Genomic DNA, 115,343 nt, shown 5'->3' on the forward strand with positions numbered 1-115,343 from the left:
CTGACTGTTACTAATCGGTCGAGGGCTTATCCAGGAAGGTCAAGTGAAGATTCAAAGGTTGATGAAGTTCAATATGTGGTTTTGAAGGTATGTTACCTATGCACGAGTGGCTCAGTGGTGGAGTATCGCCTTGCCAAGGCGAGGGTCGCGGGTTCGAATCCCGTCTCGTGCTCGCTTTTTGAGGATATCCAGTGTGGGTATCCTCTTTTTTTGTGGAAAAAGAGTTTGCGATGCAGATGAAGTGTGGATAAGTAACTAAAATGAAAGGATCATCAAGTGGACAGCAGGTTTCTTGAGTGTTCGAGCCCTGCCGGGTTTGAACGGTTCGAATGTCTACGCTCCGCTCCGGTCGTCGCAGGCGAACGTCCCCCGGACGTTCTGCGACGCCTCGTGCTTTCAATAAGATGTGAAAAAGAGGAGATATCTGATGGATACCTCCTCTTTTTCGCATGTTCGAGCCCTGCCGGGCTCGAACGGTTCGAATGTCTACGTTCCACTCCGGTCGTCGCAGTCGAACGTCCCCCGGATGTTCGACTGCACTGGCTTTGCATTGTTCATCAGGATTGCCAATTCCGGCCCAGAGGAGGTCGTAAGGCGAATCCACAATAACAGCGGTATAGGTGAAAGTATTTATTCCGACATAATTAAATCAATGAGTGAATCAATGTGAACTTGCATCACATTAAGGCATGGAACTGATAAATCAATTCCTTTGAAAATCAATGGGAGTTCTGTGCATCCAAGTATGATTGTGTCAACGTTCTCATCTTGAATGATTCGTTCTGCAATTGTTCGAAAGTTGTTTTGAGTATCAGATACAACTTTCCCAAGTTCCAGTTCTGTTTCAATTTTTCTACCAATATACTCTTTCTCTGCCGCATCCGGTGTAATGACTTCGATACCTTTAGATTCGAAAGATTGCTGAAAAAAGGTTCCGTTCATGGTTGGAAGAGTTCCTAACAGGCAAACTTTTCTGTATCTGTGTGCTTTGGCAAATTCACTTGCGGTATCTACCATACTAACAAGCGGTACAGGAGATACTTTCGATAATGCATCAAAAACAATATGTGTTGTGATTCCGGTTAGAGCAGCGTATTGTACTCCTGCTGCAGAAAGTTGATTGATACCGTTGAGAAGATAATCTGTCAACCCATCATAATCCTGATTTTTGCATAAATTGAGTACGTCAAATACATTAAGACTTTCTATGGTGATATTGGGAAAGAAATTTTGACCACTTTTTTTCTGTACGCCATATTCTATGCTGCGATAATATTCAATGGTGGATTCTGGCCCTATTCCACCAATTAATCCTAACTTTTTCATTAATTTTACCTCTGAGTTTAGGAAAGTCTGCAAATATGTTCGTCTTCATGAATGCCTTGTGCAAAGCTTCTAATGACTTTCCTGACGGAATGGCATGTAGATATTCCACGGTACATTTATAAGAGTATAGTCTGTTTTTTAAATTCCTGTCCGATCTTATTCTGTTCTTTCATGCATGCAATAAATTTCTCACGGGTCACATCTTGCGGGCGGTACTGCCATTCGGTGGAAGTAAGAATTCTATCTGCCATGAGATCAAATTCATCTTCGGTGATATCGATATCATCGAAGCATACCGGAAGACCGATGCTTGCATTGAATTTCATGATCGTATCACGGAGAGTGTTCGCGCCTTCATAGGTGAGCAGGCAGAGAACACCGAGAGATACGACTTCGCCGTGCAGGTGTTCGTGACCATGACGCGTGATCGTGGAGCCGTTATAGACACAGTGCGCGAGGGAGGAATTGTAGTAATAATCCGGAATATGAGTCGTCATATTGGAAACGATACCGGTGGAGACGATGATATCCAAAGTGACCTGCATGAGGGCATCGCTGACTTTGTGCGCTTTTAAGGATGCGAGTGCCTCTTTTCCATAATCCAGGAGCGGTTGTGTGCAGACTTTGCTGAGCTGGACACCCATTAACGGAGTATGGCTTAAGTGCTTACCTTTGCTGGAAAAAACAGCCTCACATTCTTTGGAGAGGGCGTCGCCGATTCCGGCCCAGAGGAGGTCATAAGGAGAATCCGCAATCACGGCGGTATTGATGAAGGTATGATTCGCAAGCTTCGGATAATAATATTCCCGGAAGGTGCCGTTGGCATTGTAGATGACACAGATGGCAGTCACGGCTGCGCAGTTGCTGGCAACGGTCGGGAAAGTAAATAACGGTTTGTCAAGTTCGTTTGCTACATATTTTGCGGTATCGCAGGCTCTTCCTCCACCGACACCGAAGATGATGTCTGCCTCGCGGACAGCCGGATTCGCGATCAATGCGTTGCCGTTCTCGTAGCTGGAATCACCGCCGTACCAGATGAAATCCGTGATCTCAAGATCGGATCCCTTAATGCCTTCTAAGAGTGCATCTTTTGATTTTGCCATAGCGGTTTTACCGCCGATCACGACTGCCTTTTTTCCATAGTTTCTTGCGACGTATGGAAGTTCCTTGTAACAATCTTCACCGATGGAGTAATTAGGAAGATATACACTGTAACTCATTTGCTTCTGCCTTTCTTGTTGTGTGCTGACAAATATCCGGAATAAACAAGATCTGTCAGATTGTGGGGGTAACTGTTAGAGGATAGAATAAACTGTCCAGAGGCGTTACGGTTGATAGTAAAGATTTGTCATCAAAATGGATAACATATCAATATTATAGGCGCTTGGAAAAATAATTCAAGATGTTCTTAAATTATGTCCTTTAAATTTTCCTGCCATTGCACATCACATTGTGCTACTGCAGAAAACCAATGCATGTATGATCATGATTATGCACGAGGAGTGTGAGAGAAATAAGAAGATGCCAGATAGTTTCTAACTGTTCCAGCGGATTTTGAAAATAAGGAATATTTGAACAGGAAAATAAGTTCACAATTAATTCACAAAAAATTAGCACTCACCTCTTGACAGTGCTAATCATATGTGTTATATTACATACAGAACAAAGGAAGAGAGAAAGAAATCAAAGGGATGCAAAAAGTCCTGGAGATTTTCAGAATCTCCCAGACAATAGATTTCAGATATTCTGATTGGAGGAATGATTTATGTATATGCCGAGTATTTTTGGAGAGAGTTTATTTGATGATATGTTCCCGTTTGATGACAGCTTCTTTGCTTCTAAGAAGAATCCGCTGTATGGCAAGAATGCTTCGAGAGTCATGAAGACTGATATCAAGGAGAATGAAGGTTCCTATGAACTGGACATCGATCTTCCGGGATTCAAGAAAGATGAGATCACTGCAGAATTGAAGGATGGTTATCTGACCGTCAGCGCTGCTAAGGGCCTTGATAAGGATGAGGAAGATAAGAAAGGTCACTATATCCGTCAGGAGCGTTATTCCGGAGCAATGAGCAGAACCTTCTATGTTGGCGAAGATGTAAAGCAGGAAGATATCAAGGCTAAATTTGAAAATGGTATCTTAAGCCTGTCCGTTCCGAAACCGGTTGAGCAGAAGAAGGTTGAAACTTCTAAGCGTATTGCGATCGAAGGTTAAGGAAGCGTGGCAGACAGTGAAAGCTGCCTGCGGTGTATGGCATCAATGAAAATAACCTGTAGCTGAAAAGGACCGTTGCCTTTGCAGAGAGATCTGTGGGGCAGCGGTCCTTTTTTGTGTAACAGGAAATTCATGGGAATTCTCTGTTACATAAAAAGGCACTGACGTGCCAAAGATGCGCACTCGCGCGAAGGTGTAGATTGTCGCAAGCGACCGCGCGAGGCGTGAGAATCTGCCAAGGCACATTCTTTTATATAAAAGGTACAACTGCACGTTATTGGTTTATATATCCATTTATGATAGAATAGTAATAGATAAAAAGCATGCATTTATGAGCGGCGTGAGCTATGGTGCTGTAAAAAGATTTGAATTGAGGAACGGAAAGTGTCAGGGAAGAGAGAAATAAACGGGGTTTTTATGATCCCATTCGGATTGGTGGCAGGATTTGCAGACGGGCAGGAGATTCGGATCACGGAGATTGCGGAACATGGATTTTGTTTTCGGACATTGGATGAGATCCGCGAAGTGAAGAGATTCCGGATCTGTTTTTATGATGGGTTCAACGGGATGAAGACGGGAGACCAGGAGAAGAAAAGCAGGGATCCGTATACGGAAGTTGAGATCCATTCTTTTGAGATGGAAGTGCGTGTGGAAGATGGACTGGGAATTCCGGTATATGTGTATTCGGTATTTGTGGAGCAGGAGAAATACCGGGAATGCGCCGGAAGCCTGATCCTTTGGTATGACAGATTTGTGCGGCTGAAGCTGGAGTGCGAGGACGGGGAGCTTGCAATGGCGCTTACCGGGTATCCGGCCAAAAAGGATGAACAGTTTGCAGAGAATTTCATCGAACAGAAAAAAGAGTGGTTCGGTGAAGGAGAAGACAGGGCGAGGCAGGAAAAGCGGAATACAGGAAGCTATTGCTGCGGTGATTTTACGGAATCAAAAAGGAATGACTTTGAAGATAGAATGACAGTAGAAAAGCGAATAGAAAATCAGTCAGGTATAAGGGAAAATTGCATCGCAGCAGGAGATTTTGAACTCAAAGAATACAAAGAACATAAAGAATACAAAGAATATAAAGAGCAGGAACGGAAGAATACCGAAGTTGCTGTGGAATTGGACCGTCCGGAGCTTTATGAGCGGTATTTATCCATGAAATTCCGCGATTTTATGGACTGGTACTGGAACGTGAATGGGGCTAAAGAGCTGGGAAAACGAATGCCGGTTTCAGAGCGGATTTATGTGGGAAATGCCTTCTGCCATCTGTTGTTTCCTGAAAAGCGGCAGTTATTTGAGATCCTTAAAAAAGCAGAGTCGGAAGGTCTGGCTGTGACAGTTACATTTTCATATCTGCGGGAGTTTATGCTGAAACCTGTGGAAAACCTGTTGGACGAGCTGGAAGAGTGGTGCAGAAACCGGGAGACATTTCTGGAGATTGCGGCAAACGACTGGGGCCTGCTGGAGCTTTTGAGAGAGCGGAAGGACCGAAAAGAAGTTTTTGTGCCGTGCATGGGGACTCTGTTAAATAAAAGAAAAAAGGATCCACGGATGGGATACAAGCAGGGAGATACAGGATATTTTCGGGAGAACAGCCTGAATGCGGAATTTTACCGGACGTATCTGAGGGACACGTTCGGGATCCGGCGGTACGAGTGGGAGTCCTGCGGGTACAGGCAGAAATTTCCGGAAGGAAAGAACAGCATCCATGTTCCGTTTTATCAGACGAACACCTCCCAGTATTGCACGCTGTATGCTGTATGTAAAAATGGAGAGCGAGGAAAGCAGGAACTTCCGGAATCGTGTCCGGGATATTGCAGAGAGAAAGTCTTTCTGTATCCAAAGCATTTGAAGATGGCGGGGCGGTATAATTCGCTCTTCGCGCTGGATGGGAGTGCAGTTTCCGGAATGATGGATATGGAAATGTGGAAAAAACAGGGAATTGACAGACTTGTGGTGAATCTGCTGTAATGAGGCAGTTTGCACTGTTTAAGCTGCATATAAGGAGAGATACCATGAAAATTATAGCGGGACTTGGGTCTATCGATGAATATGTACGGTACGTCGAGGCCGGGGCGGATGAGTTTTTCTGCGGATATGTACCTTATGAGTGGAATAGAAAATACGGGACGATCCTGCCGCTAAACCGTCGCGAGGTTCTTGGCATCAACGTGCAGATCGGGGCGGAGAGTGAGTTGAGGATTCTGGCGGCGCTGGTGAGAAAATATGGGAAGCCGGTACATCTGACGTTTAATTCGCTTTATTATACGCCGGAGCAGTACCCGGAGATCGCGGATGTCCTTCGCCGGTGTATGGCGCTTGGATTCTCAAGCTTTATTATCGCGGATCCGGCATTGCTGATCTACCTGAAAAATAATGGGATCCGCTGTGAGATCCACTTGAGTGGGGAGACGGCAGAGGTAAACAGCCGGATGTCAGATGTATTTGACCGATTGGATGTAGACCGGCTTATCTTTCACAGGAAGAACAGCTTCGCGGACATGGAGTCAGTGATCCTGCATGAGAGGGAAAAGGGCAGCAGGGGCGTATGTGAATTTGAGGCATTTGCGTTAAACGAGCTCTGCCAGTTTTCGGGGGCGTTCTGCAATTCCCTGCACTGCGACGAGATGGGACACCTGTGCCGGGTACCGTATCAGATAGGAAAAGTTAAAGGAAATAGAGAGAAAAAAGAAGAATGCTTAGAAACAGAGAAGCTGATCTCACGGACGGAGAGCTCAGAGAATGATGTGAATGACGAGCAGAGCACAGATAAACCGAACGAAGATGATGAGGAACGGATGTATGATCCCGATGGCTATCTCTGCGGTGCGACAGGTTGTGGGCTCTGCGCCCTGTATCGGCTGCAAAAGGCCGGAATCACCCATTTGAAGCTTGTGGGGCGCGGAAATTATGTGGATTTTATGGAAAAGGATATCCGGAACCTGAAGACAGCTCTGGATATCCTTGAGCATGTGGATACGGAAGAGGAATATATCAGGAACATGAAACGAACGTTGTTTCCGTATGGATGCAGTGGACTGTGTTATTATAGAGAAACGGAATCAGTTGCCGGGAAGACAATTTAAATACGGTGTGCAGGAAACCGGATTGGAAGCATATTAACACTCGATGGCTACCTTGATCACACCATCCATCTTATTCTCAAAGAGTGTGTAAGCTTCTTCGATCCTGTCTAATGGATATGTGTGTGTGATAAGCGGTTCTGTATTCAGTTTGCCCTCTGCGATCAGCCGCAGTGTTTCCTCACAATTGCAGCCGTCTACACCGCCGGTCTTGAAGGTGAGGTTCTTTCCGTACATATCCGGCAGCGGCAGTGTCTGAGCCTTGTCATAAAGAGCAACGATCGTCACGATTGCATTTGGTCTTGCACATTCCCATGCAAGGCGAAACGTGGATTCGGCTCCTGCAACTTCGAGAACGACATCTGCTCCTCCATGGTCACTGTTGGCACGGACATAATCTGCACAAGCTTCGGGTAATACGGTAAGGATTTCCGGATAGTGCTCATGGATAAAGCGGATTCGGCCTTCGTCTTTTTCACAGACGATGATATGTTTCGGCTTCTTCAGCATGACACAGAGCAGCGTACAGATGCCCGTAGGTCCGGCTCCGATGATCAATACCGTATCCTTCTCTTTGATCTCAGAAATACGAGCTGCCCAGAAACCGGTGGCAAGAACATCTCCGACCAGCAAAGCCTGACGGTCTGTAACATGATCCGGGATTTTATTTAATCCCTGATCTGCAAACGGTACGCGAACATATTCTGCCTGTCCGCCATCGATCCGGCATCCGAGAGCCCAGCCGCCATTCTGATCGGTACAGTTGTTTACATAACCATGCCTGCAGAAAAAACATTCCCCGCAGAAGGTTTCCACGTTTACAGTGACTCTGTCACCGGGCTTCACATTTGTTACGGCGCTGCCGACATCTTCAACGATACCGACCATTTCATGTCCGACGGTTATACCCGGCACAGCACGGGGGACGCTTCCATGTTTAATGTGCAGGTCACTTGAGCAGATGCTGGCAAGCGTTACCTTTACAATGGCATCCCGTTCATCCATAAGAACAGGCTTCGGTTTTTCCATTAATTTAAATTTTCCCTTGGAAACATAAGTATACGTCTGCATTTTTTTCCATCACTTTCTTTTTTTATTGATCTGTTGTAACTGTTCAGCAGGTCTGCGCTGACCGTAATAAAACACAGGCTTGAAGGAAAAAATCCCATCGGCGAAGATGATTTGGAATGGCTTTTTTCATGTGGATCGCGGATGTCTGCTTTCCGGCAGTGTAGATATATTATAACACGAATATGCACGGATAGATACAAAATTCCCTTTCCGGATCCGGAATAATACAATATGGTTATAGAATGAAGGAAACCCAAAGAAAGCCACAGGTGATCGGATAAGGTGTGTCAAAGACCCGAGAATAGATCGTGTTACATTTTTATTGATTTGTTTATTGACTGATGGTAAAATAATAATAGATAATATATTATATATTTTGAATATAATCATATGATAATAGATAAAATATTATCTAATAAAAGTATAAAAAACGGAATCGAAAGTGGGAAAGATTATGGAAGGTTTTATATGGGAGACAGCGAAAGAACTGGATCTGAAGTTGGCGCAGAGGGTTCGCAATATTAGAAAACGGCGTTCAATCTCGCAGGAGAAGATGGCGTCGATGAGCGGTGTGAGTTATGGTTCTGTTAAAAGATTCGAGTCTACCGGTCAGATATCTTTGTTGTCTCTGACGAAGATCGCAATGGCACTGGATATTGCGGATGAACTTAGGAATATTTTTTCGCAGGTACCATACAGAGACATAAAGGAGGTCATAAATGAAACAAGATAATGCGCTGCAGGTGTATTATGATGAAAAACTTGTGGGGACATTGGCCATGACAGCAAATCGAAAAGCAGCATTTCAGTACACCGATGAATGGCTGGAACATGGATTTTCGATCAGCCCGTTTTCTCTGCCGTTAAAAAAGCAGGTGTTTGTGCCCACAAAGGATTATTTTGGCGGCCTTTATGGCGTGTTTGCGGACAGTCTTCCGGATAATTGGGGAAGATTGCTGCTAAATCGTCTGCTTCGTGAGCATAAACAGAATCCGGATAAACTGACGATTTTAGACCGCCTGGCAATCGTTGGAAAATCAGGAATGGGTGCGTTGACGTATTATCCAGAAAGAAAATTTCCAGAGCAGCAGGATAATCCTGACCTGGATGAACTGGCGCGGGAGTGTCAGAAAATATTGAACACAGAATATACAGACAAACTTGACGAATTGTACCGGCTTGGAGGAACGAGCGGAGGAGCAAGGCCGAAGATCATGACTTCGATCGGAAATGAAGAGTGGATCATAAAATTTCCGGCCCATGTAGATGGAAAAGATGCGGGAAAAATGGAGTATGATTATTCATGTTGTGCCCGGAAATGTGAAATTACGATGAGTGAGACAAAGTTGTTCCCATCTGGAATCTGTAAAGGCTATTTTGGAACCAGGCGGTTTGACAGAGTCCCTGATCAAAATGGAATAAAGCGAGTCCATATGCTGACAGCTGCAGCGCTTCTCGAACTGGACTTTGAACAGCCGAGTCTTGATTACCACAGTCTGATGAAACTTACGAAGATATTGACGAAGGATCATTATGCGGATGTGGAAAGTATGTTTCGAAGAATGTGTTTTAATGTTTTTGCGCATAACAGAGATGACCACTCAAAAAATTTCACCTATTTGTATGATGAAGAAAAAGATCAGTGGAGACTGAGCCCTGCATACGATCTTACTTATAGTAATACGTACTATGGGGAACACACAACGACCGTTGACGGAAATGGAAAAGATCCGGGAAGAAAAGAATTATTAGCTGTTGGCACTACGGCTGGAATGAAGAAGAACCGGTGTATAGAAATTATTGATGAGATCGAGAAGTGTGTGGGAGAGATGCTTGGCGACTACCTATAGAATGCGTTCTACTATGAGCCTGAAAAGTTACAATGTTTCAATGAAATACACAATTAATTCACAAAAAAATTAGCACTCACCTCTTGACAGTGCTAATAATATGTGTTATATTACATGCAGAACAAAGGAAGAGAGAAAAAATCAAAGGATCTCAAGGAGTTCCCAAGATTGGAAAATCTTCTGAAGTTCTTTCAGATAGATGACAAACAAGAAAACAGGAATTCTGATTGGAGGAATGATTTATGTATATGCCGAGTATTTTTGGAGAAAGTTTATTTGATAATATGTTCCCGTTTGATGAGAAGTTCTTTACAGAAAAGAAGGATCCGCTGTATGGTAAGAATGTATCCAGACTGATGAAGACAGATGTCAGAGAGACAGAAAAGACGTATGAGCTTGATATCGATCTTCCGGGATTTAAGAAAGATGAGATCCAGATTGAACTGAAGGATGGTTATCTGACCGTCAGTGCCGAGAAAGGTCTTGATGAGGATGAGGAAGATAAGAAAGGCAAATACATCCGCAAGGAACGTTATGCAGGTGCTCTGAGCAGAACCTTCTATCTTGGCGAGGAGATTCGGGAAGAGGAGATTAAGGCGAAATTCGAAAACGGTATCCTGAGTGTATCGATTCCGAAAGAGGAAGAGAAGAAGGTTGAAGGTCCGAAGCACATTTCCATCGAAGGGTGATCTGACAGCCCCGAGCGGTAACGATACAGAAACGCGTGCGAAGCTGCCACGTATCTGAAAGATTAAGCCGCCCGGCGGATGAAAATTTCGCTGGGCGGTATTACTGACAACAAACACAACAAGTACTTCAGAATTGAAGGGAGGCTTGCGATCATGAATATCAGCAAATTTACACAGAAATCAGTGGAAGCAGTCCAGAACTGCGAGAAGCTGGCTTATGAATATGGAAATCAGCAGATCGACCAGGAACATCTCCTGGTGAGTCTGTTAAAGTTAGATGACAGCCTGATCTTAAAGCTGATCACGAAGATGGGAATCTCCGGTGAGCAGTTTACAGATGAGGCGGAAGCATCACTTAAGAAGCTGCCGAAGGTATCCGGAGGCGGACAGGTTTATCTGACTCAGGACCTCAATAAAGTCCTGATCGACGCCGAGGACGAGGCAAAGGCGATGGGAGACGAATATGTTTCCGTCGAGCATCTGTTTTTATGCCTGTTAAAAGAACCGAACAGGGCAATAAAGGAACTGTTCCGCACCTACGGGATCGACCGGAATAAATTCTTACAGGCATTGTCCACGGTTCGCGGCAACCAGAGAGTTACCAGTGATAATCCGGAGGCAACCTACGATACCTTAAATAAGTATGGTTCCGATCTTGTAGAAAAGGCAAGAGACCAGAAGATGGACCCGGTGATCGGCCGTGACGCTGAGATCCGGAACGTGATCCGGATCCTTTCCAGAAAAACGAAAAACAACCCGGTTCTGATCGGTGAACCCGGTGTTGGTAAAACCGCTGTTGTAGAAGGTCTTGCACAGCGTATCGTCCGCGGCGATGTCCCGGAGGGATTAAAGGATAAGAAATTATTCTCCCTGGACATGGGCGCACTCGTTGCAGGTGCAAAGTACCGTGGTGAGTTTGAGGAACGTCTAAAAGCCGTCCTCGATGAGGTGAGAAAGAGCGAAGGACAGATCATCCTGTTCATCGATGAGCTTCACACGATCGTCGGTGCCGGAAAGACCGAAGGTTCCATGGACGCCGGCAACATGTTAAAGCCGATGCTGGCCCGCGGCGAGCTGCACTGTATCGGTGCGACGACACTCGACGAGTACCGGAAATACATTGAAAAAGATCCGGCTCTGGAACGTCGTTTCCAGCCGGTCATGGTAGATGAGCCGACGGTTGAGGACACGATCTCGATCCTCCGTGGCTTAAAAGACCGCTATGAGGTTTATCATGGCGTCAAGATCACGGACTCCGCGCTTGTTGCAGCGGCGACATTGTCCAACCGTTACATCACAGACCGTTTCCTTCCGGATAAAGCGATCGACCTTGTCGATGAAGCGTGTGCAATGATCAAGACGGAGCTCGATTCCATGCCGACCGAGCTGGATGAACTTTCCAGAAAGATCATGCAGCTTGAGATCGAGGAGGCAGCTCTCAAGAAAGAGACAGACCATTTAAGTCAGGAACGCCTTGCGGATCTTCAGAAGGAGCTGGCGGAGCTCCATGACCAGTTCGCGACTCAGAAGGCCCAGTGGCAGAACGAGAAGGCGACGGTTGATAAGCTTTCCTCCATCCGTGAGGAGATCGAGGCAGTCCATCGTCAGATCCAGGATGCACAGCAGAAATATGATCTGAATAAGGCAGCAGAGCTCCAGTACGGTAAGCTTCCGCAGCTTGAAAAAGAGTTGAAGGAAGAGGAGGAGAAGGTAAAGAACGCAGATCTGAGCCTTGTCCATGAGAGCGTTACCGAAGATGAGATCGCAAGGATCATCTCCCGCTGGACGGGCATCCCGGTTGCAAGACTCACGGAAAGTGAAAGAAACAAGACCCTTCATCTGGACGATGAGCTCCACAAACGTGTTGTCGGTCAGGATGAGGCAGTTGAGAAGGTTACAGACGCGATCATCCGTTCCAAGGCCGGGATCAAGGATCCGACAAAGCCGATCGGCTCCTTCCTGTTCCTCGGACCTACCGGTGTCGGCAAGACAGAGCTTGCAAAGACGCTTGCGGCAAGTCTGTTTGATGATGAGAACAATATGGTCCGGATCGATATGAGTGAATACATGGAGAAATACTCCGTATCCCGCCTGATCGGAGCGCCGCCAGGATATGTCGGATACGATGAGGGTGGTCAGCTCACAGAGGCAGTCCGCAGAAAACCGTATTGTGTCGTTTTGTTCGATGAGATCGAGAAGGCACATCCGGATGTATTCAATGTTCTGCTTCAGGTCCTCGATGATGGACGTATCACAGATTCCATGGGCAAGACCGTGGATTTCAAGAATACGATCATTATCCTGACCTCCAACATCGGTTCCCAGTATCTGCTTGACGGTATCGATGAGAACGGTGATATCAAGCCGGAGGCAAAGGCTGAGGTCATGAACGATCTGCGTGCCCACTTCCGTCCGGAGTTCCTGAACCGTCTTGATGAGACGATCCTCTTCAAGCCGCTTACAAAGAACAACATCGGAAGCATCATCGATCTGCTTGTTGACGATATCAACAAGCGTCTGGCGGATAAAGAACTTGTGGTTGCACTTTCCGATTCTGCAAAGCAGTTTATCGTGGACAACGGTTATGATCCGGTATACGGCGCAAGACCGCTTAAGAGATATCTGCAGAAGAATGTGGAGACTCTGGCAGCCCGCCTGATCCTGTCGGATGGTGTCCATACCGGAGATACGATCAAGATCGACGTGGTCGACGGAAAGCTCAACGCGTCCGCGGAGAGAGGAACAAAAGAATAATCAGAAAACCGGATTCCGGGCGGGGGCTTTGAAGGCAGCCTGGGATCTGGATAAAAGAAAACTTCATCCTTGGAGTTTTTCAGACCGGTATCACAGCCTGAAAAACTTCCGAAGATGAAGTTTTTTAGTGTGTTTCTCCTCCAATCACTTTGATATCCTGTTCATATTCAACAGCGGCCTTCACCGCCGCCTCCAATGCAGCCGTAATATCCGCAATGGCCATAGACGGGGTTGCCGGTTTATTGACAACCTGAGAAACAGCATACGGAACGTGGATAAAGCCGCCGCGTACATTTGGAAATTCCTTTTGGATATAGTATAAAATTCCGTACATGACATGGTTGCAGATATAAGTTCCTGCGGTATTGGAGAGGGTAGAAGGATAACCGGCATTTCGGATCTCCTGAACCATCGCCTTCACCGGAAGATTGGAGAAATAAGCGGCATCTCCATCTGCAAAGATTGGTTCATCGATGGGCTGGTTTCCTTCGTTATCCGGGATCCTTGCATCTGTTACATTGATCGCAACACGCTCCGGAGTCACGCCGAACCGTCCGCCGGCCTGGCCGATGCTGATGACGATATCCGGGCGGAGCTCCATCATCTTTTCATGGACCTTCGCAATGGATTTATTGACAACGGTCGGGATCTGCAGCTTCGTGATCTTTGCTCCGGCGATCTCGTCTTTCATGGCTTTTACGGCTTCCCATGCCGGATTAATCGGCTCTCCGCCGAAGGGGTCGAACCCGGTGATCAGTACGTTCATGTAAATTCCTCACTTTCTTTACAGCCGCCTCTGCAACGCGGGGGATTTTCGGGCTGGAAAATTCATACCCGTGATATTAACGGCATATTTTCTCAGGAGACTTATTTGACAAACAGAGTCTCCGACGTTATGATAGATAAGGATATTATACAGGAAAATAAAAGAATTCGCAAACACAATTCCTGTACACGGACAGGGATTTTCTAATGCGCACTCGCGCAAAGATGCAGACTGTCGCAAGCGACCGCGCGAGGCGCGAGAATGTGCCAAGGCACATTCTTTTTTATTGAAAATCCCGTACGGTACAGAGACGCAAAAACAGATAGAAAAGAGGAAAAATTATGTTTCGCAGAATCGGAAAAAATGATCCATGCTGGTGTGGAAGCGGGAAGCCATATTGTGAGTGCCATATGACATTTGACCAGAAGATCAGTCGTGCCCGCTTCACAGGCCACGAGGTTCCGTCCCACAAGATCATTAAGACACCGGCACAGATCGAGGGGATCCGTGAGAGCGGAAAACTGAATGTGGCGGTCCTTGACTATGTGGCGGAGCACATCAAGGCAGGAGTTACCACGGAGGAGATCGATCAGTGGGTATACGACTTTACGACAAAACATGGCGGGATTCCTGCACCGTTAAATTATGAGGGATTCCCAAAGAGCGTGTGCACCTCCATCAATGATCAGGTATGCCACGGAATTCCGTCCAAGGATGTTGTCTTAAAAGACGGTGATATCATTAACGTGGATGTCTCCACGATCCTTCACGGATATTTCTCTGATTCGTCCAGAATGTTCCTGATCGGCAATGTGGACCCGGAGAAGGAAAAACTTGTCCGCGTCACGAACGAAGCTGTGGAAAAGGGTCTCGAGCAGGTAAAACCGTGGGGATTCTTAGGAGATATGGGGCAGGCTGTCCATGACTACGCGAAGAAGAATGGTTACACCATTGTCGAGGAAGTCGGCGGTCACGGTGTCGGCCTTGAGTTCCATGAGGATCCGTTTGTAAGCTATGTGACAAGACGGGGCGAGGAGATGCTTATGGCACCGGGGATGATCTTTACCATCGAGCCGATGATCAACATGGGCCGCCCGGATATCTTTGTGGATGACAGCAACGGCTGGACGATCTATACCGATGACAGGCTTCCGTCCGCCCAGAGGGAAATCATGGTACTCGTGACAGAGACCGGACATGAGGTCCTTGCGTGGTAGAAAAACAGGGAGAAAAACCGTTACTGTTTGCGCAAGGCGTAAACAGTGACGAAAAACCTGATGGAAAATAGGAAAAATCCTTGAATAGTATCTGAAAATTCGGTATAATATAGTCAAATAACAGTAAACGTGAGATTTGAATAAGGAGGATCGTGTATGGAGTTAAAGTATGACAAAATTCAGACGACCGGTACAGATACCCCGTTAAAAATCGTAAAGGGACATTTTGCAACGAATCATGCCCACACGAATTACTATTTTGACCTGACGACGGTAAAGAGCCGTCTGAGTGAGGCTGGAGGAATTGCCCAGGCACTCGTACATATGTATCTGTACGATATGATCGTTGATACGATCGTATGCATGGAAGGGACCGAGGTGATCGGAACCCTTCTTGCGCAGGAGCTGACAAAAGGCGGTTTCATGTCGAAGAACGCCCACAAGACGATCTACGTTATCAAACCGGAGTTCAACAGCAACAGCCAGATCGTGTTTAAGGACAATTACCGCGCAATGATCAACGGAAAGAATGTGCTGATCCTCACCGCGACCGTAACAACGGGCTTGACGATCAACAAGGCGATCGAGGGTGTCCAGTACTATGGAGGAATTATTCAGGGGATCTCCGCAGTATTCAGCGCACTTGAGAATGTCAACGGAATTCCGATCAAGTCGGTATTCGGATTAAAAGATGTTCCGGATTACCAGTACAGCGACTACAGAAACTGCCCGTTATGTAAGGAAGGAAAGAAACTGGATGCGCTGATCAATCCGTATGGATATTCAAAACTGTAAAAATAATTTGAAATAGGAGCAGCTCTGCAGGCCGGGGAAATCCCGGTGCCTGCAGAGCTTTTTCTTTTAACAGGGAACTCCGATGAATTCCCAGTTAAACAAAAAGGCACTGACGAGCCAGCGATGTTACATAACTCTGGTTCATACAAGTTATAAAAAGAAACTACTTGCAATTTCTGACAAAGTGCTTATAATAAAACATAGCAACATTGCTGAAAGGCAACTGGAAAGGAGACGCAAAGATATGACGAATCTTATTCTACTCGCAGTCGTGATTCGAATTATCGTCAGCATTATCGTCGTGGACGGGAATGCTTATTTGCGTTATACTGAATCCGGGATTGCCTGATAGAAACTTGAAAGAACAAGTTACGAAAGAAAGCAAAGCCTTACAGTGTAACGCTGTAAGGCTTTTTTATACCTGAATTTTAATACGGACATTTGTCCGTGCCCAGAAAAGAAAAAGGCGGGAATGTCTGACAGAGCCGGACATTCCTGTGAGAAATAAGATGAGGGGAAAACAGCTATGAAAATGAACGGAGCGCGGATCCTGGTGGAAGAGCTGATCCATCAGGGCGTGAGAGTGATCTTCGGATATCCGGGGGGAGCAGTACTTGATATCTACAATGAACTCTATCTTGCGTCTGACCGCATCGGACATGTCTTAACGGCCCACGAGCAGGGAGCTGCCCATGCCGCTGACGGATATGCGAGAGCAAGCGGAAAGACCGGCGTGGTACTCGCTACAAGCGGACCGGGCGCGACAAACTTGGTAACGGGAATTGCGAACGCCTACCTTGATTCCGTACCGATGGTCGCGATCACCGGAAATGTCGCGGTGAACAGCCTTGGTAAGGATTCCTTCCAGGAAGTCGATATCGTCGGGATCACGCAGCCGGTGGTCAAACACAACTTTATGGTCCGTGACATCAAGGACCTCCAGAGAACGATCATCGAGGCATTTGAGATCGCAAATTCCGGAAGAAAAGGACCGGTCCTCATCGATATCCCGAAGAACGTCCAGTCCGCAGAATATGAATACGTGGAGGACTTAAAGGTCCCGAGCGTTGTGAAAAAACCGAGAAAATCCGAGTGCGGAAATATCGACGAAGTCGTAGAGATGATCAAAAAAGCGAAAAAGCCGTTTATCTATGCAGGCGGCGGTGTCGTTGCGGCGGGAGCACAGGATGAGGTCCTGGAGCTCTCAAAGAGAGTCGATGCGGCGATCGGACTTTCCATGATGGGGATCACATCCGTTCCGGCCTCCTACCCGTTAAACCTCGGAATGTGCGGAATGCACGGAAAATATCCGTCGATCAAGGCACAGTCCGAATGTGACCTGCTCCTTGCAGTCGGCGTAAGATTCTCCGACCGTGCAACGGGCGATTTAAACGAATATACAAAGAAATGCATGACGGTCCATATCGATATCGACCGTGCGGAGATCGGAAAGAACGTCAGTCCTGACGTGAGCCTCTGGGGCGATGTGAAGGAGATCCTCGATAAGATCCTGGAAGAACTCCCGGAGGAAAGGCATCCGGAGTGGGTGAACGAGCTTGAGGGCTACAAGAACGAGATGATCCTCCCGGCACCGAAACCTTACGGACCGGAAGCCATCATCGAGGAAGTCCACAAGCACTGTACCGAGGACACAGTGGTCGCTACCGACGTCGGACAGCACCAGATGTGGACCATGCAGTTCTACCCGTTTGAAAAGCCGCACACGCTTCTCACTTCCGGCGGTCTCGGAACCATGGGATACGGTCTCGGAGCAGCCATTGGCGGATGCATCGCAGCGAGAGGCAGAAGAACCGTTCTCTTCACCGGAGACGGAAGCTTCGGAATGAACTTAAACGAGATGGCAACGGCGGTGAGTCAGGAACTCCCGATCACCATTGTCATTTTCGATAATGATGTCCTCGGAATGGTAAGACAGTGGCAGACAATTTTCTACGACTGTCACTATTCCCAGACGATCCTGGACAGAAAGACGGACTTCCCGGCTCTGGCGAAAGCCTTCGGTGCTGACGGATATGCGGTCTACACGATGGAAGACCTGCAGAAAGCCCTCGATGCGGCTGACAAATCCCAGGGACCGGTGCTGATCGACTGTCACATTGATATGGATGAGAAAGTCCTGCCGATGATCCCGCCGGGACGATCCATCAAAGACATGATTGTGGAAGGATAAGGTGACCATGGAAAACAAAGTTGAAAAGTTTGCGGTCGCCATGATCGTAAACAACCGCTTCGGCGTTTTAAACCGCATCGCCGGTCTTTACGCAAAGCGCTGCTATAATATTGATAATATCTCTGCAGGAACACTTGATGATCCGAACTATACGCGGATCACCATCGTCTCCACAGGAGATGAATATATGAAGGACCAGGTGGTCCGTCAGCTGGAAAAACTCATCGATGTCCGTGCTGTAACACTTTTGGAGCCGGAAAACACCGTATTTGCCCAGCATATGTACATCAAAATGCACCTGACAGGAAGCCACAGAGGTTCCAGCAAACATCAGGTACTGGATCTGATCAACGAGTACGGCGGAAAAGTCATAGACTTCGGTGAAGAGCATCTGACAGCCGAGATTACCGGAGACAGCAAAAAAGTTGAATCTTTTATTGAAAAAGTCAGAGATTTTGGTATATTAGAACTTAGCCGGTCGGGAGAGATCGCGATCGGTTTAGGGATAGACAACACATTACGTGTCGATCACAATGAAGAATAAGGAGAAGAAAAACTATGGCAACCATGTATTATGAGAGAGATTGTAACTTATCACTTCTTGACGGAAAGAAAGTAGCTGTTATCGGCTACGGTTCTCAGGGTCATGCACACGCTCTGAACTTAAGAGATTCCGGTGTTGATGTAGTAGTAGGTCTTTACGAGGGCTCCAAGTCCGCAGCAAAGGCAAAAGAAGACGGCTTCACAGTTATGCTCACAGCAGACGCTGTAAAGGCAGCAGATATCATCATGATCCTTGTAAACGATGAGAAGCAGGCAGCTCTCTACAAGAAAGATATCAAGGACAACCTTTCAGCAGGCAAGACACTTGCATTCGCTCACGGCTTCAATATCCACTTCAAACAGATCGTTCCGCCGGCAGATGTAAACGTGATCATGATCGCTCCGAAGGGACCGGGCCACACCGTTCGCTCCCAGTATGTAGGCGGTAAAGGTGTTCCGTGCCTCGTAGCTGTTGAGCAGGACCCGGCTGGAAACTCCATGGAAGTTGCTAAGGCATACGCTGCAGGCATCGGCGGAGCAAGAGGCGGTATCCTCGAGACAACATTTAAGGAAGAGACAGAGACAGACCTCTTCGGTGAGCAGGCAGTTCTCTGCGGCGGCGTTTGCGCATTAATGGAAGCTGGTTTCAACACACTTGTTGAGGCTGGTTATAAGCCGGAGAACGCATACTTCGAGTGCATCCACGAGATGAAACTGATCGTAGACCTGATCTTCAACGCTGGTTTCGAGGGAATGAGATACTCCATCTCCGATACTGCTGAGTACGGTGACTATGTAAGCGGTAAGAGAATCATCGGCGATGAAGCTAGGAAGGCTATGAAGCAGGTATTAACAGAGATCCAGGATGGTACATTCGCTAAGAACTGGATCCTTGAGAACCAGGTTGGCAGAACAACCTTCAACGCAGCAAGAGCAGCACACGCTGAGACACTTGCAGCTAAGACAGGCCGCGAGTTAAGAGCAAAGATGGGCTGGAAACAGACACAGGATCTTGACGAGGCTAAATAGTCGCGATAGCAATGAGCAGTGCGAATCCGACGAGGAAAGATTCCCGTTGTGCTTGCACATAAGTGAATCTTTGCCGGCGGATTCATAGGGCGAATGCCCGCGCACGAGCGGACACAAGTCCGCGAGTGTGGCACTGCGGGGCAGCGAATCCGACGAGGAAAGATTCCCGTTGTGCTCGCACATAAGTGAATCTTTGCCGGCGGATTCATAGGGCGAATGCCCGCGCACGAGCGGACGCAAGTCCGCGAGTGTGGCACTGCGGGGCAGCGAAACCCTAAAAAAATTCTTCAGGGCCAGGCATCACCGCCTGGCTTTGGGTTTCATAAGGAGAAAAATCATGAATTCAGATAAAGTAAAAGCTGGCGTAGAGCATGCGCCGCACCGTTCCCTTTTAAAGGCAGATGGATATAACGACGAGCAGATGCGTCGCCCGTTTATCGGCGTTGTAAACTCTTTCAATGAAGTAGCACCGGGACATATGCACTTACAGACTATCGCCCGTGCCGTAAAGGACGGCGTCCTTGCAGCAGGTGGAACACCGATGGAGTTCAATACCATCGGTGTCTGCGATGGTATTGCCATGGGCCATGATGGAATGCATTTCTCTTTAAGCTCCCGTGAGCTGATCGCAGATACCATCGAATGTATGGTAAAGGCACACTGCTTCGACGCACTCGTATTCATCCCGAACTGTGATAAGATCGTTCCGGGTATGTTAATGGCAGCAATGCGTCTGAACCTTCCGTGTATCTTCGTATCCGGCGGTCCGATGCTCTCCATCAACCAGAGAGATTTAAATACTGTATTCGAGGCAGTCGGCGCAAGAAAAGCAAATCTGATCAACGATGAGGAACTCGCTGAGATCGAGGGAAGCTCCTGTCCGGGCTGCGGTTCCTGTTCCGGTATGTTCACTGCAAACTCCATGAACTGCTTAACAGAAGTTCTTGGTCTCGGTCTTCCGGGAAATGGTACGATCCCGGCTGTATACGCAGAGCGTATCCGCCTTGCAAAGACAGCTGGTATGCAGGTTATGAAGCTGCTTGCCGATGATATCCGTCCGCGTGATATCGTAACACCGGCAGCATTTGAGAACGCGCTGACAACCGATATGGCTCTCGGCTGCTCCACAAACTCCGCACTTCATCTCCTTGCGATCGCTCACGAGGCTGATATCGCTCTTGATCTTCATATGATCAACGATATCAGTGAGCACACTCCGAACCTGTGCCATCTTGCACCGGCCGGACATCACCACATGCAGGATCTGATGGAAGCAGGAGGAATCTCCGCAGTATTAAAAGAGCTTCTCGATGCAGGAATGATCCAGGGACAGTGCAAGACTGTAACAGGAAAGACGGTTGCTGAGAACATTGCACATGCAGTAAACCGCAATCCGGAAGTGATCCGTCCGTTAGACAATCCATACACAAAGACCGGCGGACTTGCCGTCCTTTTCGGAAACCTGGCTCCGAACGGCGCGATCGTAAAGCGTTCCGCTGTAAAACCGGAGATGTTAGTCAACACAGGTACCGCAAAGTGCTTTGATTCCGAGGAAGAGGCGATCGCAGCGATCTACGCTGGAAAGATCGTTCCGGGCGACATCGTTGTCATCCGTTATGAGGGACCGGCAGGCGGCCCGGGAATGAGAGAAATGCTTTCTCCGACATCCGCGATCGTTGGTATGAAACTTGACACAACCGTTGCTCTTCTTACAGACGGACGTTTCTCAGGCGCATCCTGCGGTGCAGCTATCGGACATATCTCCCCGGAGGCAGCCGCAGGCGGCCCGATCGCTTACATCAAAGACGGCGACAAGATCGCGATCGACATCCCGAACTACAGCTTAAAGCTGCTTGTTTCCGATGAAGAGATGGAAGAGAGAAAGAAGACCATGAAGATCCGCGAGCCGAAGAAGCTGACAGGATACTTAAAGCGCTATGCGAAGAACGTATCCTCTGCGGATAAGGGTGCTATCGTAGAGTAATTTGATACCTAGGGTCAAAAGGTCGGAAGGCCTTTGGCAAGCTTGCTTGCAAAAGGCTTTTTGACCTTGGAACCCTGGTATCACATGATATATAAAAGGCGGCGGGCTTATTTTGGAAGCTGCGCCGCCTTTTTACCAGGTATCCGACGGAAAATGCCATACGGCAGTTTCTGAAGGCTGCCAGGTTTCGGAAAAATCCCCGGAAAGAGAGGAAACTATATGAACGAGATCGTATCAAACCTGCTCGTATACGGCAGCCTGCCGGAAGACTCGATCCTCTGGCAGCTTGCGGATATCTGTGAGAAACTGAAAGATGGAACAGAGACGAAGGCGGCGCTCAGAGGCCGCGTTTTCCACCAGGTGAAGAATCTTCTGACGGTTGCCACAGACTACGCTTTTGACAAGAACTTATGGCACAACTACCTGACATTCCTCCTGATCACGAATGAGAATCCGTTCAGCCTCGTCTGTGAGAAGATGGGGGCTCAGGAAGGAACGGTCAACAACTTTGTGACCCACGATTTCGACATGTTCAAGGAACTGTTCGATTACGATTTTTCCTGGCTGGAGAAAGAACTCTCCATCGATTGCTTCACACAGCTGACCCACTACCAGGCAATCCGCAAAAAAGAGCTGATGTACAATAAAAATGTCAGCGAGAAAGTGAGAACCTTAAGCGAGAAGCTTGAGACGGCCGAGTCAGGCGCAGATTTCTTCCAGTATGTGACGGAGTTCTACAAAGATTACGGTGTCGGCATGTTCGGACTCAACAAGGCATTCCGCATTGCTGAGAACAAGGACGGATCCGTCCGCTTCCTGCCGATCAACAACATGGATGCCGTTATGCTGGATGATCTCATCGGCTACGAGCTTCAGAAGAAGAAACTCGTGGAGAACACCCAGGCGTTCTGCGACGGAAAAGCGGCGAACAATGTGCTGCTGTACGGTGACAGCGGTACCGGTAAATCCACCAGCATCAAGGCTATCGTCAACCAGTTCTATTCACAGGGTCTGCGCATGATCGAGATCTACAAGCATCAGTTTAAGGATCTCTCCACGATCATCGCCCAGATCAAGAACCGCAACTACAAGTTCATCATCTACATGGATGATCTCTCCTTCGAGGAGTTTGAGATCGAGTACAAGTTCTTAAAGGCTGTTATCGAGGGCGGAGTCGAGACAAAGCCGGACAACGTGCTGATCTATGCCACATCCAACCGCCGTCACCTCATCAAGGAGACGTGGAAGGATAGAGAGGACATGGAACACAGCGAGGATCTGCACCGCTCCGACACCATGGAGGAGAAGCTCTCTCTGGTCAACCGCTTCGGCCTTTCTATCTTCTATGCGAAGCCGAACAAGGAAGGTTTCAACGAGATGGCGGTGGTTCTCGCGAGACGCGCAGGCATCACTCCGGAGGTTATGAGCGACGAAGAGATCTGCTACGAGGCGAACCGTTTCGAGATGCGCGGTGGCGGACTTTCCGGCCGTACAGCGCAGCAGTTTGCGAATTACCTGCTCACAATTAAATAAAAACGACAGAATACGAGAAGACCCGGTATGGAAACATGCCGGGTCTTTTTTATGTAACGGGAAATTCCGAGGAATTCCCCGTTACATAAAAAGGCACTGACGTGCCAAAGATGCACACTCGCGCGAAGATGTAGATCGTCGCAAGCGACCGCGCGAGGCGCGAGAATGTGCCAAGGCACATTCTTTTTAACATGTTTGCTGTTAAAAAATGTTAAGAAAAAAAGATATAGTACTAAAAATAGATACAAAGCTCGCAAAACAACGAAAAATCACGAATGATTTTGAAATTGTACACCTATTTCGGATTGGATTCGACAAGGGGGCAATACTATAATGTCTATATTCCTACCGGGGATGCTCAAAAAGAAAAATATCATGTCAGACGCCCGGCCGGAACGGGGAAAATGACCGAAAAAGAAACTTTATGTGTTACAGGAGGAGCATTATGGCAGAATTATCCATTGCGATTGCAGATGACAACAGACAGACTTTGAATTTACTTGGCGAAATTCTGGAAAAAGAAGATGGGATCCATGTAGTTGGGAAGGCGGATAATGGCGAGGACGCGTACAACATGATCGTCCGCACGAATCCGGATATTGTTCTCATGGATGTGATCATGCCGAGACTGGACGGAATTTCCGTCATGGAAAAAGTAAAAAACAACACGCAGATGAAGAACCACCCGTCCTTCATCATGGTGACGGCGGCCAGCAGCCAGGATGTGACAGAGGACGCGTTCCGGCTCGGAGCTAATTATTATATTATGAAGCCCTTCAACAGGGATATTATTCTGGATAAGATCCACAGAGTCTGTCGCGGTCGGATAAAAGCGGCAGGTGCGGTACATACGGATGTGAAGAAGGTACAGCCGTATCTTGATAAAGAGACCTATATAGAACAGAATCTCGAGACGGATGTGACCCAGATGCTGCATGAAATCGGAATTCCGGCCCATATTAAAGGATACCAGTATCTGAGAGATGCCATCATCATGTCCGTCCGGGATACGGAGATGCTGTCCTCTGTCACGAAGATCCTTTATCCGACCATCGCGAAGACCCACAAGACGACACCGAGCCGCGTGGAGCGCGCCATCCGCCATGCCATTGAGGTTGCCTGGGGCAGAGGAGAGCTTGATACCCTGAACAGCCTCTTTGGATACACGGTGAACGGCGGCAAGGGGAAACCGACAAATTCTGAATTTATTGCGCTGATTGCAGACAAAATTCGACTGGATTATAAACGTATCTGAAAAATCTGAAAAATCTGAAAAAGCAAAAAGACCCACTTTCTAATTTCCGAGGGATGTGTTATACTGAATCTAATAGCGGGGCATGGCATTTTTGCGGATTTTCCCTGCCATGGAGCAAAAAGTGGAAGGATGGGTTATCATGAAGAAAATATTGTTTGTCGCTTCCGAGGCTGTACCTTTTATCAAGACCGGCGGACTTGCCGATGTTGTGGGATCCTTACCGAAATGTTTTGATAAAGAATATTTTGATGTGCGGGTCATGATCCCGAAGTATCTCTGTATCAAGGATAAATTTTTGAGCAATCTTACTTATGTAAATCATTTTTATATGGATTACCTGGGACAGAGTCGTTATGTCGGAATTCTTGAATATGTATATGAAGGGATTACCTTCTATTTTATCGATAATGAGAGTTATTTCTGGGGCGATAAGCCATATGGTGATTGGTATTATGACCTGGAAAAATTTTCATTTTTCTCACAGGCAGCGTTATCCGCACTTCCTGTGATCGGATGGAGACCGGATGTGATCCACTGCCATGACTGGCAGACTGGACTGATCCCTGTATATTTAAAGGGAAGATTCGGAGAGGGAGAGTTTTTCCGCGGAATCAAGTCCGTCATGACGATCCACAACCTGAAATTCCAGGGCGTGTGGGATGTAAAGACGATCCAGAGATTCTCGGGACTCCCGGACTACTTCTTTACACCGGATAAGTTAGAGGCATACAAAGACGGAAATATGTTGAAGGGCGGTCTTGTGTATGCCGACGCGATCACGACGGTCAGCAACACCTACGCAGAGGAGATCAAGACCCCGTTCTACGGAGAAGGGCTTGACGGACTTATGCGGGCGAGATCCGGCGATCTCCGTGGGATTGTAAACGGTATCGACTATGATGTCTTCAACCCGGAGACGGATCCGGATATCGTTCAGAATTACAACGCGAAAAATTTCAGAAAAGAGAAAGTGAAAAATAAACGCGCGCTTCAGGAAGAGCTTGGTCTCGCGAAGGACGATAAGAAGTTCATGATCGGTATCGTCTCAAGACTCACGAACCAGAAAGGTCTGGACCTGATCCAGTGCGTGATGGACGAGATCTGTACGGATGATGCGCAGCTGGTCGTTCTTGGAACCGGAGACGAGAACTATGAGAATATGTTCCGCCATTACGACTGGAAATATCATGACCGCGTATCAGCGCAGATATACTACTCCGAGCCGCTGTCCCACAAGATCTACGCGGCCTGCGACGCGTTCCTGATGCCGTCCTTATTTGAGCCGTGCGGTTTGAGCCAGCTCATGGCGCTCCGCTACGGAACGGTGCCGATCGTCCGCGAGACAGGCGGCTTAAAGGATACGGTATGGCCGTACAATGAGTTCGAGGGAACAGGAACAGGATTCTCCTTCGCGAACTACAATGCCCACGAGATGTTGAATATTATCCGCTATGCGAAGCATATTTACTACGATAAGAAGCGGGAATGGAATAAGATCGTTGACCGGGCGATGGCTGTGGACTTCTCCTGGAAGACGTCTGCCGGAAAGTATCAGGAATTATATGACTGGCTGATCGGATACTAAAATGACTTGGAAATACTGACATAAAAGAGGAAAACATGACAATGTGGAATGAATTTCTGGGAAACCAGATACTGATCAGTGCAGTGCTCGGATGGACAGTGGCGCAGTTTTTAAAGACCGTGATCGATATGGTGATTAATAAGTCTTTTAATCCGGAGCGGATCTTCGGCTCCGGCGGAATGCCGAGCTCTCATTCAGCGACGGTCTGCGCGCTTACGACGGCATCCGGAATGAAGTATGGGGTGGGAAGCTTTGAGTTTGCCATCAGCTTTGTTCTCTCGATGATCGTAATGTACGACGCGATGGGCGTAAGGCGGGAGACCGGAAAACAGGCAAAACTGTTGAACAGCGTTTTCTTTGAGAATATCCTGAATTTAGACGGAGTTTTTCTCCAGGAAAAACTGAAAGAATATGTGGGACATACGCCGCTACAGGTAGTTGCGGGAGCGGTTCTTGGTATCCTCCTGGCAGTGCTCACTGGTAAATTGTACTAAATTAAAAGAAAATTGTGTACAATTTTGACCAAGAAAAACGACGGAAATTTACAGAAATATGTGAAAAAAACACGAAACTTTTATAAAGGGATGTTGCAATTTTTGGCAACATCCCTTATAATATGTACAGGCCTTTTTTCCGACACTCGATTTTTTTGGGCGATATTTCCAAACCGGAGTTACGTGATGGGGGAGCGGAAGTATTGTAGGGGAGCAAAGAGATGAGGGCAATATAGACATCTTAGTCTAAACTAAATTCTAGGAGGAATAACAACTTATGGCAAAGTGGGTTTATAAGTTTGAAGAAGGCAGCGCGGCAATGAGAAATCTTCTCGGCGGCAAAGGCTGCAACCTTGCGGAGATGACAAATCTTGGCATGCCGATCCCGCAGGGATTCACAGTAACAACAGAAGCCTGCACAGACTACTACAACAGTGGAAAACAGATCACAAAAGAGATCCAGGATCAGATCTTTGAAGCTTTAGCATGGCTCGAGGGTGTAAACGGAAAGAAATTCGGTGATACCGAGGATCCGTTACTTGTATCTGTACGTTCCGGTGCACGTGCATCTATGCCGGGTATGATGGATACCATCTTAAACCTCGGTTTAAATGATGTAGCAGTAGAAGGTTTCGCAAAGAAGACAGGTAATCCGCGTTTCGCATATGACTCCTACAGAAGATTCATCCAGATGTATTCCGACGTCGTTATGGAAGTTCCGAAGTCCTACTTCGAGAAGATCATCGACGAAATGAAGGAAGCAAAAGGCGTTCACTATGATACAGAGTTAGACGCTAACGATTTAAAGGAGCTTGCTGAGAAGTTCAAAGCTGTATACAAAGAGGCTATGAAGGGCGAAGAGTTCCCGCAGGATCCGAAGGAACAGTTAATGGGAGCTGTGAAAGCTGTATTCCGTTCCTGGGACAACCCGCGTGCGATCGTTTACCGTCGTATGAACGATATTCCGGGCGACTGGGGTACCGCAGTAAACGTACAGACAATGGTATTTGGTAACAAGGGTGAGACATCCGGTACAGGTGTTGCGTTTACACGTAACCCGTCCACAGGTGAGAAGGGTATCTTTGGTGAGTACCTGATCAACGCACAGGGCGAGGACGTTGTTGCCGGTGTTCGTACTCCGCAGCCGATCTCCCAGCTTGAGAAAGACCTTCCGGAGTGCTACAAGCAGTTCATGGAACTGGCTATGAAACTTGAGAATCATTTCCACGACATGCAGGATATGGAGTTCACGATCGAGGAAGGTAAGCTCTACTTCTTACAGACACGTAATGGTAAGAGAACTGCTCCGGCTGCAATCCAGATCGCATGCGATTTAGTAGATGAGGGACAGATCACTCCTGAGGAAGCTGTTTGCAGAATCGAAGCAAAATCCCTTGATCAGTTATTACATCCGACCTTCGATCCGGCTGCATTAAAGGCGGGCGAAGTGATCGGACAGGCTCTTCCGGCTTCCCCGGGTGCTGCAGCTGGTAAAGTCTGCTTCACAGCAGATGACGCTAAGGCAGCTGGTATCGGCGGCAAGGGCGAGAGAGTGATTCTGGTTCGTCTTGAGACATCCCCGGAGGATATCGAGGGAATGCACGCTGCACAGGGTATCTTAACAGTCCGCGGTGGTATGACATCCCACGCAGCAGTAGTTGCACGTGGTATGGGTACCTGCTGTGTATCCGGCTGCGGCGAGATCAAGATCAACGAGGAGAAGAAGGAATTCACACTCGGCGGACATACCTTCCACGAGGGCGATTACATCTCCTTAGACGGTACAACAGGTAAGATCTACAACGGTGATATCAAGACTCAGGAAGCATCCGTAGGCGGAAACTTCAAGAGAATCATGGATTGGGCTGACTCCTTCAGAAAACTTGGTGTCCGCACAAACGCTGATACACCGGCTGATACAAAGAACGCAGTTAAGCTTGGCGCAGAGGGCATTGGTCTTTGCCGAACCGAGCATATGTTCTTTGATCCGGAGAGAATCCACAACTTAAGAAGAATGATCGTTTCTGATACAGTAGAGGCAAGAGAGGAAGCATTAAGCAAACTCCTTCCGTACCAGAAGGGCGATTTCAAGGCTATGTACAAGGCACTCGAGGGCAGACCAATGACAGTTCGCTACTTAGATCCGCCGCTGCATGAGTTCACTCCTAAGACAGAGGAAGAGATGGCTGATCTTGCGAAAGATATGGGCATCACTGTTGATGAAGTAAAGAAGAAATGCGACGAACTTCACGAGTTCAACCCGATGATGGGTCACCGTGGATGCCGTCTTGCAGTTACCTATCCGGAGCTTGCAAAGATGCAGACACGTGCCGTTATGGAAGCAGCGATCGAGGTTCAGGAAGAAGATGGCTACGATATCGTTCCGGAGATCATGATCCCGCTCGTTGGCGAGAAGAAAGAGCTCAAGTTCGTGAAAGACATCGTTGTTGAAGTTGCTGAGCAGGTTAAGAAAGAGAAAGGCTCCGATATGAAGTACCACATTGGTACAATGATCGAGATCCCGCGTGCAGCTCTTACTGCAGGCCAGATCGCTGAGGAAGCTGAGTTCTTCTCCTTCGGTACAAACGACCTGACACAGATGACATTCGGCTTCTCCCGTGATGATGCCGGTAAGTTCCTTGATTCCTACTACAAGGCAAAGATTTACGAGTCTGATCCGTTTGCAAGACTTGACCAGACTGGTGTTGGCCGTCTCGTAGAGCTCGCAGTTAAGGAAGGACGCGCAACACGTCCGGAGTTAAAGTGCGGTATCTGTGGCGAGCACGGCGGAGATCCGTCTTCCGTAGAGTTCTGCCACAAGGTTGGCTTAAACTACGTAAGCTGCTCACCGTTCCGTGTACCGATCGCAAGACTTGCTGCAGCACAGGCTGCTCTTCATGAGAAAGGTTACAAATAGGATATAATGAGATCGTAAGATCATAGGAGACCCCTGGGAAATTTTCCCAGGGGTCTTTTTGAGCATATGCGTCTGTAAAATAAAAATGCCCGGATATTTTCCTGCAAAATGTCGATAGTTTTGCCTGGAAAGGATATCTGAGCATTTTTTACATATTAACTTATAGGCTTGTTGAGGAGTTCCGGCTCCACCTGATGAATATAAGCTTCCAGCGTATGTCTGTCCGGCAGAGAGGATGTAGTTCCCTGACGGGTGACCTCCAATGCAGCGGAGCAGGTGGCGATCTTTGCAGAGGTGACGAGGTCATATCCGTACATCATGTAGGAGACCAGGGCGCTGATAAAGGCGTCGCAGGCACCGGAACTGTCGATGGAGATAATGTCCCTGGCAGGGATCCGGCATTCACAGCCAAATTCCCGGCTCTTGATGTAGGAACCGTCAGCCCCCAGTGTCACGATCACGGTTCCGATTCCGGAATCAAGAAGACGGTCAACGGCTTCATTGATATCTGCGGCATCCGGCACGATCTCAAATAATTCGCTGTGGTTTGGAATGATCATGTCGATCATGGAGAGAAGCTTATCCGGCAGCACGGAACAGGCGCTCGGCTTTAAAACGGTCCGGATGTGTTTATCTTTACAGATCTCGCATGCTGTGAGAAGTGTTTCTGTTGGGACTTCTGTCTGCATCAGGCAGCAGCGGGCATTCGCGAAAAGTTCCTCATTGAGGGCAATGATCTGTGGAGTCAGGGCGTTGTTTGCGCCGGACATAATGGAGATCATGGAGTTTCCATCCTGCTGTACGAAGATATAGGCCTGTCCGGTCTGCTCATTCCGGCAGCGTTTTAAGCCGGTCTTGTCCATCGTATAGCCGTGGAGGTAATCGAAGATCGTATCCGCGTCCACGTCGTCCCCCATGCAGCTGATCGGTACAGCGAAATGGCCGAGCCGTGAGAGTCCCACGGACTGGTTTAAGCATTTTCCGCCTGGATAGGTGGCGGAGCTTGCAGTGCGGACTGCTTTTCCGGTGTGTGGCAGCTGGTCAAAGTTTAGATACCGGTCCATATTTGTACTGCCAACGACGATCACTTTCTGGGAAACGGACAGGTAAGGTGCACCTACCGAGGAAAGATCGGTGAGAACCGGGAGTGCGGTGAATGGCTCAGATTTTCCTCCTTTCGCTTCTATGATCTTTACCAGGGAAGTGAGAGCATGACGTCCGCATTCGGTGTGCGGCACCGGAATCACGGAGATCGGCGGATACGTCTGCGGGAGTTCGTAATCATCGATCAGGGAGACGACGGAAATAAGGTTGCTGATGTGTGTGCGAACCTTCTTTCCTTTGCGGCAAAGATGTATGGTCACTCTGAACTCTGCGATGCCAGCACCGTGAGCTGGCTTATCGATCCGGCAGTGGTGAAAAAGAGCCTGATGGTCCATATCGATGTGGAGACAAAGGGCGAATTCACCCGCGGAATGACCGTCTGCGACTGGAGAAAGTATATGGGCGAGGACCCGAAAGAGGATCTCTCCCACGAAAAGCAGGTGGATGCGGACGGAAAAGAGCCGAACGTCGAGATGGCGATGGAATTTGATAAGAATCGTTTCTGGGAATTGCTCGTTGAGACGTTGAAAGAATACGGGAAATAAGGAAAACAAAAAATGTCATGGAAACCGGAGATTCCTTTTTGAGGCGCGGTTCCATGACATTTTTAACAGGCACTAACGTGCCAAAGATGCGCACTCGCGCGAAGATGTAGATTGTCGCAAGCGACCGCGCGAGGCGCGAGAATGTGCCAAGGCACATTCTTTTTTATGAGATCAGTCTTTCGCCATACAGATCGTACCTGTTCTCTGGAGCTCCAGAATACCAAAGCTTCTTACCAGTTCAATAAAGTCTGTGAGAACATCCGGTGCGGCATGGAACTCAATGACCATACTCTTCGGGGAGACGTGGACGATCTTGGCGCCCATGACGCTGCAGAGCTCGATCAGGGAGCTGCGGTTCGTTGCGGAGTAGGAGACCTTGATGAGCATCAGCTCGTGAAGTACACTGCGGGTTTCTTCAAGGCGGCGGACTTTGATCACGTCAAGCTTCTTGTTTAAGTGTTTCTCAATCTGATCGACGGTACGTTGGTCGCCGGTGGAGACGATGGTCATGCTGGAAATATCATGGCGCTCCGTCTCGCCTACGGCCAGGCTGTCGATGTTGAAGCCTCTTCGCGCGAAAAGACCGGATATCTGGGAGAGAACACCGTCTTTATTTTCTACTAGTACAGAAAAAATACCTTTCATCTTGCGTTCTCCTTATTTTGTGTTGTTGTGGCTGTCGACTTCGCAGACCATGATGCAGGCCTTGTCGCAGGCGAGGAAACGGTTGAGTTCTGCGTCGAGAGTCTCGTTGCTGTCGCAGTGGAAGTAGTCCATATCGTAGGCAGCGGCGATCTCCGCATATTTCGGATAATCATAGAGCTGGACACCGAAATAGTGTTCCTCGTAAGTCTTCTCCTGATGCTCGCGGACGAGACCGAGATAGTGGTTTCTCATGACAAGGATCTTTATCGGGACCTTGTTTACTGCGATGGTTCCAAGCTCGTACATGGACATCTGGAAAGAACCGTCGCCGCAGACAACGACAACCTGCTTGTCCGGCGTACACATCTTCGCTCCGATTCCGGCCGGGATGGAATAGCCCATGGTTCCCATGCCGCCGCTTGTGAGAAAACGGCCGTTCTTCATCACATAGTTGTCGGCAGACCAGAGCTGGTTTTGTCCGACATCCGCAACATAGATCGCATCATCGTCCATCTTCTCAGAGAGATGCTGGACTAAAAGCATCGGATTTACGAGTTTGTCGCTGAAGACACGGTGGTCTACCGTACTTTTTTTGATATCCTGAAGTGTCTCAATCCAGTTTGCAGTATCGATGGAAATATTCTCCTGCAGCAGGCGGTCGAAGATGCTCTTGATATCACCGACAAGCGGGATCGTCGGTCCGAGGTTTTTGCCGATCTCGGCGGTATCGATATCGATGTGGATGATATTTACCTGCTGTTCCAGATTTTCCGGCTTAGGAACGGCGCGGTCAGCGATCCTCGCACCGGCAATGATCAGAAGGTCACTGTTTGCAACGGCGCGGTTCGCGTAAGGTTTTCCGTTATTTCCAAGCATTCCGAAGTAAAGCGGGTGGTTCTTCGGCATAACGCCGATACCCATCATGGTTGTTACAAGCGGAATATTGTTCTTCTCACAGAACTGGCGGACACATTCTTCACCGTTTCCGAGGATAACGCCGCCGCCGGCGCAGATCAGCGGCTTTTTCGCCTTGTTGATTGCGGCGACTACCTTGTGCATCTGCGGGTTGTTTCCCTTTGTATTCGGCTTGTATCCGCGGATATTGACCTCGGATGTGTAGTCGAAGGATTTCTTTAAGAGGTCCATCTGGACATCGCAGGGAATATCGATAAGGACCGGTCCCTTTCGTCCGGTGGAGGCGATATAGAAAGCTTCCTTAAAGATACGCGGAATATCATCGGCGCTTTTTACAAGATAGCTGTACTTAACGAAAGATTCTGTGGAACCACGCATGTCGGCTTCCTGGAATACATCACGTCCAAGGAGATTGGAGTTTACCTGCCCGGTGATCGCGATAAGCGGAATACTGTCGGCGTAAGCTGTCGCCAGTGCCGTGATCAGGTTCGTCGCGCCTGGGCCGGAGGACGTTACGCAGACTGCGGCCTTTCTGGAGATGCGGGCATATCCGCTTGCGGCGTGCCCGGCAGCCTGCTCCTGACGGACAAGGACATGCTCGATGGTTCCGGCATTATATAAGGCCTCATAAAACGGGGAGATCGCAACGCCCGGATATCCGAAGATCCTGGTTACGCCCTCTTCCTCGAGGCATTTGACCATAGCTTCTGCACCATTCATAATAACTTAAAATACCCCCTCAAGTAAGCGTTTAAAAGATGTCTGGGGGCAAAAAAATGATGATTTTGCCCTTTAAAATCTTTGAAGATAGTTAATAAGAATTATATCGCATACTGAGAGGGGATGTCAATGTGGAAAGGTGTGGATGTCCATGTATTTTGCCAGTGTTTTGCCGCTTTTTCATAAGAGAAGTGTAAGAGAGGATTCGTTGCATTTCGGGACAAGATAGGATATAATGAGATGTATGCGTAAAAAGGAAAAATGTGTTCGAAAGGAAAAGAACCCATGGAGGTCAGAAGCTGTGCTGCTTAAAAAGAAGTCAGTACAAAATGGAAACAAAAGGATCGTATAGAGGTGAATCACTATGAAAAAATCAATCAAGACAGCTATTTTCGCATGCGTCTTCGCGGTGGCTTTCCAGATTACGGCTTTTGCCGGATTTTCCTGGAGAGTTGAGAGCGCGGACAGCTCCTACGTGGGGACGACGAATGTGACTGTGACGAATACATCGGGAAAGAAAGAGACGGAAGACGCGCCGATCGTGCGGAAGGGCGCGGTGGTGACGTTTACAGAGGCGGCTGCCAGCGCGACATATACCGTGAAGGCATATGACGGAATGGGAAATCCGATCAGGGATTTTAATGCGTCTCTTGGAACGATAAAAAAAGGTGGAACACTTCAGTATACACTGGACTGGAACGCGAGAAAATCCGAAGGAAAGTCTTCCTACACCGGACAGGCAGGCGTTTTTGAGATCCAGGCGAAGGATTCCGACGGAAAGACCTGGAGACAGAGATTCGTGATCAACAATGTCTGCGCATCGGGCGTTCTCTCCAATATGTATCTCTACAGCAAAGGCACGTTCTACCAGTGGAAGAGCAATTCCAAAGGCTGGTGGGTGGACAAGAAGTCCGGCGGATACCTCACAAACGCCTGGTTCCAGTCGCCGGTGAGCGGACTCTGGTACTATATGGGCGCCGATGGGTATATGCTGACGAACACGACGACACCGGACGGATATAAGGTGAACGCCAGTGGTGTGTGGGTGAAATAAATAGAGGTCCCGAGGAACTGATATTTTCTGTTTGTTGGACGAAAAATAATTTTACTTAATAGGAAAGATTCTCAATAAAGATATTCCATTTTCTTTTAAAGAGAGTATGATGAAAGCAGTTAGAAATAACTAACATGCGGTCACGAAAAAGAATGCAGCCGCTTTAATAATACTCCTCCGGGAGGGAAATGGAGCAGAATCATGGGAAGATTTTATCAGCTTTCAAAGAAAATTTCGGAACAGGAAGTATCAGAGATCATGCGGGAAGTGCTGGAACTCCCGGAGATTAAAGATGCAGAGATCGTCGATGGCAAGGTCAGAGTTGAGACGAAGGACAATGTGTTTGCCGACGTGATGAGTACCGTTGTGAATATTTTCCGCCGTGTGGCAGGTGGATGTGAGCTGTCCTTTGTGGGATTTGCTTATAAAGATTGATCGGAAATCAAAATCTGAAATGTGAAAAGTGCAGGATCATGGACAAAGATAGTACATGGTCTCTGCGCTTTTTTCTGGCATAGAGAAGACCGTGCACGGCAGGTGCTGAAAGGATATTTGCATGAAAAACCCTGCTCGGGTGACTTTCGTGAGTCTCCCAAAAATGCAGCACATTCAGCCTGATCTGCACATAAAAATAATGCTGGAAACACAAAAGATGTGTTCCCAACATTTTCAAGGGATCATCATAATAACGCTGAAACTGTTGGCAGATCGTTCCAGATGCATTAATTTTTCTCTTCGGAAGAATATTTTTTGATATGTTCTTTGATTGCAGCGAAGCTCTCCGCACTGATATCGTGTTCGATCCGGCATGCGTCGTCGAGAGCGGTCTGCTCGCTGACACCGAGGTCCATCAGCCATTTGGAGAGGGCTGTGTGGCGCTCGTAGATCGTTTCCGCGATCCGGCGGCCTTCATCGGTCAGTGTGATATGTCCCTCGTCATTTACCAAGATCAGGTTGTTGACCCGGAGATTCTTCATTGCGACGCTGACGCTGGGTTTGGAGAAGCCGAGCTCAGTTGCGATATCGATAGAACGCACATACGGCTGTTTTTCGCTTAACATTAAAATAGTCTCAAGATAGTTTTCAGCAGATTCCTGGATTTTCAAGTAATTACCCCCATATATCGTGTAACGTGGTTAGAAACTTTTCAGCGCATTGATGTACGAAAAGCCGTCATAAAAAAAACACAGCCGTGCAATAAGTTCAGCACAAGCCTGTAAACGCCGGAAAGTTATAACATTGTCCGTGATCATTATCAGTTAAACGGAACCTTGTTATTCTTCATTTTAGTATAGCATAATCCGTGAAATGAGTCAAAGTCTATTCTTCCTTTTGAGAAAAAATAACAGTAAATGGGGTGAGAGTTATTCTTATACAAAATAATTAGCTGCAACTAATATAATGGGAAAAACTCTCAATTACAGATATTGACAATGAAGTTAGTTTATGCTAACCTAGTAGCATCAGTTAGGCGGATCTAACCCTTGAGCAAAGGAGGAAAAATTCATGAGCGTTGTTATTATTGGCGGACATGACCGTATGGTCAGACAGTATAAAGAAATTTGTGAAAATCATAAATATAAAGCGAAAGTTTTTACCCAGATGAAGACAGGGCTTGATAAACTGATCGGAAGACCGGATCTTCTGATTCTGTTTACCAACACCGTATCCCACAAGATGGTGCGCTGCGTATTAGATGAGGTGGATGAGAACCGTACTGATATCGTCCGCTGTCATACAAGCAGCGGCACAGCGCTTGCTGAGATTCTTGAAAAGCACAGTGCATAAACCGGAACTGCCGGTGGGATAATGTGATGAGAAAACAGGCAATAATCCGGCAGACCTGCACATTTACTGTGATGACAGTAAGAAAGCACAGGCCGGAAGGCACGGAATCATTATGATGGAAAGGCGGTATGACGTATGAGCGAAGAGATCTTCGGGGTAGTACAGAAGCTCCCGGTCAATGGAACGAAGAAGCAGGTAGTTTTACAGTGTGCACCGCTTCTCACAGGCATCAAATTATCGAATCTTTTAAATGTGCGTGCAGATCAGAAAGAAGAAGTGTTCAAACTTTTTGAAGGATCACCGGTATGCTGCCGGGTTCTCTATGAATTCCGCGGCAGATTGTCGATCCTGCTTTACCGTCCGGGAATGCTCAGGGCATACCTGGAACGGGAGGATGTAAAACGGTTAATGGCGTCCTTCGGATATGAGGACCTAGGTCTTGAGGAAACTTTGGACCGCATCGCGGAAGGTTATCAGGAGCACATGGACGGAAAACTGGGATTCCCCCATGAGATCGGTCTTGTTCTCGGGTATCCGCCAGTGGATGTAGAGGGATTCATTAAGAAGGGCGGCAGAGATTTTCTATATTCCGGATATTGGAAAGTGTATGGAAACCTGGAAGATGCGTTAAAGACATTTGAGGCATATGACCGGGCGAGAGATTATGTGATCTCCATGACCGGAAACGGAAACGAAATCAGGGATATCCTGGCGGCATCCTAAGTACCGCCGGTTCCAATAATAAAAAAGCGGTGGACGGCGAGGTCCGGATTACCGCAAAACAAATTTCAGGAGGAAATAAAAAAATGGATAAGGTTATTGTTGCATACTGGTCTCAGACAGGAAATACAGCTGCTATGGCTGCAGCCATCGGCGAGGGAATCACAGAAGCAGGTAAGGAAGCTGTTGTTACAGACATCTCTTCCGTATCTATGGATGATTTACAGGCAGCATCCGCATTCGCACTTGGATGCCCGGCAATGGGAGCTGAGGTTCTTGAGGAAGGCGAGATGGAGCCGTTTGTAACTGAGGTTGAGGCATTTGCATCCGGCAAGAAGATCGGTCTGTTCGGTTCCTACGGCTGGGGAGACGGTCAGTGGATGAGAGACTGGGAAGACAGAATGAAAGCTGCTGGCGCTACGGTTGTAGGCGGCGAGGGTGTTATCTGCCAGGAAACTCCGGATGATGAGGCTCTTGAGAACTGCAAGGCACTTGGAAAAGAGCTTGCTGCATTAGCATAAGATATATTTAAAGTAACTGTTCAGTAGGTCTGCGCACTTGCTGCGCTGACCGTAAGAAAACATAGGCTGGAGGGCAAAAATCCCATCAGCGAAGCTGATCTGGAATGGATTTTTGCATGTAACTATGAAGGTACTGAATAGTTACTATTTAAATAAGAATGTTCTGACATAAACATAAAAGATGCCGCCGGGAAAGGATGCAGTCCCGGCGGCGTTTTTTATGGTGCTATATGTCTGAAAGAAGCTGCTGATCATCACGAGTGACCACTTCAGCGCAAAAATGTACTTTGACATACTCTTACAGGTGATACAAAAGACCGCACCCCGCATGAAATGTGGCGGAGCGTGGTCTTTTATAATAGCCTAGAAGAATGTCCGTATAAAGTTGTTCTTGCAGAACCGGTACTGTCTCGTCGGCCGTCCTTTGCCTTCCTGCTTCTGGGATTCGATCTCTTCTATTAAATTGGAATCCAGAAGCTGCTGTAAAATACGGTTGCAGCTGCGGCTCGTGATGTTGAGCCACTGGGACAGGGAGGCGGCTGTCATGATCGTGTCCTTATCCATCTGAAAGAGACCGACGATCTTTAAGAGATTGCTCTCATTGATCCCATTGCTCTGGGAATAGTCCAGCGCTTTTGTGTTGGAATAGCTGTAATTTAAGGATCTCGTAAGAGAGAGCGGGCCGGTGAGGGCATTGTCCTCGCCGGAGATGACAAAACCGTCATTCTTTCCGTATTTGACAGCCTCCTGCAGGGCAAGATCTGCCTGATAATGACTCTCACCGAGAGATTTTCCGAATCCGGCGCCGAGACGGAATTCCAGATCGCCTTTCTGATCCAGAAAAGCGATGAGATCCTGGATACGGCTGAAGCTGCTCTTGTAGAGATCACTGTCGAGATCCAGCTCAAACCGGTTGGAGACTGCGTGAAGTGAGAAATCGTACGCGTACTCTTTTCGGAAATCAAGAAGATATTTGTGAAGGGTGATCTCCAGATATTCCCGGTCCTGTGAGGAGATATTATCCGGATAGACGAGCTTTATGAGGATCACGAGCTTGTTGAGCTGGTTCTTCTGTTTTAAGCGGATAGAATTGATTGCGTGCCGGATGGAATCGCGGACCATCTCCTCCGTGGGGAGAAAGTGGATATAGGGGATCTGAAGCTTGTTGAGAACCTCCAGCTGGTTTGTGGTCCGCGTGAACATCATGTCGATCTTTTTACTTTCCCAGAGCTCCACAGCCCGCTCTTTTAAGGTTTCATAGTTATAGACAGGATTTTCAAAGCAGTAAGGCATATGTTCCGGATCCAGATATTTCTTTAAATTCATAAAATCATTTACCGGAGTCAGAAAATCAATATAGAGTCTGTTTAGCGGAACATCCGGGTAATGGATTACAAAATTTAACAGGATGGACAGCAGAGTCTTTTCAGTATAGGAGATAAAGGTACATGGGACCTTCAGATCATCCACATGGGTCAGAATATAGGAGTAACCAAGTTCCCCGGAGAAAAACAGCACATCGGAGATGTCCTTACACTGTTCGTATATGTCTTTAATTTCTTCCAGATTTTCGTAAACGTACCTGTGAAATACACATCCAAAGTCGTTGTGTTCGATCGCTTTATCGATGACAGCCATTGATTTTAAAGGACTTATGATACTGATGCTGATCATGGCCGAACCTCCCTTTTTTTATATAAGGACATGCTATTAATGACAGGCATGTCGATAAATCAGCTTTTATAAGAATCGTACCACAGATTGTTGACAAAGTCAAAAGGGTATGTTAGAATAAAGACAAATAAAGGACGTAAGCAAAATGAGTCCCAAATAGATCAAGAGATTTGTAAGATTTGTATTGAGGGAAATGCGAAAGCTTCCAAATCGCGAGATACAGCGAGAAATCCTGTATACATAGTGAAAAACAACGTATTATATATGATATTTAAACTATATATACAAAAGATACAAAAGCTTTCTCGGAGATCCAATTAAGGACTTGATTTGGGATTCATGAGCAGGAAAAGTCTTTTATTGGTGCAAAATGGCACAGGGGTTTAAGAACCAACATTTAAGGAGGTATTTGCGAGATGAGCAAGTATGTTGAGAGGGTAATTGAGGACGTAAAGACTAAATATGCTAACGAGCCGGAGTTCTGCCAGACTGTAGAAGAAGTATTATCTTCCTTAGGTCCGGTTGTAGATGCACATCCGGAGTATGAGAAGGTTGCCCTTCTTGAGAGAATGGTAATCCCGGAGAGAGTTATCGAGTTCCGTGTTCCGTGGGAGGATGACAACGGAAACATTCATGTAAATACAGGTTACCGTGTACAGTTCAACGGAGCAATTGGACCGTACAAGGGAGGTTTAAGATTCGCACCGAGCGTAAACCTTTCCATCATGAAATTCTTAGGTTTCGAGCAGACATTCAAAGACAGCTTAACAACACTTCCGATCGGCGGCGCTAAGGGTGGTTCCGACTTTGATCCGAACGGCAAGAGCGATAGAGAAGTTATGAGATTCTGCCAGTCCTTCATGACAGAGTTATATCGTCACATCGGTCCGGATGTCGATGTTCCGGCTGGTGACCTTGGTGTTGGCGGACGTGAGATCGGTTATCTGTTCGGTCAGTACAGAAAACTCAGAGGTGCTTACGAGAACGGCGTATTAACAGGTAAGGCTCGTTCCTTCGGTGGTTCCTTAATTCGTCCGGAAGCTACTGGTTTCGGTGCTGTTTACTACCTTGACGCTGTTATGAAACATGAGCATGATACATTACAGGGCAAGACAGTTGCAGTTGCTGGTTTCGGTAACGTAGCTTGGGGCGTTGTACAGAAATTAGCTGAGTTAGGTGCTAAGGCTGTTACACTTTCTGGCCCGGATGGATACATCTACGATCCGGATGGAATTACAACAAAAGAGAAATTCGACTTCATGCTTGAGATGAGAGCTTCTGGACGTAACAAAGTTCAGGACTACGCTGATAAGTTCGGCTGCAAGTTCGTAGCTGGAGACAAGCCGTGGGGCGAGAAAGTTGATATCATCATGCCGTGTGCTACACAGAACGATGTAGACCTTACACAGGCTAAGAGAATCGTTGCTAACAACATCAAGTACTACATCGAAGTTGCTAACATGCCGACAACAAACGAAGCTCTTAGATTCTTAATGGATCAGAAGAACATGGTTGTTGCTCCGTCTAAGGCTGTTAACGCTGGTGGTGTTCTTGTATCCGCTCTTGAGATGAGCCAGAACAGCGAGAGAATCTCCTGGACAGCTGAAGAAGTTGATTCTAAACTTCATCACATCATGACAGAGATCCACGATGGTTCTGCTGAGTGTGCTGAGAGATATGGTCTTGGCTACAACCTGGTTGCAGGTGCTAACATGGTTGGCTTCCAGAAGGTTGCAGATGCTATGATGGCTCAGGGTATCGCTTGGTAGTTTGAAGCGAGCCTCAAATATGACAGCTTCCGATTTGCGAAAACTGCATAAAGAGCATTAGGTTCTGAATATTGGGGATGCTGTCGGGGAGTGTGTCCGACGGCATCCCTTTTAAGTTGTTGGCGTCTGCGAGAGGGCGTTGACGGCATGACGGCTATTAAGAAAATAAATCATATTCGCGAAAATACTTTACAAAATTAGCTTGGCTTTGTAAAATATAATGAGAGCAGGGAAATCCCTGTTCACTGAGGGTTTGGGGAATAATTTCATTTCTTGAAAGGAGAACTTTTATTATGAATTGCCTTATCATTGACAAAGTATGGGGTGGTATCGCTGAGGAACTCAGCAAATGCATGAATGTTAAAACAGCTGACAATCTTCCGTCCAGCAAAGAGCAGCTTATCGCAGAGATCGGTGATGTTGATGTCCTGATCATGCGTGTGGACCCGAAGATCGACAAAGAGATCCTCGACGCAGCTAAGAACTTAAAGGTTATCGGCGTTTGCTCCGTTGGTTTAAACCATATCGATATGGAATATGCGAAATCCAAAGGAATTCAGGTATTCAACGCACCGGGCTTAAATGCAAACGCAGTAGCAGAGTTAACAATCTCCAAGATGTTAGATATCTCCCGTGGAACCTTTACAGCAAACTACGATGTAAAATATAACCATGAGTGGGATAAGTACAAATTCGAAGGCCGTGAGTTAAGAGGAAAGACTCTTGGTATCATGGGATTCGGCCGTATCGGTCAGCGTGTAGGCGAGCTTGGCCGTGCATTCAAGATGAACATCGTTGCTTACGATCCGTTCCTTCCGGACGACGTATTTAAGCAGCAGTGCGCAACAAAGGCTTCTATCGACGAGCTGATCAAGGTTGCTGATTTCATCTCTATCCATGTACCGCTGACACCGGAGACAAAGAATCTCTTCAATAAGAAATCCATCGCTGAGATGAAAGACGGCGCTGTTGTTCTTAACATGAGCCGTGGCGGTATCGTAAACGAGGCTGATATGTATGAAGCTCTGAAAGAGGGCAGAATCGGCGGCTACGCAGCAGACGTTATGGAGAACGAGCTTGCAGGCAGCGGCTTAACAGGTAATGATACATTCGCAAGCCCGCTGTTCGAGTGCGATAACTTCATCGTATCCCCGCACATCGGCGCTCAGTCTGTAGATGCTTCTAAGGACATCGGTGTTCATATCGTTGCTAAAGTTAAAGAGGCTCTTGGTTTATAATTCAGAGAACTCAGAAGAACCCGGAGACGGACTGTCGCCGGGTTCTTTTCATTAAGACTTCAAAAATAAGGAGGACATAAAAATGGGCACAATTACGGAGTCAGCAAAGGCTTTCATGCCGAAATTATCTGAAATCAGAAGAGATTTTCACATGCACCCGGAGGTTTCCCAGCATGAGGAAAGAACCGGAAAGAAGGTAGCAGAGTATCTGAAGGAGATGGGGTGCGACGAAGTATATGAAAATGTCGGCGGATACGGTGTAGTCGGAGTTATCAAGGGAAAGAAAACGGGTAAAGTCGTTGCTCTCCGTGCGGATATGGATGCATTACAGATCCAGGAGATGAATGAGGTTCCTTATAAATCCCAGAATGACGGTGTTATGCATGCCTGCGGACATGACAACCACATGACGGGTCTTCTTGGTGCTGCAATGCTTCTCTGCGAGAGAAGAGAAGAGATCGCCGGAACGGTGAAACTGATCTTCCAGCCTGCGGAGGAGATGTCTCCGGTTGGCGGATCCAGAGGAATGCTCCATTCCGGATATATGGATGATGTGGAAGCTGTATTCGGTCTTCATGTATGGCCGGATCTTCCGCACGGCAAGATCGGGGTGAAGGCAGGCCCGTTAATGGCTGCAACAGACCACTTTACGATCAATATCCATGGTAAGACTGCCCATGGCGCAAAACCGAATCAGGGTATTGACGCTGTTGTTCTCGGTTCCCAGTTCGTTATGGCCGCACAGACCATCGTCAGCAGAAAAGTTGATCCGCTTGACAATGCTGTTGTGACATTCGGTATTTTTAACGCAGGAACAAGATACAACATTATCGCAGGTGACTGTACACTGGACGGAACCGTTCGTACATTAAATGAGGACACCCGCGCGATGATCGAGGATTCCATGAGAAAGACTCTCGATGGTCTCTGCTTGCAGTCCGGTGCAACTGCTGATATCAACTATGGCCACGGTTATCCGGCTCTTGTAAATCATGAGGAGGACGCTGAGCTGATCCGCAATACAGCAATCAAGCTCTTCGGCAAAGATGATGTTGTGGATGTAAAACTCCCGGCTATGCCGGCGGAGGACTTCTCCTTCTATCTGAAAGAGAAGAAAGGCGCGTTTGTATGGCTCGGCACCGCAAAACCGGAGCAGGATCCGGTATGGCCGTTACATAACAGCCGTTTCGATGTGGACGAGGATATCCTCTGGAGAGGTTCTTCCCTGTTAGCACAGACTGCGATCGATTATTTAAATAAATAATGGATGATCCTGGGGCGGCGGTTGGAGTAGAACTCCGGCTGGTCGCCCTGTTTTGTCTATGTGGTCAGCAGTTGAAAATACATGGTGAAACCACGATAACGAAAGGGGTCCGTTTGGAGGATTCCTTACAGCAGGAGGAAACGATATGACAGCAGGAAACGCGATCCTCATCGTCGCGATCGTGACTGGGCTGGGTCTGATCGGAGCTCTCTTTTTTGTGATGTTTAAGATCCGGCAGATTTCGCGGGAATTTTTCGGAACCTCGAGTCTGATCGAAGGGCTGAAACGTCAGGAAGCGCTGGAGGACGATACACCGAAGTCGGTGTCCGGAATGACGAGGGTGGAACTTCCGCGGATTGAGAAGGATTTCCCGGAATTTCACTGGCCGGAGTGGAAACAGAGGTGTGAGAATCAGTTAAAGGGCTATCTGGAGGCACTGGAACACCAGGATCTCTCTTACCTTGGAAAGGTGTCTGTGTCCTTAAAGGATCAGGTGCGGCTGAAGATCGAGGAGATGGAGGAGAAGGAGATCCGGGAAGAATTTGACGCGATCCATGTCCATCAGACGGAGATCTCCAGATACGACAAAGATCCGGGAAAATGCCGGATCCGGATCCAGTCCGCGGTGGAGTACCTGCACACATTAAAGACGCCGGATAAAAAGAAAAATGTGGAGCAGGAAAAAGAACAGCACCGCTTCAATATGGAGCTGGTCTACATCCAGGATATCACAAAGATACGCGCTGGCGAGACTGCTATTGGTGTCAATTGTCCCCACTGCGGCGCACCGATTGCCGGTCTTGGCGATCGCGTCTGCCCATACTGCGGCGGCGCCGTGGAACCGGTGAATGTGAGAGTGTGGGAGTTGCATCGGATCGAGGAAGTGTAAATTGAAATGAACTGAAAAAAACTCTGGAATTCTGATATTTTTGATCAGAATACTCCAGAGTCTTTTTGTCATTGAAATAAATTATTTTGCCTTTGCAACTTCCCGCTTTTTGATCTCCGGTAAGATCAGACCAAGTGCTGTGAGCACTACCGGTGTGATTACATTTAATGCTGTGGAAGCGATATCGCCTTCAACATACATTCCGAGGAGACAGCAAGCTGCGGTTACGAAGAAGCACCAGCCGCCTGCAACAAGGGCAATTGTCTGGTTCTTTGTAAATTTGTACTCCGGGTTGAACTTGTTGAGGGATTTTCTAAGAGCAATGTATGCTGCGAATACCCACAAGTAACGAAGCGGCATGGTTACAGAATTCAGTTTGTTTAACTGAGTCAGAACGGATGCAGCACCCGGTACGAAGGACTGGATCAGGATGATGCTGCCGGATAAGCAGATAACCATCTTGATACCGTTGATGTATGCGCCATGCTCATTCTTCTTTAAGAGGCCGGACGGAACGAACTGTCTTGCATCCTCGTTGTCAAGAAGTATACGAAGCGGAGCGTCGATACTTAATACAAGTGTGGAGAACTGACCGATGGCGTTGCATGCTGCGTAGATAACGAGCAGGAGGTTGCCAACATGATAGTACTCACCGAGCTTCTGGAAGGACCAGTAAGCGCCGTTGGAAACGTAGGACTTGAAGCTGTCTGTGCTCTCGTTGATGACAGCCGGATCAAACATCATGCCCATCGCGATACTTCCGAGGATCGCGCAGACCATAACCATAACGGCTAACATGATCATACCCTTCGGGAATCCCTTGGACGGATCTTTTACCTTATTTACATAAGGGGAGATCTTTTCGCATCCGCCGACTGCGAATACAAGGATGGAGAGGGATGTGAAGTAGTTCACGTTGAACTGCGGAATCAGACCTTTTACTGTGTAATCAGCAGAAACGAAACCGCCGTTCGGGTTGATTGCCGGTGCTGCGAACATCATTAAGATGAACAGGATGGACATTACGAACATACTGGAACCAGCGATCGTTGCTAATTTCTTTAACGGGTTTAAGCCGCGGCTTGCAACCCAGCAGAAGAACAGGAAGACAGCGAGTGTTGCCATCTGTACAGCGATCGTCGGGAATGTGTCGTAAGTGGAGCCATTCTGGAATACCATCCAGCTTAATGCCTTTAATCCGCCGCTTCCTTTACTTGCGATGTAAGTTACATGGCAAGCCCAGTAAGTCCAGCCAGCGTAATAAGCGCATTTCGGGCCGATCGTTTCGTGGATCCAGGAGCTGACGCCGCCGCCGGACTGCTTGAAAGCGGAGCCGAGCTCACCTACCATCAGGGCATAAGGCACGAAATAGAGAGCGAACATCAGAACCCAGCTGAAGATTACCTGTACTCCGTTGAAGTAAACGAAGCCATTCAGCACGTTTCCGAATCCCCAAACCGTGGAGAATGCCATGAAGGCCAGGGTGTACCAGTCGATTTTCTTGGTGTTTTCCATAAGAAACCTTCCTTTGATATAAAATTGTATTTGTCCGCGTAACACGAACTTATTTAGTATAACATATAATTATGGAAATATGAACAATTTATTATGAGAAAAAAATTGGAAATCAATTAAGAAAATTTGGTAGAAATCCATAAAAATGCAGAAAAAGGTCAGGTTGAAAATATTTTCTAAAGAAGGGGGAAAGAGGAGAGAAAAATGAAACGGACGAGGGATTGGGGCAGCGGTTTGGGAACATGAATGGAAAACAGATGTCCTTATTTAAATAGGAAAACTTTGAAAAAACGAAATAAAAGAAACATATTCTATATGAAGAAGAAATGTGGTAAAATATCTGGATACATGCTCTGCTTTTTTATAGAAGCAGGATGGAAAATAAGGGAATGAAAAAGCGGAGGACAGTATTCTGGGAACAGATGCACAAATGAGGCAATGCTTCCGGGAAAACAAAAGAAAAATCAGGAGAGGATAGGTACAAAATATGGGGTATACAGGATTTGAGCGACTGTGGCTGTTCTTTGCGTTCAGCTTTTTCGGCTGGGTCCTCGAGACGGTGACAGCGGCAGTGCGGCAGAGACGGTTTGTAAACAGAGGGCTCGTGAATGGGCCGTTCTGCGTGCTTTACGGTATTACGGGAACCGCGATGCTTGTTGTCTGCCGGGAACTGCATGGAATCTGGCTGTTTCTCGGCAGTATGATCTTTTCGACTCTGGCGGAGTGGATCGCTGGCCATGTGATCGAGAGGATGTACCATGAGCGGTGGTGGGATTATTCCCACATGAAATGGAACCTGGACGGATATATCTGTGTGCCGGTGTCTATCGTATGGGGCGTTCTTGGCGCCGCTACGATGCGGTGGGGTGCACCGGTCCTGGTGCGGGTATTCCGGATGCTCCCGCGGACTCCGGGGCATCTGATCGTGTGGATTCTGGCGGCTGTGCTGGCGATGGATGTCACGGCGACCTTATGTATCTTATCCGGCAGAAGCCGCAGGATCCGCCAGTGGGAAGGCGTGGATTCCTGGCTCACAGGTGTGAGCTCAAGGCTTGAGCGGAAGATCTATGGCTGGGTGGACCGCCGTATCCAGAACGCCTACCCGGAGGCGGTATATCGGGAGGAGCTCCAGGCGGAGGCTGAGCAGAGAAAGACGATATTCGCCTACGGCCTTTGTTTTTACAAGATCGCGCTGCTTCTGGTAGTCGGCGCGTTCCTCGGAGATATCGTGGAGACGATCTTCTGCCGGGTGACGGCGGGCGTGTGGATGAGCCGCAGCAGCTTTGTCTGGGGACCGTTCAGCATCGTCTGGGGCGTGGCCCTGGCTGCGGCGACGATGCTGCTGTACCGCTACCGGAAGTATTCCGACCGGTTCCTGTTCTTTATGGGAACATTCCTCGGCGGTGCCTATGAGTATACCTGCAGCGTTTTGACAGAAATGCTCTTTGGAAAAGTTTTCTGGGACTACAGTAAGATTCCGTTTAACCTTGGCGGGCGGATCAATCTTTTGTATTGCTTTTTCTGGGGAATTGCGGCTGTGGCATGGATCAAGGGTATCTACCCGGTAATGTCCGCCTGGATCGAGAAGATTCCGATAAACTTCGGAAAGGCAGCGACATGGCTTCTCCTGATATTTTTCTGCGTGGACATGGCGGTCTCCGGGCTGGCCCTTGTGCGAAGCAGTGAGAGGGAAAAGGGAATCCCAGCGGATTCCGCTTGGCAGCAGGTGATAGATGAGCATTATGGGGATGAGGTGCTGAAAAAGATCTATCCGAATGCGCTGAAAGTGGAGTAACCATGGTTTCCGGCAGACAATCCGGTGAAATTATGGTAGGATATACATATGAAAGAAAAAGGAGCGTGAATACAGATGACGATGCATAATCATGCCGAAGTCGGCGAAATTTCTGAGCGGATCGTCCTGGTAGGAGATCCGAACCGGGCGAAGTATATCGCGGAACATTATCTGGAAGATGCGGTGCTTGTGAATGATGTGCGGTGTGCGTACTGCTATACGGGAATGTTTGAGGGAGTACGGGTATCTGTGATGGCAGTCGGAATGGGCGGACCGTCCATGCTGATCTACGCCACGGAGCTCTGCAGGGATTATGGCTGTAAGATCCTGGTGCGTGCAGGTACCTCCGGCGGCTATCAGGACGATATGAAAAACTTCGATATCGTCCTGTCCCAGGCGGTCAGCACCACCAGCGGAATCAACGACAACATGTTCAACGGACATTTCTCACCGGTGGCAGATTTCGGGCTTTTGAGCACCGCGAAACGCATTGCGGATGAGGAACATCTCGTGACGTACGTGGGCGGAACGGTCTGCAACGACAGACTTTACCGCGACGAAAATTATAAGTCGAAGATGTGGAAGAAGTACGGTATGCTGTGCTCTGAACAGGAGGGCTGCGCATTTTATACGGCGGCAGCAGAGTTTGGATGCCGGGCTCTGATGATGGTGGGAATCACAACAGGAATCCGCTATGACGAGAACGGACAGGAGATCTTTGTGGACCTTCCAGAGCGGGAACATGCCCAGTCCATGGATGATCTGGTACGGCTGGCGCTTAAGACGGCGGCACATGCGGAGTAGAGAGCGCTGAACAGGAAAGACCAGCTTATAGCAGGAGCGGATCCTGCTGGCTCAGAATGTTAAGGATCGTAATAGTGATAAGATGCAAAAAGAGGACACTGCACGTTACATGCAGTGTCCTCTGACATTTATCAGCTTATAAAGCTAAATCAGTAAGACGATCAGATCTGCGGGCCAGCGGCAACGAGGGCTTTACCAGCTTCGTTACTCTCATATTTTGCAAAGTTCTTGACGAATCTGCCTGCGAGGTCTTTTGCTTTCTCTTCCCAGTCAGCAACGTTTGCGTATGTATCGCGTGGGTCGAGAATCTTGGAATCAACGCCCGGAAGCTCAGTCGGAACTTCGAAGTTGAAGTGCGGGATCTTCTTTGTCGGTGCGTTTAAGATATCGCCGTTTAAGATCGCGTCGATGATTCCACGGGTATCTTTGATGGAGATACGCTTGCCGGTTCCGTTCCAGCCTGTGTTAACGAGGTATGCCTTAGCGCCGCTCTTTTCCATCTTCTTAACAAGCTCTTCCGCGTATTTTGTCGGATGGAGCTCCAGGAATGCCTGACCGAAGCAAGCGGAGAAGGTCGGTGTCGGCTCTGTGATTCCGCGCTCTGTACCAGCAAGCTTTGCTGTGAAACCGGACAGGAAGTAGTACTTTGTCTGCTCCGGAGTCAGGATGGATACCGGCGGAAGTACACCGAATGCATCTGCGGAGAGGAAGATCACGTTCTTAGCTGCCGGACCTGCGGAGATCGGGCGAACGATATTTTTAATATGGTCGATCGGATAGGATACACGGGTGTTCTCGGTTACGCTCTTGTCAGCGAAGTCGATCACACCGTCTTTATCAAGTGTTACGTTCTCGAGAAGAGCATCGCGCTTGATCGCGTTGTAGATATCCGGCTCGGATTCTTTATCAAGGTTGATAACTTTAGCGTAGCAGCCGCCCTCGAAGTTGAATACTCCGTTGTCGTCCCAGCCGTGCTCGTCATCACCGATCAGGAGACGCTTCGGATCTGTGGAAAGAGTTGTCTTACCTGTTCCGGAAAGTCCGAAGAAGATCGCTGTGTTTTTGCCTTCCATATCTGTGTTAGCGGAGCAGTGCATAGATGCGATGCCCTTTAACGGAAGGTAGTAGTTCATCATGGAGAACATACCTTTCTTCATCTCTCCGCCGTACCAGGTGTTGATAATAACCTGCTCGCGGCTTGTGATATTGAAGACAACAGCTGTCTCGGAGTTTAAGCCAAGTTCCTTGTAGTTCTCAACTTTTGCTTTGGATGCGTTATAAACAACGAAATCCGGCTCGAAGTTTTCAAGCTCTTCAGCAGTCGGCTTGATGAACATGTTCTTTACGAAGTGTGCCTGCCAAGCGACCTCAACGATAAAACGGATCGCCATGCGGGTGTCTTTGTTTGCGCCGCAGAATGCGTCGACAACGAAAAGTCTCTTGTTGGAGAGCTCTTTTAATGCGATATCTTTTACTGCCTTCCAGGTTTCCTGGGAAGCCGGATGGTTGTCGTTCTTATACTCGTCAGAAGTCCACCATACAGTATCTTTGGAATTTTCATCCACAACGATAAATTTATCTTTCGGTGAACGGCCGGTGTAGATACCGGTCATAACATTAACTGCTCCGAGTTCGCTGACCTGTCCTTTTTCGTAGCCTTCGAGTTCCGGCTTCATTTCCTCCTCGAATAACATCTCGTAAGACGGGTTGTAGACGATCTCTGTGGTTCCGGTGATGCCATACTTGCTTAAATCAATCTTTGCCATCGCTTATCTAACCTCTTTTCATAAATTTGGTCCCGACCGCAGTGGGGCGGGACTATCGTCTTGTACATGTTCAGGGTTGAACAGGTACCATTACCTGGAAATTTTACAGGCAATAATGATATCTTTCACTTCCATTATACATGAAATTTGGACAAAATCAACAACAAAATGGCAGACTTTGTTAAAATAATATCATTCTTTTACTGGATGCCGTTTTTCATACTGAAATTTTAAGAAAATAAAGTAAAGACATTATTTTCAAAGAAAAAGCAGAAATATGAGGTTGACAAAATTAGATAGTTGTACTATCATCCAATTTAGATGATAGTACAACTATCTGGAGCAAAATTGTGTTAAAATTTGCATAGTGGTGAGACAGGACGGATATGAACGAGGGAGTCCGCCGGGATTTACGATATTGTAATTCTATGGAACAGGAATAAGATACGCAGATAGCGTGAAGCCGGGGGAGCAAAAGTAAAGCGATATTTGGAGGAGACTTTATGGACCAGACTGGAAGAAAGATCACAAAGATCGCCCGTGAGGTTGGAAAGTTCACGGTGCAGACCATGAAGGAAGAGGGGATCGGAACAGCGGAATTCGATTTTATCCATCTCGTGCGCCACAATCCGGGAATCACCCAGACGGAGGTACGGGAGACTCTTAAGATCGATAAGGGCGCTGCGGCGAGGCGGGCGGCAAGCCTGGAGGCAAAAGGGTATCTCGAGAGAAAGCCGAATCCGGCGGATGGAAGAAGCCAGCTGCTTTACGCGACAAAAAAGGCGGAGGCATTAAAGAATTCGAAGGCGAGTATCGAGGCGGTCTTTTATGAGTGGCTGCTGGCGGAGCTGCCGGAGGAGGAGAAAAACGCATTTTGTGAGACGCTCGACAAACTGTACTGGCGGTCGAAGAATGAGCGGAGAGCTGGATTTGTGGATGTAGCGGAGTTAGTGGAGAAGCATAAGGAAGAGAATATAGAGGGTGCAGATGAAAAAAAGATGTAAAAAATAGAACTGTTTGAAGCTAGGATCTTGAAAGCAGCGGTGATAATAAAGAGAACGAGAAATTCTGGGTCTGGTGCAGAAAAAAGATATTTTTGAAGAAATTGCAGCAAAAATAAAAACAGACACTCCGGAAGAAGCTGCTTCAGAGAGAAATCGGTAACCTGGAAAAGTTTATAAGACTTCAGGAAAGAACAGCAATGGAAAAGAAAAATTTTCGCCCAGATAAGATCATGATGTATTTCCGGGCAGAATGGAAGGTTCTGGCGTTGATCACAGTGTCGGGATTGATCTATAACCTGGGCCTCATGGCGGGGCCATGGTTTGAGGGAAAGATGGCGGGCTGCCTGATGCAGATCCTGACAGGGACGGAGCGTTTTCCGGCGATGCTCCGGCTGGCGCCCGCCTATGTGATCGTGATCGGAACGGTGCAGCTGGCGAGATATATCAAGCGGTTCTATGTGCGCCGGTTCGCCAACAATGTAAACCGGCGGATGAAGCGGATCCTGTACCGGACACTGATACATAAATCCCGTGTGGAGCTGGAAAAAGAGGGCGCCGGAAATGTCATCACGAAGGCGATCTCCGACGTGGATGACTGCGTGGAAGGTATGAGAAAGTTTACCACGGAGATCTTTGATACAGGTGTGGCGCTTTTCGGATATGTGTGCATGCTGCTCTATTACGACTGGAGACTGGCGCTCTGTTCCATGATCTTTCCCCCTTTTTCCTATATTATAGCAGAGAAGATGAAACGGATCGTCCAGACAACGGGAGCAGCTTACAAGAAGCAGACCGGAAAGCTCAACGCGGTGACCCTGGATCGGATCACCAACGCCATTACATACCGTGTTTTCGGATGTGAGAAGGAGCGCGGGGAGAACTACGAGGTTCACTTAAAAGAGTATGAACAAGCAGCTGTGAAGGCGAATATCTGGAACGCGGCTCTGCCGCCGGTCTACAAGGTGATCGCCATGGCGGGAACTGTGATGATCCTGTATTTCGGTTCAGAAAATATCCTCGGAATGGGCTGGACGTCATGGGATGTGGCGGCATTTACCACATTCCTGGCATGTTACGCGAAGCTCTCCGATAAGTCCTCGAAGGCGGCGAAGCTCTTCAATGCGGTCCACAAGGCGCAGGTTTCCTGGAAGAGGATCCATCCGTACATGGAGCGGGCGTCTGAGGCTGTGGAGAAAGATGAGATCGCGGCGCAGAATGAAAACTACAATACTGAAAGCTCCGACAAGGATGTGAAGAATGGACCGGGAGGCAGTGCGGTGCATAAATCCGGGCAGCAGTCAGAAAAGAACAGCGTCAAAGAAAACGTAGCCGTAGCTGATCATCTCTCTTTCGCCTATCCGGGCAGTGACCCGATCTTTAAGGAGATTTCCTTCACCGCGAAACCAGGTCAGATCGTCGGCATCACGGGTCCGGTGGCGTGCGGAAAATCTACACTGGGAAAGAGTTTTCTCTGCGAATATCCGTATGAGGGTCATCTGACTTACGGCGGCAGGGAGCTTTCCTCCTACACGGAAAATGAGCGGAGCCGGATCATCGGGTATCTTGGACATGATCCGGAGCTTTTGGGAGACAGCGTGGAAAACAACGTGCTCTTGGGGGATGATGACAACGTCTGGACATGGCTTAGGGCTGTATGTTTCGACGAGGAGGTCCGGGAGATGGAGGAGAAGGAGAAGACCGTTGTGGGAAACAGTGGCGTCCGTCTCTCGGGAGGGCAGGCGGCGCGTCTTGCGTTGGCGAGAACACTCTGCCATGGAAAGCCGGTGCTGGTTCTGGATGATCCGTTCTCGGCGCTCGACAGAAATACAGAAAAACAGGTATTTGAGCATGTGAAGGAGCTCTCGAAAGACAGGATCGTGTTCCTGATCTCCCACAGACTATACCTGTTCCCGGAGTTCGACCAGGTGATCTGGATGGACCAGAAGATGGGAACATGCAGCAGCCATGAGAGGTTGATGGCGGAAAATCCGCAGTACGCGGAGCTTTACAGGGCGCAGGTTTCGGAGAAAGATGAAAATATTCTGTCAAGTGAGAAAAAGGATCATCCTGACGGCGCACAGAAATATGAGGATATTGAATAGACAACGAAAAGAAGCGGAAATCGCGGGAATCCATCAGGGAGACCGCATGAAAATTCTGGGGAGAGGAGATGGAAATCATGACTGCAAATAGACGTATCAGCGCGGCATCGATTATCGGAAATACCGTCGTGCGGGAAAAATGGCTTTCCATCGGAATCATTCTGACGGTGACGGGTGCCGTTGTCATTTCCCTGCTTCCGCCTCTCGTTCTCGGAAAGATCATTGACCGGATCGCCGGCGGAAATTTCCCGGGATTTTCCATGGCAGCAGAGTATTTTCTGCTGATCTTTTTGTCGGGGGCGCTGGAGTCCTTGAGAGAAAGTTTCCTGACTGTGTTTGGACAGAAGATGACCCATGCGTTCCGAAGCGAGCTTTCGAAGAAGCTTGTCCGGCTGAGCGCTGACACATTAAATAAGGAAGAGCCGGGTGCTGTGGTATCCAGGTTTGTGGGCGATGTAGATACCGTGGAGGCATTGTTTACCTCCGGAATCATCAGCATGTTCGCGGATGCCTGCAGAGTCATCAGTATCTTTGCGGTGATCTGGTTCCAGAACCGGGGACTTGCGCTGCTTCTTGTTGTATTGATTCCGGTGATCTTTGCGTTCACGAGAATCGTCCAGAAGCAGATGCTGACGGCGCAGTTAGAGAATCGCGCGGCAATGAGCCGTGTCACAAATCATGTTCCGGAGACAATCCGGTGTATCAGAACGATTCATACACTTGGAAAAGAGACGTATATGGAGAAAAGGTATGATGACTATATCGGGGAGAGCTATTCGGCGGTCGAGAAGACGAACTTTTACGACGCTGTTTACTCGCCGTTGATCCTGTTCCTGAATGCGGTGGCGGTGGCGATCGTCATGCTGCTTGCGGCATCCGGAAACGCGAAGATCCTGGCATTGTTCGGCATGTCCGTGGGAAAATCTGTCGCAGTCATCAACTATATTTCCCAGGTATTCTCGCCGATCGAGAATCTCGGCATGGAGATCCAGACGATCCAGTCGGCGGTTGCGGGTGTTTACCGGATCAACGAGTTTCTGGCGAAGCCGGAGAGGGAGATGGTAGAAGAGAGAGCACTTGTGGATTCCAGACATACAGTTGGAAAGAATGGCGCTGTACAGGAATTAGAGAATGCGCAGGGGAGAGCGGAGAATAGTTCCGGGGACACCAGTGCGGCGAGTATAGATTTAGATGCGGCTAAGTTAAAGGATGGCGGCATTTTCGAGAATACAGAACCATGCGTGGAGTTTAAAGATGTCACCTTCGGCTACGACGACCACATCGTTTTAAATGACATGAATTTCGCAATCTATCCGGGCGAGCAGGTAACGCTGACGGGACGTACCGGCGCCGGAAAGAGTACGATTTTTAAGCTGCTTTTAGGACTCTATCGCCCGAATTCCGGTGAGGCTCTGATTGAGGGCGAGGCGGCATATCGGCTCTCTGACAAGGAGAAAAGAAAGAAGTTCGGCTATGTGGAACAGTCCTTTCATATGGTTCCGGGCACGGTCCGCGACCAGATCACACTGTTTGACCCGGCGATCGGGGACGAGGCGGTGCAGGCGGCCGCGAAGCTCGTGGGACTCCATGGGACGATCGTGAGCCTGGATGATGGCTATGACACATTATGTAAACCGGAGATATTCTCCCAGGGTCAGTGGCAGCTCTTATCCATCGCGAGAGCCGTTGCCGGAAAACCTGGGATCCTGCTTCTCGATGAGATCACGGCGAACCTTGACGCGGAGACGGAGGAGATGGTGATCCGGGCATTAAAGAGCGCGTCGGAAGGGCGTACTGTTATCTCGATCTCCCACCGTGTTTACCAGAAGGACGGAACTGGGCGGCTCATTACCGTGTATGGATAGGGATTTTCTGAACTGAAAATCCCGTACAATACAGTTATGGCAGCGGATTTTGCCGATTTGGAATGCGAAGCATCGGCAAAATCGGTTACAGTTCATGTAAGCATGAACTGTAACACCAGATCAGGTATTTAGCGATTGGGAGTTGATTTATATTTACAAATGTTGACAGTGGGAATATAATAAGCCGAAGAAATCCTCGAGATTTTGTTTGACGGGAGGCGAAATCATGTCAATTTTATTTGCGATCATATTTCTTGTCGTGATCTTTAAGTGCGTTGGTCTTGTGCTTGGCGTATGTGGAAAACTTCTCGGCGCGGTGCTGAGCTTGTTTGGATTTATCTTATCCATCGCTGTCGGAGCAATCGTATTCGGAATTTCCACGGCATTTGCATTGGTGCTGTTATGCATCGCGGCGGGATGGCTGTTGATCAAGCTGATATTTTAAAGATCGTGTGTTTAGAATGGACACAGAAAGTGTGAGACTCCGGGATGGTGATGCCGGCCTGCAAAATCCGTCCCGGAGTCTTGACAAACATGGAAAAATCCATTAAAATCCATCATATATGCATATCAGACAGGCATTGAAGAGGGAAAGTAGATGAATGGCGGCATCCCAGAGAGGAAGCAGACGGTGAGAGCTTCCATGTGCGCGTTGTTGAACCGGCCTCGGAGCTTTGTGCGAGAGATGTGGAAAACGGCAGTGAAAACAGATTGCCGCAGTGAATGACTACATTGCTAAGTACAGCGTAGATCCGGCGTTAACGGATATCAGAGGAGAGTTCCCGTAAAGTGCGGGAGCTAATTTGGGTGGTAACGCCGGCTGTCGGTCCCTTTTGTGGACGACAGCCTTTTTTATGTAACAGGGAATTCCTTGGAATTTCCTGTTACATAAAAAGGCACTAATGTGCCAAAGATGCGCACTCGCGCGAAGATGTAGATTGTCGCAAGCGACCGCGCGAGGCGCGAGAATGTGCCAAGGCACATTTTTTTCGTTTCCACGGGGAGTGCCCCGGAACGGAACAGGCGTCCTGCATCCTCAGAAATTTTAGATGTATGCAATCCAAGAATTCATATAAAGGAGAAAAGCAATGGCAAGAGAGAAGAAACTTGTGGAATCCATCACTTCTATGGAAGACGATTTCGCGCAGTGGTACACAGACGTTGTAAAAAAAGCAGAATTATGTGATTATGCAAGCGTAAAGGGCTGCATGGTCATCAAACCGGACGGATACGCGATCTGGGAGAACATCCAGCATGAACTGGACAAGCGCTTCAAAAAAGCAGGCGTAAAGAATGTTTACATGCCGTTATTCATCCCGGAGAGCTTACTTGATAAAGAGAAAGACCATGTAGAAGGCTTCGCACCGGAAGTTGCATGGGTAACACAGGGAGGTCTTGAGCCGCTTCAGGAGCGTCTCTGCGTCCGCCCGACATCCGAGACTCTGTTCTGTGATTTCTACCAGAAAGACATCCACTCCTACCGTGACCTTCCGAAGGTATACAACCAGTGGTGTTCCGTAGTAAGATGGGAGAAGACGACAAGACCGTTCCTCCGCTCCAGAGAGTTCTTATGGCAGGAAGGCCACACCGCACATGCGACAGCAGAGGAAGCTCAGGAGAGAACGATCCAGATGTTAAACCTCTATGCAGATTTCTGCGAGGATTTCCTTGCGATCCCGGTCGTTCGCGGACAGAAGACAGATAAAGAAAAATTCGCAGGTGCTGAGGCAACCTATACCATCGAGTCCTTAATGCATGACGGAAAGGCACTCCAGTCCGGAACCAGCCACAACTTCGGCGATGGCTTCGCAAAGGCTTTCGGCATCCAGTATTCCGATAAGGACAACCAGTTAAAATATGTTCACCAGACCTCCTGGGGTATGACGACCCGTATGATCGGTGCCATCATCATGGTACACGGTGACAACGAGGGTCTTGTACTTCCGCCGAACGTAGCTCCGACTCAGGTTGTGATCGTTCCGATCCGCCAGCAGCAGGAGGGCGTTCTTGAGAAGGCAAGAGAGGTCGAGGAGGTTCTCTCCAACTTCCGCGTAAAAGTTGATGATTCTGATAAGAGCCCGGGCTGGAAGTTCTCCGAGTCCGAGATGAGAGGAATCCCGGTCCGTGTAGAACTTGGACCGAAGGATATCGAGGCAGGCCAGGCTGTATTAGTACGCCGTGACACCCACGAGAAGATCACCGTTGCTTTAAGCGAGATCGCAGAGAAGGTGGATGAGCTCTTAAAGACGATCCAGCATGACATGTACGAGCGTGCGAAAGCACACCGTGACGCCCACACCTACGACGCACACAACATGGAAGAGATGAAGGATATCGCTGACAATAAGCCGGGCTTCATCCGTGCGATGTGGTGCGGCTGCCAGGAGTGCGAGGACAAGTTAAAGGAGCAGGTCGGCGTTACATCCAGATGTATGCCGTTCAAGCAGGAGAAGCTTGCTGAGACCTGCGTATGCTGCGGCAAACCGGCAACCAAGATGGTTTACTGGGGCAAAGCATATTAATGAAGCAATGGAATATCAGGGATCTGACGCTCGGAGGGCTGTTTACAGCCCTCATCGGCGTCGGAGCTTTTCTTAAGATCACGATCCCGGTGCAGCCAGTGCCCATGCACTTTACGCTGCAGTTTTTCTTTGTGCTGCTTGCGGCCCTTTTGCTTGGATCAAAAAGGGCATTTGCCAGCGTGCTGACATATCTGGTGATCGGATTGTGTGGGATCCCGGTCTTTGCCACGGGCGGTGGTCCGGCGTATCTTTTAAAGCCTACATTCGGCTTTTTGATCGGATTTGCGGCGGCGGCCTATGTGACGGGACGTGTATATGAGATCAGGAAAAGTACATCTTTTTCCTGGCTTTTATTTTCTGCATTCTGGGGACTTCTCGCAGACTATGGCTGCGGGATGATCTATTTTTATGTGTGCAGCAATTTTGTCCTTGGCGTAAGCGTTGGATGGAAGGTCGTGTTTGTCAACTGCTTTCTTCTGACGGTCGGTGAGGATTTTATTTTATGTGTTCTGGCGGCAGTTTTGGCGAAACGGCTGATCCCAGTTCTTAAGAATCTGGGGAAATGATTACTAATTTATAAGGAGGAAACCGGACCGGTGAGAATTGAGATGCCCTATGAGGCGGAATGGATCATTGACAATATACGAAGCCATGGATACGAGGCATTTATCGTCGGAGGCTGTGTCCGGGACGCAGTCCTCGGGAGAATTCCGGGGGACTGGGACATTACAACCTCCGCAAAGCCGGAGCAGGTGAAGGAGATCTTCGGGAAAACCGTGGATACAGGCCTTAAGCATGGAACGGTGACGATCATTAAGCATGGAAGCGGCTATGAGGTCACCACATACCGGATCGACGGGGAATATCTGGACGGAAGACATCCGGAGACGGTTGAGTTTACGCCGGATCTCAGGGAAGATCTAAAGCGCCGGGACTTTACGATCAATGCCATGGCATACAGCCATGAGACGGGGATCGTGGATGAGTTTGAGGGCATGGAAGACCTGAAGCGCCGGGTGATCCGGTGCGTTGGCTGTGCGAAGGACCGGTTTACGGAGGACGCGCTGCGGATTCTCAGGGCAGTGCGGTTTGCGGCACAGCTGGACTTCGTGATCGAGGATGAGACGTACAAGGCCATTGCTGAGATCGCGCCGAATCTCGTCCATGTGAGCAAGGAGCGGATCCAGGTGGAACTCACGAAGCTTCTGCTGTCGGATCATCCGGAGAAGATCTGGATGGTGGACGCGACGGGGATCGCGGAGTATGTGACGCCAGGATTTACAGAGGTGTTTGAACGGGAACTGGAGAGCAGAAATTCCATGGATCCGTTAAAAGAATGCTGGGCTGGCATCGTTGCGCTTCCGGCGGACAAATCCCATAGATGGGCCGGTTTCCTGCGCCATATGACAGCGGAGCAGGCGGTGAAGATCCTTCGCGGATTAAAGCTTGACAATGATACTATTGGAAACGTAAAGAACATGATCACGGCATTCCAGGCACCGCTTGCGGTCGATAAGGTCGAGATCCGTAGACTTTTAAGCCGGGTGACGGAGTACCAGTTCCTCGGAGCCATGCAGCTAAAGAAGCTGGACGGAGATGAGACAGTTCCGGGGATCCTGCGGCTTTTTGAGGAGATCAAAGAGGCAGGAGACTGTGTGAGCCTGAAGCAGCTGGCGGTCAACGGAGGCGATCTTCTCGCAAAAGGTCTGGAAAAAGGAAAGCAGATCGGCGACGGGCTCATGTACCTTTTGAATCTGGTGCTTGAAAAACCAGAATTAAATAAAAAAGATATATTATTAGAAAAAATAAATCAATTTAAAAAGAAATAAAAATGTCAGTAGGGACATCTGCAGAGAATTTTGCAGGTGTCTTTTTTGTGTAATAGGAAATTCCAAGGAATTCCCTATTACATAAAAGGCACTAATGTGCCGATGATGTGCACTCGCGCGAAAATGTAGATTGTCGCAAGCGGCCGCGCAAGGCGCGAGAATGTGCCAAGGCGCATTCTTTTTTATTTAACGACGGGCAGCCAGAAAGCAGGAAAAAACGTACAGGCCGTATTCTGGAAACAGGGGAATAATCCCCCCTTTCATTTCATATCTTGTGCAGAAGGAAATTCCGGCAGCAGGATGAGGGCCGGAATTGTTGTCGATGGAAAAGGTCAGAGCAGGATATGGGGGGATAGAATCGTGATCGACTGGAAGGAAGAGGCGGAGAAGACGTACGGATTTCGGGTGGATGTGCTGCGGAGAGGACGAGGATCCTGGATCCTTGAGACGGATCTGGGACTGCGGCTTTTAAAGGAATATCGTGGAAGTGTGAACCGCCTGGAGTTTGAGGAGGCGGTTTTGCAGTCTTTAGATGGAATGGAGACTCTGAAGGCGGACCAATATGTGAGAAATTCTGAGGGGGAGCTGTTGTCGACGGCGGAGGATGGGACCAGATATATCGTGAAGGAATGGTTCGCGGACCGGGAATGTGACCTGAAGGATGAAAGAGAGGTATTGTCGGCGGTGCGGGCATTGGCGCTTCTGCATCGGCAGTTCCGCATGATCAAACGGCAGGAAACGTGGAATATGAGATCCATGATCTCACTGCCGCTCTTTGAGGCCATGCGCCGCCACAACCGGGAGTTAAAGAAGGCGAGGACATTTATCCGCGGAAAGCGGAAGAAAAATGAATTTGAGCTCCGAGTGATCGGAAATTTTGAAATTTTCGCGGCCCAGGCCGTGGAAGCAGAGCGGGGCATGGAAAGGCTGTATGAGATTCACGGAAAAGAGATCGCAGATGGGTACGCGGTCTGCCATGGGGAGCCGGATTACCACCATATCCTGATCGGAAACGGGTACACGGCGGTGACGGAGTTCAACCAGATGCACCTGGGTGTCCAGATGGAGGACCTGTATTATTTCCTCAGGAAGATTATGGAAAAGCATGACTGGAATGAGCGGCTGGGGCGGCAGGTCATGGAGTCCTACGAACGGGTGCTGCCGGTCTCGGAAGTGGAGCGGCAGGTGCTTTATTACCTGTTTTTATATCCGGAAAAGTATTGGAAACAGATCAATTTTTATTACAACGCCAACAAGGCCTGGGTGCCCGCGAAGAGTACGGAGAAGATCAGAAAGCTGGAGGCTCAGCAGGAGGCGAGGGAGAGCTTTATACAGACAGTTATTCAAGGCGTGTAAGGAAAAAGCCAGGAGATCGGAATTACGGATAAAGAGCAAAAGACTTGCGGAACCAGAGGATAGTGTGATAAGATATGGTATAAAAATGTGGCCGTGAGCGGAAAAATAGTACGGTCGGCAGCAAAGGAGGAAGTCCCATGAAATGTCCGTTTTGTGGTGCCCAGGATACAAAGGTCATCGACTCGCGTCCGGCTGATGATAACAGCTCGATCAGACGCCGACGTCAGTGCGAGGAGTGCGGAAAGCGCTTTACGACATATGAGAAATTAGAGACACTGCCGCTTATGATCATCAAGAAAGATGATTCCAGAGAACCGTACAATCGTGCGAAGATCGAAAACGGAATCCTTTTGTCATGTCATAAGCGTCCGGTCTCCTCGGACCAGATCACGAAGATGATCGACGAGATCGAGAAGCAGATCTTCAGCATGGAAGAGCGTGAGATCCCGTCCGTGACCATCGGCGAGCTTGTCATGAAAAAACTCAAGATGGTGGACGAGGTTGCATACGTCCGTTTCGCGTCTGTCTACAGGGAATTTAAGGATGTGAACGCGTTTATGGATGAATTGGCTAAGTTCTTAAATAATAAATAACAGCAAAAGAGGCGGTTTGGCTGTGCACCGGTCTGCAAAAGGGTCAATGAATGACGTTGTTCACCCGGATAAAAACAGGAGCAGGTATGGCTGAAGTGCTGAATTAAGGGTAATATTATGTTTGAAATATTCTATCCGGGGAACTATGTGGACAGCGCATACGAGATCCCGTACGAGAAACTTTATGAGAGAGGATACCGGGGAATCATCTTCGATGTGGACAATACCCTGGTTCCCCACGGGGCACCGGCGGACAAGCGGGCGATCGAGCTCTTTGAGCGGCTCCGCGCCATCGGCTTTTCCACCTGCATCCTTTCCAATAATAAGGAGCCGCGTGTATCACCTTTTGCGGACAAGGTGGGAAGTCCCTATATTTATAAGGGTGGGAAACCGTCGAGAAAAGGCTACGAGCGGGCTATGGAGCGGATGAAAACGGACCGTGATACCACTTTTTTTGTCGGCGACCAGCTGTTTACGGACGTCTGGGGCGCAAACAGGACAGGCCTCTATTCGATCCTTGTAAAGCCCATCAATCCAAAAGAAGAGATCCAGATTGTCCTGAAACGGTATCTCGAGGCGGTAGTTCTCATGTTTTACAGGAAACGATTGAAAAAAACGGGGCGGACAGCCGGGGATTTTTGCAAAAAATAGTTGAAAACCGTTGGAGAATAGTATAGAATAGGATAGAATCAGCGATAAGCGTGAAATTTGAAATGAAATAATTGGAAACAGTTTTAAGGAGGATTATCATTTATGGTATCAGCAGGTGATTTCAGAAATGGCGTTACACTTGAAATCGATGGACAGGTTGTTCAGATCTTAGAGTTCCAGCACGTAAAACCGGGTAAGGGTGCTGCTTTCGTTAGAACAAAATTAAAAAACGTTATCAATGGCGGTGTAGTTGAGAGAACATTCCGTCCGACCGAGAAATTCCCAGCAGCAAGAATCGACCGCGTAGATATGCAGTATCTGTATGCAGACGGTGACCTTTACAACTTCATGGATGTTAACACATACGAGCAGATCGCATTATCCACAGATGTTGTAGGTGATGCATTAAAGTTCGTTAAAGAGAACGAGACAGTTAAAGTCTGCTCCTACAATGGCAAGGTATTCTCTGTTGAGGCTCCGTTATTCGTAGAGCTCGAGATCACAGATACAGAGCCGGGCTTCAAGGGCGATACAGCCACAGGCGCAACAAAGCCGGCTACTCTTGAGACAGGCGCTCAGATCAACGTTCCGTTATTCGTTAACCAGGGTGACCGCGTTAAGATCGATACACGTACTGGTGAGTACCTTTCCAGAGCTTAATCCACGAAGTATTATAACCCCAGGAAACCTTATGTTTCCTGGGGTTTTCGTTCCATAAAACGCTGTAAAATACGCACAACCAGTAACGTAATAGTAACAAACTAATAACACTGTGTTCATGAACGCTGCCAGCCCATATCCTGGCGGCTTTTTGTCATTGTTCACGGGTAGGAATTTTCTGAACTGAAAATTCATCTTCTTCACGAAAAATTGCGTAACCGGTTGCCAATTGGGTAAAATTTTCTTATAATGGAAAGCACAGAGAAAGGAAGTGAACACATAATGGAAGGTCGAAGTCATACGATGGAAGCAGACGCACACCCTGAACCAGTGGCAATAGGCATGACAGGGACGATCTGTTATGTGTATTGCCGAATTTAGCTGTACAGGAGATTGTGGACCGGCGCAGGGGAAATGCGGCGGCTGCAGGTGTCTTTGCTTCCATAATCGCGTGAAAAGATCAGCAAAATGCTGAGTGAAAACAACTGATTATGGGGGAAAAGAAAATGCCGAATGATGGAAATGAGACATTTGACATGGAGCATCTTCTGGATCTGGCGAAGGAGAAAAAGTACCGCCTGTTAAAGGAAGAGCTTGTGGAACTGAACGAGGTGGATATCGCGTCGTTCATCGAAGAACTGGATTCCGAGCGTACGGTCATCGTGTTCCGGATGCTGCCGAAGGCGCTGGCGACCGAAGTGTTTGCCGAGCTTCCGGTGGACAAGCAGAGTCACATTATCAACAGCATCACCGATAAAGAGCTTTCCGAGATCGTGGAAGAGCTTTATGTGGATGATGCCGTAGACCTGGTGGAGGAACTTCCGGCAACGGTGGTCCGCCGTGTCCTTCAGAACACGAAACCGGAGACGAGAAAACTGATCAACCAGTTCTTAAACTATCCGGAAAACACAGCCGGAAGTATCATGACGGCTGAGTACGTCGGATTAAAGAAGACTATGACGGTGGAACAGTGTTTCGCCTATATCCGTCATCACGCGGTGGATTCCGAGACGATCTACACCTGCTATGTGATGGACGAAAAACGAATGCTGGACGGCGTTGTGACGGTAAAGGATCTTCTCCTTCAGCCCTATGAGCGTCTGGTGGGCGATATTATGGACACCCACGTCATCAAAGCCCAGACGACCGATGACCAGGAGCAGGTGGCGGACACGATGAACAAGTACGGTCTGCTCTCCATGCCGGTAGTTGACAGTGAGGACCGCCTTGTGGGAATCATCACCGTTGACGATGTCATGGAAGTCATGGAAGAAGAGGCCACCGAGGACTTCGAGAAGATGGCGGCGATGCTGCCGAGTGAAAAGCCGTATCTAAAGACCGGCGTCTTCACATTGGCAAAAAACAGGATCCCGTGGCTTCTGATCTTAATGCTTTCCAGTACGATCACCGGCGGAATCCTCGTAAAATATGAGAATGCCTTTGCGGCAATCCCGCTTCTTGTAAGCTTTATCCCGATGCTTATGGATACCGGCGGAAACTCCGGAAGCCAGAGCAGCACCATGATCATCCGTGGTATGGCTATCGGCGATGTGGAGCCTTCGGATATCCTGAAGGTCGTGTGGAAGGAAGTACGGGTCGGCGTGATCGTTGGATTTGTCCTGGCGGTGGTAAACTTTATCCGTCTGATGATCCAGTATCCGGGCAACACGATGATCTGCGTGACCGTCGTGATCAGCCTGTTCTGTACGGTCATCGTTGCGAAGACGATCGGATGCACACTGCCGATCGGGGCGAAGGTCTTAAAGCTTGATCCGGCGATCATGGCGTCACCGATGATCACGACGATCGTGGATGCGGTGAGTCTGATGGTGTACTTTAATCTGGCTTGTCATTTATTAGATATGACGGTATAGAAAAAAAGAATGTCTGTCTGCGGAACTATCCGCGGATAAATATATATCAACAGGAGATATGGATTATGGAAAAAATCAGAACAAGATTTGCGCCGAGCCCGACCGGCCGGATGCATGTAGGTAATTTAAGAACAGCTCTTTACACATACCTGATCGCAAAGCATGAAGGCGGAGATTTCATTCTCCGTATTGAGGATACAGACCAGGAGCGCCACGTTGAGGGTGCTGAGGGAATCATCTACCGCACACTGGAAAAGACCGGACTGATCCATGACGAGGGTCCGGATAAGGACGGCGGCTATGGTCCGTATGTCCAGAGTGAGCGCCAGAAAGCCGGAATCTACATGGAGTACGCGAAAAAGCTTGTAGAAAAAGGTGAGGCATATTACTGCTTCTGTACCCAGGAGCGCTTAAATTCATTAAAGAAGACCGTAAACGGTGAGGAGATCATGGTTTACGATAAGCACTGCCTGCATCTTACCAAAGAAGAGGTAGAGGCAAACTTAAAGGCAGGAAAGCCGTTCGTTATCCGCCAGAACAACCCGAAAGAGGGAACTACAACATTCCACGATGAGATCTACGGAGATATCACGGTAGACAACGCAGAGCTCGACGATATGGTCCTTATCAAATCCGACGGATACCCAACCTACAACTTCGCAAACGTTGTGGATGACCATCTGATGAAGATCACACACGTTGTCCGCGGAAACGAGTACCTTTCTTCCTCCCCGAAGTACAACCGTCTCTACGACGCATTCGGCTGGAAAGTTCCGGTATATGTACACTGCCCAACCATCACAAACGAGGAGCACAAGAAATTAAGCAAGAGAAGCGGACATTCCTCCTTCGAGGATCTTCTCGAGCAGGGCTTTTTAACAGAGGCGATCGTAAACTTCGTTGCCCTCTTAGGATGGTCCCCGACAGACAACCAGGAGTTCTTTACTCTTGAGGAGCTTGTAAAAGCGTTCGACTACCACAATATGAGCAAGTCCCCGGCTGTCTTCGATATGACAAAGCTTCGCTGGATGAACGGAGAGTACATCAAGAAGATGGACGATGAGAAGTTCTTCGAGCTTGCAAAGCCGTACCTTGAGACTGCGATCAAGAAACCGTTAGACTTAAAGAAGATCGCCGGAATGGTGAAGACGAGAATCGAGACACTGTGCGATATCGCGGATCAGGTCGACTTCTTCGAGGAGATGCCGGAGTACAGCGCGGACATGTATATCCATAAGAAGATGAAGACAACAAAGGAGAACTCCTTAGAGACATTAAAGGAGGTTCTTCCGATCCTTGAGGAACAGGATGACTTCAGCAATGATGCCCTGTTTGAGGCTCTTTCCAAGTATGTTGCCGATAAGGGCGTAAAGACTGGTTTCGTTATGTGGCCGATCCGCACAGCAGTATCTGGAAAACAGATGACACCGGCAGGCGCTACCGAGATCATGGAGATCATCGGAAAAGAGGAGTCCCTGACACGTATCAGGAAGGGAATTGAGTTGTTGGAGGCTGCTGAGTAATTTGCAAATCGCGTAGCGGTGAGAGGACTGAACAGTCGCAAAACCGCAATACGATCATGCGGCGGACCGGGCAGAAACAGAAAGAAACCTGACCGGAATGGATAAATATGGATTTTAATAAAGCACAGATGACGGCCTTGGAGCACCGGGATGGACCGATGATGGTCTTAGCGGGTCCGGGGTCTGGAAAGACGACAGTAATTACACACAGAATCAAGAGACTGCTGGAGGCGGGCGTTGACCCCTCCGGCATTCTTGTCATTACGTTCACGAAAGCGGCGGCCGCGGAGATGAAGGAGCGGTTTCTCAGACTGGCGCGGGAGGAAGATGAAAAGCGGAGAAAGGCGGGGAAGAAGGATGATCACCTGCCGAAAAACGGATGGAGTCTGCACAGGCCGGAAAAAAGCCAACAGAGTGCAGCCGAGGCCAGGCAGCGCGCGCAGGGAGCCGGAAATTCTTTGGAAGCCGCGGGCAGCCGTGTGAGTTTCGGAACCTTCCATTCCGTCTTTTACCACATCTTAAAGTGGGCGTACCGCTTTCCCGCCGGAAATGTGATTAGCGGGGAGGAAAAGCGGCAGTATTTTAAAAAGTTTCTCGATGAGTCCGGGATGGAGGTGGAGGACGAGGCGGAGTTTATCTCCTCCATCATCAACGAGATCAGCTACGTGAAGGGCGAGCGCCTTGACTTAAAATATTACTATTCCCAGAACTGCCCGGAAGAGTGGTTTAAGAAGCTCTATGACGGGTACGATGAGATGCTGGAGCAGACGGGAAAGATCGATTTCGACGATATGCTCGTCATGTGCCATGAGCTGTTCACGGAGCGGAAGGACATCCTGGCTGCCTGGCAGAAAAAATTCAAGTATATTCTGGTGGACGAATTCCAGGACATCAATCTTTTGCAGTACCAGGTGGTGCGGATGTTAGCGCTGCCGGAAAATAACCTCTTTATCGTCGGGGATGATGACCAGTCCATTTATCGGTTCCGCGGGGCGAAGCCGGAGATCATGCTGGGATTTGAGAAGGATTTTCCGGGGACGAAGAGAGTTCTTCTTGGAACAAACTACCGGTCCACAAAGGAGATCGTGGAGACTTCGCTGAAGCTCATCGGGCACAATAAGGTTCGCTTTGAGAAGAAACTGGAGCCGTTCCGGGGATCCGGGCGGCCGGTGGATTTCAGGGTCTTTGACAATCCGGGACAGGAGATGGACACGGTGGCCCAGAGTATCCGGGCGTACCATGACGCCGGGTACATGTGGAACGAGATCGCGGTGCTGTTCCGCACCGGAGCGAACTCCGGGCTGATGGCGGAGCGGCTCATGGGATACAATATTCCCTTTCAGCTCCGGGATGTGATCCCAAACCTCTATAGCCACTGGATCGCGAAGGACCTCTTTGCCTACATGGAGATCGCGGCGGGCAGCAGAAAACGGTCGGATTTCTACCGGATCATGAACCGTCCGAACCGGTATTTCAGCAGGGACGCCTTTGATACGCCGACGGTGTCCTTCGACCGGTTAAAGTCCTTTTATCAGGACAGGGACTGGATGGAGGACCGGATATGCGACCTGGAGGCGGATCTCAGGACCATGTCGAGACTGAAGCCTGTGGCAGCGGTGAATTATATCCGCAAAGTCATCGGATATGACGATTATCTCAGGTCATACGCGGAGTTCCGGAGAATGAAACCGGAGGAACTTTTCGAGACAGCAGACAAGCTGGCGGAGAGTGCGGCGGAGTTTGAGACCTTCGAGGCCTGGAAGGAACATGCGGTGCGGTACGAGGAAGAGTTGAAAAAGCAGAATCTCGAAGAGACCAGGGAAGCGAGAGACCGGGTGACACTGTCCACGATGCACAGCGCGAAGGGGCTGGAATATCCGGTGGTGTTCGTGGTGGATGTGAATGAGGGGATCGTTCCGCATCACAAGGCGGGACTCCCGGCGGATATCGAGGAAGAGCGGCGGCTGTTTTATGTGGCCCTGACCCGAGCAAAGGACCGGCTCCATGTGGCGGCGGTGCGGGAGCGGTATCACAGGAAGACGGATGTTTCGCGGTTTATCGGGGAAGCAGGTTTGTAGAGGATTCAGAGAGGAGCCAGAGTCATTGCGGCTTAGGCCGCCGGAAAGGCACCATAGCAGAGAACAGTTCTTTCCTGCTGTGAATGCATGAAGAATGGAGGAGACAAATGGGACTTGTCCATATTTACTGTGGTGACGGAAAAGGAAAGACCAGCGCAGCGATAGGGCTTGCGGTCCGGGCAGCGGGCAGCGGTAGGCGTGTCGTGATCGCGCGGTTTTTAAAGACAGATAACTCCGGGGAAGTGGAGATCTTAAAGAGACTTCCGGAGGTGACACTGATCCCGTGCCGGAAGAACTTTGGCTTTGTCCGGTCCATGGATGAGGAGACGAAAAAAGAGTGCGCGGATTATAACAGAAATCTGTTTTTGGAGGCGGCAGAGCTGGCGAAAACTGCGGATCTCGTGGTCTTTGACGAGATCATGGCGGCGGTGAACTACGGGATGGTACCGGAAAAGGACATCCTGGATTTTCTGGAAAACCGGCCGAAAAAGGGCGAGCCGGATGGGCTGGAAATTGTCCTTACGGGGCGGAACCCGTCGGAGTCGTTACTTGGGGCGGCGGACTATGTGTCGGAGATCTGTAAGAGAAAGCATCCGTTTGACAAGGGAATCATGGCACGACGCGGAGTAGAATACTGATGTTACTGTGCATGGGTAGGAATTTTCCGGACTGGAGATTCCGTACAATACAGTGGTGGTAGGTTACTTTTCATGGGTAGGAATTTTCTGAACTGAAAATTCCGTATGATACCGTTATGACCTCGGATTTTGCCGATTCGGAATGCGAAGCATCGGCAAAATCCAGTTACAGTGCGCGGGCATGGAGTGCCCGTGTATTGTAACGGTGGTAGTGGATTTAGGCAATTCTTTCTATTGATTTTATGGATATTTACTGGTATTCTATAAAAAACAGCAGCCGCAGAAAAAACGGCTGTCAATTAACGGCACACTGCCGGAAATGAGAGGAAAATTAAGGTTATGGCAAAGGAAAAAAACATGAATCAGGACGCAGCAAACGACGAGGAGATGACAGTTACTCTGACACTGGATGATGGAACAGATTTAGAGTGCGTGGTTCTTACGATCTTCGAGGCGGCTGATAAGGAATATATTGCGCTTCTCCCGTTAGACGGCAATGAGGCTGAGGACGGAGAGGTCTACTTATACCGCTATACAGAGGACGCAGATGGCAACCCGGATATCCAGAATATCGAGAGTGACGAGGAGTACGAGATCGTTGCGGACGCCTTCGACGAGTTCCTTGATACAGCGGAGTACGATGAGATCGTAAGCGAGGAAGACTTAGACGACTAAGCCGGGAGCAAAATAGTGTTTCCAGGCTGGGTCTGTCAACAGAGCAGCGGAAAATGGAGATATGTTTCTGACAGGAAAACTGATTCGGAGACAAAGATAAAAAGCATTGATGGAGTCAAAAAGATATATCCGGTCGCAAAAAATTGACCGGATGAACTCTTTTTGGCTCCTTTTTTGCGGAAATTCCCTTCCTTTTCCGCATGTTTTGTGCTATGCTAAATACACTTGTGGTCGTATGGGATCACATTAAATTATGTAAAAACCATATTTTTGCGTATAAAGGTTTAGAAAGGAAAATTACCATGAAACTTGGCATTGTCGGCCTGCCGAACGTAGGTAAAAGTACATTATTCAACTCTTTGACAAAGGCGGGCGCTGAATCCGCAAACTATCCGTTCTGTACCATCGACCCGAACGTGGGCGTTGTTCCAGTACCGGATTTCCGTTTGAAGCTCTTATCGGATCTTTACAATTCTGAGAAGATCACACCGGCTGTGATCGAGTTCGTAGATATCGCAGGTCTCGTAAAGGGTGCATCCAAAGGTGAGGGACTTGGAAACCAGTTCCTCGCGAATATCCGTGAGGTAGACGCTATCGTTCACGTTGTCCGCTGCTTCGAGGACCCGAACGTGATCCATGTAGACGGAAGCGTTGATCCGCTCCGCGACATCGAGACTATCAACTTAGAGCTGATCTTCTCCGATATCGAGGTCATCGACCGCAGGATCGCGAAGATGGGCAAGGGCGCAGCTTCTAACAAGGCACTTGCGAAGGAATTAAACATCTTAAAGGCTGTGAAGGAACACCTCGAGAACGGCAATCTTGCAAAGAGCTTTGAGTGTGAGGACGATGAGGAGCAGGCATTTGTTGCTTCCTTAGATCTCCTTACCTGGAAACCGGTGATCTTCGCTGCGAACGTCGGTGAGGATGATCTTGCCGATGACGGCGCTTCCAATCCGCATGTACAGGCTGTCCGCAAGTTCGCTTCTGAGAACGACAGCGAAGTGTTTGTCGTGTGCGCGCAGATCGAGGAGGAGATCTCCGAGTTAGATGACGATGAGAAAAAGATGTTCTTAGATGACCTTGGTTTAAAGGAGTCCGGACTTGACAAGCTGATCGCGGCAAGCTACCGTCTTCTCGGTCTTATCAGCTACCTGACAGCAGGAGAGAAGGAGACACGTGCATGGACCATCAAGGTCGGCACAAAAGCACCGCAGGCAGCAGGAAAGATCCACACCGATTTCGAGCGCGGATTTATCAAGGCAGAGGTTGTAAACTACAAGGATCTCTTAGACTGCGGTTCCTACAACGGAGCGAAGGAAAAAGGACTTGTCCGCATGGAAGGTAAGGACTACGTGATGAAGGACGGAGATGTCGTTCTTTTCCGGTTCAATGTATAATTTCTCCTGAAGATCTGATAGAATAAGGAATATAAAAGTCATGGAGTGTATCAGTTAAACACCATTCCATGGCTTTTCTTTTGTTTTAGGACAGATTCCTGGCGGTTCCTGTTTGAGCAAGACGTGAACGGCAGTTCATGTCGAATAAACACGAGGACTGTCAAGCGAATCTGTTTGCTTTTTGCCGCTTTTCGGAGTAAAATAAAATTCACCAAAGAAAAAAGGAGAACAGAATCAATGTCAGGAGCAGATGTAAGCTTCGTTCACCTGGGGATCTCGATTCCCCACATGGTGAAGAGCTTTTCAATCGGAGGAATATCCTTTGCGTACTACGGACTGATCATCGGGATCGGCATGATCTTAGGACTCTGTGTTGCCCAGTCCGATGCGAAGCGCAGGGGACAGAATCCAGATATTTACCTTGATTTCGCACTTTACGGAATTATCTTTTCCATCATCGGAGCGCGGATCTACTATGTTTTCTTCCAGTGGGCCTACTACAAGGACCACCTGATGGAGATCGTGAACTTGAGGAAAGGCGGACTTGCGATCTACGGCGGAGTGATCGCCGGAATCCTGACGCTGCTTGTCTTTACAAAGAAACGCCACCTTTCCTTTTTGTCCATGGCAGACAGCGCATGCCTTGGACTTATAACCGGACAAATGATCGGACGATGGGGTAACTTTATCAACTGCGAGGCCTTCGGCCGCTACACAGACTGCCTGTTTGCCATGCGGATCAGACGTAGCATTGTGAATGAGAGCATGATCTCACAAAATCTCCTTGACCATCTGATCCTGGACAATGGAATCGAGTACATTCAGGTCCATCCGACGTTCCTCTACGAGTCCCTCTGGAACTTCGGTCTCCTGATGTTCATGCTCTGGTTCCGCAAGCGGAAAACGTTCACAGGGGAAATGCTTTGTATCTATCTGGCCGGGTATGGAATCGGAAGAGCGTGGATCGAAGGATTGAGAACGGATTCTCTCCTGATACCGGGTACCCAGATCGCGGTATCCCAGGCATTGTCTGTTGTGCTGGCGACCGTCTCTCTTGTGATCCTTATTTACAACAGGAGAAAGGCTTTCGTCCAGGGAAAGGAAGCAAACTGATATGGAGAGCAGGGAAGAATTGGTAAATCAGATCGAGGAGGCGAGAAAACGATTGAACGGAAGTATTGATGGAAAGGAGTCCTACGATCTGATCTACCGATACAGTGTGGAACTTGACCGGCTGATCGAACAGTATATGGACGCGGGATACTAGGGGGGGGCGCAGTACATAAAAATCGAATATACTCCAGATAAAATGCGGAAAAGCTGCCTGAAAGGCGGCTTTTTCGCGTTTTATAGGAAGATTTCCATAAAATGGCACCTTGTTTGTTACTGTACACGGGTAGGAATTTTCTGAACTGAAAATTCCGTACAATACAGTGGTGGTAGTGGATTTTGCCGATTCGGAATGCGAAGCATCGGCATAATCAGTTACTGTTTGCGCAAGGCGTGAACAGTGACCCTTGTTTTGTACATGAAAAAATGAAAAATTCCTTGCTATTTTAAAGTAAATGTACTAAGATTACATTAGAAGTGGTGGAAAGTGGATAAAAGTGGTTTAAAATGGTGGATCAGTGGATTACGATGGACCACATAATCACAGGAGTGAGTAATGTTCATTGGAGAGTACAGTCATACAATCGATGCAAAAGGCCGTCTGATTGTCCCTTCCAAATTCCGTGAGCAGCTGGGCGATGAGTTCGTTGTTACAAAGGGATTGGATGGGTGTCTCTTCGTGTACGAAAATTCTGAGTGGAAATCTTTTGAGGAAAAGCTCCACGCGCTTCCTCTTACGAATGCTAATGCCAGAAAGTTTTCGAGATTTTTCCTGGCTGGTGCCTGTGCCTGTGAGGTGGACAGGCAGGGAAGGATCCTGATCCCTTCTGTTTTAAGAGAATTCGCGAAGCTGGAAAAAGACGTCGTCTTAGTCGGCGTCGGAAGCCGGATTGAGATCTGGAACAAGGCGGTCTGGAACGAGAAGAATGTCTACGATGACATGGAAGAAATTGCAGAAAATATGGAAGGTCTTGGCATATGATTTTTGAACATAAATCAGTCCTGCTGATGGAAACCGTCGACAGCCTGAATGTAAAACCGGATGGGATCTACGTGGACGGGACTTTAGGCGGAGGCGGACATGCATACGAAGTATCCCGGCGACTCGGCGAAAAGGGCCGCCTGATCGGAATCGATCAGGACGCGGACGCGATCGCGGCGGCGACAGAACGTCTTCTCCCATTTAAAGATAAAGTAACGATCGTGAGAAGCAACTACAAGAATATCCGGGAAGTGCTCTTTAACCTTGGAATTGAAAAGGTGGATGGCATTTATCTGGATCTTGGTGTGTCTTCATACCAGCTGGATACGGCGGACCGTGGATTCTCTTACAGAGAGGATGCCCCGCTGGATATGAGAATGGATCAGAGAAACGACAAGACCGCGGCGGATATCGTAAACGGCTACAGCGAGATGGAGCTGTATAGAATTATCCGCGATTACGGCGAGGATCGTTTCGCAAAGAATATCGCGAAGCACATCGTCAGAGAGAGGGAGATCCACACAATCGAGACGACACTGCAGCTCGCAGAGATCATCCGCGGCGCGATCCCGGCAAAGATCCGTGCTGAGGGCGGACATCCGGCAAAACGGACATTTCAGGCGATCCGCATTGAATTAAACCACGAGCTGGATGTGTTAAACGATTCCATCGACACAATGATCGACCTCTTAAATCCGGGTGGACGTTTATCGATCATTACGTTCCACTCTCTGGAGGACCGCATCGTGAAGACGAGATTCCGCACAAATGAAAATCCGTGTATCTGCCCTCCGGATTTCCCGGTATGCGTATGCGGAAGAAAGAGCAAAGGCCGCGTTGTGACGAGAAAACCGATCGTTCCATCAGATGAGGAACTGGAAGAGAACAGAAGATCAAAGAGTTCGAAACTGAGGGTGTTCGAGAGAAGCTGAGAGCCCCCAAGTACAGAAAAAGCAGAAAGTTTATGGTAAATGTTCAGCAGATCTGCATGTTCCTGAAATCGACAACAGGGGAACATGAGCAGAACGGCACTGGACTGTTGCATATATATTAGAAAGGAAGTGATGGTATGGCAGCAAGGAGACGGAAAAGAGCCCCGCAGACCGAAGAATATGTAGAGGGAAATACTGTCCGTAAAGTCGAGCGTGTTCCCCGGTACGAGGAGCAGGAAAGAGGACATCAGCAGAAGCGGAATGTATCCCATACCGTTACAGTTCGGAGAAATCAGGAAAAAGCGCTTCAGATGAATCTTTTTTCCGTATTGTTGCTGACAGTGGCGGTGATCTGCACACTGTATATCTGTGTGAGCTATTTAAAGCTTCAGTCTTCCGTCACAGCGAGACTCAATCATATTGAGAGTCTGGAGGAGAGTATTGAAAAACTGAAAGGGGATAACGACGCTCTTCTCACAAGGATCAACACGTCGGTGGACCTGGATTATGTGTATAAGGTAGCGACTGAGGAACTGGGAATGGTTTATGCCAATAAGGACCAGGTCCGCTTATACAATAAGACGGAAAGCGAGTATGTAAGACAGTATGAAGACATCCCGGAACGGTAATAATAAGAAAGTTTTTACCATGAGTATGAAAGAAAAGCTGGCGGTTACGGTTCTCGTAACGACGCTGGCTTTGTTTGGTCTTGTCGTTGTTTTATACCGGATGATCAAGGATAAAAACGAGGACTACACCCAGATCGTATTGAACCAGCATTCCTCCTACGACAGCCGGACGATCCCGTACCGCCGCGGCGATATCGTGGACAGGAACGGAACATATCTGGCTACCAGTGAGAAGGTCTACAACCTGATCCTGGATCCGAACCAGATCAACCAGGATAAAGAGAACTACCTGGAACCGACGGTGTCCGCACTCTGTGAGGTATTCGGATACGACAGGGCAGATATTCTGGCGACGATCTCCGCCAATGAAAATTCCTACTATGTGCCTTATGAGAAACAGATCTCCGCAGACAAGAAGGAAGAATTTGAGACAAAAAAGAAAGAGCTGAATGATGCCTACGCGAAGTCAAAGGAAGACAGTGGAAAGAAGATCAAGGGCGTCTGGTTTGAGGATGAGTACCGGAGATTTTATCCGTATAATACCCTGGCCTGCAACGTGGTGGGATTCTCCTACGATAACGGAAAGCAGGGAAGTGGCGGAATTGAGCAGTATTACAATGACCAGCTCACCGGAACAAACGGAAGAGAGTATGGATACCTGGATGACGAGTCCAACATGGAGAAGGTCATTAAATCCGCTGAGAACGGAAATACCATCGTCTCCACCATCGATGTGAATATCCAGAGGATCGTGGAAAAGTATATCGACGAATGGATGAGCGGGATCGGAAGCAAGACGGCGGCTGTTATCGCCATGGATCCGAGAAACGGTGAGATCCTTGCCATGTCCTCCAACCGCAGATTTGATCTGAATAATCCGAGAGATCTGAGCTATGCCTATTCTCAGGAAGAGATCACGGCCATGACGGATGAGGGCAGGATGGATGCCTGGAACCAGATGTGGAGAAATTTCTGTGTAAATGATACTTACGAGCCGGGTTCCCCGGCGAAGCCGATGACAGTTGCGGCGGGGCTTGAGGAAGGCGTCATCAGTCAGAATGATACATTTCTCTGCGACGGCGGACAGGATGTTGGCGGCTACAGGATCAAATGTTCCAATATCTATGGACACGGAATCCTGACGTTGGAGCAGTCCTTAATGAAATCCTGCAACGATGCTATGATGCAGATCGCGGCGAAACTCGGAGTACAGCGGTTTGCAAAATATCAGAAATTATTCGGCATGGGTCAGAAGACCGGAATCGATCTTCCGGGAGAGGCATATGGACTGATCTACAATGCGGACAATATGGGCCCGACAGACCTTGCGGTAAACTCCTTCGGACAGAGCTATAACAGCACGATGATCCAGATGGCGGCGGCATTCGCCTCTGTCATCAACGGCGGTTCCTACTATGAACCTCATGTGGTAAAGCAGATCTTAAATGATCAGGGTTCTGTTGTGAAGAAGATAGAGCCGAATCTGGTGCGGGAGACGGTTTCCCAGTCCACCAGTGACTTTATCAGACACGCCCTGTTTATGACGGTCGACGATGAGGAGGGAACCGGTAAGGCGGGACGGGTTGCCGGATACAAGGTCGGCGGAAAGACGGGAACGGCGGAGAAGCTTCCGCGTTCCGCCCACAACTATCTCGTATCCTTCTGTGGATTTGCGCCGGCGGATGACCCGCAGCTTCTTATGTACGTGGTCATCGATACCCCGAATCTTCCGGGCAAAGAGCAGGCGCACAGCACTTTCGCCACAGAGGTTTTCCAGAAGATCATGGCGGAAGCGCTTCCATACTTAAATGTATTCCCGGATACGGATACGACGACGGAGGACGCAAGTCTTGCGGATCAGAATGAGGGGATCACGAATAACAACGAGGGTGGACTGGAGCCTGGAACCGGCGAGACCGCGGCGGAGACTGAGGCACCGACGGATGCGGAAGGAAATGTGATTCAGACAGAGCCTGCGCCGGAGGAAGAAGTGATTCCGTATGATGACGGTCTTGGACTTCCGGATGATATGCCGTCCGACGGATCGGGATCCGCGGCGGAGAGTGCGGGCGAAGCCCAGAGTATGGAATCGGTTCAGGAGACTGAGACCATGAAGAATGGAGCGGAGGAGACAACGCAGACCGCGCAGTGATCTGCTGACAGTTTAGCCATGTAGTGATTTATATTTGTGCAGAAAAATGTGCTGCAAGCTTGCTTGCATAAGCGTTTTCCTGCACAAATTAGTATATAGGGTGGCTGTTGCCATACATTTGGAAGAAGATGCCGGTGAGTACTGAACAATTACATATGGGGAATAATAGGAGAAGATCATGAAGAGAGAGATGGATATGGCGGAGGTTTCCGACGGAAAACTCTATGGCCTGGATGATATGGTGAAGGCGGACTGCGCAGGGTGTGAGGGCTGCCATGCCTGCTGTACCGGGATGGGAACCTCCGTGGTTCTCGATCCTTTTGACGCGTACCGCATGACGGCGGGGACAGGGAAGACCTTTGAGGCGCTTCTCGCGGGACCTCTGGAACTTAATGTGGTGGATGGGATCATTCTCCCGAACCTCAAGATGGCGGGGGAGGAGGAGGCCTGTTCCTTTTTAGACCAGAATGGACGCTGCAGGATTCATGCGTACCGCCCAGGGATCTGCCGGCTGTTTCCGCTTGGAAGAATTTATGGGGACGGCGGTTTTAAGTATTTTTTGCAGGTTTACGAGTGCGCGAAGGAGACCAGGGCCAAGGTAAAGGTTAAAAAATGGATCGATATGCCGGAGCCGAAGCGGTATGATGAGTTTGTCTGTACCTGGCATTACTTTTTAAAGGATCTGGAGCGGGTGATCGGAAAAGACACCTCCGGACAGGCGGCGAAGACCGTGAGTCTTTATCTTATGAAACAGTTTTATCTGATTCCTTATAATAAGGAAGAGGAATTCTATCCGCAGTTTGAGGAGAGAATGGCCGGGGCGAAGAGGGCGCTGGCTGGATTTCTTGCAATGTAATAAAATCCGTGCATGAGGAAACGGGAAGTCCCGTATATTAATTACCAAGACTTTTAAGATGAAGGTTTTGACATGGCGGAATTTCTGACACATCACAGAAAGAAGCTTTTTATCGTTTTTTTAATCTCGGTGCTTCTGATGGTGGGGCTGTGCGCCCAGCTGGGATTCCTGATGATCGCGAGGTCGGACCACTACAGCAAGATGGCGGATGAGCTCCACAAGAGGGAGCGGACCATCAAGGCTGCCCGGGGCGAGATCGTGGATCGGAATGGCACTGTGATCGCCGCGAACCGGACGGTCTGCACCGTGTCCGTGATCCACAATCAGGTGACGGAGCCGGAGAAGGTGATCCGGGAGCTGGTGCGGATCCTGGAGCTTCCGGAGCCGGAGGTCCGGAAAAAGGTAGAAAAGTGGTCTTCCAGGGAGATCATCCGGACAAATGTGGAGAAGTCGGTGGGGGACCAGATCATGAATCTCGGACTCTCCGGTGTGAAGGTCGATGAGGATTATAAGAGATATTATCCTTACAGAAGTCTCGCATCAAAGGTCCTGGGATTCACCGGAGCGGACAATCAGGGGATCATCGGCCTGGAGGTCATGTACGAGAGGTACTTAAAGGGCAGGGATGGTCTGATACTGACGACCTCCGACGCGAAGGGCACGGAACTCCAGAATGCCGCGGAGGAGCGGGTGGAGCCGGTGCCCGGAAATACCCTGACCGTGAGCCTGGATGTGAACATCCAGAAGTACGCGGAGCAGGCGGCGTACCAGGTCATGGAGAAAAAAGGTGCGAAGGCGGTCTCCGTGATCGTCATGAATCCCCGGAATGGGGAGATCTACGCTATGGTAAATGTCCCGGAGTTTGATCTGAACGACCCGTTCACGCTGAATGTGGAAAGCGGCGGACTCACTGGGACGGAGCTCCAGGACGCGAGAAATAAGATGTGGCGGAATCGCTGCATCAACGATACCTACGAGCCCGGCTCCACATTTAAGATCATCACAGCCGCAGCAGGGCTGGAGGCGGGAGTGGTCCATCTGGATGACAGGTTCTCCTGCCCGGGCTTCCGGATCGTGGAAGACCGGAAGATCCGCTGCCATAAGATCGGTGGACATGGAGGAGAGACATTTTTACAGGGAGCCATGAACTCCTGTAACCCGGTGTTTATCGACGTTGGCGCGAGACTTGGCGTGGATTCGTTCTATCATTATTTCGAACAGTTTGGGCTTCTCGGAAAGACCGGGATCGATCTCCCCGGCGAGGCAGCGACGATCATGCACAAGAAGGAAAATATGGGACTTGTGGAGCTAGCCACCGTCTCCTTTGGACAGTCCTTTCAGATCACGCCGATCCAGCTCATCACGACGGCGTCCTCCATCATAAACGGGGGCAGGCGGATCACGCCCCACTTTGCGATGAATGTGGAGAGCACGGATGGGACATATTACCAGAAGTTTTCCTATCCGGAGCGGATGGGAGTCGTGTCGGAAGCTACCAGCGAGACCATGCGGTATATTTTAGAGCAGGTAGTGGCGGAAGGAAGCGGAAAGCGGGCGAAGCTTCCAGGTTACCGGGTCGGCGGAAAGACGGCGACATCGGAGAAGCTGCCGAGAAGCTTAAAGAAATATATTTCTTCTTTTTTAGGATTTGCGCCCGCCGATGATCCCCAGGTCATCGCGCTGATCACTATCGACGAGCCGGTGGGGATCTATTACGGCGGAACCATCGCGGCACCGGTGGTGGCTGATATTTTTTCGAATATTCTGCCGTATCTGGATATCACGTCGGTTTCGGAGACGGATTAATATTGAACCGCTCTGCGCTTTGTGCGTATGTGAGCACAGATGGCAGGAGAAATTCAGGTCTTTTGATCTTTGTATCAAATGTTCTGATTGATTATTGGGAAAAAAGGACGTATACTATTTACGCTATGAAATGTTGTCAGGCGGCAGCTGTGGGAGCGCCGAAAGCGCGGAACAGCTGAATTTCATGGTGCTGTCGGAAGACGGCATGTCAATTTACATAGGAAGTATGAGGTGCAGCAGGAAAATATGAGGTTCAGCATGGTAAATGAGACAATTCTGGCGATCATTATCGCCTTCGCAATCAGCGCAGCGCTCTGCCCGGTGATCATTCCATTTCTTCATCGGCTGAAATTCGGACAGCAGGTCCGCGATGACGGTCCGCAGAGCCATTTAAAGAAACAGGGAACACCGACGATGGGAGGACTCATCATCCTCACGGCGATCGTGATCACATCCTTATTTTACATTAAGAGCTATCCGCGGATCATCCCGATCCTCTTCGTGACGGTGGGATTCGGAATCATCGGTTTTCTGGATGACTACATCAAGATCGTCATGAAGCGTTCGGAAGGTTTAAACCCGATCCAGAAGCTCATCGGTCAGTTCATCATCACAGGGATTTTCACCTACTATCTGATGACTTCCGGAGAAGTGGGAACAGGAATGCTGATCCCTTTCACTGGCGGATTTGAAAATGGATATTATCTGAATCTCGGCTGGCTGTTTATTCCGGCGGTATTCTTTATCGTTCTCGGAACCGACAACGGTGTAAACTTTACAGACGGCCTTGACGGTCTCTGCACAAGTGTTACGATCCTTGTGGCGACATTCTTCACCGTGGTTGCCATCGGAGAAAACAGCGGGATCAGCCCGATCACAGGTGCCGTTGTGGGAAGTCTGTTAGGCTTTTTACTGTTCAACGTATATCCGGCGAAGGTGTTCATGGGAGACACGGGTTCCCTGGCCCTCGGCGGTTTCGTGGCATCCAGCGCGTTCATGATGCAGATGCCGATCTTTATCGCCGTCGTTGGCCTGATCTACCTGGTGGAGGTCCTCTCCGTCATCATTCAGGTCACATACTTTAAAAAGACTGGCGGGAAGAGAATCTTCAAGATGGCTCCGATCCACCACCATTTCGAGCTTTGCGGATGGTCCGAGACGAGAGTTGTCGCAGTATTTTCGATCGTTACGGCGATCCTTTGCCTGGTTGCCTACATGGGATTATAATTAGGGTAAATGTTCAGACATGCGCAGGAAAATAGCAGGCTGAGCGGTCATTCATTACGAGTATATAGGAGGAGAAACCATGTCACAGAAAGTATTAGTTGCAGGAACGGGAATCAGCGGTATTTCTGCCGCAAAGCTTCTGCTTGCCCAGGGCGGCGAAGTGGTTCTTTATGATGGAAATGAGAAGCTTTCCGAAGAGAAGCTGAAAGCAAAATTTGATGAGGGCGCGAAGGTGACGATCGTTCTCGGTGAACTGAAGAAGACAGACCTTATGGGTGTGGAGTTATGCGTCATCAGCCCTGGTATTCCGCTTGAGGCACCGTTCGTTGCGGTGATCGACGAGGCGAAGATCCCGATCTGGAGTGAGATCGAGCTTGCTTACCACTGCTCAAAGGGAAAACTTGCGGCTATCACAGGTACAAACGGAAAGACAACAACGACAGCCCTCACAGGCGAGATCATGAGAAAGTTCTATAAGAGCGTATTCGTAGTAGGAAACATCGGTGATCCGTACACCGCTCACGCTCTTGAAACCACAGACGAGTCCGTTACCGTCGCGGAGGTTTCCAGCTTCCAGCTTGAGACCATCATGGATTTCCATCCGAATGTGTCCGCGATCACAAACATCACTCCGGACCATCTGGACCGCCATAAGACCATGGAGTGCTATATCCAGGTCAAAGAGGGGATCACAAGAAACCAGACAGAGGAAGATACCTGCGTATTAAACTACGAGGATCCGGTCCTCAGAGAATTCGGAAAGACCTTAAAGTGCAAGGTCCTCTACTTCAGCAGCAAGGAGAAGCTCGACGAGGGCATCTTCATGGACGGAGATTTCATCGTTTACCGCCATGATGGAAAGAACGAGAAGGTCCTCGATGTCAACGAGTTAAACATCATCGGAAGACATAACCACGAGAACGTGATGACAGCCGTTGCCATCGCGATGCAGTTGGGCGTCCCGATGGATATGATCCGCGAGGCATGCAGGGAGTTCAAGGCTGTAGAGCACAGGATCGAGTATGTAAGAGAGCGTTTCGGCGTTACTTATTATAATGACTCCAAGGGAACAAACCCGGATGCGGCGATCCAGGCCATCAAGGCGATGCCGGGACCGACACTTTTAATCGCAGGCGGATATGACAAGCATTCCGAGTATGACGAGTGGATCGAGAACTTTGACGGAAAAGTCCGCTATCTCGTCCTCATTGGCCAGACAAGAGACAAGATCGCCGAGTGCGCAAAGAAACATGGTATCACGGATATCATGTACGCGGAAGACATGCAGGAGGCCGTTCAGGTATGCGCTTCTTACGCGAATGCAGGCGATTATGTGCTGCTCTCTCCGGCATGCGCAAGCTGGGGAATGTTCAAGAACTTTGAGGAGCGCGGACGGATCTTTAAGGAATGCGTCAACGCGCTGTAATGGAGGCTTAGCGTGGCTCGGAAGAAAGTTCGAAAAGCCGGCGGCAGGGCACAGGCGCAGAGACAGCAGGTACATCGTCAGCAGATGCAGAGACAGCAGATGTCCGGAGAACAGTTGGAGCGTCAGCAGATTGAAAGAGAGCGGGCGAAACGCCAGCAGGAGGGACAGCGAAGAGAGCAGCTTCTGATGCAGCAGCGCCGTGAGATGCAGCAGAGACAGGAAATGCTGCGGCAGCGGCAGATGTACGGGGCTCATGTACAGGAAGAGGGAAAACGGAAAAAGAAAGCACGCCGTTTTTACGACTATGACCTCTTAGTGGTCATTATCTTCCTTACGGTATTCGGACTGATTATGATCTACAGTTCCAGCGCCTACAATGCCCAGGTGAGCAGGCAGCCGTCCAACTACTACATGGTGCGTCAGGGACAGATCGCCGTGGCTGGATTCATCCTGATGCTGATCATTTCAAAGATCGACTATCACTTCTTTGCGAAGATTACTGTTCCGGCAGTAGTGGTATCCTATATCTGCGAGATCCTTGTAACATTTACACCACTGGGAATCGCGGTTAACGGCAAGAAAAGATGGCTGGGAACAAGATCCCTGCGTTTCCAGCCTGCAGAGCTTGTAAAGATCGTGGTGATCCTGCTTCTGGCCGTGCTCATCACGAGACTTGGAAAGCAGATCAATGAATGGCGGGTGTGGGGAATGATCGCGGTCCTCATCGGACCTCTGGCACTCCTCGTCACCATGAACAACTTAAGCTCCGGTATCATCATCTGCGGAATCGCTTTCGTCATGATGTTTATCGCGTGCAAGAGAAAATGGCCGTTTATTGCGACGGTGGTGCTTGGAATCACTGTCATCGTCTTCGCGCCGTCTGTGGCCATCGCCCTCGAGAAGGCGGGAATCCTCCATTCCTACCAGCTGAGCCGAATCCTGGTGTGGAAAAACCCGGAGGCGTATCCGAAGTCCGGTGGATATCAGGTCCTTCAGGGACTGTACGCCATCGGTTCCGGCGGCCTTCTCGGAAAGGGACTGGGACAGAGTATCCAGAAGTTAAGCTTCCTTCCGGAGCCGCAGAACGATATGATCTTCGCGGTGATCTGTGAGGAGCTGGGACTTTTCGGCGCGGTAGCCGTGATATTCATGTTCCTGTTCATGCTGTACAGATTTTTAGTCATCGCCGGAAATGCGCCGGATCTATTTGGCGCAATGCTGGTGACAGGTGTTCTGGCGCATATCGCGATCCAGGTCGTCTTGAACATTGCCGTTGTTACGAATGTGATTCCTAACACGGGAATCACGCTTCCGTTTATCAGTTACGGGGGTACGTCGGTGCTGTTTTTGATGATCGAGATGGGAATGGTACTAAGTGTGTCCAACCAGATCAGGCTGGAACAGCAGTAACATAATTGATACTCTTGCATATACTGTTTTATAGCGGCATATGCGGGGGAATCGGTTTGCAGGTGTTTAAAGTTCAGGGGCTTAAGCCTCTGCATGGAAAAATAAAAGTCCAGGGTGCAAAAAACGCGGTGCTGCCCATGATGGCGGTGAGTCTTTTGACAGAGGGAAGAACCGAGATACGGAATGTTCCGAGAATTTCGGACGTGTTCCTCATGGCGGAGATCTTAAGGGACCTTGGGTGTCAGGTGATGTTTCAGGACGATGTCCTGGAGATCGATGCCTCCGGGCTTTCTGGAACGGTGATCTCCGAGAAGACGGTGGGGAAGATGCGGTCTTCCAGCCTGCTTTTGGGACCGCTGTTATCCAGGGCCGGGGAGGTGACGACCTGGTATCCGGGCGGCTGTGTGATCGGAAAACGTCCGATCGATTTTCACCTGGATGTGCTCCGGGCAATGGGAGCAGAGATACTTGATGATGGCGGAATGCTGATTGCAAAAGCGAAAAAGCTTTGTGGAACAACATTCCGTTTTCCATATCCCAGTGTCGGGGCGACGGAGAACGCGTTGATGGCTGCCGCTCTGGCATCCGGCACGACAAAGCTCCTAAACTGTGCCAGGGAGCCGGAGATCGTGGAACTCTGCAGCTTCCTGCGTTCTATGGGAGCAAAGATATCCGGGGAGCGCACCGGGACTATCACGGTGGATGGGGTGGAAAAGCTCTTTCCGACGGATCATGTGACGGCAGGAGACAGAATCTGTGCGGGGACATACCTGGCGGCGGCAGCGGCAGCCGGCGGGGAGATCGAGATCACCGGTGTGGATCCGGTGGTTCTGGTAGAACCGTTAAAGGCACTCCGAAAAATGGGAGCCGGGATCCGGATATCCGGGGCGACCGGACCGAAAGCCAGGATCGGTATGGTGATGGAACGGCGTCCGGCCGGGGTCGAGATCGACACCGGGCCATACCCGGGATTTCCGACGGATCTTCAGTCTGTCTTTCTCGCCGTGGAGGCAGCGGGAAGCGGGGAGAGCCGGTTTAAAGAGACCGTGTATGAGGCACGGTTTGAGGCGGCGATGCGGCTTGCAGCCTTTGGGGCCGACGTATCGCTCCATAAAGATACAGCCATAATAAGAGGAAGATATCCTCTTGTTCCGGGAATTGCGGAGACGCCGGATCTTCGCGGCGGGGCGGCGCTTCTAGTGGCGGCCCTGGCGGCGGACGGACTCAGTGTGATCTCGGACAGTGGACATTTAAAGCGCGGGTACGAGGATATCGGAAGAGATTTGAGAAAGCTTGGGGCAGACATAGAGGAAGATGAGCTGTGATGATCGTGGCAATGGATTTTTTGCTCCAGACCAGAGTCTTCCGGTGATTAGTGTGTCGGGTGCGCGGGTCCCAATGATGTTACGTGAGAACAAGTGATCAGATAACAGGTGAAGAGAAAATGTTATTTAGAAGAAGAGGTCTTGGATTTGGAAGACGCGGCTTCAATTTCCATTTCGGGAGAAGAAGCAGCAACGGATTTGGAATGTACAACAGGAGAGGAGGAAGAAAGACGGGGATCATCATTGGAGTGATCCTGGCGATTCTCGTCATTCTTCTCGTTCTTGTCTTTTCGATACGGATCAAGGATGTGGAAGTGAGCGGAAATAAGCAGTATACGAAGGAACAGATCGAGTCGCTCTTATTTGACGGCAAGTGGTCCGGAAATTCCGCGTTCTGCTATTATCAGAACCGGTTTAAGGAGCACAAGTCCATTCCGTTTATCGAGGAATATAAGATCAATTTCAAGAGCCCCACAAAGGTGGAGGTCGTTGTGTTTGAGAAGAGCGTTGTGGGCTGCGTCTCCTACATGAGCAGCTACATGTACTTCGATAAGGATGGAATCATTGTGGAGAGCTCTTCCGAGCAGCTTCCGGGCGTTCCGGTGATCACTGGTCTCGAGTTCGGACATATCGTCCTGCACCAGCCGCTTCCGGTGGCGGATCAGGATATTTTCGGCGAGATCTTAAACCTGACCCAGGTGCTGAATGTCAGCGATATCCAGGTGGACAAGATCAACTATAACAGCTACAATGAGGCGGAGCTTGTGATGGGGGACATCACGGTGGAGCTTGGAAATTCGGATAGCCTTGACGGAAAGATCGCGGAGCTTCACGATATCATGACGGAGCTCACAGGACTTTCGGGTACGCTGTATCTGGATACCTATGACGAGACGAATTCCAGCCCGACGTACCGTTTTGTGAAGAAGAATTAGAGTAACGATTCATCAGGTCTGCGCACTTGCTGCGCTGACCGTAAGAAAGCTTAGGCCGGGGACAGCGGAAAATCAGTGTTTTTTTCAAAAAAACCATAAATTTAAGGTTGATATTTTTCAAAAAATCAAATATGATATATGTTAGATTAACTTGGGATTTTTATGACCATGCTAATACAGATGTAATAGATTGATAGATATTAAAGGAGGAGACATTCTTGTTAGAGATTAAGATAAACGAGGCAGAGAATGCCGCAAGAATTCTTGTGATCGGTGTCGGCGGTGCCGGAAATAACGCGGTAAACCGCATGGTAGAAGAAAATATTATGGGCGTTGAGTTTATCGGTATCAACACAGATAAACAGGCGCTTCAGTTCTGTAAAGCTCCGACTGCCATGCAGATCGGTGAGAAGCTCACAAAGGGACTCGGCGCAGGCGCAAAGCCGGAGATCGGCGAGAAGGCAGCTGAGGAGAGCCAGGAGGAGATCTCCCAGGCACTTAAGGGCGCAGATATGGTATTCGTTACCTGTGGTATGGGAGGCGGAACCGGTACCGGTGCAGCTCCGGTGATCGCTCAGATCGCAAAAGACATGGGAATTCTTACAGTCGGCGTTGTAACAAAGCCGTTCCGCTTCGAAGCCAGACAGAGAATGAACAACGCGTTAAAGGGAATCGAGAACTTAAAGAACGCAGTGGATACTCTGATCGTGATCCCAAACGACCGTCTCCTTGAGATCGTTGACAGACGGACAACCATGCCGGATGCATTAAAGAAAGCCGATGAGGTTCTTCTCCAGGCAGTACAGGGAATCACAGACCTGATCAATGTTCCGGGTCTTATCAACCTTGACTTCGCTGATGTTCAGACTGTTATGACAGATAAGGGCATCGCTCATATCGGTATTGGTAAGGCGAAGGGCGACGAGAAGGCACTTGAGGCTGTTAAGCAGGCTGTATCCAGCCCGCTTCTTGAGACAACCATCGAGGGTGCTTCCCACGTTATCATCAACATTTCCGGCGACATCAGCCTGATCGAGGCAAACGAGGCTGCTGGCTATGTTCAGGAGCTTGCAGGCGATGACGCTAACATCATCTTCGGCGCTATGTACGATGAGAATGCGGAGGACGAGGTAACGATCACAGTTATCGCTACAGGCCTTGACGCACACGGTGCAAACACACCGGTTGAGCGCGCAATGAAGGATTTCACAAACTACAAGACAAAGGTACCGGCTCAGCAGGCTCCGGTTCAGAGAACTGCTCCGTCCGTAAAGACTCCGTCTGAGGCAGCAGCTACAACAGAGACTTCCGCACCGAAGTACAACATCCCGACTGGAAATGCCCCGGTTTACCGTCCGGCACAGCGCGGCGAGACCCAGATCAATATCCCGGATTTCTTAAAGAACCGCAGATAAGATTCTGAGGACGGACAAGCCGTATTGGAATTTAATTTATGGTAACTATTCAGTACCTTCATAGTTACGTGCAAAAATCCATTCCAGATCAGCTTCGCTGATGGGATTTTTGCCTTCCAGCCTATGTTTTCTTACGGTCAGCGCAGCAAGTGCGCAGACCTATTGAACAGTTACAATTTATGAACATATTGAGACCTGGAAGAGAGAAATCTTTTCCAGGTCTTTTTGTGTAATAGGAAATTCCGAGGAATTCCCTATTACACAAAAGGCACTAACGTGCCAATGATGCGCACTCGCGCAAAATATTTCTAAAATTTCACCGCAGATCGCGACAAAAAATGTCCAGATCTGCTCTCTTTTTGTTCTTCTTTTTTCGTGTATTCCGCAAATGTCTGCGGAAATCTCTGATCTTCATGAAAAAACAGGAGAGATTCTGTTAAAACGACCCGATGGGTTTTCAAATTTCTCGTCCCTGCTTTGACAAATTCTGGAGAGAAAGACAGGTATACTATGGGAAAACATCAGAAAGGGATGCCAGGGAAAGGAGGAAGTCCGGTGGAGTATGATTGGTACGCCGATCTCTTTTTTCTGGAGGAGGTGTACCGGGATGTTTTGATCTTATGGCTGGCGGCGGTGCTTATGAGAAGGCGGGCAGAGGTCTTGAGACTTCTGGGCGCCGGGATCGCCGGGGGACTCTGCAGTACTGGAAGCGTTTATCTGGAACTTATGGGAAGATGTCCTGCAGGCGGACAGCCGGTATTCGCTGGGATATGGGAAGTTTGGAAACTTCTGGTGACAGGATTTTTGATGATCTGGATCGCTTTTCCGGGAAAACAGACCATGCGCCAGGAGAAAAGGAATGCTTCTGCAGATAGAGGAGATTCCTGGATGAAAGTTTTGAAGTGGCGCGGGAAGGAACTGGGAGTCCTGGTCTTATCCGCAGGGATTTTGCAGAGTGGGCTGGCGATTCTGCGGGAGCGGTGTTTTCTTACAGGCTGGAAAAGTCTGATGTTTATGGGATTTTTCTGTATGGGAGTTCGTTTCTTGGCGGTAGCTCTTGTGAGGCGGCCGATGATCGGGAAAACACGGTATCAGGTCCGTCTTTTCTTAAATGAAAAGTCGAAGGAGTTCACGGCGATGGCGGATTCAGGGAATCGGCTCGTGGAGCCTGTGACGGGAAAGCCGGTGAGCATTATCGCGGCGGCGGATGCGAAAGAGTTCTTAGGCGAGAAGGCGGGAGTCCTTATGATCCCATACCGGGCTGTCGGAACGGAAAATGGAATGCTGCCGGGAGTTCTCTTTGACCGGATGGAGGTCATGTCCGAAGAGTGCGGGAGTATCTGGATCGAGCGTCCGATCGTGGCGATTTCGAAGGAACCTCTGTTTTTCGGGAAGGATTTTACGATGATACTGCCGGAGTGTCTGGTGTCAGGGGAAAATGTGTCTGTGGCAATAGGGGATTGACATGAAGTCTGAACGACGATGTGTGAAAAAATAACTGTGAAGGTGACTAACAGTTAGAAAAAGGAGAGAATGAGTATGATTATGAGAATTTCTATGCCAAACCGGTTCCGCCTTAAAAAAGTGATGGGGTTCCGCACGATGATTCGTCCGGAGCGGGGGGAGATCCATTATATTGGAGGTGCGGATATTCTTCCGGCTCCGCTGTCACTGAAGGAGGAGACTGAGGCGTTAAATAAGTTTGGAACCGAAGAGGAGAAAGAGGCAAAGGCAGAGCTGATCGAGCACAATCTCCGCCTGGTTGTCTACATAGCAAAGAAATTTGACAATACCAGCGTTGGCGTAGAGGACCTGATCTCCATCGGGACCATTGGACTCATCAAGGCCATCAACACCTTTAACCCGACGAAAAATATCAAGCTGGCGACCTATGCGTCCAGATGCATTGAGAATGAGATCCTGATGTATCTTCGTAGGACCAGCAAGATGAAGCTTGAGGTTTCCATCGATGAGCCGTTAAACGTGGACTGGGACGGGAATGAGCTTCTGCTGTCGGATATTCTCGGGACGGAGGAGGATGTGATCTATAAAGACATGGAGGATGAGGTGGAAAAAGACCTTCTTAAGAATGCGGTGAGCCGCTTAAGCCCGAGGGAGAGAAAAATCGTGGAGCTGCGCTATGGTCTGAAGCGCCGGGATGGGGCGGAGATGACGCAGAAAGAGGTGGCGGATCTCATGGGGATCTCCCAGTCATATATTTCGAGGTTGGAGAAGAAGATCATGATGAGGCTGAAGAAGGAAATCGTGAAATTTGAATAAGAAAATTAAAAAGACTGCCCGGCTGATGAATCAGGTTCATCGGTCAGACAGTCTTTTAAATTATTCCTGATCGTATAGCTTCGTATACAGCGTCTCACAGAGCGAATCCGCATAGGACTGGTCAGGGATGTCGCGGCCGGTGATGAGGAAATCCTGGATCAGCTCGAAGCGCTTGAGACTCAGTTCCTCGCCGGAGAGGTCCGGGTCTTCCATCAGAAGCTGCTCATCCAGCTCTTTTGCGGAGTAATTCTTTAAGAACCAATCGATGATCTCCTGGGTCTGGCGTTTTTCATCGTCGGCTTCCACCTTTAACTCGGCAGCGCGCTTCCTTGAGGAGACTGCAACGACAAAGCTGCCGATGGCGAGAACAACGAGAACGCCCTCAAACATATATTTCTGGAATCCTGCCATTGGGAGATGGAAAATTCCCAGAAGGCAGAGTGCCGCGCCGATGGCAAGTACCCCGCCGACTAAGAAGAACGCGGATGCGGAGGAACTCATGTCATCGTAGCGCTGGCCCTTATCCACGTAGGCGTGGACCGGCTCAGCGGCCGGGGAAGACTTCTCGGGTGGATTATCCCCGGAGAACTCCGTATCAGTCCCTTCACCGGAAAACGGATCCATCTCCTGCGCCATGGCGGCAAGCTGTTCTTCCTGTTCCTTCTTTTTCATGGCTTCCGCCACTTCTTTTGATTCCACGAGGGGACCGCCGCAATCGCTGCAGACTTTGATTCCCTCGACAAATTCCATATCGCATTTCGGACAATAAGGCATAATCTGTACCCCCATATTAAAAATACATTGCATATTACGGTCTGCGCTTTCACACTAAGCGCTGCTTTGCGGCTGCCGTAATCCGCTTCGCCGCTCGTGCCAAACATGCGAGCATGTTTTTCACTCACTTACTGCTCAGCATATCATAAATTTTCTATTTCGTCCACAGTTTGGGCAGTTTTGCACTTCCATTTAGGTAGGAAATCGGTTAAAATAGGAGCGAGTCCTGTCCGTATGGAATGGAGAGAAAGAGGGCGGACGAAAGAGAAACAGAAAGGGGCAGTTTTGTATGAAAATTGCAGTTGTAACAGACAGCAACAGCGGAATCACCCAGGCTCAGGCAAAAGAGATGGGAGTTGCGGTTCTGCCAATGCCGTTTATGATAGATGGAGAAACATATTACGAAGATATCACACTGACACGGGAGCAGTTCTACCAGAGATTAAAGGACAATGCTGATATCGCTACCTCCCAGCCCACACCAGATTCCATCCTGAAGATGTGGGACAAGCTCTTAAAAGAGTATGACCAGATCATCCATATCCCGATGTCCTCCGGACTTTCCGGATCCTGCTCCACAGCGATGATGCTGGCGGGAGAGGATGAGTACGAGGGAAAAGTGTTCGTCGTTGACAATCGACGGATCTCCGTGACCCAGTATCAGTCTGTAAAGGACGCGCAGATGCTGGCAGCTATGGGGATGGACGGAACGCAGATCAAGAAGCGCCTGGAGGAGACTGCGGCTGATTCCGTCATCTTCATCACCGTCGATACCTTAAAATACCTGAAAAAGGGCGGCCGGATCACACCGGCTGCAGCGGCTCTCGGCACACTTTTAAAAATCAAGCCAGTGCTGATCATTTTAGGTGAAAAGCTTGATTCCTTCGCGAAAGCCCGTACCATGAAGCAGGCAAAGACCATGATGATGAACGCGATCCAGAAAGAGCTGGACGGGAGGCTTCACGACAGTGAGTGCAGAAACTGCCATCTGGCAATCGCCCACACCGACAACGAGGAAGCAGCGCTGGAGTTTAAGAAAGAGGTCGAAGAGCGCTTCCCGAATGCTGATGTATACATGGCACCGCTTTCCTTAAGCATCGCGTGCCATATCGGACCGGGCAGCCTTGCTGTGACGGCAACGAGAAAGATGGAAGAGGAACATGAGAAAAATTAGGGAAAGGATCCGGAAAATTTACCGGAAGCATACGCCGAGCGTCAAGGTTCCCCTGATCATCCTGATGGTGATGTTCTGTATGATCCCGCTTCTCGTGGAGAGCCGGATCCTTGCCAGTTCCTCAAGACAGAGCCAGGTGGAGCGCCGGATCATTGATGTCCAGAACCAGTGTCAGATCCTGAGCAATAAGATGTCAAGAACTGGATATCTCACAAACTCGGTGGTGGACAACGCCGCCATCGATACGGAGCTCTCCCTGCTCTCGGATATCTTCAGCGGACGGATCCTGATCGTAAACTCCGGGTTTAAGATCGTAGAGGATACGTTTTCTCTCTCGAAGGGAAAGACATTGATTTCCAATGAGGTGATCAGGTGCTTCCAGGGTGAGAATACGAGCCGGTATGACAGCCTGAAACACTATTTCGTCCTGGCAATCCCAATTCCGGAGTTTGAGCAGGAGACGGGAACCATCACAACGGGAAAGACTGCGGGCGTGATGATCGTGACAGCGTCGACGGAGAGCATGTACAGTCTGGAGGACAGTCTGAATGATAAGGCATCCCTGTACGAGATGATGATCTTCGTGATCCTGCTGATCCTTGCGGTCCTCTCGGTCCATTTTATCATGAAGCCCTTTGGAAGCCTGATCGCGTCGATCCGGCGTGTAGGTGAGGGAAACCTGGATGAGGATGTCAATGAGGAGGCGTACCGGGAGACAAAGCAGATCTCCGAGACCATCAATAAAACCCTGGAGAAGCTGAAGGCCGTGGACCAGTCGAGACAGGAGTTTGTTTCCAATGTCTCCCATGAGCTCAAGACTCCGATCACGTCGATCCGTGTCCTTGCGGATTCCCTGATGGGAATGGAGGACACGCCGAAGGAACTTTACCAGGAATTCATGCACGATATCTCCGATGAGATCGACCGTGAGAGTAAGATCATCGACGATCTTCTGACTCTGGTCCGCATGGACAAGGCGTCCTCGGGACTTTCCTGCAGCCAGGTCCAGATCAACGGACTGATCGAGATGGTCTTAAAACGCCTGCGTCCCATCGCCAGAAAGCGGAATATCGAGCTGATCTTCGAGAGTAAGCGCGATGTCTCAGCGGATATTGACGAGGTGAAATTCTCCCTAGCGGTGAATAACCTGGTGGAGAATGCGGTCAAATATAATAAGGAAGACGGATGGGTCCGGGTCACACTGGATGCCGACCACAAGTTCTTCTATTTAAAGGTTGCGGATTCCGGAATCGGTATTCCTGCGGAGTTTAAGGAGCGCGTGTTCGAACGCTTCTACCGCGTGGACAAGGCGAGATCCAGGGAGACCGGAGGAACAGGGCTTGGACTTGCGATCACGAAAAGTGTGGTCCTGATGCATCACGGCGCGATCCGTGTGGACAGTGTCGAGGGCGAGGGAAGTACCTTTATGGTGCGGATCCCGTTGATCTATATTCCGTAGGAGGGAGAAAAATGAAGAAATTTAGGATGTTTCGGGTGTTTTTTCTCCTCTTCGCGGTCCTGTTCGCCTTAAGCGGCTGTACGGGAAAGACGACCGTGGAGCAGAGCGGAAATGCCTATACGATCTACTATTTAAACACGTCCGGGATCCAGCTCGTTGGAAGCGAGTACCGGACGGAGACGACGGACCTGGATGCACTGGTCCGGGAACTTCTCGATAAGATGGGAAATGTGCCGGCGGATCTCGACTGTCAGAGAGCGCTACCGGAGCGGATCGAAAAGATCACCTACCGGATCGAGGGGAATGTTCTGTATTTATATGCAGATGCCAACTATGCGCTGATGAATTCGGTGCAGGAGATCCTGTGCCGGGCGGCGCTGACGAAAACACTGACCCAGATTCCGGATATCGAGTATCTGAGCATCTACTGCGCGGAGCAGCCGATCACGGACGCTGCGGGAAACCCGGTGGGAATGCTTTCCGCCTCTGATTTTGTGGACAGCATCCGCGATGTCAACTCCTTCGAGCGGACGGAGCTGACGCTGTATTTTGCCAATGAGGCGGGAGACCAGCTGGTGGAGGAAAAGCGGGAAGTTATGCAGAACAGCAATACATCCCTGGAGCGCCTCATCGTGGAACAGCTGATCGAAGGTCCTCAGGAGCTTGGACATTATGCGACGATCCCGTCAGATGTGAAGCTTTTGAATGTGTCCGTCAATGATTCGGTCTGCTCGATCAACCTTGACGCGGCGTTTTTAAACAGCACTCTGGATGTGGCGGCATATATTCCGATCTATTCCATCGTGGATTCCCTTGCGGAGCTCTCGACGGTGAGCCGTGTGCAGATCCGGATCAACGGATCCCAGGACGATGTGTTCCGGGACCAGATTCCGTTAAGCACGGTATTTGAGCGAAATTACGATTATATCGTAGGAGGAAAAAACGATTAAAAGACCTTTGCTGAGTGTGACAGGGGGATTGGTACTTGGAGAGGCACTGAACCTGTGGATCCCGGCAGAGCAGATGATTTTTGGACTGGCAGTCTGGCTGCTCTTTTTGGTGTGCGTGTTTGCCCGCCGGAAGAGCAGATATGGGCTGCCGGTCTTCCTTTTTGTGGCGGGAATGTCTGCCGGATGTCTTCGGATGGGAGCGGAGCAGGCGGTTTTCTCCCGGGAGGAGGGATTTCTCCGGGAGGAACATGAGGATGGCGTGGTTCTTCAGGGAACTGTCCAGTCGGTGAAGGAGAAGGATGGGACGCTGGAGGTCGCGCTTAGGGACTGCGCAATGGAAGGCAAAGATGGGGAGTCTGGTGAGAAGCTTCGAAGAGTTTTATGTTATCTGGATGTGAATAAAACAGGGGAAGCAGCTGAGGCGGTTTCGAAGCAAAAACCATCACCCGCTGTCGGTGAGAAAATCCGAGTCTTCGGAGAGGGAAAAGCGACAGATCCGGCGAGAAATCCTGGGGCGTTTGACTACCGTCTGTATTGCAGGTCCCGCGGAATTTCCGGGATCATCTATGTGGAGGGATATACGGTGACTGGCGGGAAGGTACATGTATTTTCGGACAGCCTGTACCAGATCCGGAGGTGCTTTTCTGAGCAGTTAAAGGCGATCGCTCTCCCGGAGGACGCTGGAATTCTGTCGGCGGTTCTCTTTGGGGAGAAGGATGATCTGGACAGTGAAATTTATGAACTTTACCGGAAGAATGGGATATCCCACCTCCTTGCCATCAGCGGGCTTCATGTCTCCATTGTGGGGCTGGGAATCTGGAAGATTTTCAGGAAAGGCGGGGCGGGGTTCTGGATCTCCGGGATCTTCGCAGGGGGATTTCTCTGCGTCTACGGCATGATGGTGGGCAGCGGCGCGTCTGTGGCCCGGGCGGTGTCAATGGCAGGGCTCTCCTTTCTCGCGGCGGCCGTAGGGCGGACATACGATCTTCCGACGGCAATGTGTATTCCGGCGGCAGGATTGCTGCTTGCTCATCCGTATCTGCTGTCCCAGGCGTCCTTTCAGCTGTCCTTTCTTGCGGTGACATCACTGATCTATCCCGGCAGGCTTTTTTCTTCGCGGGGGGAAAAGCTTTTTACGGATGAAAAAATATCTGCGGCAGCGTCCGCGTTCTTTACAAGTCTTTCGATCCAGGTGGTGACAGCGCCGGTCATTCTCTGGCATTCTTTTGGGATACCGGTCTACGGGGTGTTCTTAAATCTAATTGTGATCCCGCTTATGGCGTATGTGGTCATATCGGGATTTCTTGGACTAGGTCTGTCTTTTTTATCAGAATCGGTTGGGGGTGCGATGCTTGGAGGCGCGCATTATATTTTGAAATTTTATGAGGTGATATGTAATTGGACAGGGGAGCTTCCGGGGGCAGAGCTAGTGCTGGGGCAGCCGGAAATATGGAAAATTGGGTGTTATTATGGATTGATGATATTCGGAGCAGTTGTTTATGAGAGGGGGATGGAGATTGCGGAAAATAAAAAACATCGCCTGGTGTTATTATGCGCCGCCTGGCTTGCGGCATTTCTTTTCCTGCTCCCATCCCGCCAAACCGGACTCTCTGCCACATTCCTCGACGTAGGCCAGGGCGACGGAATCGTTCTGCGCTCCGAATCCCATACGATCCTGGTGGACTGCGGCAGCAGCCAGCAGAAATCCATCGGAGAGAAGGTTCTGGTGCCGTATCTTAAGAGCCAGGGGGTGACGCGTCTGGATCTTGCGGTCATGACCCACGGGGACCAGGATCACATGAACGGGATCCGGTACCTTCTGGAACACCCGGAATCGGGAATCCGGGTGGGAGGTCTCATGATGCCGGAGGCGGGAAAGGATGAGATCTACGGGAAGATGGCGGAGCTTGCGAAAAAGCGGGATGTTCCTGTTTTTTATGCCCAAAAGGGAGATATATGGAATAACTTTCCGGGAAAAGGAATGTCCATGGAATGCCTGTCGCCGGATGGCAGAACAGAGTTCACGGACCGGAATGAGGAATCCCTGGTATTCCGCCTGGCCTACGGACGTTTTTCCATGCTCCTCACGGGAGATATGGAGACATCCGGGGAGGAAACACTTTTGACTTCCGGCGTTCTGACTCCGGTGACGATCTTAAAAGCCGGACATCACGGTTCCGCCACCTCATCCAGCGAAGAGTTTATAGAAAAACTGTCCCCATCCGTGACGATCCTCTCCTACGGAAGAAAGAACCGGTACGGACATCCTGCGGAGAAAGTCCGGGAGCGGCTTTTAGAACATGGATCAAAGATCTATGAAACAGGCCTTTCCGGCGCTGTCATGGTCCGGACAGATGGAAAGAAACTCAAAATAAAAACGATGCTTCCGCTTGACACAGACTGACCGTGCTTTACATCGGAAGGAAAAGTTTTAACTTCCGCTTACAAGGATTTTACAAAAAGTCCGTTTTGCATTTTACATCGCGTTTCTATAATAAGAGGAAAAAACATGAAATCCAGTAAAATTAAAACAATTGCAGGCCGGATCCTCTTTTTCATCGCAGTGTGCTTCATATTCATTATGCCGATTTTAAGTTTCCTTCGGATGAGCCTGACGACCGACGGAGGCTTTGGTCTGCAAAACTATGTGGACATGCTGCATGAGGAGAGGACGGCGAAGGCGGTCCGGAATACGCTTATCATATCCACTGCGTCAACAGTCATCGCGGTGGCGGCGGGAAGCTTTTTTGTATTCTTAACCGCCTATACGAATGTAAAGAGAAAGAAACTCTTAGAACTTCTGGTCCTCGCGCCGTATATCATCCCGTCCTACATTATCACACTGTCCTGGAGCAGCCCAGCGGCGATGTCCGCAGCGATCGTCTTCATTGTATTCTTCGTGTACAGCCTGGTGGTGCTCGTGAAGAAAAAGGATGAGGAGGACGCGAAGCGCCCGAAGGCGCAGCTTGACCAGTGTTCGTATATCTGATAAAATTAGAAAAGTTTCAAAATGATACCAATAAGACAGTTTACGGAGGCGGCTATGCAGACTTTAAACCAGGATATTAAGGATAAGACATTTAGGAGAGTCTATTTGCTGTTTGGGGATGAGCCGTTTCTTGTGAACAGTTATAAAAAGCGTCTCCGGGAGGCGATCGCCGGGGATGACACGATGAATTATAATTATTTTGAGGGCAAGGGACAGGATGTGAAAGAGATCATTAGTCTCGCGGACACCATGCCTTTTTTTGCTGAGCGGAGACTTGTGCTGATCGATGGCAGCGGATTTTTTAAGAGCAGTGCGCCGGAGGAGCTTGTGAATTATATCCCGGAGATCCCGGAGTCTACATGTATGGTGTTTGTGGAGAATGAGGTTGACAAGAGGAATAAGCTCTACAAGAAGGTGAAGGACAACGGGTATGCAGCGGAATTAAAGAAGCAGGACGCGGACCAGCTGATGCGCTGGGCAGCGGGGATCCTTTCGAAGGACGGGAAGAAGATCACGCGCCAGGTCATGGAGTATTTTATGGAGCGGACCGGGGATGACATGGAGAATATCAGGATGGAGCTGGAGAAGCTGATCTGCTATACCATGGGGCGCGAGGTGATCACGAAGGAGGACGTGGAGGCGGTCGGGACGGTCCATGTGACGAACCGGATCTTTGAGATGGTGACGGCGATCGTGGCGGGGAATACGAGGAAGGCGATGGATCTCTATGAGGATCTTCTGACTCTGAAGGAGCCGCCGATGCGGATCATGTTTTTGATCGCGAAGCAGTTTAACCAGCTTCTGCAGGTGAAGGAATTGGCGGGGAAGGGGGCGCAGAAGAGTGAGATCGCGTCCAGGGTGAAGCTACCGCCGTTTGTGGCGGGGAAGCTGATGGCGCAGGCGAGGGCGTTTACGAGGGAGCAGATTCTTTCTTATGTGGAGTTTTGTGTGGAATCGGAGGAGGCTGTGAAAACCGGTCGACTCTCGGATCGGTTGGCGGTGGAGTTGCTGATTGCGAAGAAGTATGAGTAAGGTTGGATCAACTTGGCAAAAGGACGCGCAGGCCTGCGCTGGGGGTTGGATGGAGCTGGGTACATTGACCGGTGCTGAGATATAAAAAAGAACCGCTGTTTCTGACACACCTCGGAAACAGCGGTTCTTTTTATTTATGCGTAATAATCCAGTTCGATGATAAATTAAGCCATTGCGCTTACAGCTTTAGCCAAACGGGATACTTTTCTGGAAGCGGTATTCTTGTGATATACGCCCTTGGAAGTAGCCTTATCGATTTCGCTTGTAGCAGCAAGAAGTGCAGCCTGTGCAGCAGCCTTGTCACCAGCAGTAATTGCAGCCTCTACCTTCTTAACGAAAGTTTTCACTTTGGATCTGATTGCTTTGTTTCTAGCAGCTCTTGTCTCTGCTACTACGATTCTTTTCTTTGCAGATTTGATGTTAGCCAATCTGTACACCTCCATATTATTTTAAAAAATTATCTCTGTTTGTTTTGCATCAAAGCCTGGACACGGACAGTTCAATGTAAACATACTATTATATTTTAGCGAATATTTCCCGGTATGTCAATACATAAATTACTTTTTTGCGAGAAAAATAGTTACAGTTCAGCCATTACATCTTCTTGTTTTCATATTCATGAAAACAAGAAGCTTGGTGGTTCCACCATATGCTGATTTGGATGAAAAAGTGCTTATGCAAGCAAGCTTGCAACACACTTTCTCATTCAAACCAGCGCATGGCTGAACTGTAACGAAAAATAAGGAGAAAGTTGAGATAGGAGGCGTGTTTATGAGACAGGCGGATGTGGAGTTTACGGTGAGGACGGATCTGGCGCTGGAGGAGAGAGAGAAGGTGCAGGGGAGTGAGATTCCGGGGATCCGGGTGCGGGAGTGGGAGAAGGAGGAGACTGGGATCCGGGTGACGGAGGTCGCGGTGTGTGATGAGAGAGGAGAGAAGGCGCTGGGAAAGCCGGTGGGGATGTATTTGACGGTGGAGGCGGCTTCGCTGGCGAAGAAGGATGATGATTATCACAGGGAGGTCTCGGAGGAGTTGGCGGGGCTTTTGCGGGGGATGCTAAAGGAGCATGGGCTTGAGACGGAGAAGATGGGGCGGCCGGTGAGAACTCTGGTCGTTGGCCTGGGAAATCCGGAGGCGACGCCGGATGCTTTGGGACCGAAGGTTTTGGAGCATCTTCAGGCGACGAGGCATCTGGAGCTGGAGTATGGGACGGATTTTTGCAGGAAGCACGGGTATCCGGTCTTAAGCGGGATCACGCCGGGGGTCATGGCGCAGACGGGGATGGAGACGGCGGAGATCGTGAAAGGCATTGTGCAGGAGACGGAGCCGGATGCAGTGATCGTTGTGGATGCGTTGGCGGCGAGAAGTGCCGGGAGACTGGGAGTCACGGTGCAGCTATCCGATACGGGGATCCAGCCGGGATCCGGGGTCGGGAATCACCGGAGCGGGCTGACGGAGGAGACACTGGGGATTCCTGTGTTTGCGATCGGGATCCCGATGGTCGTCGGGGCGGCGGCGATCGTGTATGATACGGTTGGGGCGATGACGGAGGTGTTGAGGGAGAAGATAGGGTGTGATGTTTTGGAAAAAGATGATGAGGTAATGGAAGCGGAGGACTCGGACAGGGATCGAAATGGTGAAAAGAAAAGAAAATCCGGAGAGAAGAAGCTGGAAATTCTTCGGGTAGAAGAATCTTATGAGCTTGTTAAGGAACTCTTAAAGCCGGACCTCGGTCCCATGTATGTGACGCCCCATGATATTGATGAGCGGGTGGATTTTCTGAGCTTTACGATCTCGGAGGCGATCCATGAGGCGTTGTTCAGAACTGCATAGATTTGCGTGATATATGTGAAAAACTCTGCATTTTTTATTCGGAAATGGCTGTTGGTGCCTGGCTGATATGGTTCGGATTTTGCGGCGGCAGTATGGTTGCGCAGGTACTGAATAACCGCATATTCACATAAACTGTAAAGAAACGGCGAATCAGGCGGCAGATATGAGGCGGAGATGGTACTATTTTAAGCGGATGCTTCAGGCGGACCGCCTGTTTGTTGCGCAGATGATCGGAAATATCATCAGGATGATCCAGTATGCCGGGCGGTGGATCGTGTTGGCGGTGGTCTGCGTGGCGGCGCTGTATCTCGGACGTGGGTTGTGTGCGGGCGCATGGAAGGATTTCTATGAAAATTACGCGGTGCGGATCGCGGATGATGTGATGCGGGGATTTCTTCCGGCGTGGAAGGAGGATGAGGGTACGGCTTTTTATCTGGAGAGCAGAAAAAATGGCAGCAGGCGGACAAAGGAGTATGAGGAGATATTTGGGATCGAGAATGAGAATGGGGTACTGCGGGCAGAATGGATCGCAGACAGGGAACAAAATCAGGGAGTTTACGGAGATGATCGTAGGAAGAATGCATGGGGAAGCGGAAATGCGGATGAAAATGCACAAGACAGAGCAAAAACAGAAAGTTCAGAAGAATGGGGGAATTCGGGAAAAAGCGGAACTGGAGAAAACAGATCATCCCAGAATGAAAAGACGACACTCGCAGCAGGAACCTTCAACACCGGAAATTCCGGCATCATTTTAGAAAAACTCAACGATTACGACTACCTGATGAAAAAATTCTACAACGTCCACCCCACAACAACGGCGGGCCGGGACCTGATGCGGGCGGAGAATTTCCTCGCCGCGGACCTTTCCATCGAAAAAAACGCCGACATCCCCCAGATCCTGATCTACCATACCCACTCCCAGGAGACCTACGCCGACTACCCGGAAAATTCGGAGGCGGACGTGATCCACCTCGGAGAGTGCCTGGCGAAGCTTCTCAGGGAAAAGGGGTACAACGTGTACCATGATGAGAGCGTCTACGATTACCGGAACGGAAAGCTGGACCGCAGTGCGGCGTATACCTACGCTCTCGACGGGATCTCTGGTCTCCTGCAGAAATACCCGTCTATCGAGGTGGTCTTGGATGTCCACCGGGACGGCGTCTCGGATGGGACGAGACTTGTGACGGAGATCGACGGGACGGAGACCGCGAAGATCATGTTCTTCAACGGGACATCCATGAGCCCGGACGGCCCCATCGAGTATCTTCCGAATCCAAATCTCAAGGAAAACCTGGCGTTCAGCTTCCAGATGCAGCTTCTGGCTGCTGGAAAATATCCGGGACTTACGCGAAAGATCTATTTAAAAGGCCTCCGCTATAACGAGCATGTCCGGGCGCGTTCCGCCCTCATCGAGGTGGGCGCCCAGACAAACACGTATGCGGAGGCGAAAGCGGCGATGATGCCGTTATCCGATCTCCTGGATCAGGTACTGACAGGAGAATAACAGAACATGGGAAGAGGTTACATATTGATCTTTTTCTCCCATTTTCCGGACATATAGTAGAGCTCTACGAGAACCGAAGCTACGATCCAGCCCACCGGATATCCGAATCCGACAACTGCGGCTGTATTGCAGATCGAGGTCGCGATATAGAGATAGATCTGGCGGAACAGGACAAAGGAGAACAGCATGATCAGCATTGGTGTCCTGGAATCTCCGGCTCCGCGCATCGCGCCCGCAACGACCTGGTTCGGGCAGCAGAATGCCAGCATGAACACGTTCATCCGGAGAAACATGGTTCCGTACCGGACAACGTCAGGCTCCTGGTTGAAGACTGCGACGAGCCGAGGCGCAAAGAGGAAAAGGATCCCAGCGCTGGCGAATGTAATGAGGAGTGCCAGCCGGAGAGCCACACCGGTTCCTTTTTTCGCGCGGGGCAGATTCCCGGCTCCCAGGTTCTGACTCATAAAGGTCGTGGATGCCTGTCCGATACTCTGCATCGGAAGGAAAACAAACTGGTCGATCTTTGAGTAGCTGCTCCATCCGGCCATGCAGCTGGATCCGAAGGTGTTGATATAGGACTGGACATACACGTTGGAAAATGATGTCAGTGACTGCTGAAATCCTGTCGGTAGTCCGACCATGAGGATCTGCCGGAAGATTTTTTTGTTGATCCGCAGGTCCTTCCAGGTCAGGCGGTAATTCTCCGTGCTTCTGGTGAGAACGATGAGCACGAGAATTGCGGAAACAAACTGGGAGATGATCGTCGCGTAGGCAACTCCCTCGATGGCCATGCCGAAGCCCACTACAAAAAGAAGGTCAAGGCCGATATTCATGACACTGGAGAGACAGAGGAAGTACAGCGGCCGCTTCGTATCGCCAACGGCACGCAGGATAGCACTTCCCATGTTGTATACAAGCAGACCGAAAACGCCGGAAAAATAGATCTTTAAGTATACGGAGGCGGACGGCAGGACATCATCCGGTGTGGACATAAATTTTAACATATAGGGGGCAACAAAGATTCCAAGACCTGTAAAAATGATCCCACATATGAAGGTCACTGCCATCGTGGTCTCCACGGCAATGTGAAGCTTTTCGTCATCGTGGGCCCCATAGTACCGGCTGATGACGACACCGGCACCAACAGAGGTACCGGTAAAGAACATGACGATCATGTTGATGATGCTGGTGGTGGAACCTACGGCGGCGAGAGCATGGGAGCCGACAAAGTTTCCAACAACGAGACTGTCCACAGTGTTGTATAGCTGTTGAAAAAGGTTTCCGATCACGAGGGGAACCGCGAACATGATCAGGAGCTTTGTGATGGACCCTGAGGTCATGTCCATGGACTGCTGTTTTTTCCGAGTTTGATTCATATGTTATCTCCCGGGCAGCCATTCAGAAAACGCAGAACGGTCAAGGAATATACAGGATCTGCGAACATGAAGGATAGCTGCTGAAATGATAGAAAAGGTGGACGGGTGACGGGACGAAGAAAAGTCCTGAATATACGTGACAAAATGTTAATTAAAGTCTAAATCAGAATGGATAGAATGTCAATTGATTTTACAACACATAAAAGAATTGTAATTTGTCAGCTTTTTGTCTATTTTTTATCACATCCAAACCTCATACTACTGCTTGCGCGGAAACCTAAAAAATGCTATATTTAACATGATAAATTGCCATTTCTGTCCCCAAGGGAGAAATTCCTGTGTATAAAGGTATTTTCCGATGGACCGAACGATCAGGAGTAAAGATCTGGTGGTTCGACAAGCAGTGACAGAGAAATGGATCATATAAAGAAGAAATCATATAGAAGAGAGGAACATGAATGGTTCATTATTCCCAGGATAAAATCAGAAATTTCTGTATCATTGCCCATATCGACCACGGTAAATCCACGCTGGCGGACCGCATTATCGAGAAGACCGGTCTTTTAACCAGCCGTGAGATGCAGGCCCAGATCCTTGACAATATGGATCTTGAGAGAGAGCGCGGAATCACGATCAAATCCCAGGCAGTCCGCACGGTTTACAAGGCAAAGGACGGCGAGGAGTATATCTTTAACCTGATCGATACCCCAGGTCACGTTGACTTTAACTATGAGGTATCCCGAAGCCTTGCGGCGTGTGACGGTGCGATCCTTGTTGTAGATGCGGCTCAGGGCATTGAGGCCCAGACGCTTGCAAATGTGTATCTTGCCCTTGACCATGATCTTGATGTTGTCCCGGTCATCAATAAGATCGACCTTCCGAGCGCTGATCCGGACCGTGTGGCGGAGGAGATCGAGGATGTGATCGGACTTGAGGCTCACGACGCACCGAGGATCTCTGCAAAGATGGGACTCAATATCGAGGATGTTTTGGAAGCGATCGTCCATAAGATCCCGGCTCCGAAGGGGGATCCGGAGGCACCGCTTCAGGCGCTGATCTTTGACTCACTCTACGATTCCTACCGCGGTGTTATCGTATTCTGCCGTGTGAAAGAGGGAACCGTGAAGAAAGGCACCCCGATCCAGATGATGGCGACGGGAGCTTCCTACGATGTCGTTGAGGTCGGATATTTCGGCGCAGGCCAATTTATCCCCTGTGATGAGCTCCGGGCCGGCATGGTTGGATACATTACAGCCAGCATCAAGAATGTGAAAGATACCCGCGTGGGTGATACGGTGACGAACCGCTTAAATCCGTGCGCGGCCCCACTTCCGGGATATAAGAAGGTAACACCGATGGTGTACTGCGGACTCTATCCGGCGGATGGAGCGAAATATCCGGAGCTCCGTGATGCTTTAGAGAAGCTGCAGTTAAACGACGCGTCCCTGTTCTTTGAGCCGGAGACATCCATCGCACTGGGCTTCGGATTCCGCTGCGGATTCTTAGGGCTTTTACACCTGGAGATCATCCAGGAGCGCCTGGAGCGCGAGTATAACCTTGACCTCGTGACGACGGCACCGGGCGTTGTATACCGGATCCACAAGACGAACGGCGAGGTGATCGACCTCACGAACCCGTCCAACATGCCGGATCCGTCCGAAATCGAATATATGGAGGAGCCGATCGTCTCCGCAGAGATCATGGTGACTACAGAATTTGTGGGCGCGATCATGCAGTTATGCCAGGAACGCCGCGGCGTTTACCTCGGCATGGAATATATGGAAGAGACGCGTGCACTCTTAAAGTATGAGCTTCCGTTAAACGAGATCATCTACGACTTCTTTGACGCGCTGAAATCAAGATCCCGCGGTTACGCGTCCTTCGACTACGAGTTGAAGGGATACGAGCAGTCACAGCTTGTAAAACTCGATATCCTGATCAATAAGGAAACTGTGGATGCCCTTTCCTTCATCGTGTTTGAGGGATCCGCTTACGAGCGCGGCAGAAAGATGTGCGAAAAGCTGAAGGATGAGATCCCGAAGCATTTATTCGAGATTCCGATCCAGGCTGCTGTGGGTGGTAAGATCATTGCCCGTGAGACGGTGAGAGCCATGAGAAAGGATGTCCTCGCGAAGTGCTACGGCGGCGATATCTCCCGTAAGAAGAAGCTTCTCGAGAAGCAGAAGGAAGGCAAGAAGCGTATGCGCCAGGTCGGAAACGTGGAGATTCCGCAGAAGGCGTTTATGAGCGTTCTGAAGCTGGACGAGGAGTAAATTAAAATATTGATCCAGATAAAAAGTCCATTTCAGATCGTTCGAAGAAATGGACTTTTTTGCACATAGATGAGGAACTATTATGAAGCTTACAACATTATGCTACATTGAAAAAGATGACAAATACCTGATGATCCATCGTATCAAGAAGAAACACGACGTCAATAAAGACAAGTGGATCGGCATTGGCGGGAAGTTTGAGCGGGGGGAGAGCCCGGAGGACTGCATTTTAAGGGAGACGAAGGAGGAGACAGGCCTGACACTCACAAGCTATAGACTTCGGGGCGTTCTGACTTTCATGTACAATGATGATGATGCCGAAATGGAGTACATTTTCCTCTACACGGCAGATGGCTTTACAGGTGAGCTGGCAGACTGCAATGAGGGGACTCTGGAGTGGGTTCCTAAGACTGAGATCGACAGCCTGAACCTCTGGGAAGGCGACCGGATCTTCCATCGGCTTCTCGACGAGGAAGCACCGTTCTTCTCTTTGAAACTCCGCTACCAGGATGATCTCTTAAAGGAAGCGGTCCTGGACGGAAAACCGCTGGAGCTTCTTGATCTCCTCGATGAGAATGGAGAGCTGTCGGGGCAGGTGAGAGAGCGCACGCTGGTCCATCTCAACGGTGACTGGCACCGGACGAGCCATGTCTGGGTCGTAAGAAGACGGAGGGACGGCGGACATGACCTGCTTTTACAGAAGCGGAGCAGAGGGAAGGACTCCTTCGGGGGCTGCTACGATATCTCCAGCGCCGGGCATATTCCGGCGGGACAGGACTATCTGGAGTCGGCGCTCAGGGAGTTGAAGGAAGAGCTGGGAATTGCGGCAGAGCCGGAAGACCTGCGGCTTGTCGGGGTCCATGACGGACGCTATGAAGGCGAGTTCCATGGACGGATCTTTAAGAATCATGAGAAGAGTCATGTTTTTGCTTATGAAAAGCCGGTAGAGATCGAAAAACTCAAGCTTCAGAAAGAAGAAGTGGAGTCTGTGAAGTGGATGCGGATCGAGGATGTCCTGGCGGCGGTGAAAGCCCATGATCCGGGATACTGCCTGTTCGAGGACGAGATCGAGATGCTCAGTGAGGTTCTCGCATGAACGGGGGCATGGAATTATATCTGCACATGCCGTTCTGTGTGAGAAAATGCGCTTACTGCGACTTCCTTTCATTTCCGACGGACCAGGAGACCCAGAACCTGTACACGAGGCGGCTCAGGGAAGATATTGACGCCATGGGAAAAAAATACGGGGACATTCCGGTAGATACGATCTTTATCGGCGGCGGAACCCCGTCCGTGCCGGATTCGGCGCTGATTGTCGGGATCATGGAACATGTGCGGAAGGCGTTTCATGTGGCGGAAGGCGCGGAGATCTCCATGGAGGCGAACCCTGGAACCGTGACAAGGGAGAAACTCACAGATTACAGGTGGGCCGGGATCAATCGCCTGAGCTTTGGACTCCAATCAGCAAATGACAGAGAGCTAAAGCTTCTCGGCCGGATCCATACCTGGGCGGAATTCCTGGAGAGCTTCCATCTGGCCCGGGAGTGCGGGTTCACGAACATCAATATCGACCTTATGTCAGCGTTGCCGGGACAGACCCGCGAGTCCTGGAAGGACACCTTAAAGCGGGTCACGGACCTGAATCCGGAACATATCTCGGCGTACAGCCTGATCATTGAGGATGGAACTCCTTTCGGTGAGAAGTACGGGAGCGAAGAGGGACGGAAACTTCTTCCCGACGAGGATTCCGAGAGGGAGATGTACCACGAGACGAAGCGGTTCCTGCGGGACTGTGGGTATGAGCGGTACGAGATCTCAAACTATGCGAAGCCGGGGAGAGCGTGCCGCCACAATATCGGTTATTGGACAGGCTTGCCCTACCTGGGACTGGGACTCGGGGCATCCTCCTACATGGACGGCTGTAGGTTTGCGGTCAATTCCGATATGAAGCAGTATCTGGAAGAAAAGCCGGGGATGTTTACGGATGTGGAAAAGCTCACGAAGAAAGACATGGAGGAGGAATTCTTCTATGTGGGACTACGGATGACAGCCGGGGTGTCCCTTCCGGAGTTTGAGCGGAGGTTCGGGGTGTCCGCGAAGGACGTCTATCCGGGGCTCATGGAAACGTTTGTGGAGGAAAAAGCAGCGGTATTTCAGGGCGACCGGTTCGTTCTGACGGATTATGGACTTGATGTGAGCAATTATATTATGGCGCAGTTTCTGCAGGACTAAAGATCCTGCGGAGACCGCGCTTTTTTTCAGCCGTAGTTTTCGATGTCAGAGATCCTGCGTGGAGTGAAAAAGGGCATGCATGCTGAGAAAAAACAAGTAGATCATAAGCGTAGCTTAAATGGTACAGAGGATAAAAAAGCAGAATACATATATAGATCATGTAAAAAACATGGTAAAAGTGCATAAAACCACTATCAAAAACGGCAACAATGTGATATGATTTGTACAATCCAATGAAATGTATGGTTGTACATTTTGCACGGAGAGACTGTATCCAAAAAACAGGGGGATATTATTATGGCTAAGGAAATGATCGCAATGCTTCTTGCAGGCGGCCAGGGGTCAAGACTCTATGCACTGACACAGAAGCTTGCAAAACCGGCAGTCCCTTTCGGCGGGAAATACAGAATTATTGATTTTCCGCTCTCGAACTGCGTAAATTCCGGAATTGATACCGTGGGAATTCTGACCCAGTACCAGCCGATGGTACTGAATGAGTATATCGGAAACGGCCAGCCGTGGGACCTCGACCGTCTTTACGGTGGAGTACATGTACTGCCGCCGTATCAGAAGGCATCCGGTTCCGACTGGTATAAGGGAACCGCAAACGCAATCTATCAGAACATTCCGTTCATCGAGCGCTACGATCCGCAGTATGTGATCATCTTATCCGGTGATCAGATCTGCAAGCAGGATTACAGTGATTTCCTGCGCTTCCACAAGGAAAAAGGCGCAGAATTCAGTGTCGCGGTTATGGAAGTGCCGTGGGACGAGGCATCCCGTTTTGGTCTGATGGTGGCGGATGGGGACGACCGGATCACAGAGTTTCAGGAGAAACCGAAGAACCCGAAGTCGAATCTGGCTTCCATGGGAATCTATATCTTTAACTGGGATATTTTAAAGAAGTACCTGATCGAGGATGAGGCAGACCCGAATTCCGAGAATGATTTCGGAAACAACATCATTCCGAACCTCTTAAAAGACGGACGGAAGATGTACGCGTACCACTTTGCGGGATACTGGAAGGACGTTGGAACGATCTCATCCCTCTGGGAAGCAAATATGGAGGTTCTTGATCCGGAACACAGCGGGATCGATATCTTTGATGAAAACTGGAAGATCTACAGCCGGAACAGCGGTATGACCGGTCACAAGATCGGCTCCAACGCAGTCGTTGAGAATTCCATGATCACAGACGGATGCCGGATCGACGGAAGTATTAAGCATTCGATCCTGTTCTCTGGTGTCAGGGTAGAAAAGGGAGCGAAGATCGAAGATGCCGTTGTCATGGGCAAAACGGTCATAAAGGCCGGAGCTGTTGTAGAACACTGTATCGTCGCGGAAAATGTTGTGATCGGTGAAAATGCCGTTGTTGGATCCATGCCGAAGGGGGAAGAACACGGCGTTGCGACGATCGGTTCCGGAATCACCATCGGAAAGGGCGCAAAGATCGGCCCGAACGCCATGGTCAATAAAAATGTGGAGGATGGTGAAGAACAATGGTAAATTCCAATGCAAATGCGATCGGTATTATTTTTCCAAACAGTTATGATAATCTGGTGCCGGAGCTTGCGGGTGACCGCCTGATGGCATCGATCCCGTTTGCGGGACGTTACCGGATCATCGACTTCCTGCTTTCCAGTCTCGCAAACTGCGGGATCAGCAATATTGCCATCGTGGTCCGGGAGAATTATCATTCCCTGATGGACCATCTGGGCTCCGGACGAGCGTGGGATCTTCTCAGAAAAAACGGAGGCCTCAGTATTTTTCCGCCCTATGCGGAGAAAAATATGAAGGTCTACAGCGGACGCGTCGAGGCACTTGAGAGCATCCTTCCGTATCTGAAAAGCAAAAAAGAAAAGTATGTGATCATGATGGACGCCAATATCGCGGTGGATTTTGATTTCAACGCAATGTTAGCGGAACATATCGAGAGCGGTGCCGATGTGACGGTTGCCTACACAGAGCAGGAGATCCCGGCGGAACTGATCCGCGCAGGTTCCCACGGGGATATGTATTACACGTTAAAGCTTGATGACGGACGCGTGAGACGGATCTTTATGAATTCTGAAATGTGCGGAAAACAGAACCTCTCCATGAATATTTATATTATGGATAGAGAAGCACTGATCGATAAGATCCATGCGGCGTTTGTACGTGGATACTCCTGCTTCGAGCGTGATATCCTTGCACCGCGTCTTGAGAAGTACAATATCCGCGGATATAAATATGATGGATATTACGCGAGGATCTGCGGCTTAAAGAGCTACTTCGATGAGAATATGAAACTTCTCAATGATGAGAATCTGGACGCGCTGTTTACCGGCGGCCAGATCTACACAAAGATCCGTGATGACAACCCGACAAGATATATTAACGGATGTAAGACAAAAAATAACCTTGTGGCTGATGGCTGCGTGATCGAAGGCGATGTGGAGAACTGTGTTCTCTTCCGAGGCGTTAAGATCGCAAAGGGCGCAAAGATCAGAAACAGTGTCCTGATGCAGGATACGGTGGTGAAAGCAGGCGCACGGCTGGATTACGTTGTCACAGACAAGAACGTGACGATTGAGGTTGGCCAGGAGCTGAAGGGAACGGATACACAGCCGTTTTATGTGGCGAAGGGGCATACTGTTTAAAGATAGGAGCAAGCCTGTGAATTCAGGAGAGGTCCTGACTCACATAAGATATGTATAATTAAGAAAGGGAATCTTTCATGAGCATTTTCGCATGCTCAGGAGAGATTCCCTTTTTTGCCATGTAGCAGGAAGAATTTATTAGGGGATGTCCTTCCAGTCCTGTCATATATCGGGTGGAAACTCATATAACGGGGCAGATGAACTTAAGACTGGATCAGATAGACCTCAGACCGCTCAACGCCGTGATCTCTTGTTTCCGAATGTGTGTTGTAAAAAATATCGATATGTTTTCCTTTGACGCCGCCTCCGACGTCCTCAGCGATATACTCGACACCATCGATCAAAAGGTGGCTTCCAAGCGGAATGACCCGCGGGTCAACGGCTACGGTGCGGCTTGCGGTCGCCTGGGTTCCGGTCTTTGTGAGACGGCCGTAGCCCTCGGAGCAGCTTCTGCACGGGCAGTAAGCTGTGGTCTTAAATGTACCTAAGGAAACGAGGGTGGCATTTTTGATGATCTTTGTTGCGGTATTGTACTGGTAAGCTAACGGAAGTGCTGTGCCGTTCACGCTGAGCTTGATCATGTAGGTATCATCCGGGATGGAGGACCAGTCGATCATGATCTCAAAGCCGTGGGCACCGTTTCCGATGCCGCTTTCCTTTAAGTCATTGCGCTCGATATCAGCTTCGGCGGTCTCAGATAAAAGAGACTCGCCAGTATGGGAGTTGGCCACAGTGACGGTGACGGAGACCGGGGTATCCGGGGCAGCGGAGTTCCACGCCCATCCGGAAACCTTATTTCCATCGATGCTGTCCAGGTGGCCAGAGTTTTTCGGGGTACTTGCGAATGCACATACGGTGTTTAAGAGCATCGAAATGACGGTCAGTAAAACACAGATGGTCAATCTAAATTTCTTCATATAACAATCCTTTCTTTTTTTGTTTCATATCTATTACAAATTATATGCAGATGTGTAATAGAAATGTAACAATTTGGAAACAAGTATGTATTATACATAATTTTCCAAATTTGTCAAGTTTTTGGGTATTACTGCCAGGACGCAAACAGTCCCCCCATATGGCAGAAATGTTCTTAATGTGACGCAAAGCCCCCGGGATTCACAGGAAAATCCAGGGGAAAGCCGGGCGGATCCTGTAAAATCCTGGTAGAAAAAGGCGATGAAAAAAATAGTGAAAAAAATGTGAAAATTATCAAAAGCCCTTGACAAACAACACACTAAGTAATATAGTAACAACTGTAAATGTTAGCACTCCTCAATAAAGAGTGCTAATAAAGAAGAGGTGAGAGTTTTGGAACTGGATGAGAGAAAAGAAAAAATTTTAAAAGCGATTATCCAGACGTATCTGGAGACCGGTGAGCCGGTGGGATCCAGAACGATTTCCAAATACTCGGATCTGAAGCTCAGCTCCGCGACGATCCGAAATGAGATGTCTGATCTGGAAGAACTTGGCTACATCATTCAGCCGCATACCTCGGCGGGACGAATTCCTTCCGATAAAGGTTACCGCTTCTATGTTGACCAGATCATCAAGGAAAAAGATAGTCAGGTCGAGCATATGCAGGAACTGATGATCCAGCGGGTAGACCGCGTGGAACTGCTTCTGAAGCAGCTTGCAAAGGTTCTTGCCAACAATACGAACTATGCGACCCTGATCAGCGGACCGAGTTACAACCAGACAAAGTTAAAGTTTATCCAGCTCTCGAAGGTGGAGGAACACAAACTTCTGGTGGTAGTCGTTGTGGAAGGAAATATTATAAGAAACTCCTTTGTTACGATCGATGAGGAACTCAGTGACGAAGAGCTTCTGAATTTAAATATTCTTTTAAACAGCAGCCTGAACGGTCTGACGATCGAGGAGATCAACCTTGGCGTGATCGCAAAAATGAAAGAACAGGCCGGATCCCACAGAAGAGTGGTGGATCTGGTGCTGAATGAAGTCAGTGAAGTGATCCGGTCCCAGGACGAAGATCTCCAGATCTATACCAGCGGGGCAACCAATATTTTCAAATACCCGGAGCTTTCCGATACGGAAAAAGCGAGCCAGCTGATCGGTACTTTGGAACATAAAGAACTTCTCAGGGGACTGATCGACGGGCAGCAGCAGAATAAAACGGATGATCCGGACAATGAAATTCAGGTCTATATCGGAGATGAAACTCCGGTCCAGAGCATGAAAGACTGCAGCATCGTAACCGCAAATTATGCGCTCGGCGATGGGATGCGCGGAACGATCGGTATCGTGGGACCAAAACGAATGGACTACGAAAAAGTCGTATCGACCTTGAGATCGTTAGTTGCGCAGCTGAACGAAACGTTTAAAAATGAAAGGTGAAGAGAGCAGTGAAAGAGAAAGAGTTAGAAAAAGAGAAAACGGAAAAAGCCGTTTCTGAGGAAAAAGAAACCAAAGAGACAGCCGCTTCCGAAAAAGAAAATAAAGAGACGTCCGAAAAAGAGGAAAAAGCTTCTGAAAAGAAGAAAGATCCGAAGGACGAGAAGATCGATGAGTTAAATGACAAGCTCAAGAGATCCATGGCGGAGTTTGATAACTACCGCAAGAGAACGGACAAGGAAAAGTCCGCAATGTATGAGATCGGTGCGAAGGATGTAATCGAAAAGATCCTTCCGATCGTCGATAACTTTGAAAGAGGTCTTAATTCCATTCCGGAAGACGCGAAAGGATCCGCGTTTGCAGACGGAATGGAAAAGATATATAAGCAATTTGTAAAGACACTCGATGATATGGGCGTTAAGCCGATCGAGGCAGTCGGAAAACCGTTCGACCCGAACTTCCACAACGCAGTGATGCATGTGGAGGATGAGAATCTCGGCGAGAATGTTGTGGCAGTGGAACTCCAGAAGGGCTACACCTACAAAGATTCCATCGTTCGTCACAGCATGGTGCAGGTTGCAAACTAACATTGAAACAATGTGATCATCCGGCAGAGACTGCTGGACGACCACTCATTCCTAATATTCCAAATTTAGAGGAGGAAAATCATTATGAGTAAGATCATTGGTATTGACTTAGGTACAACAAACAGCTGCGTAGCAGTTATGGAAGGCGGTAAACCAACAGTTATCGCTAATACAGAAGGTGTCAGAACAACACCGTCTATCGTTGCATTTACAAAGACAGGAGAAAGACTTGTGGGTGAGCCGGCAAAGCGTCAGGCAGTTACAAACGCTGACAGAACCATCTCCTCCATCAAGAGACATATGGGTACCGACTACAAGGTAGATATTGACGGCAAGAAGTACACACCGCAGGAGATCTCCGCGATGATCCTTCAGAAGTTAAAAGCAGATGCTGAGAGCTACCTCGGTGAAAAAGTAACAGAAGCTGTTATCACAGTTCCGGCTTACTTCAACGATGCCCAGCGTCAGGCAACAAAGGATGCAGGTAAGATTGCCGGTCTTGATGTAAAGCGTATCATCAACGAGCCGACAGCGGCAGCCCTTGCTTACGGTCTTGACAACGAGAAAGAGCAGAAGATCATGGTATATGACCTCGGCGGCGGTACATTCGATGTTTCCATCATCGAGATCGGTGACGGCGTTATCGAAGTTCTTGCGACGAACGGTGATACACACCTCGGCGGTGATGATTTCGATAACCGTGTCACACAGTGGATGATCGACGAGTTCAAGAAGACAGAGGGCGTAGATCTTTCCGGTGATAAGATGGCACTTCAGAGATTAAAAGAAGCTGCTGAGAAAGCAAAGAAAGAGCTTTCTTCCGCAACAACAACAAACATCAACCTTCCGTTCATCACAGCAACTGCTGAGGGACCGAAGCACTTAGATATGAACCTCACAAGAGCTAAATTCGATGAGCTGACAAGTGATCTCATTGAGAGAACAGCAATTCCGGTACAGAACGCGTTAAGAGACGCTGGTTTAACAGCAGCAGAGCTCTCCAAGGTTCTCCTCGTAGGTGGTTCCACACGTATGCTTTCCGCACAGGAAAAGGTTAAACAGTTAACAGGCAAAGAGCCGAGCAAGAGCTTAAACCCGGATGAGTGCGTAGCCATCGGTGCAGCGATCCAGGGTGGTAAGTTAGCAGGCGATGCCGGTGCAGGTGACATCCTTCTTCTCGATGTAACTCCGCTTTCCCTTTCCATCGAGACAATGGGCGGCGTTGCTACAAAGCTGATCGAGAGAAACACAACGATCCCGACAAAGAAGAGCCAGGTATTCTCCACAGCTGCTGATAACCAGACAGCCGTAGATATCCACGTTGTACAGGGTGAGCGTGAGTTCGCAAGAGACAACAAGACTCTTGGCCAGTTCCGTCTTGACGGTATCCTTCCGGCAAGAAGAGGTGTTCCGCAGATCGAAGTTACCTTCGATATCGATGCAAATGGTATCGTAAACGTATCCGCTAAGGACCTCGGCACAGGCAAAGAGCAGCATATCACCATCACATCCGGATCCAATATGTCCAAGGATGATATCGATAAGGCTGTTAAGGAGGCTGCAGCTTACGAGGCTGAGGATAAGAAGAAGAAAGAAGCGATCGATACAAGAAATGAAGCTGATTCCATGGTATTCCAGACAGAGAAGGCAATGGAAGAAGTTGGCGATAAGATCGATGCAAACGATAAGGCCGCTGTTGAGGCTGACTTGAATGCCCTCAAGGAAGCGATCAACAAAGCTCCGGCAGAGCAGATGACAGACGCCCAGGTCGAGGAGATCAAGGCAGCGAAAGAGAAACTCATGAACAGCGCGCAGAAGCTCTTCGCAAAGGTTTATGAGCAGGCTCAGGCAGCTCAGGGCGCAGCAGGCGCACAGGGCCAGGCAGGTCCGCAGGCTGGACAGAGCGCAAGCCAGGCTGGATATGGCGATGATGTCGTTGATGGCGACTACAAAGAAGTCTAAATAACAGTTTGATCGAGCGACAATGAGGGCTGGAAAGGACGTTGCAAGATAGCTTGCATAAGTTCTTTTTAGCCGGAATTGCCAGTTGGCGGACGCCAAAGGTCTCTTGTTTTTGTGAAATGAAAACAGGAAGACAGCTCGAGTCAGGCACTATAAATCCGAAAGAACGCCCCATCTTGGGCGTTCTTTCGGTTGCCTTATATCAAGATTTTGATCGGCAACGATCCGGAAATATTGCCGCGGCAGGACTCAGCCGTGACGTCTGAAGAAAGCTTCCGTCGGCAGGTTCCGTAAAAAGGTACGCGTGAAGCGTGGTACCGCTCACTAACAGGAAAGGTAAGAATAAAGAAATGGCAGAGACCAAGCGTGATTATTACGAAGTCCTCGGCGTGCCGAAAAATGCGGACGAAGCGGCGTTAAAGAAAGCATATCGAGTTCTTGCAAAGAAATACCATCCGGACGCAAATCCGGGAGATAAAGAGGCGGAGGCAAAGTTTAAGGAAGCTTCCGAGGCATACAGCGTTTTAAGTGATCCGGAAAAGAGAAGAAAGTATGACCAGTTCGGTCATGCAGCCTTTGAGGGAGGCGCAGGCGGGGCCGGTGGCTACGGCGGATTCGATTTCAACGGAGCCGACATGGGAGATATCTTTGGAGATATTTTCGGAGATTTCTTCGGAGGTGGACGTTCCGCTTACGGAAGAAGCAGCAACGGTCCCATGCGCGGCGCAAATTTAAGAACCGGCGTAAGGATCACATTTGAAGAGGCAATCTTTGGCTGCGAGAAAGAGATCGAGCTCACATTGAAGGATGAGTGTCCGAAATGTCACGGAACAGGCGCAAAGCCTGGTACATCTCCGGTTACCTGCCCGAAATGTAACGGTAAAGGTAAGATCGTCTACACCCAGCAGTCCTTCTTCGGTCAGGTACAGAAT

At 49.2% G+C, this 115,343-nt stretch carries 95 protein-coding genes, 1 tRNA gene and 1 other annotated feature (1 of these 97 running past the window's edge); of the genes, 81 read left to right on the top strand and 15 right to left on the bottom strand.

Going from position 1 to position 115,343, the window contains the following annotated elements:
• Positions 1–100 precede the first annotated feature (100 nt).
• A tRNA-Gly gene (locus DWY93_RS10310) sits at positions 101–172 on the top strand.
• 458 nt (positions 173–630) lie between these two features.
• On the opposite strand, the gene DWY93_RS10315 is transcribed toward DWY93_RS10310, so the two are convergent.
• Together DWY93_RS10315 and DWY93_RS10320 are read right to left on the bottom strand one after the other, a co-directional pair.
• Positions 631–1,326 (bottom strand): amino acid racemase, encoded by a 696-nt coding sequence (locus DWY93_RS10315; protein ID WP_117471276.1) that lies wholly within the window; start codon positions 1,324–1,326, stop codon positions 631–633.
• Positions 1,327–1,442: 116 nt separating this feature from the next.
• A complete protein-coding gene (locus DWY93_RS10320; protein WP_117471277.1) occupies positions 1,443–2,546 on the bottom strand; it encodes an iron-containing alcohol dehydrogenase family protein in 1,104 nt (367 codons plus the stop codon).
• Positions 2,547–3,091: 545 nt separating this feature from the next.
• On the opposite strand from DWY93_RS10320, the gene DWY93_RS10325 reads away from it, so the two are divergent.
• The 3 genes from DWY93_RS10325 (at position 3,092) to DWY93_RS10335 (ending at position 6,627) form a co-directional block, all read left to right on the top strand.
• Entirely contained in the window at positions 3,092–3,541 is a 450-nt protein-coding gene (locus DWY93_RS10325; protein WP_117471278.1) for an Hsp20/alpha crystallin family protein, read from the top strand.
• Positions 3,542–3,958: 417 nt separating this feature from the next.
• Positions 3,959–5,512 (top strand): hypothetical protein, encoded by a 1,554-nt coding sequence (locus DWY93_RS10330; RefSeq protein ID WP_117471279.1) that lies wholly within the window; start codon positions 3,959–3,961, stop codon positions 5,510–5,512.
• 44 nt (positions 5,513–5,556) lie between these two features.
• The gene (locus DWY93_RS10335; protein WP_117471280.1) at positions 5,557–6,627 is read left to right on the top strand and encodes a U32 family peptidase; all 1,071 of its coding nucleotides are present in this window, start codon (positions 5,557–5,559) and stop codon (positions 6,625–6,627) included.
• 33 nt (positions 6,628–6,660) lie between these two features.
• Here the strand turns inward: DWY93_RS10335 and DWY93_RS10340 are convergent, their stop codons facing one another.
• Positions 6,661–7,695, bottom strand: coding sequence for an alcohol dehydrogenase (locus DWY93_RS10340; RefSeq protein ID WP_117471281.1), 1,035 nt, complete (start codon positions 7,693–7,695; stop codon positions 6,661–6,663).
• A gap of 442 nt (positions 7,696–8,137) precedes the next feature.
• Here DWY93_RS10340 and DWY93_RS10345 point away from each other — a divergent pair, with 442 nt between their 5' ends.
• From DWY93_RS10345 to clpB, 4 genes are all read left to right on the top strand, one after another.
• On the top strand, positions 8,138–8,428 hold the full coding sequence (locus DWY93_RS10345) for a helix-turn-helix transcriptional regulator (protein WP_347466006.1): 291 nt from the start codon (positions 8,138–8,140) through the stop codon (positions 8,426–8,428).
• Complete coding sequence (locus DWY93_RS10350) at positions 8,415–9,545, top strand: type II toxin-antitoxin system HipA family toxin (RefSeq protein ID WP_117471283.1); 1,131 nt, start codon at positions 8,415–8,417, stop codon at positions 9,543–9,545. Before DWY93_RS10345 ends, DWY93_RS10350 begins: the two co-directional genes overlap by 14 nt.
• A gap of 242 nt (positions 9,546–9,787) precedes the next feature.
• A complete protein-coding gene (locus DWY93_RS10355; RefSeq protein WP_117471284.1) occupies positions 9,788–10,234 on the top strand; it encodes an Hsp20/alpha crystallin family protein in 447 nt (148 codons plus the stop codon).
• Between the two features lie 153 nt (positions 10,235–10,387).
• A complete protein-coding gene (gene clpB / locus DWY93_RS10360) occupies positions 10,388–12,988 on the top strand; it encodes an ATP-dependent chaperone ClpB (RefSeq protein ID WP_117471285.1) in 2,601 nt (866 codons plus the stop codon).
• Positions 12,989–13,112: 124 nt separating this feature from the next.
• Here the strand turns inward: clpB and pcp are convergent, their stop codons facing one another.
• The gene (pcp, locus tag DWY93_RS10365; protein ID WP_117471286.1) at positions 13,113–13,754 is read right to left on the bottom strand and encodes a pyroglutamyl-peptidase I; all 642 of its coding nucleotides are present in this window, start codon (positions 13,752–13,754) and stop codon (positions 13,113–13,115) included.
• 341 nt (positions 13,755–14,095) lie between these two features.
• Here pcp and DWY93_RS10370 point away from each other — a divergent pair, with 341 nt between their 5' ends.
• From DWY93_RS10370 to ppdK, 11 genes are all read left to right on the top strand, one after another.
• Positions 14,096–14,971: a methionyl aminopeptidase gene (locus DWY93_RS10370; RefSeq protein WP_117471287.1), complete on the top strand. Its 876-nt coding sequence runs from the start codon at positions 14,096–14,098 to the stop codon at positions 14,969–14,971.
• 156 nt (positions 14,972–15,127) lie between these two features.
• Positions 15,128–15,766: a hypothetical protein gene (locus DWY93_RS10375; protein WP_015555111.1), complete on the top strand. Its 639-nt coding sequence runs from the start codon at positions 15,128–15,130 to the stop codon at positions 15,764–15,766.
• A gap of 526 nt (positions 15,767–16,292) precedes the next feature.
• Complete coding sequence (ilvB, locus tag DWY93_RS10385; protein ID WP_117472272.1) at positions 16,293–17,957, top strand: biosynthetic-type acetolactate synthase large subunit; 1,665 nt, start codon at positions 16,293–16,295, stop codon at positions 17,955–17,957.
• A gap of 7 nt (positions 17,958–17,964) precedes the next feature.
• Positions 17,965–18,501 (top strand): acetolactate synthase small subunit, encoded by a 537-nt coding sequence (gene ilvN / locus DWY93_RS10390; RefSeq protein ID WP_117505159.1) that lies wholly within the window; start codon positions 17,965–17,967, stop codon positions 18,499–18,501.
• Between the two features lie 14 nt (positions 18,502–18,515).
• Complete coding sequence (gene ilvC, locus DWY93_RS10395; protein WP_117471052.1) at positions 18,516–19,529, top strand: ketol-acid reductoisomerase; 1,014 nt, start codon at positions 18,516–18,518, stop codon at positions 19,527–19,529.
• Between the two features lie 337 nt (positions 19,530–19,866).
• Positions 19,867–21,513: a dihydroxy-acid dehydratase gene (ilvD, locus tag DWY93_RS10400; protein WP_117471053.1), complete on the top strand. Its 1,647-nt coding sequence runs from the start codon at positions 19,867–19,869 to the stop codon at positions 21,511–21,513.
• Between the two features lie 219 nt (positions 21,514–21,732).
• Positions 21,733–23,046 (top strand): ATP-binding protein, encoded by a 1,314-nt coding sequence (locus DWY93_RS10405; protein ID WP_117471054.1) that lies wholly within the window; start codon positions 21,733–21,735, stop codon positions 23,044–23,046.
• Positions 23,047–23,491: 445 nt separating this feature from the next.
• Entirely contained in the window at positions 23,492–24,301 is an 810-nt protein-coding gene (spo0A, locus tag DWY93_RS10410; protein ID WP_015555104.1) for a sporulation transcription factor Spo0A, read from the top strand.
• A gap of 139 nt (positions 24,302–24,440) precedes the next feature.
• Positions 24,441–25,886, top strand: coding sequence for a glycogen synthase GlgA (glgA, locus tag DWY93_RS10415; protein WP_117471055.1), 1,446 nt, complete (start codon positions 24,441–24,443; stop codon positions 25,884–25,886).
• 35 nt (positions 25,887–25,921) lie between these two features.
• Positions 25,922–26,380, top strand: a complete 459-nt coding sequence (locus DWY93_RS10420) for a divergent PAP2 family protein (protein WP_117471056.1) — start codon at positions 25,922–25,924, stop codon at positions 26,378–26,380.
• Positions 26,381–26,657: 277 nt separating this feature from the next.
• Entirely contained in the window at positions 26,658–29,297 is a 2,640-nt protein-coding gene (gene ppdK, locus DWY93_RS10425) for a pyruvate, phosphate dikinase (protein ID WP_117471057.1), read from the top strand.
• Positions 29,298–29,452: 155 nt separating this feature from the next.
• Here ppdK and DWY93_RS10430 read toward each other — a convergent pair whose 3' ends face one another.
• Positions 29,453–30,661: a ribokinase gene (locus tag DWY93_RS10430; protein WP_181968531.1), complete on the bottom strand. Its 1,209-nt coding sequence runs from the start codon at positions 30,659–30,661 to the stop codon at positions 29,453–29,455.
• On the opposite strand from DWY93_RS10430, the gene DWY93_RS10435 reads away from it, so the two are divergent.
• Positions 30,650–30,946, top strand: coding sequence for a nucleoside hydrolase (locus tag DWY93_RS10435; protein ID WP_242990591.1), 297 nt, complete (start codon positions 30,650–30,652; stop codon positions 30,944–30,946). The genes DWY93_RS10430 and DWY93_RS10435 overlap by 12 nt on opposite strands.
• A gap of 171 nt (positions 30,947–31,117) precedes the next feature.
• Here the strand turns inward: DWY93_RS10435 and ilvN (DWY93_RS10440) are convergent, their stop codons facing one another.
• Together ilvN (DWY93_RS10440) and ilvB (DWY93_RS10445) are read right to left on the bottom strand one after the other, a co-directional pair.
• A complete protein-coding gene (gene ilvN, locus DWY93_RS10440; protein WP_015555091.1) occupies positions 31,118–31,591 on the bottom strand; it encodes an acetolactate synthase small subunit in 474 nt (157 codons plus the stop codon).
• A 12-nt stretch (positions 31,592–31,603) separates the two neighbouring features.
• Positions 31,604–33,226, bottom strand: coding sequence for a biosynthetic-type acetolactate synthase large subunit (gene ilvB, locus DWY93_RS10445; protein WP_117471060.1), 1,623 nt, complete (start codon positions 33,224–33,226; stop codon positions 31,604–31,606).
• A gap of 364 nt (positions 33,227–33,590) precedes the next feature.
• Between ilvB (DWY93_RS10445) and DWY93_RS10450 the strand changes: the two genes are divergently transcribed.
• Together DWY93_RS10450 and DWY93_RS10455 are read left to right on the top strand one after the other, a co-directional pair.
• Positions 33,591–34,280 (top strand): hypothetical protein, encoded by a 690-nt coding sequence (locus tag DWY93_RS10450; RefSeq protein WP_117471061.1) that lies wholly within the window; start codon positions 33,591–33,593, stop codon positions 34,278–34,280.
• A 201-nt stretch (positions 34,281–34,481) separates the two neighbouring features.
• Complete coding sequence (locus tag DWY93_RS10455; protein WP_117471062.1) at positions 34,482–34,715, top strand: hypothetical protein; 234 nt, start codon at positions 34,482–34,484, stop codon at positions 34,713–34,715.
• A 287-nt stretch (positions 34,716–35,002) separates the two neighbouring features.
• Here the strand turns inward: DWY93_RS10455 and DWY93_RS10460 are convergent, their stop codons facing one another.
• On the bottom strand, positions 35,003–35,386 hold the full coding sequence (locus DWY93_RS10460) for a metal-dependent transcriptional regulator (RefSeq protein WP_117471063.1): 384 nt from the start codon (positions 35,384–35,386) through the stop codon (positions 35,003–35,005).
• Between the two features lie 400 nt (positions 35,387–35,786).
• Between DWY93_RS10460 and DWY93_RS10465 the strand changes: the two genes are divergently transcribed.
• The 3 genes from DWY93_RS10465 to DWY93_RS10475 all read left to right on the top strand — a co-directional run bounded on the left by DWY93_RS10465 (position 35,787) and on the right by DWY93_RS10475 (position 37,309).
• Complete coding sequence (locus DWY93_RS10465) at positions 35,787–36,068, top strand: DUF2325 domain-containing protein (protein ID WP_015555087.1); 282 nt, start codon at positions 35,787–35,789, stop codon at positions 36,066–36,068.
• Positions 36,069–36,203: 135 nt separating this feature from the next.
• Positions 36,204–36,791: a DUF3793 family protein gene (locus tag DWY93_RS10470; protein ID WP_117471064.1), complete on the top strand. Its 588-nt coding sequence runs from the start codon at positions 36,204–36,206 to the stop codon at positions 36,789–36,791.
• A gap of 83 nt (positions 36,792–36,874) precedes the next feature.
• The gene (locus tag DWY93_RS10475) at positions 36,875–37,309 is read left to right on the top strand and encodes a flavodoxin (RefSeq protein WP_015555085.1); all 435 of its coding nucleotides are present in this window, start codon (positions 36,875–36,877) and stop codon (positions 37,307–37,309) included.
• Between the two features lie 363 nt (positions 37,310–37,672).
• On the opposite strand, the gene DWY93_RS10480 is transcribed toward DWY93_RS10475, so the two are convergent.
• Positions 37,673–38,983, bottom strand: a complete 1,311-nt coding sequence (locus DWY93_RS10480) for a hypothetical protein (RefSeq protein WP_117471065.1) — start codon at positions 38,981–38,983, stop codon at positions 37,673–37,675.
• 416 nt (positions 38,984–39,399) lie between these two features.
• On the opposite strand from DWY93_RS10480, the gene gdhA reads away from it, so the two are divergent.
• From gdhA to DWY93_RS10500, 4 genes are all read left to right on the top strand, one after another.
• Positions 39,400–40,752 (top strand): NADP-specific glutamate dehydrogenase, encoded by a 1,353-nt coding sequence (gdhA, locus tag DWY93_RS10485; RefSeq protein WP_117471066.1) that lies wholly within the window; start codon positions 39,400–39,402, stop codon positions 40,750–40,752.
• Between the two features lie 293 nt (positions 40,753–41,045).
• Entirely contained in the window at positions 41,046–41,990 is a 945-nt protein-coding gene (locus DWY93_RS10490) for a D-2-hydroxyacid dehydrogenase (protein WP_015555082.1), read from the top strand.
• A gap of 82 nt (positions 41,991–42,072) precedes the next feature.
• The gene (locus tag DWY93_RS10495; RefSeq protein ID WP_117471067.1) at positions 42,073–43,254 is read left to right on the top strand and encodes an amidohydrolase; all 1,182 of its coding nucleotides are present in this window, start codon (positions 42,073–42,075) and stop codon (positions 43,252–43,254) included.
• 145 nt (positions 43,255–43,399) lie between these two features.
• Positions 43,400–44,143, top strand: a complete 744-nt coding sequence (locus tag DWY93_RS10500; protein ID WP_117471068.1) for a zinc ribbon domain-containing protein — start codon at positions 43,400–43,402, stop codon at positions 44,141–44,143.
• Between the two features lie 81 nt (positions 44,144–44,224).
• On the opposite strand, the gene DWY93_RS10505 is transcribed toward DWY93_RS10500, so the two are convergent.
• Positions 44,225–45,658 (bottom strand): amino acid permease, encoded by a 1,434-nt coding sequence (locus DWY93_RS10505; RefSeq protein ID WP_117471069.1) that lies wholly within the window; start codon positions 45,656–45,658, stop codon positions 44,225–44,227.
• A gap of 487 nt (positions 45,659–46,145) precedes the next feature.
• Here DWY93_RS10505 and DWY93_RS10510 point away from each other — a divergent pair, with 487 nt between their 5' ends.
• Together DWY93_RS10510 and DWY93_RS10515 are read left to right on the top strand one after the other, a co-directional pair.
• Positions 46,146–47,453, top strand: coding sequence for a putative ABC transporter permease (locus DWY93_RS10510; protein ID WP_117471070.1), 1,308 nt, complete (start codon positions 46,146–46,148; stop codon positions 47,451–47,453).
• 75 nt (positions 47,454–47,528) lie between these two features.
• The gene (locus tag DWY93_RS10515) at positions 47,529–48,257 is read left to right on the top strand and encodes a purine-nucleoside phosphorylase (RefSeq protein WP_117471071.1); all 729 of its coding nucleotides are present in this window, start codon (positions 47,529–47,531) and stop codon (positions 48,255–48,257) included.
• A gap of 161 nt (positions 48,258–48,418) precedes the next feature.
• Here DWY93_RS10515 and pckA read toward each other — a convergent pair whose 3' ends face one another.
• Complete coding sequence (gene pckA, locus DWY93_RS10520) at positions 48,419–50,023, bottom strand: phosphoenolpyruvate carboxykinase (ATP) (RefSeq protein ID WP_117471072.1); 1,605 nt, start codon at positions 50,021–50,023, stop codon at positions 48,419–48,421.
• Positions 50,024–50,526: 503 nt separating this feature from the next.
• Between pckA and DWY93_RS10525 the strand changes: the two genes are divergently transcribed.
• The 33 genes from DWY93_RS10525 (at position 50,527) to sigE (ending at position 89,278) form a co-directional block, all read left to right on the top strand.
• Positions 50,527–51,027 carry a helix-turn-helix domain-containing protein gene (locus DWY93_RS10525; protein WP_117471073.1) on the top strand — a complete coding sequence of 167 codons (501 nt, stop codon included), beginning with the start codon at positions 50,527–50,529 and terminating at the stop codon, positions 51,025–51,027.
• A gap of 197 nt (positions 51,028–51,224) precedes the next feature.
• The gene (locus tag DWY93_RS10530; protein ID WP_117471074.1) at positions 51,225–53,129 is read left to right on the top strand and encodes an ABC transporter ATP-binding protein; all 1,905 of its coding nucleotides are present in this window, start codon (positions 51,225–51,227) and stop codon (positions 53,127–53,129) included.
• 77 nt (positions 53,130–53,206) lie between these two features.
• Positions 53,207–54,994 carry an ABC transporter ATP-binding protein gene (locus DWY93_RS10535; RefSeq protein WP_117471075.1) on the top strand — a complete coding sequence of 596 codons (1,788 nt, stop codon included), beginning with the start codon at positions 53,207–53,209 and terminating at the stop codon, positions 54,992–54,994.
• 226 nt (positions 54,995–55,220) lie between these two features.
• A complete protein-coding gene (locus DWY93_RS10540) occupies positions 55,221–55,439 on the top strand; it encodes a hypothetical protein (protein ID WP_021905908.1) in 219 nt (72 codons plus the stop codon).
• Positions 55,440–55,566: 127 nt separating this feature from the next.
• Positions 55,567–55,829, top strand: a binding site (T-box leader).
• Between the two features lie 253 nt (positions 55,830–56,082).
• Entirely contained in the window at positions 56,083–57,516 is a 1,434-nt protein-coding gene (proS, locus tag DWY93_RS10545) for a proline--tRNA ligase (protein WP_015555070.1), read from the top strand.
• On the top strand, positions 57,516–58,082 hold the full coding sequence (locus DWY93_RS10550; protein WP_021905906.1) for a biotin transporter BioY: 567 nt from the start codon (positions 57,516–57,518) through the stop codon (positions 58,080–58,082). Before proS ends, DWY93_RS10550 begins: the two co-directional genes overlap by 1 nt.
• Before the next feature lie 30 nt (positions 58,083–58,112).
• Positions 58,113–59,345 carry a CCA tRNA nucleotidyltransferase gene (locus DWY93_RS10555; RefSeq protein ID WP_117470947.1) on the top strand — a complete coding sequence of 411 codons (1,233 nt, stop codon included), beginning with the start codon at positions 58,113–58,115 and terminating at the stop codon, positions 59,343–59,345.
• Between the two features lie 360 nt (positions 59,346–59,705).
• Complete coding sequence (locus tag DWY93_RS10560) at positions 59,706–60,701, top strand: spore coat protein CotS (RefSeq protein ID WP_117470953.1); 996 nt, start codon at positions 59,706–59,708, stop codon at positions 60,699–60,701.
• 137 nt (positions 60,702–60,838) lie between these two features.
• Positions 60,839–61,294: a transcriptional regulator NrdR gene (gene nrdR, locus DWY93_RS10565; RefSeq protein WP_117470946.1), complete on the top strand. Its 456-nt coding sequence runs from the start codon at positions 60,839–60,841 to the stop codon at positions 61,292–61,294.
• A 117-nt stretch (positions 61,295–61,411) separates the two neighbouring features.
• Entirely contained in the window at positions 61,412–61,945 is a 534-nt protein-coding gene (locus DWY93_RS10570) for a YqeG family HAD IIIA-type phosphatase (RefSeq protein ID WP_117470945.1), read from the top strand.
• A 102-nt stretch (positions 61,946–62,047) separates the two neighbouring features.
• The gene (gene efp, locus DWY93_RS10575) at positions 62,048–62,605 is read left to right on the top strand and encodes an elongation factor P (RefSeq protein ID WP_015555065.1); all 558 of its coding nucleotides are present in this window, start codon (positions 62,048–62,050) and stop codon (positions 62,603–62,605) included.
• Between the two features lie 506 nt (positions 62,606–63,111).
• The gene (gene mgtE, locus DWY93_RS10580) at positions 63,112–64,479 is read left to right on the top strand and encodes a magnesium transporter (protein WP_117470944.1); all 1,368 of its coding nucleotides are present in this window, start codon (positions 63,112–63,114) and stop codon (positions 64,477–64,479) included.
• Positions 64,480–64,544: 65 nt separating this feature from the next.
• Complete coding sequence (gene gltX, locus DWY93_RS10585) at positions 64,545–66,002, top strand: glutamate--tRNA ligase (protein ID WP_117470943.1); 1,458 nt, start codon at positions 64,545–64,547, stop codon at positions 66,000–66,002.
• A gap of 107 nt (positions 66,003–66,109) precedes the next feature.
• Positions 66,110–68,080, top strand: coding sequence for an ATP-dependent helicase (locus DWY93_RS10590; protein WP_117470942.1), 1,971 nt, complete (start codon positions 66,110–66,112; stop codon positions 68,078–68,080).
• Between the two features lie 107 nt (positions 68,081–68,187).
• Complete coding sequence (locus tag DWY93_RS10595; protein ID WP_117470941.1) at positions 68,188–68,718, top strand: cob(I)yrinic acid a,c-diamide adenosyltransferase; 531 nt, start codon at positions 68,188–68,190, stop codon at positions 68,716–68,718.
• 339 nt (positions 68,719–69,057) lie between these two features.
• Positions 69,058–69,393, top strand: coding sequence for a DUF1292 domain-containing protein (locus DWY93_RS10600; RefSeq protein ID WP_015555061.1), 336 nt, complete (start codon positions 69,058–69,060; stop codon positions 69,391–69,393).
• 302 nt (positions 69,394–69,695) lie between these two features.
• Positions 69,696–70,793, top strand: coding sequence for a redox-regulated ATPase YchF (ychF, locus tag DWY93_RS10605; RefSeq protein WP_015555060.1), 1,098 nt, complete (start codon positions 69,696–69,698; stop codon positions 70,791–70,793).
• A 237-nt stretch (positions 70,794–71,030) separates the two neighbouring features.
• A complete protein-coding gene (gene lgt, locus DWY93_RS10610; RefSeq protein WP_117470940.1) occupies positions 71,031–71,906 on the top strand; it encodes a prolipoprotein diacylglyceryl transferase in 876 nt (291 codons plus the stop codon).
• Between the two features lies 1 nt (position 71,907).
• A complete protein-coding gene (locus tag DWY93_RS10615; RefSeq protein ID WP_015555058.1) occupies positions 71,908–72,060 on the top strand; it encodes an aspartyl-phosphate phosphatase Spo0E family protein in 153 nt (50 codons plus the stop codon).
• A gap of 399 nt (positions 72,061–72,459) precedes the next feature.
• Positions 72,460–72,885, top strand: coding sequence for a division/cell wall cluster transcriptional repressor MraZ (gene mraZ / locus DWY93_RS10620; protein WP_015555057.1), 426 nt, complete (start codon positions 72,460–72,462; stop codon positions 72,883–72,885).
• Complete coding sequence (rsmH, locus tag DWY93_RS10625) at positions 72,882–73,817, top strand: 16S rRNA (cytosine(1402)-N(4))-methyltransferase RsmH (protein ID WP_117470939.1); 936 nt, start codon at positions 72,882–72,884, stop codon at positions 73,815–73,817. Before mraZ ends, rsmH begins: the two co-directional genes overlap by 4 nt.
• A gap of 137 nt (positions 73,818–73,954) precedes the next feature.
• Entirely contained in the window at positions 73,955–74,446 is a 492-nt protein-coding gene (locus tag DWY93_RS10630) for a septum formation initiator family protein (RefSeq protein WP_117470938.1), read from the top strand.
• Complete coding sequence (locus DWY93_RS10635) at positions 74,424–76,598, top strand: penicillin-binding transpeptidase domain-containing protein (protein WP_117470937.1); 2,175 nt, start codon at positions 74,424–74,426, stop codon at positions 76,596–76,598. Before DWY93_RS10630 ends, DWY93_RS10635 begins: the two co-directional genes overlap by 23 nt.
• Before the next feature lie 178 nt (positions 76,599–76,776).
• A complete protein-coding gene (locus DWY93_RS10640; protein WP_117470936.1) occupies positions 76,777–77,454 on the top strand; it encodes a YkgJ family cysteine cluster protein in 678 nt (225 codons plus the stop codon).
• Between the two features lie 72 nt (positions 77,455–77,526).
• On the top strand, positions 77,527–79,260 hold the full coding sequence (locus DWY93_RS10645; protein ID WP_117470935.1) for a penicillin-binding transpeptidase domain-containing protein: 1,734 nt from the start codon (positions 77,527–77,529) through the stop codon (positions 79,258–79,260).
• Between the two features lie 258 nt (positions 79,261–79,518).
• The gene (gene mraY, locus DWY93_RS10650; protein ID WP_117470952.1) at positions 79,519–80,487 is read left to right on the top strand and encodes a phospho-N-acetylmuramoyl-pentapeptide-transferase; all 969 of its coding nucleotides are present in this window, start codon (positions 79,519–79,521) and stop codon (positions 80,485–80,487) included.
• A gap of 79 nt (positions 80,488–80,566) precedes the next feature.
• Positions 80,567–81,913, top strand: coding sequence for a UDP-N-acetylmuramoyl-L-alanine--D-glutamate ligase (murD, locus tag DWY93_RS10655; RefSeq protein ID WP_117470934.1), 1,347 nt, complete (start codon positions 80,567–80,569; stop codon positions 81,911–81,913).
• A gap of 12 nt (positions 81,914–81,925) precedes the next feature.
• Positions 81,926–83,323: a putative peptidoglycan glycosyltransferase FtsW gene (locus tag DWY93_RS10660; RefSeq protein WP_347466025.1), complete on the top strand. Its 1,398-nt coding sequence runs from the start codon at positions 81,926–81,928 to the stop codon at positions 83,321–83,323.
• Between the two features lie 62 nt (positions 83,324–83,385).
• Positions 83,386–84,648 (top strand): UDP-N-acetylglucosamine 1-carboxyvinyltransferase, encoded by a 1,263-nt coding sequence (murA, locus tag DWY93_RS10665; protein ID WP_242990596.1) that lies wholly within the window; start codon positions 83,386–83,388, stop codon positions 84,646–84,648.
• Between the two features lie 119 nt (positions 84,649–84,767).
• Complete coding sequence (locus DWY93_RS10670; protein ID WP_015555049.1) at positions 84,768–85,583, top strand: FtsQ-type POTRA domain-containing protein; 816 nt, start codon at positions 84,768–84,770, stop codon at positions 85,581–85,583.
• 218 nt (positions 85,584–85,801) lie between these two features.
• Entirely contained in the window at positions 85,802–86,998 is a 1,197-nt protein-coding gene (gene ftsZ, locus DWY93_RS10675; RefSeq protein ID WP_117470932.1) for a cell division protein FtsZ, read from the top strand.
• A gap of 555 nt (positions 86,999–87,553) precedes the next feature.
• The gene (locus tag DWY93_RS10680) at positions 87,554–88,462 is read left to right on the top strand and encodes a sigma-E processing peptidase SpoIIGA (RefSeq protein ID WP_181968533.1); all 909 of its coding nucleotides are present in this window, start codon (positions 87,554–87,556) and stop codon (positions 88,460–88,462) included.
• A 75-nt stretch (positions 88,463–88,537) separates the two neighbouring features.
• Positions 88,538–89,278 (top strand): RNA polymerase sporulation sigma factor SigE, encoded by a 741-nt coding sequence (sigE, locus tag DWY93_RS10685; RefSeq protein WP_117470930.1) that lies wholly within the window; start codon positions 88,538–88,540, stop codon positions 89,276–89,278.
• Positions 89,279–89,338: 60 nt separating this feature from the next.
• Here the strand turns inward: sigE and DWY93_RS10690 are convergent, their stop codons facing one another.
• A complete protein-coding gene (locus DWY93_RS10690; protein ID WP_117470929.1) occupies positions 89,339–90,052 on the bottom strand; it encodes a hypothetical protein in 714 nt (237 codons plus the stop codon).
• A 289-nt stretch (positions 90,053–90,341) separates the two neighbouring features.
• Here DWY93_RS10690 and DWY93_RS10695 point away from each other — a divergent pair, with 289 nt between their 5' ends.
• The 6 genes from DWY93_RS10695 (at position 90,342) to holA (ending at position 97,656) form a co-directional block, all read left to right on the top strand.
• The gene (locus DWY93_RS10695) at positions 90,342–91,226 is read left to right on the top strand and encodes a DegV family protein (RefSeq protein WP_015555045.1); all 885 of its coding nucleotides are present in this window, start codon (positions 90,342–90,344) and stop codon (positions 91,224–91,226) included.
• Positions 91,213–92,685: an ATP-binding protein gene (locus DWY93_RS10700; RefSeq protein WP_015555044.1), complete on the top strand. Its 1,473-nt coding sequence runs from the start codon at positions 91,213–91,215 to the stop codon at positions 92,683–92,685. The genes DWY93_RS10695 and DWY93_RS10700 overlap by 14 nt, the downstream gene beginning before the upstream one ends.
• Positions 92,686–92,696: 11 nt before the next feature.
• Positions 92,697–93,635 carry a GerMN domain-containing protein gene (locus DWY93_RS10705; protein ID WP_015555043.1) on the top strand — a complete coding sequence of 313 codons (939 nt, stop codon included), beginning with the start codon at positions 92,697–92,699 and terminating at the stop codon, positions 93,633–93,635.
• 28 nt (positions 93,636–93,663) lie between these two features.
• On the top strand, positions 93,664–96,039 hold the full coding sequence (locus tag DWY93_RS10710; protein ID WP_181968534.1) for a DNA internalization-related competence protein ComEC/Rec2: 2,376 nt from the start codon (positions 93,664–93,666) through the stop codon (positions 96,037–96,039).
• A gap of 105 nt (positions 96,040–96,144) precedes the next feature.
• Positions 96,145–96,624, top strand: a complete 480-nt coding sequence (locus tag DWY93_RS10715) for a hypothetical protein (protein ID WP_117470927.1) — start codon at positions 96,145–96,147, stop codon at positions 96,622–96,624.
• A 54-nt stretch (positions 96,625–96,678) separates the two neighbouring features.
• Positions 96,679–97,656: a DNA polymerase III subunit delta gene (gene holA / locus DWY93_RS10720; RefSeq protein WP_117470926.1), complete on the top strand. Its 978-nt coding sequence runs from the start codon at positions 96,679–96,681 to the stop codon at positions 97,654–97,656.
• 164 nt (positions 97,657–97,820) lie between these two features.
• Here the strand turns inward: holA and rpsT are convergent, their stop codons facing one another.
• Positions 97,821–98,084, bottom strand: coding sequence for a 30S ribosomal protein S20 (gene rpsT, locus DWY93_RS10725; RefSeq protein ID WP_021905348.1), 264 nt, complete (start codon positions 98,082–98,084; stop codon positions 97,821–97,823).
• Between the two features lie 343 nt (positions 98,085–98,427).
• On the opposite strand from rpsT, the gene gpr reads away from it, so the two are divergent.
• On the top strand, positions 98,428–99,489 hold the full coding sequence (gene gpr / locus DWY93_RS10730) for a GPR endopeptidase (RefSeq protein WP_117472274.1): 1,062 nt from the start codon (positions 98,428–98,430) through the stop codon (positions 99,487–99,489).
• A gap of 163 nt (positions 99,490–99,652) precedes the next feature.
• Complete coding sequence (locus DWY93_RS10735) at positions 99,653–100,993, top strand: stage II sporulation protein P (protein WP_242990592.1); 1,341 nt, start codon at positions 99,653–99,655, stop codon at positions 100,991–100,993.
• A 17-nt stretch (positions 100,994–101,010) separates the two neighbouring features.
• Here the strand turns inward: DWY93_RS10735 and DWY93_RS10740 are convergent, their stop codons facing one another.
• Positions 101,011–102,369 (bottom strand): MATE family efflux transporter, encoded by a 1,359-nt coding sequence (locus DWY93_RS10740; protein ID WP_117472278.1) that lies wholly within the window; start codon positions 102,367–102,369, stop codon positions 101,011–101,013.
• A gap of 458 nt (positions 102,370–102,827) precedes the next feature.
• Here DWY93_RS10740 and lepA point away from each other — a divergent pair, with 458 nt between their 5' ends.
• From lepA to glgD, 5 genes are all read left to right on the top strand, one after another.
• On the top strand, positions 102,828–104,642 hold the full coding sequence (gene lepA, locus DWY93_RS10745) for a translation elongation factor 4 (RefSeq protein WP_117472280.1): 1,815 nt from the start codon (positions 102,828–102,830) through the stop codon (positions 104,640–104,642).
• 82 nt (positions 104,643–104,724) lie between these two features.
• Positions 104,725–105,738, top strand: coding sequence for an NUDIX domain-containing protein (locus DWY93_RS10750; protein WP_117470921.1), 1,014 nt, complete (start codon positions 104,725–104,727; stop codon positions 105,736–105,738).
• Entirely contained in the window at positions 105,735–106,874 is a 1,140-nt protein-coding gene (hemW, locus tag DWY93_RS10755) for a radical SAM family heme chaperone HemW (protein WP_117470920.1), read from the top strand. The genes DWY93_RS10750 and hemW overlap by 4 nt, the downstream gene beginning before the upstream one ends.
• A 297-nt stretch (positions 106,875–107,171) precedes the next feature.
• Positions 107,172–108,380, top strand: coding sequence for a glucose-1-phosphate adenylyltransferase (locus DWY93_RS10760; protein ID WP_117470919.1), 1,209 nt, complete (start codon positions 107,172–107,174; stop codon positions 108,378–108,380).
• On the top strand, positions 108,374–109,513 hold the full coding sequence (gene glgD, locus DWY93_RS10765) for a glucose-1-phosphate adenylyltransferase subunit GlgD (protein ID WP_117470918.1): 1,140 nt from the start codon (positions 108,374–108,376) through the stop codon (positions 109,511–109,513). Before DWY93_RS10760 ends, glgD begins: the two co-directional genes overlap by 7 nt.
• Positions 109,514–109,716: 203 nt before the next feature.
• Here glgD and DWY93_RS17485 read toward each other — a convergent pair whose 3' ends face one another.
• Positions 109,717–110,430: a 3D domain-containing protein gene (locus DWY93_RS17485; RefSeq protein ID WP_015555032.1), complete on the bottom strand. Its 714-nt coding sequence runs from the start codon at positions 110,428–110,430 to the stop codon at positions 109,717–109,719.
• A gap of 382 nt (positions 110,431–110,812) precedes the next feature.
• Between DWY93_RS17485 and hrcA the strand changes: the two genes are divergently transcribed.
• From hrcA to dnaJ, 4 genes are all read left to right on the top strand, one after another.
• Positions 110,813–111,865 (top strand): heat-inducible transcriptional repressor HrcA, encoded by a 1,053-nt coding sequence (gene hrcA / locus DWY93_RS10775; RefSeq protein WP_117470917.1) that lies wholly within the window; start codon positions 110,813–110,815, stop codon positions 111,863–111,865.
• An 8-nt stretch (positions 111,866–111,873) separates the two neighbouring features.
• Entirely contained in the window at positions 111,874–112,449 is a 576-nt protein-coding gene (gene grpE, locus DWY93_RS10780; RefSeq protein WP_242990593.1) for a nucleotide exchange factor GrpE, read from the top strand.
• Between the two features lie 84 nt (positions 112,450–112,533).
• Positions 112,534–114,411, top strand: coding sequence for a molecular chaperone DnaK (dnaK, locus tag DWY93_RS10785; protein WP_117470916.1), 1,878 nt, complete (start codon positions 112,534–112,536; stop codon positions 114,409–114,411).
• 350 nt (positions 114,412–114,761) lie between these two features.
• Positions 114,762–115,343: the 5' end (the start) of a molecular chaperone DnaJ gene (gene dnaJ / locus DWY93_RS10790; protein WP_117470915.1), read on the top strand. The gene runs 585 nt beyond the window's last position; only the first 582 of its 1,167 coding nucleotides appear in the window; it begins with the start codon at positions 114,762–114,764; its stop codon lies off the right edge, out of view.

Origin of the sequence: Clostridium sp. AF28-12, from assembly GCF_003435225.1 — a bacterium.
GTDB lineage: Bacteria > Bacillota > Clostridia > Lachnospirales > Lachnospiraceae > Pilosibacter > Pilosibacter fragilis.

Bases quoted from the DNA above. Each gene is read 5' to 3' on its own strand.
- DWY93_RS10695 (WP_015555045.1), top strand. From the start codon at position 90,342: ATGAAAATTGCAGTTGTAACAGACAGCAACAGCGGAATCACCCAGGCT.
- DWY93_RS10350 (WP_117471283.1), top strand. From the start codon at position 8,415: ATGAAACAAGATAATGCGCTGCAGGTGTATTATGATGAAAAACTTGTG.
- DWY93_RS10750 (WP_117470921.1), top strand. From the start codon at position 104,725: ATGAAGCTTACAACATTATGCTACATTGAAAAAGATGACAAATACCTG.
- gpr (WP_117472274.1), top strand. From the start codon at position 98,428: ATGAGACAGGCGGATGTGGAGTTTACGGTGAGGACGGATCTGGCGCTG.
- DWY93_RS10530 (WP_117471074.1), top strand. From the start codon at position 51,225: ATGGAAAAGAAAAATTTTCGCCCAGATAAGATCATGATGTATTTCCGG.
- DWY93_RS10480 (WP_117471065.1), bottom strand. From the start codon at position 38,983: ATGATCAGCATCAGTATCATAAGTCCTTTAAAATCAATGGCTGTCATC.
- DWY93_RS10495 (WP_117471067.1), top strand. From the start codon at position 42,073: ATGGGCACAATTACGGAGTCAGCAAAGGCTTTCATGCCGAAATTATCT.
- murD (WP_117470934.1), top strand. From the start codon at position 80,567: ATGTCACAGAAAGTATTAGTTGCAGGAACGGGAATCAGCGGTATTTCT.
- DWY93_RS10470 (WP_117471064.1), top strand. From the start codon at position 36,204: ATGAGCGAAGAGATCTTCGGGGTAGTACAGAAGCTCCCGGTCAATGGA.
- DWY93_RS10535 (WP_117471075.1), top strand. From the start codon at position 53,207: ATGACTGCAAATAGACGTATCAGCGCGGCATCGATTATCGGAAATACC.
- DWY93_RS10615 (WP_015555058.1), top strand. From the start codon at position 71,908: ATGGAGAGCAGGGAAGAATTGGTAAATCAGATCGAGGAGGCGAGAAAA.
- DWY93_RS10375 (WP_015555111.1), top strand. From the start codon at position 15,128: ATGGAGTTAAAGTATGACAAAATTCAGACGACCGGTACAGATACCCCG.
- glgD (WP_117470918.1), top strand. From the start codon at position 108,374: ATGGTAAATTCCAATGCAAATGCGATCGGTATTATTTTTCCAAACAGT.
- DWY93_RS10740 (WP_117472278.1), bottom strand. From the start codon at position 102,369: ATGAATCAAACTCGGAAAAAACAGCAGTCCATGGACATGACCTCAGGG.
- DWY93_RS10450 (WP_117471061.1), top strand. From the start codon at position 33,591: ATGAAAAAATCAATCAAGACAGCTATTTTCGCATGCGTCTTCGCGGTG.
- DWY93_RS10640 (WP_117470936.1), top strand. From the start codon at position 76,777: ATGAAGAGAGAGATGGATATGGCGGAGGTTTCCGACGGAAAACTCTAT.
- DWY93_RS10525 (WP_117471073.1), top strand. From the start codon at position 50,527: ATGGACCAGACTGGAAGAAAGATCACAAAGATCGCCCGTGAGGTTGGA.
- DWY93_RS10455 (WP_117471062.1), top strand. From the start codon at position 34,482: ATGGGAAGATTTTATCAGCTTTCAAAGAAAATTTCGGAACAGGAAGTA.
- pcp (WP_117471286.1), bottom strand. From the start codon at position 13,754: ATGAACGTACTGATCACCGGGTTCGACCCCTTCGGCGGAGAGCCGATT.
- DWY93_RS10320 (WP_117471277.1), bottom strand. From the start codon at position 2,546: ATGAGTTACAGTGTATATCTTCCTAATTACTCCATCGGTGAAGATTGT.
- DWY93_RS10335 (WP_117471280.1), top strand. From the start codon at position 5,557: ATGAAAATTATAGCGGGACTTGGGTCTATCGATGAATATGTACGGTAC.
- ilvN (WP_015555091.1), bottom strand. From the start codon at position 31,591: ATGAAAGGTATTTTTTCTGTACTAGTAGAAAATAAAGACGGTGTTCTC.
- DWY93_RS10420 (WP_117471056.1), top strand. From the start codon at position 25,922: ATGACAATGTGGAATGAATTTCTGGGAAACCAGATACTGATCAGTGCA.
- lgt (WP_117470940.1), top strand. From the start codon at position 71,031: ATGTCAGGAGCAGATGTAAGCTTCGTTCACCTGGGGATCTCGATTCCC.
- sigE (WP_117470930.1), top strand. From the start codon at position 88,538: ATGATTATGAGAATTTCTATGCCAAACCGGTTCCGCCTTAAAAAAGTG.
- clpB (WP_117471285.1), top strand. From the start codon at position 10,388: ATGAATATCAGCAAATTTACACAGAAATCAGTGGAAGCAGTCCAGAAC.
- glgA (WP_117471055.1), top strand. From the start codon at position 24,441: ATGAAGAAAATATTGTTTGTCGCTTCCGAGGCTGTACCTTTTATCAAG.
- efp (WP_015555065.1), top strand. From the start codon at position 62,048: ATGGTATCAGCAGGTGATTTCAGAAATGGCGTTACACTTGAAATCGAT.
- ppdK (WP_117471057.1), top strand. From the start codon at position 26,658: ATGGCAAAGTGGGTTTATAAGTTTGAAGAAGGCAGCGCGGCAATGAGA.
- mraZ (WP_015555057.1), top strand. From the start codon at position 72,460: ATGTTCATTGGAGAGTACAGTCATACAATCGATGCAAAAGGCCGTCTG.
- dnaK (WP_117470916.1), top strand. From the start codon at position 112,534: ATGAGTAAGATCATTGGTATTGACTTAGGTACAACAAACAGCTGCGTA.
- DWY93_RS10550 (WP_021905906.1), top strand. From the start codon at position 57,516: ATGAAGCAATGGAATATCAGGGATCTGACGCTCGGAGGGCTGTTTACA.
- pckA (WP_117471072.1), bottom strand. From the start codon at position 50,023: ATGGCAAAGATTGATTTAAGCAAGTATGGCATCACCGGAACCACAGAG.
- DWY93_RS10570 (WP_117470945.1), top strand. From the start codon at position 61,412: ATGTTTGAAATATTCTATCCGGGGAACTATGTGGACAGCGCATACGAG.
- spo0A (WP_015555104.1), top strand. From the start codon at position 23,492: ATGGCAGAATTATCCATTGCGATTGCAGATGACAACAGACAGACTTTG.
- DWY93_RS10505 (WP_117471069.1), bottom strand. From the start codon at position 45,658: ATGGAAAACACCAAGAAAATCGACTGGTACACCCTGGCCTTCATGGCA.
- DWY93_RS10760 (WP_117470919.1), top strand. From the start codon at position 107,172: ATGGCTAAGGAAATGATCGCAATGCTTCTTGCAGGCGGCCAGGGGTCA.
- DWY93_RS10315 (WP_117471276.1), bottom strand. From the start codon at position 1,326: ATGAAAAAGTTAGGATTAATTGGTGGAATAGGGCCAGAATCCACCATT.
- gdhA (WP_117471066.1), top strand. From the start codon at position 39,400: ATGAGCAAGTATGTTGAGAGGGTAATTGAGGACGTAAAGACTAAATAT.
- DWY93_RS10515 (WP_117471071.1), top strand. From the start codon at position 47,529: ATGACGATGCATAATCATGCCGAAGTCGGCGAAATTTCTGAGCGGATC.
- DWY93_RS17485 (WP_015555032.1), bottom strand. From the start codon at position 110,430: ATGAAGAAATTTAGATTGACCATCTGTGTTTTACTGACCGTCATTTCG.
- ilvC (WP_117471052.1), top strand. From the start codon at position 18,516: ATGGCAACCATGTATTATGAGAGAGATTGTAACTTATCACTTCTTGAC.
- DWY93_RS10540 (WP_021905908.1), top strand. From the start codon at position 55,221: ATGTCAATTTTATTTGCGATCATATTTCTTGTCGTGATCTTTAAGTGC.
- gltX (WP_117470943.1), top strand. From the start codon at position 64,545: ATGGAAAAAATCAGAACAAGATTTGCGCCGAGCCCGACCGGCCGGATG.
- proS (WP_015555070.1), top strand. From the start codon at position 56,083: ATGGCAAGAGAGAAGAAACTTGTGGAATCCATCACTTCTATGGAAGAC.
- ilvB (WP_117472272.1), top strand. From the start codon at position 16,293: ATGAAAATGAACGGAGCGCGGATCCTGGTGGAAGAGCTGATCCATCAG.
- DWY93_RS10340 (WP_117471281.1), bottom strand. From the start codon at position 7,695: ATGCAGACGTATACTTATGTTTCCAAGGGAAAATTTAAATTAATGGAA.
- DWY93_RS10705 (WP_015555043.1), top strand. From the start codon at position 92,697: ATGAAGAAATTTAGGATGTTTCGGGTGTTTTTTCTCCTCTTCGCGGTC.
- ilvB (WP_117471060.1), bottom strand. From the start codon at position 33,226: ATGAATGGTGCAGAAGCTATGGTCAAATGCCTCGAGGAAGAGGGCGTA.
- DWY93_RS10715 (WP_117470927.1), top strand. From the start codon at position 96,145: ATGAAATCCAGTAAAATTAAAACAATTGCAGGCCGGATCCTCTTTTTC.
- DWY93_RS10645 (WP_117470935.1), top strand. From the start codon at position 77,527: ATGGCGGAATTTCTGACACATCACAGAAAGAAGCTTTTTATCGTTTTT.
- DWY93_RS10465 (WP_015555087.1), top strand. From the start codon at position 35,787: ATGAGCGTTGTTATTATTGGCGGACATGACCGTATGGTCAGACAGTAT.
- nrdR (WP_117470946.1), top strand. From the start codon at position 60,839: ATGAAATGTCCGTTTTGTGGTGCCCAGGATACAAAGGTCATCGACTCG.
- DWY93_RS10595 (WP_117470941.1), top strand. From the start codon at position 68,188: ATGGGACTTGTCCATATTTACTGTGGTGACGGAAAAGGAAAGACCAGC.
- DWY93_RS10630 (WP_117470938.1), top strand. From the start codon at position 73,955: ATGGCAGCAAGGAGACGGAAAAGAGCCCCGCAGACCGAAGAATATGTA.
- DWY93_RS10330 (WP_117471279.1), top strand. From the start codon at position 3,959: ATGATCCCATTCGGATTGGTGGCAGGATTTGCAGACGGGCAGGAGATT.
- hemW (WP_117470920.1), top strand. From the start codon at position 105,735: ATGAACGGGGGCATGGAATTATATCTGCACATGCCGTTCTGTGTGAGA.
- ychF (WP_015555060.1), top strand. From the start codon at position 69,696: ATGAAACTTGGCATTGTCGGCCTGCCGAACGTAGGTAAAAGTACATTA.
- DWY93_RS10325 (WP_117471278.1), top strand. From the start codon at position 3,092: ATGTATATGCCGAGTATTTTTGGAGAGAGTTTATTTGATGATATGTTC.
- mraY (WP_117470952.1), top strand. From the start codon at position 79,519: ATGGTAAATGAGACAATTCTGGCGATCATTATCGCCTTCGCAATCAGC.
- DWY93_RS10600 (WP_015555061.1), top strand. From the start codon at position 69,058: ATGGCAAAGGAAAAAAACATGAATCAGGACGCAGCAAACGACGAGGAG.
- DWY93_RS10435 (WP_242990591.1), top strand. From the start codon at position 30,650: ATGTATGGTCACTCTGAACTCTGCGATGCCAGCACCGTGAGCTGGCTT.
- DWY93_RS10475 (WP_015555085.1), top strand. From the start codon at position 36,875: ATGGATAAGGTTATTGTTGCATACTGGTCTCAGACAGGAAATACAGCT.
- holA (WP_117470926.1), top strand. From the start codon at position 96,679: ATGCAGACTTTAAACCAGGATATTAAGGATAAGACATTTAGGAGAGTC.
- DWY93_RS10700 (WP_015555044.1), top strand. From the start codon at position 91,213: ATGAGAAAAATTAGGGAAAGGATCCGGAAAATTTACCGGAAGCATACG.
- DWY93_RS10735 (WP_242990592.1), top strand. From the start codon at position 99,653: ATGAGGCGGAGATGGTACTATTTTAAGCGGATGCTTCAGGCGGACCGC.
- lepA (WP_117472280.1), top strand. From the start codon at position 102,828: ATGGTTCATTATTCCCAGGATAAAATCAGAAATTTCTGTATCATTGCC.
- DWY93_RS10670 (WP_015555049.1), top strand. From the start codon at position 84,768: ATGTTATTTAGAAGAAGAGGTCTTGGATTTGGAAGACGCGGCTTCAAT.
- DWY93_RS10510 (WP_117471070.1), top strand. From the start codon at position 46,146: ATGGGGTATACAGGATTTGAGCGACTGTGGCTGTTCTTTGCGTTCAGC.
- DWY93_RS10490 (WP_015555082.1), top strand. From the start codon at position 41,046: ATGAATTGCCTTATCATTGACAAAGTATGGGGTGGTATCGCTGAGGAA.
- DWY93_RS10370 (WP_117471287.1), top strand. From the start codon at position 14,096: ATGTTTCGCAGAATCGGAAAAAATGATCCATGCTGGTGTGGAAGCGGG.
- DWY93_RS10590 (WP_117470942.1), top strand. From the start codon at position 66,110: ATGGATTTTAATAAAGCACAGATGACGGCCTTGGAGCACCGGGATGGA.
- ilvD (WP_117471053.1), top strand. From the start codon at position 19,867: ATGAATTCAGATAAAGTAAAAGCTGGCGTAGAGCATGCGCCGCACCGT.
- rsmH (WP_117470939.1), top strand. From the start codon at position 72,882: ATGATTTTTGAACATAAATCAGTCCTGCTGATGGAAACCGTCGACAGC.
- DWY93_RS10635 (WP_117470937.1), top strand. From the start codon at position 74,424: ATGAAGACATCCCGGAACGGTAATAATAAGAAAGTTTTTACCATGAGT.
- mgtE (WP_117470944.1), top strand. From the start codon at position 63,112: ATGCCGAATGATGGAAATGAGACATTTGACATGGAGCATCTTCTGGAT.
- ilvN (WP_117505159.1), top strand. From the start codon at position 17,965: ATGGAAAACAAAGTTGAAAAGTTTGCGGTCGCCATGATCGTAAACAAC.
- DWY93_RS10355 (WP_117471284.1), top strand. From the start codon at position 9,788: ATGTATATGCCGAGTATTTTTGGAGAAAGTTTATTTGATAATATGTTC.
- DWY93_RS10690 (WP_117470929.1), bottom strand. From the start codon at position 90,052: ATGCCTTATTGTCCGAAATGCGATATGGAATTTGTCGAGGGAATCAAA.
- DWY93_RS10405 (WP_117471054.1), top strand. From the start codon at position 21,733: ATGAACGAGATCGTATCAAACCTGCTCGTATACGGCAGCCTGCCGGAA.
- DWY93_RS10500 (WP_117471068.1), top strand. From the start codon at position 43,400: ATGACAGCAGGAAACGCGATCCTCATCGTCGCGATCGTGACTGGGCTG.